Genomic DNA, 115,343 nt, shown 5'->3' on the forward strand with positions numbered 1-115,343 from the left:
TCTTAGAAAAAAACTGTAATATTGTCATTAACTTATCTTTTTGACCAAAATCTCTAGAGGGGTCAGTATGGCCTGAACGGGGGGTCAGCATCACCTGAATATCCATCTAAGCCTAGATGAGGGTTTAGCGCCATTAATTGGTGAACAGTCGTACTAATTTTAATATATCTGTTGCTCGTAATGACTTCTGGAATAAAAAGTTTGCTGAACCTTACTTCCTCTTCAAAGACCACATAATCTTTTCCTTCTAAGTTATAGTCCTCCAGGTTGTCATACCTTATATTATTGTATTTCTTATCCCCCTTTAGGTCACATATCTTCTTTTTTCTTTTTTTGGGTACCGTGAGGGGGGTATTTACTATTTTATTATCTACTTCCTTCTTACAGATATAAGTGATACTATTGGAATTGATATATATATCTGGGTCATAGGATATAACTACCTGCCGAGAAATATCCTTAGTAATATGGTCTACTTCTAGTCCTAATTCCTTTGCTAAAGATTCATACACAATAGAAAAGTTGCCTCTACTTAAACCTTCAGCTTTTACCAGAACACCTCTTCCAGTGCCGCTTAGTGACAGCCAAGTTGCAAAGATGTAAGGGTTGTTGAGGTCTATATCTGTGCAGCCATCAATATCCAAATAGACCAGGCCAGACAGCTTTTTAATACTGCCTAGATTTCTTTTGTGGGTGAAAGTCGCATTCGGTGTGAAGGTGTTCAGGTCATTCGTTTTTACCTTTACATAAAAAGAGTTGTTTTTGCCCTCCTGTTGTGCTTTTAAAGCTGCTGTACGTGCTTTTATTTTTAAGTCGCGGTCTTTACCACCCGTTTTTATATTGTGAAGAATTTCAGTTACTGACACCTCTTCTATCACAAAAGGGGATTTACAACATTTGAAAATGCTTACTGTGGGATTATATAATTGATTACTTTCCATTCCGCAGTCCCTTTTTAGTGTTTGAGACGTAAACTACTGCCTTTTGCTCTACCTCGCTTTTTGACTTTCTACGGCCAATTTTAAGATATTCCATCAAGTCAGTACTGGAAAAATAAAGGTGCTTACTCCTCTTCGTAAAAGGAAGTTCACCTTTACTTACTTTGCTGTAAACGGTTGGAACTGCAAGGTTCAGGAACTTAGCTACTTCTTGGACAGTTAATATATGTTCAGTAGTTTCGGAAGGAGAGCTTTTTGCCTCGACCTCCATTTGTGACTCCTTCATCCACCTTTTAAAGATGGACTCAAGTTCTGTTAAAGGAAAGTTGAAAAATACTTGTTCCATTGTTTTTTAATTTTTAGTTAAACAATGGCTGCAAATACAGGCGGGGTAACTGGTTACTTAACGGTTACTTGGAGTTTACTACATAGTTATTTCAAATATAGCGGGGGTAGAAAAACTTATTTATCCATTTTTTCTTTTTCCTCCTTGAGAAATGTTAGGTCATTTTGGACTCGACCAATCGTCTTTGGGTAATTCTTTTCCAGGTATGGGATTAGCAATTCCAGCTTTTTTAAGGGATAATCGTGCGTCCTGTTTATTTGTTTCTTTGCCATAGAATATTTATTCTTGAAACTATTCATGGTTGTGTGGAAAGGATGCTCGCTAATGAACTGCTGCATTTGATTTTCTTTGGTGTTATCCTTTGGTAAGAGTCCTGAGTCCTCAGCATAATAAAATATAGTAGCCCATTGCAAAATGCTAAACCCATTCTTGTAGGCTTTTGAAGCTCGGATTTCCTCCCTTTCCTTTTGTCCATTATCATTAAGGTATTCTTTGGACTTTTTGTTGTTCAGGAGAGCTGGAGAGGCAGTTCTTGTGCTATCATAAGAAATTTCGTTGATAAGGCTTATAACCTGCTTATAATACTGTCTATAGTGTTCAATAGAGGAATTTTCGGGAATAGCGAAATCGATATACCCACTGCCATGATCATCCTCACAGTAATAGTATTCGTATTTCGAATTATTAGGTGGCGAACCTAGCCATCGGTAATCTCGGGAAAGGAATCGTTCTAAATCATATAGAGTAAATCCAAAAACGTAACTTACGAAATCTTCCTTTTCTGCATAAGGAAAATATTTCCTATAGGTAGAGATTAAATCTTCTATGATAAGCTTCAGTAGAGGCAATTCAACTATGTGTAAATAGCTTACATACAGTGTTTCTTTTGACCTAAAATCCTCCATTCCCCAATCTAAATCCTTGTGGTGGAGCCAGAGTTCCAAAGATTCCACACATGATAAATTCTTGTTCATATTGGAATGAGATCCAATTACTATACGAGAATGCAGAAGGTTGATTTCAAATCTTTCTTCCATAGTATTTCTTTTTTGGGTATTATAAATCCACCTTGATTTTTTGGCCGCTGTTCCCTTGACCTGATCTACAACGTTAGCATATATTTCCGTGGTTTTTAAATCCTTATTACCTAACATTTTTGCCTGCAAAATTACAGTTAATCTGAACGTAAATTCCTAATTCGTTACTTCTATTCAATCCTCGTTTTTTATTGATCTTAATAGACAGGTTAAAAACTTTAACCTTAATACTGTATTAAACCTGTACTAAAATCTTTTTGGATTCAAAAAGAATAACCGCCTTGTAACTGGAAAAATCCTCAGGTAAGTTGTTGAACGGATGAATTTCGCAGTAGATATTGAGCTCTCTAACTCGTCTTGCAATTAATTGCGTGTACTGCGAACCAAAGTCTAAAATGAGTACGTTGTTTTGCATGTGCAAAAATAGAAATTTGAGGCAATAATAAAATAACAAACCTATTATTTTATACCTTTCACGCTTACTTTATCATTAGAATTATGAAATATCTTGGAGCAATTATTTTTTCAATAGCTATTGTACTGGCTGCATGGTTTTTAGGAAACGCTTATGTAAGCCGTGCCAATCCCGATGGTGTGATTTCAGTTACCGGCTCTGGCAGTGAGAATTTCACATCAGACCTTATTGTGTGGGAAGGACAGTTCAGCCGTGTAAATTCAAACCTGGAACAGGCGTATAAGGAACTGAATCAGGATAAAGAGACGGTACGGCAATATCTTTTGGACAAAGGCATCAAACAAGAAAATATTGTTTATAATTCTGTTCAAACCAATGAACAACGTGAAAACCAGTACCAGAACGGAAATTATGTGGGCAGTATTTTTAAAGGCTACGAACTTGTCCAGTCTGTGAAAATAGAATCCAATGATGTGGAGCTGATTGAAGGTGTCTCCAGGGAAATTACAGAATTACTGAACAAAGGCGTACAGTTCAACTCCACTCCTCCCCGATATTACTACACCAAAATTGCCGATTTGAAGATCGAAATGATCTCTAAAGCTACCGAAGATGCCCGACTTAGAGCTGAGAAAATTGCACAGAACAGCGGCGGAGAACTGGGAGATCTAAAAAGTGCGAATATGGGTGTCTTCCAGATTACCGGCCAAAATAGTGGTGAAGATTACAGCTGGAGCGGCGTTTACAATACTGCCGACAAGAAAAAAACAGCGTCCATTACCATGCGCCTGGATTACGAAATAGACTAATAACAGCTCTTGAAGCTGTGGAGCTTTAACCATTTTTTACCAGTCGGCATTCTTTCAAATTTGTATCTTGAAAGTTCTATTCCTGAATAGAATTTAAAACTGTGTAAAATGAGCGTACTTACCTGCGAGTGGAAAAAACTGGCATTTGCCAATTATATCTTTCCTGCCGAAATTCTGCAAAAATATCTTCCTAAATATACCAAACTGGATTACTTTAACGGAAACTGTTATGTCAGCCTCGTAGGATTTCAGTTTCAGAACGTGAAGATTGCAGGAGTAAAAGTTCCGTTTTACACTAATTTTGAGGAAATAAATCTGCGATTTTACGTGAAACGGTTCGACGGAGCAAATTGGAGAAAAGGAACGGTTTTTATTTCTGAAATCGCAGACAAAGTCGCTTTAAGCAGCCTTGCAAATTCTGTTTTTCATGAAAATTATCAAACCCTGCCTACCAAACAGGAAGTAGAGGAAAACAAAGAGTTCCTGAAAGCGAAATACAGCTGGCAATTCCATGAGGAATGGCAGCACCTGGAGGTGATAAGCAATACGTTGCCCAATCCCTATGCTGAAAATAGTGAAGCTGAATTTATTCTTGATCGCCCTTACGGGTATGGAAAGCAGAGCGAGGAAGAAACGAATGAATACAAAATATCCCATCGTGACTGGCCTATCTACGAGGTGCAGGAATACAGCATTAAAGTAGATTTCACCAAAGTATTCGGACCTGAATTTAATATACTAAATTCTGCTACACCTCATTCGGTGATCCTTGCAGAAGGTTCTTCGGTTTCTGCTGATGACCGGGTGATGATCGGGTGACCGGAAAAATAAATTCCAATGAGAAAAACCCAAATTCCAATATTGATTATTCACAAATGCTTCCATTTCTAGAATTATTTGTTTTCTTGACTTCTGACTATTTTTCACGCAAAGACCGCAAAGAAAAAATTAAATTAGATGGTATTTAAATTCTATATGTAATCGTTGCTCAAAAACTCTTTTTTAAAATAAATTACCAAGGAATTTATAGGATCCTGAATAAATAATTCACCATAAAAGAGATCTCGATCTCCCCGCCCACCTATCGGTCGGCGAGGCTCCTTCGAGATGACAATTGAAAAACATTCTCAATGTGCGATCCTATTTTACAGCTCGTACTTCGGAACCTCTAACCTTATTTTGTCTTGTCTCCTGGCTCTTTTTTCTTCTTTCTATGCCACAATTATCTTCAAACGCTCAGATTAAAACCTATTCCATCGAATCCAGAATAATATCAATATCCTCTTCGGTAGTTTCAGGATTTATAAAACAGAAACGGGAAATTGTTTCGTAATCATCTCCTTTCCTCCATTTTGTCGGAGTTACCAGCGCCAGGCCTTCTTTATGATTTTTATAGGTCCAGTCACGATATTCAGAAGGACTCCAGCCTTTTCTTCGGAATAATACTACAGACAAACTTGGTGGCCTTACCAGCTCCAGGTTCTCCCTGCTTTCAATCTTTTCACCGGCTATTTTCGCCAGTGTAATTCCGCGTTCAATAGACTCACGGTATTTATCGGTTCCATGCATGGCAAGAGAGAACCATAAAGGCATTCCTCTCACCCTACGGGTCAGCTGAATCTGATAATCGGCCGGATTAAAACCTTGTGCTCCTTCATCTTTAAAGATCTCCAGGTAAGAACCTTTCTGAGAATGAGCTTCTTTGGCAAGTTCAATATTTTTATAGATCACTGCCCCACAATCGTAGGGCGAAAAAAGCCATTTGTGAGGATCTATAGTGATACTGTCTGCTCTTTCGATTCCGTTGAAAAGATGGCGTACAGAAGGTGCTGCCAGGGCTCCGCCTCCATAGGCACAATCCACGTGTAGCCACAGATCTTCTTTTTGACAAACATCTGCAATAGTATCCAGCTCATCAATAATACCTGCATTGGTGGTTCCGCCGGTGGCAACAACGGCAAATAATCTTTTTCGGTCTTCTCCCTTCAGTTTCGTAATAGCAGATTGCAACGCATGACCCTGTAGATTTTCATCGGGACAGTCAATAATTTCCACATCTGCATCCATCACTTTTGCCATGGCCTTTACAGAGGAATGCGCTCCGTTAGAAGTTAGCAGCAGGGATTTCAGGTTTTTATTTTCAGGGTTTTTGGATCTCCATGTTTCACGGGCTGTCACCAGGGCAGATAAATTGGCGGCCGTTCCTCCACTGGTAAACACCCCAAAAGAACCTTTTGGTAATCCGGTGAGGGAAACAAGCCATTTCATCGCCTGATTTTCACAAAAGATCCCGCCGGCGCCTTCCATCCAGTAAGCTCCATGAATACTGGAAGCTGCTGTAACAAGGTCAAACATTATTGCTGCCCTGCTTGGTGCAGCCGGCACAAAAGCCAAATGCCGTGGATGATCAATTGGCACAGTGGCTTTCACAAGAATATCCTTGAACATCTTAAAGGCTACTTCTCCGCCTATTCCTTTGGGAGTAATGGTTTCTCCCACTAACTCAAACAGTTCTTCTTCTTTTTTTGGGGAACCTAATTCGGGGGTGACATTGGATATCCGGTCAATCGTGTATTTCATGACGTCTAAAGTCATTTCTACCAGATCCATGTCTATTTTATGCATTTTTGTCAAAACGAAATAATTTTAAAATTGTGATCTAAGGGTTGTAATTCCCGGAATAATTCAGCAATAAAATCATCACCATATTCCAGGTAAAATTCGGAAAAATTGTGATGTCTCTCCTGTAAACTCTGATTTGGGAAAAGTTCATTCTGAAGATCTGTAATCCTCGTCACCTCATCCTCCAGCTTCCTTTTTTGAGCCTTTAAGAGTCGCTTTTCAAGATTATCCAGTCCTTTTAACTGTTTCACTTCCTGGGCTTTTACAGCTCCTAAAAATGATTTATCGGTTTTTTCTGCCAGCTCATACATCTTCTGAAACTGTTCCACCAAATGCTCTTTCTGAGGTCCGAAATCAATATCAATATTGGAGATCTGCCGTACTTTTTTGTTGATGAGTTCGTGCTGCTTCAGGAAGAGTTCTTTATTGGAAATATCCAGTTTCCGGCGCTTTTCATCCTGCTTTTGAGTCTGGATCAAAGCAGAATTCCGAAGTAACAGAATCGGGAAAGGTATGTCTACGGCCCCGAAATAATCCTTGAGCTCAAACCAGTACGCCAGCTCTCCGCCACCTCCAATATAACACAGGTTTGGCAGGATCACTTCTTCATACAAGGGACGTAAAATGACATTTGGACTAAACTTTTCAGGCTCGCTCTCCAGCAAATCCAGCATTTCTTCCTTACTCCAGGAAATTTCAGTGTCGTGCACAAAATACCTTCCGTCACGTTCCTTAACCCGTTCCCGAAGGCCTTCAGAAAGGTAAAAAAGATTGATCTCTCTTGGGTTCACCTGTACTCCATAGCCCATCCCTGCCAAGGCTTCCGCTTTAGGAAGTGTCGTTGCATGAGATTTTTGAGAAAGCAATTCCTCTTTCATATACGGTATAAAAAACCGCTTCAGGTCCCTCTCGTGCGCATCTACAATAACGAGTCCGTGGTCTTTAAAAAGCTCGTTGGCAAGATAACGGGTGGCATCGGTAAGGTTGGAATGCTTCAGGTAAGCCGTTTCAAAAAATTTCTTTAGTTTTTCAGCTTTTTGGCTGCTTCCTATTTCCGCAGAAAAAAGTTTCAGGACTTCCTCCATCCCTTCTGTCGGCAATTCGCCTACTGCACCTCCGTCTTTTTCACTTTTAGGTGGATTCCACTGAAATTTCTTTCCGTGGAGGTTGAAAAAGTTGATTTCCTCGAAATCGTGATCCTCTGTCGCCATCCAGTAAATTGGCACAAAATTATATTCCGGATATTTTTTCTTTAATTCGGAAGTCAGATTTATGGTGGAAATGATCTTATAGAGAAAGTACAACGGACCTGTAAAAAGGTTTAACTGATGCCCGGTCGTGATCGTAAAAGCATTATTTTCAGCAAGGGAGGCTATATTTTTCGCGGTTGCTTCTGAAACATCTAAATTCTCATATTGATTCTGAAGAACATTTACCAAAGTGGCACGTTTGTCCTTCCCACCTGTAGCAGAATCGTTAAAAGATTCCCCTTTTTCTTCCAGCTGCAACTTGAAATTCTCCAGCTTCGGAAACCTGTGATAGAAAGGTTTCAGTTCCTCTTTCTCATCTAAATAATCGCTGATTAGCGGTAAAAAATAATTGGTTTCAGAAAACGGAATACAGTCTGTTGGCATAGAATTTTATTGAAAATGTAAAGATACCGAAGTTAAAGATTTTATACAGCTAATTTTAATTAAATCCCGCCGGTATGCTATCTTTACTCATTTAATTCTGCTCAAAAGAAAATTTTTGATGAAAAGACCATTCCTTCTTCTTACTGTTTTATTCCTCCATTTTCAGTTCGCTACTTCTCAAAATATTCAGTCTCCCGAAGAATATCTTGGATATGGAATTGGATCCCAATTCACAAGGCATTCCCAAGTGGTAGATTATTTTAAACATCTCGCAGAAAATTCAAATTTGGCGGAATACCACCCCTACGGAAAAACCTATGAAGGACGAACGCTTTCTTACGTCATCATTTCTTCGGAAGAAAACCTGCAAAACCTTGAGCAGATTCAGAATCAACATCTACAAAATATCGGTCTTGCTGAAGAAAATTCCGCAGCCAAACCAGAAAAAGCAATCGTATGGCTGAGTTATAATGTCCACGGAAATGAAGCTTCCAGTACCGAGGCGGCGATTAAAACGATCTACGAGCTGGTTACTTCCCGACAGGAACTGCTTGAGAATACTATTATAATCATGGATCCATCAGTAAATCCCGATGGTCGTGATCGCTATGTAAACTGGTACAATCAGGTAAAAGCAACTCCATATATCACGTCTCCTGTGGCTGTGGAGCATCATGAACCATGGCCGGGAGGACGACCAAATCATTATCTTTTCGATTTGAACCGGGACTGGGCATGGGCTACTCAAGTGGAAACGCAACAACGCCTGAAAGTTTACAATGACTGGATGCCACACATTCATGTAGATTTTCACGAACAGGGAATTAATGATCCTTACTACTTCGCTCCCGCAGCCGAGCCTTTTCACGAGATCATCACTCCATTTCAACGTGAGTTTCAAACAGAAATTGGCCGAAACAATGCCAGATATTTTGATGAAGAAGGCTGGTTGTACTTTACCAAGGAAAAGTTTGATTTGCTGTATCCAAGCTACGGCGACACCTACCCTACCTATATGGGGGCGATTGGGATGACCTTCGAGCAGGCCGGACATGGCCGCGCCGGACTCGGTATCGAAACCACTGAAGGTTACAACCTGACTTTAGTGGACCGGGTGGAACACCATTTCACTACCGGTATTTCTACGATTGAAGTCGCAGCTGCCAATGTAGATCGACTGAATTCCGAGTTTCAGAAATTTTATCAAAATCAGGATTTGGAGACTAAAAGTTATGCTTTAAGCGGAAATCCCGATAAAATTGAAGCCTTAAAAGATCTGCTTGACCGTCACGAAATATCGTACAGCAATGCTTCCTCTGGAAGAATACGAGGCTATGATTACACAGAGGACAGGCAGGTAAGAATGGATGCTTCAGAAAACACCCTGGTGATAAACACGAATCAGCCAAAAGGAAAAATGGTGCAGGTATTATTTGAACCTTCGGCCAACCTTGTGGATTCCCTAACGTACGACATTACCGCCTGGAGTCTTCCGCACGCCTTTGGACTTAATGCGATTGCCAGCACCACGGAGATTTCCGGTACCCCTTCTCCTAAAACACCTGCAGTAAATAATACCGTTAATCCTTCGGGGGCCGGTTACATTACGAAATGGAACAGTATGCAGGATGCCAAATTCTTAAGTGCTTTGCTGAAAGAAGAAGTTAAAGTCAGGTTTACAGAAGTTGCTTTAGAAAATGCCAATCAGCAGTTCGCTCCCGGAAGTCTGATCATCACCAAAAGCGACAACCGGAATCTGGAGGATTTTGATGCAAAATTAATAGCAATAGCAAATAACCACAACCGACAGCTAAGCACTTCCAGCACCGGATTCGCCACCAATGGCCCCGACTTTGGTTCTTCAAGTGTGAAGATCATCAACAAACCCAGGATTGCAATTTTACGTGGTGAAGAAATTTCCTCTTTAAATTACGGAGAAATATGGTATTTCTTTGAGCAGGAGCTGGAATATCCTGTAACTTCCGTAGGAACCGATTATTTCGGCAGCGTAGATCTTAATCATTTTGACTTGCTGGTGTTAGCTTCCGGAAGATACTCGGATGTATTTGAAGATGAAGAACTGGAAAAACTGAAGAGCTGGGTGAAAAGCGGCGGTAAAGTCATTGCTCTTGACAATGCTGTTGGCTTCTTTGCAGGAAAAGAGGACTTTGATCTTGAGGAAAATACCTTTGAAACCGAAAAAGACAGCATTCAAAAGAAAAATCTTATTCCGTACAATGAAAGAGAGCGGGAGAGCATCAAAGATCTCATCACCGGTAGTATTATTGAAACGCAGATCGATAATACCCACCCGATGGCTTTTGGATATGAGAAGACCTACAGAAGTCTTAAACTCAGCAATGACAGCTACAGCTTTTTAGATGACGGATATAATGTTGGATATATAGAAAGAGAACCAAAGATCATTTCCGGATTTGCAGGTAGCGAAGCTAAAAAGAAAATAGCCAATTCTCTTGTTTTCGGAGAAGAACGTATGGGAAGTGGAAGCTTTATTTATTTGGTCGACAATCCGTTATTCCGCGCCTTCTGGCAAAACGGAAAAATGTTCTTTGTAAATGCTATTTTCTTTGTGAATAATGAAAATTACAGAATGTGATTTTGAGGCAGTGGGTTGGCCACGAATTCACGAATAGTTAAGTGGGCTAATCCTTTAATCTTCTCTCCCCCGGATAAAGCCCGGGGCTATTCATTTATAGGCAAATCCATATTATTGGTGTCACCGGCTTTAACCTAACCGACATCACGAGTGAACCTTTTAAAAAACAAAAAAAGTTCTACTTTCTTATCGGTATTCCCCAGGGAACATTAGTTCATTCGTCGCAAACCTTTAAAATACCTCCTATAAATTAACTATAAAAATCCCTTCCGGAATAGTATATTTACTCCCTTATTTAGAAATTAATGATCATAGACATTCTTCTTTTATTTGCTGGTTTTGTTGCGCTTATCTTTGGCGCAAATAGTCTTGTGGATGCTGCTTCCAGTGTAGCTGTCAAACTTGGTATCCCAAACATCGTTATCGGATTAACCATTGTGGCTTTTGGAACTTCTGCCCCCGAACTTGTTGTGAACCTTTTTGCTGCAATTAGCGGCAGTACAGAAATGGTGCTGGGAAATGTGCTGGGAAGTAATATTTTCAACATCCTGGGGATCCTGGGGATCTCTGCCATCATTTATCCGTTGACGGTAAAAACCAGTACTACCTGGCTGGAAATTCCGCTGAGTTTACTGGCTGCTATTTGTGTGCTTATCATCGGTGCCGACATGTTTCTGGATGGTGCGACCACCAATGCCATTACAAGGTCGGAAGGAATTGTTCTGCTGCTGTTTTTTACTATTTTCCTCGTTTACAACCTCACCGTCGCCAAAGCCGGCGGGGAAGAAGAGGAAATGGAAACAAAAAGTTATACCACCGGAAAAGCGATTCTCTTCATCCTCCTCGGATTGGCCGGATTGATCCTCGGCGGAAGACTTATTGTTGACAGCGCCGTAAGTATCGCAGAAGTCATCGGACTTTCAGAAAGGGTTATTGGGTTAACAGTGGTTTCCATAGGAACTTCCCTACCGGAACTGGCGACTTCCATAATCGCAGTGAGAAAAAAGAACGTGGATATTGCCATTGGGAACGTGGTAGGATCCAACATCTTCAACATTTTCCTAATTCTGGGAATTTCCACTACAGTAGCACCGCTTCAGTTAAACGACGGCGCATTTTTTGATATCTTCGTGAATATTGCAGCCGGTTTACTGCTTTTCATATTTATTTTCACCGGAAAAGGTCGGAAATTGGAGCGCTGGGAAGGGATCTTTTTACTTGGACTGTATATTGCATACGTCACTTATCTCGTCACCGCCTAACCATGATCTTATATTAATTCAGTTTTATAATGAACAAAAAACATCATTTTTTAGCCTTTTTTCTGCTAGTCTTCTGCGGAAATATTTTTGCACAGGATTCTAAAGCTCCGGCTACAAATTTTAATGTAGAATTTGAATCCTACACTCTTGACAACGGATTAAAAGTCATTTTCCACATAGACCGCTCAGATCCTGTGGTGGCAGTTGCTTTGACCAGCCATGTTGGTTCTGCCAGGGAAAAAGAAGGTCGTACAGGTTTTGCCCATTTGTTTGAACACCTGCTTTTCCTGGAATCTGAAAACCTTGGCAAAGGCGGACTTGACAAACTGAGTGCCCGCATAGGTGGTTCGGGAGCCAATGGTTCTACCAGCCGCGACCGTACCAATTATTTCCAGACAGTTCCCAATGATGCGCTGGAGAAAATGATCTGGGCAGAAGCCGATAAGCTTGGATATTTCATCAATACCGTGACCGAACCTGTTTTGGCCAAAGAAAAGCAGGTGGTGAAAAATGAGAAGAGGCAGGGAGTTGACAACAGGCCCTACGGGCACACCATGGCTGTGATCGATCACCATCTATACCCAGAAGGACATCCATACCAATGGCAGGTAATTGGTTCTCTGGAAGATCTGCAAAATGCCACTTTGCAGGATGTAAAAGATTTTTACAATCAGTGGTATGTGCCCAATAATGTTACTTTGACCATTGCCGGTGATTTTGACACCGCACAGGCGAGAGAGTGGGTAGAGAAGTATTTCGGGGAGATCGAAAAAGGTGAGGAAATAGCTCCTTTGGAGAAGCAGCCTGTAGTTCTTCAGAAAACGAAAAAACTTTATTATGAAGATAATTTTGCACGGCTTCCGGAATTAACTATGGCATGGCCGGCTGTTTATTCCTACCACCCAGATTCTTATGCGCTTGAAGTTTTAGCAGAATATTTATCTCAAGGCCAGAATGCCCCTTTTTACCAGTCATTGGTAGATGAGAAACAACTGACTTCCACTGTTAGAATGTTTAATTACACTTCAGAACTGGCAGGACAATTTATGCTTCAGGTGAGAGCTTACGACGATAAAGATCTGGATGCTGTTCACACTGCAATTGAGGAAACCTTCCGGAAATTTGAAAAAGAAGGAATTTCAGAAAAAGATTTGAAAAGGATCAAAGCGGGACAGGAAACCAGTTTTTATAACAGTCTTTCCAGCGTACTCGGAAAAGGGTTTCAGCTGGCACAATATGAGATCTTTGCCAATGATCCCGGATTCATCAATACGGAAGTCGGTAAAATCCTTGCAGTTACTTCGGAAGATGTGATGCGGGTTTATGAGGAATACATAAAGAACAAACATTATGTTGCCACTAGTTTTGTTCCGAAGGGGCAGCCGGAATTGAGTCTGGAGAATTCTTCGGAAGCAAAAGTTGAGGAGGAAGAAATTGTGATGGGAGCCGAAGAAGAGTTCGATCTGGAAGAAGTGGTGGACTATGAAAGAACCCCTTCCAGCTTTGACCGGACTGTTGAACCAGCGTATGGTCCTTCCCCGGTCACCAATGTTCCGGAGATCTGGAAAGACAGTCTTTCCCCCGCCGGACTCGAAATTTTCGGAATTACCAATTCTGAAGTTCCGGTGGTGCAGTTTCAGCTGGAAATGAAGGGCGGACTTCTTTTAGAAAATCCGGAGAAAATTGGGGTTTCCAATCTGCTGGCAGAAATGATGACCAAAGGAACGGCAAACCGCACTCCCGGGGAGCTGGAAGAGGCTATTCAGCTTTTAGGTGCTACAATTTCTGTGAATGCAGGCGATGAAAGCATCGTTCTAAGAGGCAGCACACTTGCTAGAAATTATAATGAAACCATGGAACTTGTAAAGGAAATTATTCTAAATCCACGTTGGGACGAGGAAGAATTCAACCTTAGCAAACAAGAAGTTTTAAGCAGTCTTCAGCAACAGGAAGGTTCGCCAAATAATATCGCCTCAAGAGAATTCCGGAAGGTCGTTTATGGGGAAAACCATATCCTTTCCAACGACATTCTGGGCAATAAAACGTCTATTGAAAACATCAGCCTTCAGGACCTAAAGGATTACTACTACAGTTACGTGGTTCCAAATGTTTCGACCTATTTTATCGTGGGAGATATTGATCGGGATGAGACCGCTATGGCTGTTCTTGACCTTGTGCAGGATTGGGAAACAAAAGAAGTACAATTCCCTGAACTCCCAACCCCGCAGATCCCGGAAAAACCGAAGGTCTATTTTTATGATGTACCGGGAGCAAAGCAGTCGGTTTTACAACTGGGATATCCTGCCCTGGCAGAAACCCATCATGATTTTTATCCGGCTACCATCATGAATTACCGGTTAGGAGGTGGCGGATTCGCTTCTCAACTAACCCAGGAATTGCGTGAAGGAAAAGGATACACCTACGGAATAAGGTCTTCTTTTAATGGCAGCAAACTTCCCGGCCCCTTTAGTATTTCAACGGGAGTACGTACCAATGTCACTTTTGAAGCAGTGAGCCTTATTAAAGAGATCCTGGCAAAATATCCTGAGAATTTTAATGAAGAGGATCTGGAGGTTACTAAAGGATTTATGATAAAAAGCAACGCCAGGGAGTTCGAAACTTTAGGTTCAAAACTCAATATGCTGCGGAACGTTAGCAATTACGATTGGGCAAACGATTATGTAAAGCAACAGGAAGAAACCGTACAGAATATCACTGTTGAGCAAATAAAGGAACTGGCAGAAAAATATCTCAACCCAAACAACATGTATTATGTGATTGTGGGAGATGCTGAAACCCAGCTGGAGAGATTGAAAGAAATAGGCCTTGGAGATCCGGTTCTGCTCAATGAATAAATGAAAAACTCAGATATAAAAAATGCCGCATAAAGCGGCTTTTTTTATATAGCTCAATCTTTCTTTGCACGTTTCTTTTTCCTGTGTTTTAGAACTTCGGCTTCCCTAAAGAAAATTATTTCTTCAGCAATATTGGTTACCAGATCACCAATCCTTTCCAGTTTTTTGATTACTGTAAAAAGCAGTAAATACTGGTCGATGGTTTTAGGGTCCTTTTGAACTTCTTCAGAAATTATTTTAAAAGATTCAATATTGATCTTGTTAAGCACCTTGTCTTTTTTAAAGACTTTTCGGGCTTTTTTGGTATCCTCTTCGTTATAGGCTTCTGTAATATCATCCAGCATCGACAAAGCACATTCATACATCTCCTCAAACCGGAGTTTTTCCAGTTGTCCCGGAGCTATGGGAGTATCCACCTCCACGATATATTTGGAAATTCCGTAGGCATGATCTCCCACTCTTTCCAGATCAAAATTTATCTTTCTCAACGCCAGCACAAACCTTAAATCACTTGCCACAGGATTGTGCAAAGCAATAAAGCGTTCACAGTCCCTGTCAATTTTAAGATCCAGGGCATTCACCCGGTTTTCGGTATGCAGCACCTCTTCAGCAAGTTCACTGTCATGGTTGAGAAATGCTTCCCGTGCATTCTCCAGCTGTTTTTTACACAGGCTGAACATCTCATGCCCCGCCTGATTCAAAGCTTCTTTATTCTGTTCTAAACTTATCATAGCTCAAAAATTTATCCGAACCTACCGGTAATGTAGTTTTCGGTTTGTTGTTTTTCAGGATTGGTAAATATCTTTTTGGTCTGATCGTACTCTATCAACTCCCCCATATAAAAAAATGCAGTATAATCACTCACTCTGCTCGCCTGCTGCATGTTGTGAGTTACAATGACGATGGTATATTCCTTTTTCAGCTCGTAAATAAGCTCTTCGATCTTCGCCGTAGAAAGTGGATCCAGCGCTGAGGTTGGTTCATCCATTAGGATGACCGATGGCTCTACGGCCAGCGTCCTGGCGATACATAACCGCTGTTGCTGCCCTCCCGAAAGTGCCAGTGCAGATTTATTCAATCCGTCTTTTACCTCATCCCAAAGTGCTACCTGTTTCAACGATTCCTCTACTTTCTCCTGAAGGAATCTCTTATCTTTGATCCCCTGAATTTTGAGTCCGTAAGCTACGTTTTCAAAGATTGACTTCGGAAATGGATTCGGCTTCTGAAAAACCATTCCCACCTGTTTCCGAAGCTGCTCCACATTGATCTTTTTCTTGTAAATATTTCCTCCATCAATGGTGATCTTACCTTCCATCCTGAAGCCATCTACATAATCATTCATCCGGTTGAACAACCTTAGAAACGTTGACTTTCCACAGCCAGAAGGGCCAATAAAAGCAGTAACTTTATTGGCTTTGATGCTCATGTCTATCCCTTTGATCGCCATGAAATCATCATAAAACACCTTCACGCCTTCTGCCTGAAGTTTATATTTCCGTTTGATATCGCTATCAATTATACTTTCTTTTGTTTTCAATTTGCTCATTTCAAAGAAGCTCAATTATTTTAATTTTTTCTGCCATTTATTTCTGAAATAGACTGCAATTCCGTTCATCAAAAATGTGATGGACAATAGTACAATAATTGCCGCCGCTGCATTTACTTCGAATCCGTGTTGCGGCCTGGAGATCCAGTTAAATATCTGTATAGGCAGTACCGAAAATTCATCCATTGGGGACGAAGGCGCAAAAGGGACATAGGTCAATGCACCAATCACAATCAACGGAGCCGTCTCTCCCACCGCCCTTGATAAAGCCAGAATGATCCCCGTTAAAATCCCACCGAAAGAGGCCGGCAGTAATTGCCGGGACACTGTTTGCCATTTTGAAGCACCCAAAGCAAAGGAAGCATCCCTTACCGATTTTGGCACTGCTTTAATGGCTTCCCTTGTGGAAACAATGACGATTGGCAGAATGAGTAAGGCAAGTGTAAAACTACCTGCCAGTACACTGGCCCCCATCTGCATGATACGTACAAAAATCTCAAGCCCCAGTAATCCATAAATAATGGACGGAACTCCTGCAAGGTTCGAAATGTTTACTTCCAGCAGTGAAGACAAACGATTCTTCTTCGCATATTCTTCAAGGTAGATTGCCGCAGCAATACCCACCGGAAGCGCAATGATCGTTGTTAAAACCAGCACCCATACACTTCCCATAAGTGCCGTAAAAATCCCTGCTCTTTCGGCTTTTCTCGAAGGAAGACTGGTAATAAAGTCCCAGTCAATCCTTTGTAGTCCGTCGACGATGACAGAACCTATAAATATGACCAGCAATACTAGCCCCAGCAAGGTACAGGCAATGCCCCAGACCTTAAAAGCCTGATCTTTCCATCTGTTCTTTCTGATATTATTCATATTTCTCCTGGAATCTTTTTCTTATCCTGTAACTTATAGTGTTCAGCAAAAATGTAAATACGAACAGGGTGATTCCTGCTGCGAAAATCGTTCTGTATTCCAGACTTCCATGCTGCACATCTCCCAGACTTACCTGAACGATATATGCTGTAATAGTTTCCACTGGAACCGTAGGATCTAACGTCAGTCTCGGCTGTTGTCCTGCGGCAATTGCCACGATCATTGTTTCTCCGATTGCTCTTGAAATAGCCAGGATAATGGATACTATAATTCCTGAAGAAGCTGCAGGTACCATGACTTTAAAAGCATTCTGCAATTTCGTCGAACCCATTCCATAAGCTGCTTCCCGTAAAGAATGTGGGACTGCATGCAAAGCATCTTCACTTAAAGAAGATATAAAAGGAATGATCATAATCCCCATTACCAAACCTGCTGAAAGTGCGTTAAATCCGGATAAACCGGGAATAAAAGATTGCAGAAACGGAGTTACCACTGTCAAAGCAAAAAAACCATAAACTACTGTTGGGACAGCCGCAAGAAGTTCTAGAGCCGGTTTAACGGTTCTCCTGAAACTCTTCGGTGCATATTCACTTATGTAAATACTAATGGATAATCCCACCGGCACTGCAAAGGCTATTGCAATAAAAGAAGTGAGTAGGGTTCCCGACAGTAAAGGTAAAATTCCAAAATGCTTATCGGCAAACAGGGGTGTCCACTGGGTATCTGTAAAGAAATCTATGATAGAGACTTCACTAAAGAAGGCGATAGCTTCAATAGACAACACCAGGATAATACCAACCGTTACCGCAATGGTAATGAGGGCACTTGACAAAAGCGCCTTTTCAATAACCATTTCCTTTATTCTTCGCATAGGTTTATTATTTGAATCAATTCAGCAGATCAATTTATTCTACAGGCTGCTGATTCTTCTCTACAAAGTCTGAGAATTTCTGCTTTTCTCTCTGGTATTCTTCATCTGTTAAAGGCACATAACCTACGTCTCCCAATATTTCCGGAGCTTCATCAAGATAAAAATTCACGAAATCTGCCACTACAGGATTCTGCAATGAAGAACTGTTTACATAAACAAATAAAGGTCTTGACAATGGACTGTAGGTACCATTACTTACTGTCTCCATACTGGGTTCTACACAACCTTCTCCACCATCAACACCAACTATTTTAAGCTTATTTGCATTTTCTTCATAATATGCTAATCCGAAGAAACCTAGTCCATATTTATCACCTGCAACTCCCTGCACGAGAATATTATCATCTTCACTGGCAGTATAATCCCCTCTGCTGGAACCGCTTTCTCCCACGATCGCTTCGGTGAAATAGTCAAAAGTACCTGAGGCAACTCCGGGTCCGAAAAGGTGGATTTCCTCATCAGGCCATTCAGGATTTACCTGGTTCCATCTCGTAATGGTTCCCTGGGCTGCAGGTTCCCATATTTTTCTCAATTCTTCCACCGTAATACAATCCAGCCAGTCATTTTCAGGATTGATCACAACTGCGAGTCCATCGTATGCTACTTCCAGCTCCACAAAATCAATATTGTTGCTTTCCGCTATAGCTTTTTCGTCTTCCTTTATGGGTCGGGAAGCATTTGCCAGATCAGTCTCTCCCCTTCCGAATTTCTGAAATCCGCCCCCGGTTCCAGATACCCCAATGGTAATATCCACATCGGGCTCTACCGTACGGAATTCTTCGGCCATTGCTTCAGTAACAGGATAAACTGTACTTGAACCATCAATGGTAATGTTCTGCTTATCTTTTTTATTATTTCCGCAGGAAAGCATCAACCCTGAAATTGCGGTGATAAAAATTAATTTTTTCATGAATTTTAGTTTTAAAAATGAATGTCAAATTGTAATCTGTACATTAATCCGTTATCCTGATTATCTTCGTAATCATTAAGGCTTAAGTCTGTCTGAATTTTTAGTTTATGTCCTACAAAGTATTTCGAAAGTCCTACTGTATATTGTGTTTCAACCCCTAAGCCGGTGATTCCCTCATCCAGAGCAATGGTTGTATAGCGGCTCACCACCTCGTAATTGTTCTTAAATAAATATCCTGCCTGTAGGTTCAATCCGTTCCCTACATTCACAATATCTCCTGTTGGAGTACCATCACTATTCAATGCTATAGCCTCCCCTGCTGTTCTGTTGGCAAACTCTCCCATAAAAGAGAAGCCTTTGTATTTGAACATGGCGTCCAGGAAGAACGTATTGATATCGGTTTCAAAAAATCCGGTGTCATTGACCATATATGTACCGGAATTTGACCTTGTTCTTACAGCGCCTGAATTGTGGTCATAGCTGGCACCTATCGCCAGTTTTGGTGTTTGGTGCCGCTTAAGGTCTGACCCTACGTAGGCATCAAAATCACCAAACGGAAGTATTTCTGCCCTACCGGTGAACTGATAACCTCCTAAATTTCCGGAGGTGACATTTCTGCCTTCTCCCTGCGAAAAAGCAAAAGCTTCCCTGATGAGAAATTCATTTCCAACCACAAAAAAGTGATGTAACTGAATTCCCATATCACGATCTATATTAAAACGGCTGTTCACCAGTGAGCGGTCTACTGTTTGCATATTAGCCGAAGAAACTACTCTCTCCCTGTTCCCCGGAAGTTTGGTTTGACCTGCCCACAGCTCAAAATTCTCATGGAAATTCCATTTTACGACAGCATCCAAAATCATTCTTGGTGCATTGCTGGTGTAAATAGAAGTACCTGATAAATCTCTGTTTGATAATCCAAGCTCGAGTTTATATTTTAATTTTGGGGTATAAGCAAATCCATCAAATTTTAATCGCGCCCTGCGAATTAGGAAGTTTGATTCCCCTGATGCAAATTCTTCATATTCCGGAAATTCCCATTGAGAAGTATACAGTGACTGGAAACGTGCCGCAAAACGCATACTATAGGAGCTGTCTTTAGCCACAATATTAATCAGGCCTTTTCCAAAAGTGTTTTCTGTTACATCCTGGGCAGAAACATTCATTGCAGACACAAGCAGAAATGCCGGCACCAGAAACCATTTAAAATTCATATCTGTTAGTTTTTGTCACTGCAAATAACCAACTTCAATGTTAATTCAATGTTACTGGCAAATTATGTTTGTATAAATGAAAAAAAGGCTGCCCGGCCATGGCAACCTTTCCATACATCAAAATCGACAAAAACTAAGATGATATGAATTTTCCTTAATGACATTAAGTAGTTCAAAGATGATGGATTTTTATGATTTCCAGGTAAAATTAAGTTTACCGAATGTTTACTTAATGGTAAGCAGTCATAGATGGAAATATGATTAATTTTAAGAAACCCTCAACAGTATAGCCGCCAAAAAAGCTATAATTTGGGGGTGCTCCAGGACTGTAAATATTTTTTTTAATCAAATCTCTTTAAAAGATCAAAGCTTTTATACAAAAATATCTTTCCTTCATCCTTAGCGGAATTGTTATTCTGGGGCTAGTTATAGCATATTTTACCTATACCCCGTTTCAGGAGTTTGCAGATCAAACCTGGCAAATTCTCATGAGTGAAGATCATGACAGAATTCAGGAGTATTTTAAAGATTTTGGCTTCTGGGGACCTGTTGCTATCGTCGTTTTCATTGTGCTTCAAATGTTCCTGCTTATTTTTCCTTCCTGGCTTCCCATTATTATTGCTGTCCTGGCTTATGGATTCTGGTCAGGAGTATTAATTAACCTGGTTGGAATAGGAATCGCTTCTACTCTGGGCTTTTTTATAGGAGATAAACTGGAAGACACCCTCTTCAGGAATTTTATGAGTAAGAAGAAATCAGAAAAAATGAAATTCTGGATCTCCAATTATGGCTTCGGAACTGTGGTATTGTTCAGGATCTCACCTTTCTTTTCCAATGACAGCATTAGTTTTATTGCCGGAATTTTTAATATGAGCTTTAAAAAATTCATGGCGGCCACGTATGCGGGGATGATCCCTTTATCTTTGGCTGTTGGTTATTTTTCCCAGGATTTAGAACGCATGGAAGATGGTTTGTACTGGGTTGGAGGTGTTGGTTTTGTACTGTACGCCATCTATGTGTATATTGATCATAAAAAGCGAAAAAAGAAGAATTGATGAAAAATTTTCAGATAGAAAAGGTTCGGGCGTCCTTTCCCGCACTTCGGATAAAAGATAAGGAGCAGGTTTTTCCGATCTATTTTGATGGTCCCGGCGGAACTCAAATGGCGCAGCCGGCATTAGATCGTATGGTGGAATATATTAGTACAGGCATGGCAAACCTTCACGCCACTTTTCCTACCAGCATCAGGACTGATGAATTACTTGCCGAAGCAAAAGCTGCTGTGGCAGACCTTCTGAATTGCAAAGCTGAAGAAGTGGCTTTCGGACAGAACATGACCAGCCTTGCGTTTCAGGTTTCCAACAGCCTGAAATCTTTAATTCAGGAAGGCGATGAGATTGTGGTGACACAACTGGACCACCGGGCCAATGTAGATCCCTGGATCAGCCTGGCAAAAGAAACCGGGGCTACTGTAAAATTCATTCCTGTCGATAAAGATACCCTTACCCTCGACCTTTCGGGACTTGATAAGATCATTACTTCAAAAACGGCTTTGGTCGCCGCTGGCATGTCTTCCAATTTAACCGGAACAATTTCAGAAGTTGAAAAGATCATTAAAAGGGCAAAAGAAGTAAATGCTTTTACTGTGCTTGATGCCGTACATGCGGTGCCACATTTTAAGGTGGATTTTAAACAATTGGATTGTGATATATTGTTTTGCTCTGCCTACAAATTCTTTGGACCACATTTGGGAATTGCCGTCATAAAAGGAGCGCTATTTCAAAAACTTCCAGTACAAAAACTGGAACCTGCTCCCAATGATATCCCCTACCGCCTTGAAACAGGAACCCAAAACCACGAAGGGATCGCAGGCTTGTGCGGTGCCATTTCTTTTATCGAAAGCCTTGGAGAAGGAGAAAACCGAAAGGAGCGCCTTGCTTCGGGAATGGAAAATATTGAAGCTCATGAACAGTCTCTCATTGCAGAAATGGAAACTTTTTTAACTGAAATTCCTGAAGTAACCTTATATCGAGCCCCGGAAAACGTTGCAAAAACTCCCACTTTTGCGTTTAAAATAGAGTATATTCATTCCAGGGATGCTACCCGCTTCTTTGCCGAAAAATACAATCTTTGCATTGGCGACGGACATTTCTATGCATCAACCATGACAGAAGTATTTGATGTAATGGACAGCGGAGGCTGGATTCGTGTAGGATTCGCACCTTACAATACGCTCGAAGAGATCGATATCTTCAAAAAAGCATTACAGGAATGTATCCGGTTGTTTATTTCAGCTTAAATAAGAGGTATGGGTATAAATACGCTGTAACATTTACAGCAAAACCTTAGAAACATTAAAAAATGAAGGCTACAGACGTTGGCATAAAAGTTCTGGAATTTTTAGCCAAAGCCCTGCTGTCTTTTTTGCTGGTGATGCTGCTGTATTTTGTTGCAGCCGTTATTGGCTCTGTTATTCCGGTGAATACAGCCCAGCCAGAAGATGGAACAATTACCATTTACCTAAGGACCAACGGCATCCATACCGATTTTATTTTTCCGGTAAAGAACGAGATCATGGACTGGCAGGAAGTTATACCTTCAGAAACAATCCTGTCAAAAACGGCAGATTTCGAATACATTTCTTTTGGCTGGGGCGATCTCAAGTTTTACAAAGAAACCAAAGAATGGTCAGATCTACGTTTTCCCGTTGCTTTTCAGGCAGTTTTCCTTGAAAACCCTTCAGCACTGCATGTGACATTTGAGCAGGGGATAAGGATGAACAGGCCTGTTGTTCCGGTAGCTATTACAAAGGAACAGTATAGAAATCTGGTGGAATATGTGCATGCTACTTTTAAGACCGATAACGCCGGAAAAGCAAATCCTGTGGAAGGTCTGCACTATAATCAACACGATGCTTTCTTCCACGCCAATGGTTCGCTGCACTTTTTCTACACCTGTAACACCTGGATCAACGACGGACTCAAATATGCAGACCTCAGAGCTTGTTTGTGGACCCCTCTTGACGAAGGAATATTTTACCAGTACCGGTGATTTATCATTTTTTTACAATTCTTTTTAACTCCTTCAATACAAAACACTTATCTTAAAGGAGCAGTGAAATTACCTGATTTATAACCTCGGAAAACTCCACTGCGGAAATAAGAAAATTAAACCAATAATTATAATTATTACACCTATGAAAACCATTGATAAGATTACTGAAGTTTTAGGATCCGACGCATCTTTGCTGGAGTACAAAAGTGAAAAAATAAGCAAAGACCGATTGATGATCCCGGGGCCACATACGGTGGATTCTTTTGCAGATAGTGACCGGAGTCCGCAGGTTTTAAAGAGTTTGGCCCAACTTTACAACCACGGAGCCCTCGGCGGAACCGGTTATGTAAACATACTGCCAGTCGATCAGGGAATTGAACATAGCGCCGCTTTCTCGTTTTATAAAAACCAGGATTATTTTGATCCCGAAAACATCATTAAACTGGCTATGGAAGCCGGTTGCAACGGAGTCGCCTCCACTTTTGGCGGACTCGCACTGCACGCCAGAAAGTATGCCCATAAAATCCCTTTTATCGTTAAGATCAATCACAATGAACTGCTCACCTACCCTAATAAATACGACCAGATTCCCTTCGGAAGCGTTCGTGAAGCCTGGGATATGGGAGCCACGGCTATAGGAGCGACCATTTACTTCGGATCTGAAGAAAGCACCCGGCAAATTCAGGAGATAGCGGCGGCATTTGAAGAAGCCCATCAGCTGGGGATGGCCACTATTTTATGGTGTTATACGAGAAACAGTCAGTTTAAAACAGATCAGGAAGATTACCACGCCGCAGCCGATCTTACCGGGCAGGCAAACCACATTGGGGTAACGATAAAAGCCGATATCATCAAACAAAAATTACCCACCACCAATTTCGGATACCGGGAAATCGGCTTCGGAAAACAGGATGATGCCATGTACGAAAGTCTGGCTACAGATCATCCAATTGATCTTTGCCGGCTGCAGGTAGCCAACTGTTATATGGGAAAAATCGGATTGATCAACTCCGGGGGAGGCTCGAAGGGAGAGTCTGATGTGAAGAAAGCGGTTAAAACAGCTGTGATCAATAAACGCGCGGGCGGCAGCGGACTCATCATGGGAAGAAAAGCCTTTCAGCGGCCATTTTCCGACGGAGTGGATATTTTAAGAAGTGTTCAGGAAGTATATCTCGAAAAGGAAATTACGGTTGCGTGATTTTAGAAGCAGGCAGTACGCAGTGAATTAGTTGGCAGTTGAAAAGGAAGGATTTCACGCAAAGTTGCAAAGCTTTAAAAACGCCAAGATCGCTAAGCATTCCCAGGAATCTGACCTGCAAGGTTTTTGGAACCTTGTAGGTCTTTTTATGTAATGCGCTACCCCTGAAAGGTTTTAATTTAGTTCGTCACCCTGTCCCGAAGCGTCGGAAGTTTCAGGGTCTTAACATGAGATGCTGAAAATGTACTAAACATGACGTCAGTCAGAAAATAATCAGGCATAAAAAAACCAATGATTCACAAACAGTATTTATTCGTGAAGCCGTGGCAGTACTTAATCAGAAGAACTTTATACAGTTCTTACCTTCAATTCTTTTCGTTTAGGTTTTTCGGTGGTGACGTTGATAGCCTCCCCGTACAAATCAAAGTCGGCAGCATCTGTAATTTTTACATCATAATATTCGGCAGTTTTCAGATATACTGAAGTAGCGTCAATCAGGACTTCATTATCAACATCGGGGGAATCGAATTCTGTTCTTCCGACGAAATAATTTCCTTCTTTTCTGTCGATCACAACTCTGAAAACCTTTCCTATTTTCTGCTGATTCAGTTCCCAGGAAATCTGCGATTGAAGTTCCATAATTTCATTTGCCCGTTCCTGCTTTACTTCCTGAGGCACATCGTCTTCAAGGTTGTACGCATGGGTGTTTTCTTCGTGAGAATAGGTAAAACAACCAAGACGTTCAAAACGCATCTCCTTCACCCATTCCTTCAACTCCTGAAAATGAGCTTCAGTTTCGCCCGGATAACCCACAATAAGTGTGGTCCTGATGGCCATTTCCGGCACCCGGTCTCTGAATTCCTTCAGAAGATTAGTAGTTTTTTCATGCGTGGTTCCGCGGCGCATGGATTTCAGAAGATCATCAGAAATGTGTTGCAACGGAATATCAAGATAATTACAAACCTTCGGCTCCCGCTTCATCACATCAAGCACGTCCAACGGAAAACCTGTCGGGAATGCATAATGCAATCTTATCCATTCGATTCCTTCCACCTTTACCAGGTTTTCAAGAAGTTCGGCCAGATTTCTTTTTTTATAAAGGTCAAGTCCGTAGTAGGTTAGGTCCTGAGCGATCAGGATCAATTCTTTTACTCCGTTGGCAGCAAGCTTTTTCGCTTCCTGTACCAGGTCTTCAATAGGTGTGGACCTGTGTTTTCCACGCATTAAAGGAATAGCACAAAATGAACACGGTCGGTCACAACCTTCTGCTATTTTCAGGTAAGCATAGTTTTTCGGAGTAGTCGTTAAACGCTCCCCGATTAGCTCGTGTTTGTAATTTGCATCAAGAGCCTCCAGTAATCCGGGAAGTTCCGTCGTTCCAAAGTATTGATCAACATCAGGAATTTCCTTTACAAGATCGGGTTTGTAGCGTTCACTAAGGCATCCGGTGACGAAAACCTTGTCCACCTCGCCCTGATTCTTCCGCTCCACATATTCCAAAATGGTGTTTACCGACTGCTCTTTTGCATTATCGATAAAGCCGCAGGTATTGATCACCACGATATTTCCTTCCTGCTCGTGAACTACCTCCTTGTCGTTTGCTTTGAGTTGCCCCATAAGCACCTCACTGTCATAGACGTTCTTGCTACACCCAAGGGTCACTACATTTATCTTATTCTTCTTTAATGTCTTCGTTCTCATATTCCTGCTTCTTTTTTCAGACCTCACAAGGTTTGGAAACCTGCTGGGTCTATTCCCGAACCTATCCGGAAATCGGGTGCAAAGATACGATCTAAAATCAGAACTACCTTAACAACTTAAGCTTGTTTAATTTAGAAAAGTTTCAGGAAATAATTTAAATTCCCGATTATTTGAAAATTCCACCATGAAAATCAGCCGGTTCCTTTATTTCACATTATGCATAATGATTAGTTCTCATAGTATTAGTCAGGAACGGGCGCGGGAGCTTGGCATTGAAATCGGCGTGATCCCTACCGGACAAATGAATGCCATAACGGATGTTTCCGGAGTGAAAGTCGGTCATACCACCCTCATAAAAGGAGATTCAGTAAGGACCGGAGTGACTGCAATTCTTCCCCACGGCGGAAATATTTTTCAGGATAAAGTTCCGGCAGCTGTTTATGTTGGAAATGGCTTCGGAAAACTGTCCGGAAGCACACAGGTAGTTGAACTGGGAAACCTGGAAACCCCGGTGATCCTTACCAATACGCTCAGCGTTCCCACAGCAATGAACGCTGTGATCAATTATACGTTGCACCAGCGGGGAAATGAAAATGTTCGTTCAGTAAACTCCGTGGTGGGAGAAACGAACGACGGATATTTAAATAACATTCGCGGGCAGCACGTACAGGTGGAAGATGTGATTTTAGCTATCGAGAAGGCCTCAAAAACCAATACCGAAGAAGGAAATGTTGGAGCCGGAACCGGCACGGTTGCTTTCGGATTCAAAGGCGGAATCGGTACTTCCTCCCGGCTTCTTCCTGAAGAGCTGGGCGGTTATACGGTGGGCGTACTGGTACAGACCAACTTCGGCGGCGTGTTACAGATTGCCGGCGTGAATGTGGGAAAGCAACTGAAGCAATTCAGTTTCAGCAACAATTTAATGAATAATGTTGACGGTTCCTGTATGATCGTGATAGCAACCGATGCGCCTCTGGACAGCAGAAATCTGGAACGGCTGGCAAAACGTGCTTTTATGGGACTTGCAAAAACCGGCGGCATCGCCTCCAACGGCAGCGGAGATTACGTCATTGCATTTTCTACTGCTGAAAAAGTTCGGATTCCCTACAGGATTGAATCCGATCAGCTACAAAAGGAATTCGTTCCCAATGATCGTATGTCTCCACTATTTATGGCCGCCATCGAAGCTACAGAGGAGGCTATCATCAATTCCCTTTTTATGGCGGAGAGTATGACGGGGTTTAAAGGGAGAACTATTAAGCAATTGCCGGTGGAGGAAGTGCTTTCTCTGCTTGAGAAGTAAATTCCAATTATTCAATCACCAAATTTATGGTGACACACTATTGCTCAATAGAGCTGGTGTCAGCAGAGGTCACGGAATACGACGTCGCCTCTTCTCCGAAAAGGACTTCGACTATTCCTCCAGCGTCGGACTCAGTCTGAGAGCCGTGAGGCTAACGGAATTGGTTGGATAATTAAGAAATTAATAACGTTGTCACGCTAAACCTGCCCGTTTTCAGGGCAGATTAGTCGAAGCGCTGGGGAGCACGATTACTCAAGTGTCGGCAAAGTTTCTAATTTCAGGGGTCGATGAAGGGGTTTAAAATTGGAACTTGAGATTTTACCTTTCTCTCGTCCTCTTCACAAACTCTTCCTGAAGCCTTGCCGTAATTTCGCCTTTTTGAGACGCAAACATTTCTTTGCCTTCTATAGTTACGGAAGAAACTGGAGCTATTTGCGTGGTGGTGCCGGTGAGGAAAATCTCATCCACTTCCTTTAAGCCTGAAACAGGAAAGGCTTCTTCCTTTACCACAATATCCAGGTCGCGGCAGAGTTCCAGAACCACCTTTCGGGTGATGCCGGAGAGGATCTGCCGACCTTCGGGATGGGTGTAGACGGTTTTGTTTTTGACGAAAAAGATCGTGGTGTGTGAACCTTCGGTGAAATGTCCGTTTCGGAATAACAGGTTTTCATCGTATCCGGCAGAGAGAGCAGCATCATTGGCCATCGTGTTTGCCAAAAGTGCAGTAGACTTGATATCACACCTGTGCCATCGGAAATCTTCTGAAGCCATAACTTTCCAATGCCTGTCCTCAAAATCCGCCAGATTCACCTGGAAAGCGTACAGTAAAAGCGTCGGCTTTATCTCTTGCGGAATAAAATGAGAACGCGGCGCCATACCACGGGAGATTTGCAGATAAACAGCGGCGTCTTCTTTAGAAAAAGTGGATCGTTCCACCGCTTCCAGCATGAAGTCGTGCAGGGCGGAAATATCAAAATCGATGTTCATTTGCTGCAGGCAATATTTCACACGCGCCACATGGTCTTCTATTCGAAATGGTTTGCCGTTGTAAAATGGTGTCACCTCATAGATCCCATCTGCAAACATAAAAGAACGATCAAATACAGAAACGGTGGCTTCCTGCGATGGCATCCATTGGTCGTTCAGGTAAACTTCCACTGGATATTTCTTTTTGGTTTTCATGGATGATTGGAAGTAGCTTTATAATGTATTTTTTGAACTGTCTTCGGTTTGCAGGATTGTTCAATTTATTTCTGAAACCCTGCTTCTGGATGTTGTCCAAATATACATTTTCAGATAGGATAGAAATCGGATTTTTCTCAAAAATTATAGGGCACCGGATTATTCCTTCAATTCTAATTGATAAAAAAAAGCCTTCCGAATCGTACGGAAGGCTTTATCAAAGAAGAATGAAAAATTCTAATATGCCCTTTTTACAATCTCCTGAACATCATCTGGGGTTAGGGACTGGTGTTCTCCAAGCCCGGTCCAGCCTCTCTCTTTGAATCGTTTGGAGATCTCTTCTGCTGTGCCGTGGTAATCCCTGGTGTAGGCAGATAATTTTGTATCGATACCCATCAGATTAAAAAACTCCTCGGTCTTCTCAATGGCCGCGGAAGCTTTGTGATCCAGCGAACCTTCGGTGATGTTCCATACTCTTTCTGCGTACTGCGCCAGTTTCTCTTTCTTGGTTTCGAAATTGAATTTGTAATGGCTTGGCGTGATGACTGCAAGGGTTCTGGCGTGGTCGATTCCGTAAAGGGCTGTTAGCTCATGCCCCATCGCATGCACCGCCCAGTCTGTAGGCACACCTTTTTGAATAAGTCCGTTGAGGGCCATGGTGCAACTCCACATAAAGTTGGAAGCCGCAACATGATCTGTAGGATCATCCAGGACTTTTGGTCCGACTTCGATGAGGGTCTGAAGAATGCTTTCAGCAAACCTGTCCTGCAAAATGGCTCCGCTGGGATAGGTCATGTACTGTTCCAGCACGTGGGTGAAAGCATCGGTTATTCCATTAACCAGTTGTCGGGAAGGAACCGACTGGATCACCTGCGGATCTAAAATGGAAAACAACGGAAATAATCCCGTGCCGCCCATTCCGAGTTTTTCTTTGGTCTCGGCGCGGGTAATTACTGCTCCGGAATTCATTTCTGATCCGGTTGCAGGCAACGTAAGTACGGTTCCGAAAGGCATTGCTTTGGTGGTTGGAATTTTCTGCGCAAGAATGTCCCACGGAGTTTCACCTTCATATTCGGCGGCAGAGGATAAAAATTTGGTTCCATCAATGACAGATCCTCCTCCTACAGCCAGCAGAAACGTAATGTTTTTGTCCCTGATAACCTTCAGGGCATCCATTAATACGGAATATTCAGGGTTGGCAGGAATTCCGCCGAACTCCACCACTTCATATCCTGAAAGTGCCTCTTTTACCTGCTCATAAATGCCGTTCCGAATAATGCTTCCGCCTCCATATAACATCAGGATTTTAGCATTTTCAGGAATTTCCTGGCTCAGCTTTTCTATTTGTCCTTTTCCAAAAATGATTTTGGTTGGATTCTTGAATTCAAAATTCTTCATGAAATACTATTAGTTGATTACAGTTACCAGGTCTTCTTTACTTTTCCTGACCTTCACAAGTCCGGCCAGCCAGTCATTTTCGGTATCGCGGTAACCAAGCGGAAGGATCACACAGCTCTTCAGGCCTTTTCCCCGAAGATTAAGGATCTCATCCAGGGCAGCTTCATCAAAACCTTCCATAGGCGTGCTGTCCACTCCTTCAAAAGCAGCGGCAGCAATGGCCTGTGAAAAAGCAATGTATGCCTGCCTCGCAGCATGGTTAAAATTCTCTTCGGCTTCGCGCTGCGGATAATGACTCAATAATTTCTGACGGTAATTTTCAAAACCTTCACTTTTAAAGCCTCTTTTTTCATTGGTCAGATCAAACACCTTGTTGATGCGTTCTTGGGTATAGGTATCCCAGGCCGCAAAAACCAAGAGATGCGAACAATCGGTCACTACCGACTGGTCCCAGGCAATGGCCCTGATCTTTTTCTTGATCTCCGGATTGGTCACTACCAAAATTTCGAAGGGTTGTAATCCGCTGGAAGTTGGTGCAAGGGAAGCCGCTTCCAGAATGGCATCGATCTTTTCCTGTGGCACTTTTTCGCCGTTCATGGCTTTGGTGGCGTAACGCCAGTTGAGTTTATCTAATAATTCCATAGTTCTGATATTTAAATATTAATGAATGTTCATTCTTTTTTATAGAGAAAAAAATTTTCGTTTTAAATAATCTTAAAAATTAAAGTTTAATGCTGTCCCAGGCTGCCACGTAGGCTTTTTCCAGAGCTTGTTCATCCACTTTACACAGCCCGCCGTTCTCAATGTTCATGAGGAAGGTGATCGGGTAAATAGTGAAGGCATATAAAACGAATGGGGAAAGGGGTTTCAGGATGCCTTCTTTTTTTCCGCGTTCCCAGAGTTCCACGAGTGGCTCCAGGTGTTTTAGGCCCTGCTGCCTGCTTTCTTCATCGATCATGGGGGTATTGTCACATTGTGAAAGGAACAGCGCATGGTCCACTTCTCTAAGCTTGAATGTGGCAATATTCATCCATATCTTCTGAAAACCTTCTTCCACGCTCATCCCCGGATCGTAATCTTTAAAAGCAAAACTGCTGAACTCCGCTTTCACCTCCATGTACACCTGATTCGCCAGATCCTGTTTATTTTTGAAATAGAGGTAAATGGTAGCAGGGGAAACATTGGCCATTTTAGCGATCTTAGACATGGGAGTAGCATGGAAACCGTTGTTGTTTACCAGGCATATCGTTGCTTTTACTAAAGCATCTCTCTTTATCTGACTTTTGGAAATCGCCTTCATGAATTTATTTAAAATGCAAAGATATAAAAAAAGAATGAACGTTCATTTTTACAAATGATTAATTAGTTCCATGCTACCATTAAGGAATATTATCATCTCCTGTTAGCGATAACTGAGGTAGCTCTCATGTTTGAAAAATCCGGACTGAATACCTCATGTCTTAAAGGAAAATCATTCGTAAGGAACTGAATTGCCTTTTGTGCATTGTCTTCCTTCTTGAAATACATGACGGAATCCCTTTTAATGTGATTCTCAGTTAATACAAATATTTGGAAGGAGTTGAATTCTTCGCTTAAATCGGGTTTAGCAGCTGAGAAAAAGGCAAATTTCTGACTCTTTTTAAATTTTAAGATTGAAACCACAGGCCGGTTGTGCAGGTATATCTTCCTCTTAAAAATGGTGGTTCCAAGAAAGAATTTTCCTTTATACAATTTATTACCTTTTTTGATCAGTCCTTTTTTAGAGAATGCCAGGGAAATAAACATCAGGAAAAGAAATAAAATGCCTGAAAAGAAGATATACCCCCTCCAATTTAACTGAGAGTCAATAAAGAAAAGAGCAATTAAGAATAAAAGTGGCGGAAGGGAAAACCCGATAAGGATTATCTTCTGGTGAAGAGAAAAACCTGCTTCAGAAATAAGTTTTTGTGCTTTCATCTTTTCTTGGGCTCAAATTTCAACTTAAAGATATTGCTACTCGATTTCAATTATTTCGTACACCTCAGCCATTCCGGGAAGTTCTTCTTCTGAAATCTTGATTTCCATTGGAAAAGTCTTTGGAAGAAATTTTCCCAGGTTTATAACCGAATGTATCGGCAAATCAATTTGATCAGTTACATACATTTCATAGATTAAATTTCGCAAATCACTTTCTTCATCAATTTTAACCAATCTTAATTTGAAATAGTCATAACCTTTGATCTCTTTTCTATCATTTCTATCTTCTGAAATTTCATACACATTGTTTCCAGCAAAAAGATCATATTTGTCATAATTAATAGATTTCGATCTATCGTAATAGTTGAGGATTCCAGTATTTTTCAATATCATCAAATAATCGCCAATCATTTCCCCTTTTAGTTTTTTGTACCTCCAAACAGAATCGTTTTGAACCTCAACATAGATTTCCGTATCTGGTGATTGAGTTAGAAAATCGGTCATTTGAAGCTCCTTGAGCTGCTTGTTCATCAAAGAATCTTTTCCATTTGGATTGACCATTGCATCAATTAAAGAATCATGCTTTCTTTCTAAGTTTGAGATTCCATTTTGGGAAGCCACCATTGACTTCTTAAAGACAAAATTTGTTGGTTCAGAGGTGTTTTGAGCTGTAATAAATGATGATGAAAAAACCATCAGGAATAGAAATATCGGAAAGGAATTCAGGTGCTTCATGATTAAGGTTAGTTAGGAGTTCATAATTGATGTTACCACGGTTGTTCTTATGGTATAAATTCGTAAAAGTCAAAACCTGTAGAGCCTCCTGAATTGTATATCCCGCCACCTCCAATATAAGCTTTGCCGTTTATTGAAAAGGAAAAATGTCCACCTCTATCAATATGACCTATATCATCTACTTGTGTCCAGGAATCCAAATTAGGGTCATACCTCCAGGAATCTTTCATGTTCCCCCAACCTGTTGGTGTTCCTCCTGTGACATAGCCATATCCATTTAAAACAAAGGAGGCTGTGTATCTTCTTGAATCATTAAAATCTGCAATCCTTATCCATTCATCAGTCTTTGGGTGATAAGACCAGTAATCCACCATTCCGGTATTTGTTGCTCCATTCCCAACATATGCAATCCCATTAATTGTAAAAGTTGATGTCTCTGTTCTTAATGCATTGGCTTGATAAGTAAAATCAGCTATTTGCGACCAGCTGTCAGTTGTTGGTGAATATTTATAAAAATCTCCATAATTTATACTTGTGTAGGGATCAAAGTCTGCTCCCATTCCAATATATATATCTCCGTTTATTGAAAAATGTGTTGGATAATCCCGCCTTGCACCAGGAAAGGAAGCCATCTGATTCCATTGGTAAGTTCCCGGGTCAAATTCCCAAAAGCCATTCTCGGATTCAGCATCATAGAGATAGAATTTACTGCCGTTTGAAACCGAAACACCACTCCATTTAAATGAGAAGGGAATTGCAGATTTTTTCCAGCTAAAATCCTTCGGATTAAATTCCCATAAATAGGAGCTGGGTCTTTCACTAAAATCGCCAGCAGACGGCGCAATTACAAAAGCTTTATTACCGGCAACCACAGCATTATTCATAGACCTGTGAAATCTAAACGGCAAATTATCAGATACCATAACCCATTTATCCAGAATATTCAGTTCAATTTCATATTCTGTAACTAAATCTAAGAGTTGTATTTTCACCACGGCTTTTCTTCTTGGAAAAGGACCCAGCGGTACTTTGGTATTGATACTTTTAGTATCTCCAGAGGTAACTTCTGCGTTAACTTCCTCTATGGTAATTTTATTCTTTTCTAAAACAGGATGAAAAAAAGCACCCTTAATGGTAATCTCCTGATTGGCAAATACATCTTGTGGAACAAAAGAGATTTCAGGTTGAGTTAGCTGAAAGTTGTATTTAAAAACTACTTCCTGAAGTTGTGCAATGACTTTAATCGGCTCCGAACTGCTCTCCAAGTCGTCTGGCACTAATACTTTTAGAATGTTTCTGTCAGCATAAGTGATTGTTGCTTCTATGTTTCCAAAATAGACTTTATTTCTGGTTTTTTCGATATCAAAGTTTTTGCCCGTAATCGTTAGTTCATCCCGAAATGTGGCATTTAAGGGAGAAACAGAACTTATTTCAGGCTCCAGCAACCGGAATGGAGTATCAGAAACTACCGTTTGCAGTTGAGCATTTATAGAAATTGACTCAGAAGTATTTTGAATGTTTTCAGGAACCAATACCTTTACCACCTCTCTGTTTGATTCTATAACATTAGCGCCGGTATTACCAAAAAACACCTTGTTTCTAGAGTTTACCAGATCGAAGTGATTTCCTGTAATAGAGAGCGTGTCACCAATCAACCCGGCAATGGGATCAATAATTTCAATTGAAGGTTTAAAAAGTGTAAAGGAAGAGTAGAAACCTATCCTGTTGTCAATTCTTACTATTATATCATTAACAACACCACTGATATTCCCGGGAACCTTACATTCAATCAGCGTATCGTTTAATGAAATTACTTGTCCCTTGATATTTGAAAAATAAACATCGGTGGAATATTTACTGTCTGTAAAGTAATTTCCGTAGATCTTAAGAGTATCTGCAATATGGCCAAAATCATTTGAAATAGAATCTACTTCCGGGGCGACACTGCCATCTGAGATAAAGCTATTATAATTACCGTAGAACGATTCACCGGCTGATGTTACAAAAACTCTGTAATAATATTTTACGTTCTCGTCTATGCCGTTCGTAAGAAAAAATTCCAGCTCACCATTTGATGTAGGTTCTGTGTAAAGCCTGGTTTTACTATTAAAAAGGTTATCTACTGAATATTCAAACCCTGCTTCTGAAATAACTTTTCCATTGGATGTATAGGTTCCTGATAAATGAACACCTCCTTTTGTTCCAATAAGTGCATTTGAAGTTTCAAATATAGGTTCCACCTCTTGAGGATCAACCTCGTCCTCATCTGTACTACAGGAAATAAACATGGATATAAAGATGATAGCAAGTATTCGGAATTTACTAATTTTCATATTCTTATGGTGATGTGCGATAAGTCATTGAGGTGAAGTTGGGGATGAATAATTATTAATTAATGAAATTTAGAATTACTCAAAAATGGCATTTTAAGAGGTATTTCGCGATTTGTGTCATTAATTATAAGATAAAGTTTTTATTTAATTTTTAATTTATGTCTCATTTTTATTATTTGTTCATCTACAGATGAATCTCCAATCTCTACTGCTTCCAAATATTTCTCTAAGTAACTTTCAATTACCACATCAATAGTAAATAAAAATCCATTATTTCCAGTTTTAGGTATCGAAAATTTAATATGTTCAGTGTTTTCAATTTTCAACTCCTTTACATTCTGATTTATAACTAATAATTCTCCTTAAAGTACTATTACAGGTCTATAATAAGCTCCGAAAATTAGTTTATCAAGTTCAATTAACGTTTTTTATGAATCTTGGTTGTATTTTATATACTTGAATAGTGAATCAATAGCCTCGTGTTTTAAATCTGGATAAGTAGCAATCCAACCATTATTAATTGTTTTAGTAAGTTTTTGGACTCTTTGGAAACTACAATATTGAGTAGAATTTACGTGAAGCTTGTTTTGGAGCATTTCGAATTGAGCATTGCTTAATATTTCTCTAAAATGCTCATTGAAATCATTATAATTTAAACCAGCTATAATACTTGGAAATTTTTCTTTTTTTTCAAAAAAAAGCAATTGGTTCTTTATTATTCATACACTCAATTATTAAAGAGGAGTGTATAAAATCCATCTCGCTATCAAAATCACCTGACATAGAATATCCAAGAATATCTATTTCACGTTCCTTATCTGTATGAGAGTCAACGTATCTATCGTTAGGTATTGTATACCACTTTCTTTTCTGTAGAATTTTATTGGCTCTGTCTTCAAGTAGATATCCAGAATCCTTTATAGCTTCTTCATTTTCTTTTTTGATATAGTGCTCAATTTTTTGAGATTTTACCTAATTCGTTATACCACAACAAAATTTTTGGATATCCTTTATTTCAAAAGGATAACTACATCTTTTGCCGTGTCAGTAAACCTACTAAAATTTTGTTAAATAAAATTACGTGTAAACGTAAAGAAGCGCACAGCTTATCAACAAAGTACTGTGAATAAAGTTTTTACAGATAAGGTTCTAAAGAAAATATACCTCTCGTTAAACTTTTTAGAAAGGTAGCCAGGGAAGGAACTTTTCTATACTTCAGAAGAAAATTAATTCCCCACCTGCTGTTGAATCCAGTGAGTCCATTGGGTTTCGTAGATGCGCATCAGGATAATGACAGCGGCACCCACGGCTACAAAAAACCAGGAATAATTTTCCTTTTTCACCATTATTCCGGAGACAACAGCGAGGATCAGAAAGGGTAAGGCCAGCACTAAATTTGGGATGGGCCAGCCCCCACTTAATATTACAAACAGCTTTAATCCTACAAAAAAGATACTGTAGAACAAAATGATCTTTGTAATGATGATCAGGTTTCTTTGGGACATATTAGTTGTAGGTTTCCGGGGCTATTCTTTGGCGGGATGCTTTCTCAAAAGCAGCACCGAGCTGAAGCAGCTTATCTTCTTCAAAAGGTCTGGCGATGAAAGTGGCATTTTTAGGCTCTCCCGTCTTCTGGTAACCCATAGGCACCGTAAGCGCAGGATATTTTGCCACGGCAGCATAACCGGCGTGATAGTTATTGATGGAAAGCACCACATCGAGCTTATGCTCGTCCATAGGCTCGTCAAAAAATCTTCTTCCGTTTTCCTGAAGCCGGATTTTTAACGCTTCCAGTTCTTCTACGGTCGTAGTGTCGCGTACAATTCCTTCAAAAAGTGCCTGACCATACGGAGCACGGGTTAAACTGTCTCCCAAGTTAAAACCTACAATGTCTTTTACATCCCGCACTTCAAGATCCTCATCTCCTGCGGTAGCGATATAATTTGGCAGATCCTGTTTCATATCCACATCAAGCAAGGTGGCAAAGCCTTCCATAGACACCTGCGGCGGATCGAATTCGATCACGGTCGCACCTGCAGTCCGCATTTGCTCCACAGCTGCATTGTACAATGAATCCTGAAGTAATTCTTTGATCACCCCTACTCTTTTCCCTTCTAAACTCGCCTCCTGCAGCCCGTGGAAATAATCTTTATCACTGGCCACAGAGGCTTTATCCTGCCTGTCCTCGCCAATCATTGCCTGCAGGAAAATAGCATTATCGATCACCGACTTTGTCATTGGCCCGGGAGTATCCAGCGTGCTGGAAATTGGTACAATTCCGGTGCGACTGAGTAAGCCAACAGTCGGTTTTAATCCGACTACAGAATTCTGACTGGAAGGAGAGATGATAGAGCCCGAAGTTTCGGTTCCCACGGCGGCCACCGCATAATTTGCAGCCACGGCTACGCCACTTCCAGAACTGGAACCTCCGGTTTCAAATTCTTTTCTTCCGTAGGGATTCAGGGTTTGTCCGCCGACAGCACTGTAGCCAAGCGGACAGCCGCTACAGAAATAATACGCCCATTCGCTTAGATTTACTTTTCCGAGGATCAACGCATTGTTCTGCTGCAGCCTGTCAACGATAAAAGCGCTTGCCTGCGGCTGATTTTCAGCAAAAGCAATGGCTCCGGCTGTAGTGTTCATTCCGGAAACATCAATATTATCTTTTAGCAGCACCGGCATTCCGTAGATGGAATACACGTCTGTGCCTTCAGTTCCTTTTTCATCTAACGCTCTCGCCTGGTCTACCACTTCAGGGCTTAAAGCAATCACGGCATTCAGCGAAAGATCGTTGTCACTTTCAAACTTCCGGATGCGGTAAATGTAAAACAGGGTAAGATCTGTATAGGTAAGATTTCCGTTTTTGATGCTTTGCTGAAGCGTGGGAATATCCTGTTCCAGGATAAGAGGCTTCAGCTGATGGTATTTTTCTTCAGAAAATTCGGCTAAATCTGCCTCAAACGAATTCCAAATGGTGTTCTTATCGAGAAACTTTGAGTTGATCAATTTAAACTGAAGTCGTTCATTTTCATTTAATGCCTGTTCTTCCAGCTCGGCAGTTTCATCGTAAGGTTCCCAGACTACGGCCGGCTCCAATGGTTTTTCTTCCGAAGTTTTACAGGATACTATCAACAAACAGAGTACGGGAAGGAGGAAAAATCTCTTCATGAACGGAAACTGAATTTAATTTGCTTTAAAAAAGGAATCTACAAATTCGTATTTATTGAATACCTGAAGGTCTTCAATCCCTTCACCAACGCCAATATATTTCACCGGCACCTGGAACTGATCACTGATCCCAATCACTACACCACCTTTGGCAGTTCCGTCGAGTTTGGTCACTGCAAGGGAAGTCACTTCGGTAGCCGCAGTAAACTGCTTTGCCTGCTCAAAAGCATTTTGTCCTGTAGAGCCGTCCAGCACTAATAAAACTTCGTGAGGCGCATCGTCCACCACCTTTTGCATTACCCGTTTGATTTTGGTAAGCTCGTTCATTAAGTTCACCTTATTGTGAAGGCGCCCGGCAGTATCGATGATCACCACATCTGCATCCTGTTTTACAGCACTCTGAATACTGTCAAAAGCCACTGAAGCAGGATCACTTCCCATTTGCTGTTTTACGATGGGAACATCTACCCTATCAGCCCAAACCTGCAGCTGATCTATGGCTGCCGCCCTAAAGGTATCGGCTGCGCCAAGAACCACTTTTTTACCATTTTTCTTAAACTGGTACGCCAGTTTTCCAATGGTAGTGGTTTTCCCAACCCCGTTTACGCCCACAACCATGATCACATACGGCTTTTTCTCGGCAGGTACATAAAAGTCGGTTGCTTCGCCTGAATTGGTTTGGGCTAGCAGCGCTGCAATCTCTTCCCGCAGGATCTTATTCAGTTCGTCGGTGCCCAGGTAGCGGTCCTTTGCAACCCTGGCTTCGATTCGGTTTATAATTTTTACGGTGGTCGTAACGCCTACATCACTTGCCACCAGTACATTTTCCAGATCATCAAGAACTTCATCATCCACTTTAGACTTACCGGCTACAGCTTTACCCAGTTCTGAAAAGAAATTCTTTTTAGATTTTTCTAATCCTTTGTCTAAAGTCTCCTTTTTCTCTTTGGAAAAAATTTTCTTGAATAAACTCATTTTCTATTTGCTATTGAAATTGATCAAATCTTGAGAAGCTATTGTGTAGCTCTTACGCGTGTAAATATACACAAAAAGAAAAAGCCGTCCCGATTTGTCATCGAGACGGCTCATAAAATATTTTATTGAAATAACTTATTTTTTATTCAAAAAGTCATTTACTGCTTCTGGAGCCATAATTTGTTCCACAAAAGTATAGGCGCCGCTCTTAGGAGATTTTACCATTTTAATAGCTTTGGTTAATCTCTTTGATCCTGTCTGTAATGATGCTACTGATTTCTTTGCCATGACTTATTATTTTATTTCTTTATGAACCGTCATTTTCTTTAGGATAGGGTTGAATTTCTTCAACTCCATTCTATCTGGCGTGTTCTTTTTGTTTTTTGTAGTGATGTATCTTGATGTACCAGGTTTTCCAGTCGCTTTATGCTCTGTACATTCTAAAATTACCTGAACTCTATTACCTTTCTTTGCCATTTTACCGCGTCTTTATTGTGAGGATTATTACTTATTCAAAAATCCTTTTTCTCTTGCTTCCTTGATAACAGCAGAGATTCCTTTTTTATTGATGTTCTTAATTGCAGAAGTAGAAACCTTTAAAGTTACCCATCTATCTTCTTCAGGAATATAAAAACGTTTCTTCACCAAGTTGGCGTCAAATTTACGCTTTGTTTTGTTCATTGCGTGGGAAACATTGTTTCCTACCATCGCTTTTTTACCTGTAAGTTCACAAACTCTTGACATTGCTCTATACTTTAACTCGTTATTTCAAAACAGGCTGCAAATTAACGATTTTTTTACCTAATTGCCAACACTCTGTTGAAAATATTTTTTCCCTGTAGTATTTTTTTCCTGAAAGCCTGCTCCCCCTGTGAACAAAAGCTTTTCAGGAATCCTGCTGCCTGCAAGTCCCTGTCGGGAGTACTTCGCAGCATAATATTTTTTCCTTTCTTCTGAAAAAAAAACAGCAACTTTCTAAAAAGCAGTGGCTAAAAGGACACTTTTTGGTTGCCGGTTCTGAGTTTTCGGATATCGGTTCTCGGTTCTCGGTTTTCAGTTCTCGGTTGTGGTTTCAGCTTAGCTGTCTTGTTTCTTGTTTCTTGCAGCGAAGCGGTCTTGGCTGCGAAAATTTCTTAGCTCTTTTCTTCGGAGGTAATCTCCCGCAGGATCATTTCGAATGCCTTATAAACCGAATCTTTCACTACCTGATCCCGCTGATTTCCGAAGCGGAATTTTTTAGAGATCACTTTTTCGGGAGTAGCAAGGCCTATGTAAACCGTACCAACCTCGGCATCGCTATCCCCTTTAGTGGGGCCTGCGTTTCCGGTGGTTGCCAATGCATAGTCGGTTTTTAACAGTTTCCTGGCATTTTTCGCCATGGCTTCGGCTACCTCAGCACTAACCACGCTATACTTTTCGATCAACTCTTCGGGAACCTTTAGAACCTCCTTTTTAATTTGTGTAGAGTAACATACCAGGCCGCCCTTGAAACAGGAGGAAGCCCCGGGATGCGTGGTAAATTCTGCTGCAAGGGCACCACCCGTACAACTTTCTGCCGCCGAAAGGAATTGTTTCCGGGAAGTAAGGATCTTACTTATCTGCACAGCGATCTTCTCGTCCTCCTCCTGCTCATCTGCAATGACATCGCCCAGGATATCATACAGCTTCTCAAATTCCCGCTCTACAGCCGATTTAAGTTCGTCTTCGTTCTCTCCTTTTGCCGACAGTCGCAACCGCACCGTTCCAAGATCGGGTAAATAGGCGAATTTCAGGAAGGAAGGCAGGTTATTTTCCCAGTCCTCCAGCTTATCTGCAATCGCACTTTCCCCCATTCCTTTGGTGAGGATAGTTTTATGGTAAATAAAAGGACGTTTAAATTTTTCCCGAAGCTGCGGGATCACCAGTTTTTCCATAAGCGCCTTCATCTCATAAGGCACTCCCGGCATGGCTACATAGACTTTTCCTGCCTTTTCCATCCAAAGCCCCGGCGCCGTCCCGAATTCATTGTACAGCACTGTTGCTGTAGACGGCACCATCGCCTGCTCCTTATTAAGTTCGGAAAGTGGGGAATCCACATATTTTTCGAAGATCTTTTCTACCTGCTTCAGGACCTTGTCATCCCGCACCAGCTCATCTTCAAAATATTCACAAAAAGTATATTTTGTTACATCGTCCTTAGTTGGACCAAGTCCGCCGGTAAGAAGGATGATATCTGCCCTTTCAGAAGCTTCCTTTAAAGCATTTAAAATATGCTGCCGGTCATCCTGAACCGAAGTGATCTGATACACCGAAATCCCGATCTCGTTCAGCTCTTTTGCCATAAAAGCAGAATTACTGTCCACGATCTGGCCTATCAGGATCTCATCCCCAATGGTGATAATTTCGGCTGTCATTACAGGTCAAAATCATTTTTTAGCTCCTGCTCGGCGGTCAGGACTTTCGTAGTAATGGTTTGCGCAGCTTCGCCTACCTCCTCTTTGGATTTACCGGATTTTGCCCAGGCCTCAATGATCTTAATTTCCGGCATTAGTTCAAGTCCGAACATTTGCAGGTTCGGTTTCATTTTATGCGCGTATTGATAAGCCACCGCAGGGTTGTTTTCGGCCACAGCCTCATTCATAGATTTAAGATCTGGTGGGATCTCTTCTATAAAAGTCTGCACCACGATCTTTACGAAATCCTGGTCTCCTCCTGCCATTTCTATGACACTTTCTAAATTGTAACTGCTCATCTATTTTACCTGTATTGAAAAGATTTGTTGGTCTTCTATAAAACCTGTGAGTTCATCATTTACGTTAACCTTACCCACTCCTGCAGGAGTTCCGGTAAAGATCACGTCTCCTATTTTTAGGGTGAAATAGGTAGAGATATATGCTATTAATTCATCAATCTTCCAGAGCATATGAGAAGTATTTCCCTGCTGTACCTGCTCCTGATTCTTGTTCAGGGAAAAATTGATGTTCTGTAAATCCTGAAAATTTTCTTTTTTTAACCATTTTTCACCAATCACTGCGGCACCATCGAAAGATTTGGCTTTTTCCCAGGGCAATCCCTTTTCCTTTAATTTCTTCTGAAGGTCGCGTGCTGTGAAATCTATGCCCAATCCTATTTCTTCATAGTATTTATGGGAAAATTTCTGCTGAATATGTTTGCCAACCCTGTTGATGCGGACCAGCAACTCCACTTCATAATGTACATCTTCGGAAAATGACGGAATAAAGAAAGGTTGTTTTTTAAGTAAAACTGAAGTATCGGGCTTTAAAAAAACCACCGGATCTTCGGGTTTTTCGTTTTCAAGCTCCGCAATATGCTCGGTATAATTTCTGCCAATACAGATTATTTTCATAATTCCGAATCAGGGTTTTATTTCAACTTGGTGTTAAGTTTTCGAAGTTTGATTGCCGTAAGCACCTTTTTGGTGTACAATGGAAAATCTGAATTCTGGATCCACCCGAAGTAGCCGGGTTCCTGTTCCAGGATCTCTTCCACACATTTACCTTTATGCTTTCCGAAGGAGAAGATCTCGCGTCCGCTTTTATCGAAAGAGATAAAACCGGCGAAATCTGCACAATTTTTCCTCGCACTGAATTCAGATAAAAATTTGGTGTCATTTTCAAGATCTTCGTACCGGTCCAGCTGGGATTTCAGCACTTCGTAGGTAGCCATCGTATCGGCTTCGGCCCCGTGAGCACCTTCGAGTTCTTTTCCGCAGTAGAATTTATAGGCTGCAGAAAGGGTTCGCTGTTCCATTTTATGAAAGATCGTCTGTACGTCTACTGCCAGCATGTTTTTCATATCAAAATCAACATCTGCCCTCAACATTTCCTCGGCCAGTAGCGGAATATCAAATCTGTTGGAATTATAACCTGCCAGGTCACAGCCTTTAATCATATCATAAATAGCAGCAGAAAGCTGTTTAAAAGTGGGCTCATTAGCCACTTTTTCATTGCTGATGCCGTGAATTGCCACCACCTCTTTCGGGATGGGCATTTCAGGATTTACGAGCCAGGTTTTGCTTTCCCTGTTTCCGTTTGGAAATACTTTTAAAATTGAGATTTCCACGATCCTGTCCTTCGCGACATTGGTTCCGGTGGTTTCCAGATCGAAAAAACAGATGGGTTTCTTGAGGTTTAACTCCATGGATACTTGAACATTTATTTGTAAAGATAGAATAATTTATCAGCTTAAAAAGCCATGCCTTCCCTGCCGTTGTTTCTTTTCACCTGAAAATCATAAAAGCCATAAATCTATTTCGAAAAACAGATTTATGGCTCTCAAAGACCACGGAACATTTAATTTTTAAATATTCCTGTCTTTGTCAAAATTTTCAAGGTATTGTGCCACTCTTTGCACAAATTGTCCTCCCAAAGCACCGTTTACGACACGGTGGTCGTAACTGTGGGAAAGGATCATTTTATACCTGATTCCTATAAAATCCCCGTCGGGCGTTTCAATGACCGAAGGCATTTTTCTTATCGCCCCCAGCGCAAGGATTGCAACCTGCGGCTGATTGATAATAGGGGTTCCCATGATACTTCCAAACGTACCCACATTGGTGACCGTGTAAGTTCCTCCCTGGATATCATCGGGTTTTAATTTGTTGTTTCGAGCGCGGCTAGCAAGATCGTTTACGGCTTTTGCCATGCCCACCAGGTTTAACTGATCTGCATTTTTGATCACCGGAACGATGAGATTACCATCAGGTAAAGCTGCTGCCATCCCGAGGTTAATATTTTTCCTTTTAATGATCTTTTCACCATCAAATGATATGTTGATAAGCGGAAAATCCTTAATGGCCTTGGCCACTGCTTCCATAAATATTGGCGTGAAAGTTAATTTTTCACCCTCACGTTTTGCAAAAGTATCTTTATTTTTTTGCCTCCAGTTCCAGATGTTGGTCACATCCACTTCAATAAATGACTGAACATGCGGGGAAGTCTGAACACTCTCCACCATGTGGTGAGCGATCATTTTACCCATTCTGCTCATCTCAATGATCTCATCTTCTCCACCAACACTAATGGTTTTAGGAGCTTTTGGTGCGGCCTGTGGTTGCGCTGCCTGGCGGGCAGGTTTTTCCGGAGCAGGTTTTTGAGCTGCAGCCTGTTGTTGAGAAGATCTGATTTCCAGGTACTCTAAAATATCATTTTTAGTCACCCTTCCATCTTTACCACTTCCTTCTATCTTCTCCAGTTCATCGAACGAAACACCTTCTTCTTTCGCTATATTTTTGACCAACGGAGAATAAAAACGATTACTATCAGAAAAATCCTGAGTAGTGATTTGCTTCGCTTCAGAAACCTGTCTTTCTACTTCCTCTACCGCTTCCTGAACTTCTTCGGAAGGGATCTCTTCCTCTGTATCTGTCCCTGCAGGAGCCTCATCTCCTTCGATTTCAATAATAGCAATGGTCTGGCCTACTTGCACTACATCATCCACTTCAAAAAGCTTTTCCACTAAAACGCCATCAACTTCACTTGGAACTTCGCTATCTACTTTATCTGTAGCGATCTCCAGTACCGGCTCATCGGCCTCAATAGTTTCTCCTACTTCTTTTAACCAACTGGTAATGGTTGCTTCCGCAACACTTTCCCCCATCTTGGGTAATTTTAGTTCGTATTTTGCCATATTCTTATTTAGAAGGTGTTTTATTATATCCTGACTGCGAATTTACTAAAAATTCGGCTCTTTGAATAAAAATTATTTATTCAACTACTTTTTTCGGTGTCTAAGCTTCTTCAGCCATAGCATTTGAATCCTCGTAAAATTACAATTTCACAGCTTTAATCGAAAAGTATTAAGATGGTTTTTTGAATCTGCCGCTTCAGAAGAGATTTATCTTTCCGAAGCAATTTTAGCTTTTCATGGAATTTTCAAAAGGAATCCTGTTGGTAATACTTCTCCCAAGGGTCACCTCATCTGCATACTCCAGCTCATCACCAACCGAAATTCCGCGGGCAATCGTACTGGTTTTGATTTCCATCCCCTCCAGCTGTTTAAAAATATAGAAATTAGTAGTGTCCCCTTCCAACGTACTGCTAAGGGCAAAAATAATTTCCTCGATTTTTCCTGCCATGGCTTTTTCAACCAGAGATCTTATGGTAAGCTGGGAAGGACCAATCCCATCCATCGGACTGATTTTTCCTCCCAATACATGGTACAGTCCCCTGTACTGACTCGTATTTTCAATCGCCATCACATCCCGAATATCTTCTACCACACACACAATTTCACTCTGCCGGTTTGGATTTGCACATATTTCACATAATTCTGTATCACTAATATTGTGGCAATTTTTACAGAATTTCACTTCGGTTTTTAGATCGACCAAAGATTTTGACAAAGCCACCGTTTGAGATTCCGGTTGCTTGAGTAAGTGTAAAACCAGCCGTAAGGCAGTCCGCTTTCCAATGCCGGGAAGCTGAGACATTTCATTCACGGCCTGTTCCAATAATTTTGACGAAAAATCCATAGCGCAAAAGTACAATTTTTGAAGAGCAATGTTTAAACAATTTAATAGTTTAGCGGACAGATAATCCGGAGGACTAAATTCTCCGACTTCAACTGAACCTAAATGGAACCCATCTTTATACTTCTCCTGGTCGCTGCTTATTTTGGCGTACTCTTACTGATCTCCTACTTCACCGGAAAAAATGCCAGCAATGAGACTTTTTTCAAAGCCAACAAGGAATCACCCTGGTACATTGTGGCTTTTGGAATGGTGGGCGCATCCCTTTCGGGAGTAACTTTTATTTCGGTACCGGGTTGGGTACGGGATTCTCAGTTTAGTTATATGCAGGTAGTGCTGGGATATCTTGCTGGTTACCTGGTCATAACATTTATCCTGCTTCCCATTTATTACCGGCTCAACGTCACCTCGATCTATCAATATCTACAACAGCGGTTTGGCGATGTGAGTTACAGGACCGGAGCCTTTTTCTTCTTTATTTCCCGCGTTCTGGGAGCTTCCTTCAGGTTATTTCTAGTAGCAACGGTGCTGCAATACTTCGTTTTTGATGCCTGGAATATTCCGTTTGTAGTTACTGTCACCATCTCCATCCTGTTGATATGGCTCTATACGGCGCGCGCCGGAATCAAAACCATTGTGTGGACAGATACGCTTCAAACCTTATTCATGCTGGGGTCTGTAGGAGTAGCCATTTATTTTGTTTCTGATGAACTGAACTGGGGATTCATGGATTTTTTCACCGCGCCCGAATTACAGCCGTATACCAAAACCTTTTTCACCGATAGTGTGCTGAATAAAAACTTCTTCTGGAAAGCCTTTTTTGGAGGGATGTTCATTACCATTTGTATGACAGGGCTGGACCAGGATATGATGCAGAAAAACCTGACCTGTAAAAACCTTTGGGATGCCCAGAAGAACATGCTTTCATACAGTTTCGTTTTTGTTCCGGTGAACTTACTCTTCCTGTTCCTGGGAGCACTTTTGTTCATTTATGCTGAACAAACCGGAATTGCTGTTCCAATAATGGATGGAAGTGAAAAAACAGACCTTCTTTTTCCTGAAATCGCTCTTAACGGAAGTATGGGAGTAGGTCTGCCTGTAATCTTCATCCTTGGACTTATTGCTGCAGCCTATTCCAGCGCCGACAGTGCACTGACTTCCCTCACTACCAGCTTTTGCGTGGATTTCCTGAACATTGAGAAGCGCCAGCTTTCCCTGCAAAAAGGTTTAAGACAGCGAGTACATGTGGGAATAAGCATACTGCTTATTGTCGTAATCATAGCTTTCAAATACTTACTTGACAGCAACGTCATCGACCTGCTGCTCACCGCCGCCACCTACACCTACGGACCTCTTTTAGGTCTCTTTACCTTCGGAATATTTACCAAAATGCAAATTAAAGACCGCTGGGTCTGGATCGTTGCCATTCTGTCGGTGATCATCACCTATATCATTGGAAACTTACCTCCGTCCTATCTGGGAGGTTATGTGTTTAATTATGAACTATTGATCCTGAATGGTGCCCTTACGTTTTTAGGTTTAGTATTGATTCGTAGAAAGTAGCACGAGCGTACAGGCTACTTCTACTTCAATATTTTCCCGCTGAAGCAACCGGTAAAACTCCGGGTTTTCTGTTCCGGGATTAAAGATAACTCGTTTAGGGCGCAGGGAAACAATGTAATCGTAATACTCTTCCTGCCGCGGAGGCCCCAGATATAGGGTAACAGTGTCTACATCTTCAAAAGGAACCTTCTCCTTTTGAATAGACACTCCTGCAACAGAGCCTTCTCTTAATCCTATCGCCACAACGGGTTGTTTGTGAGAAGCGAGTCGGTTGATCGCTATATTTGAATATCTGGAAGGGTTTTCAGAAGCTCCAAGAACTAGTGTTTTCTTCTTCATTTTTTATTTCTTCAGGGTGTAACAAAATTAAATTTATTCTGTCATTAAGGTAAGAAATATTTCCCGCATTACAGTTTCTATGTTCATTGATGGTTAGTGTCTATGGCGCTGTAATGCAAGGCCCACCCTTTTAGAGTGGGCCTTTTTAAAATTTTATCACTTTTAACTGTAACAATAGAGTTTTTTAGGCGTCTTTATAGTAGAGTACCTTTTTATTTTCAGGAAATCATCACTCCTGGAATTATGCATAACAAGGTATTATGCTATAATTCATCATTAAATCAATCAAAAAATGAAACAGTTTATCTTATTCTTTTTTCTGGCTGCGGGTCCGCTCCTAGCATCAAATTCTTCCATCAACCCCGACCTGGGATCGGTAACAGGCACTGTCATGGACAGCGAATTTAAGGAGCCGATTCCCTATGCCACCATTTCCATTAAAACTCCGGAAGGGGAACTGGTCTCAGGAACAGTGAGTACCATTGATGGTACTTTCCGGCTCGAGAAGATCAAGAACGGAAGTTACATTTTTGAAGTACAATTCATGGGCTACAGAAGCTTTTCTAAAGAAGTGGAGATTTCCGGAAGTAACAACAAAATTGATATCGGAACCATTTTTCTTGAGGCCGAAGTAGCCCAGCTGGATGACGTGGAAATAGTCGCAGAACGTTCTACCATTGAACAGCGCATCGACCGCAAAGTCATCAATGTTGGGAAAGATCTAACTACCATGGGAGCCACCGCAAGTGACATTATGAACAATGTTCCTTCTGTAAGTGTGGACCAGGACGGCAATATAGCCCTGAGGGGCAATCCGAATGTAAAAATCCTACTCGACGGGAAACCGACCAATGTAGATGCCGCCACTCTTTTAAGGCAGATCCCCTCTACCTCTATTAAACAAATTGAGCTTATCACCAATCCGTCTGCCAAGCATGATCCCGAAGGAATGAGCGGAATTATCAATATCATCCTTCACAAGAATTCCAATCTTGGGTTCAACGGAGATTTTAGTGGGGGACTCACCTTTGCAAGGGAAGTGAGCGGAAATTCAAACCTCAACCTCAACTATCGTGAAGGCAAGGTGAACGTATACGCCAACCTGGGTGCGAACCGACGCAGAAGCGAATTCAGGGGTGAGATCTTTAACCACGAACTGGAATCTGGCGAACATCTAAACTTTGTGGGTGGCAATGACAGTTATCTTCTTAAAACCGGACTCGATTACTACTTAAATGACCGCAACACCCTTTCCTTTTTTACCCGCCAAAATTTATTCTATGAATATGATAATGGCAGCCTGGGCGTAAGATACCCAGATGAGCCATCAGCGAATTTCATTCAGTTTTCTGATACCGATGAAGAAAATCTCTCCTCGACTTATAATGTAGTGTATCGCCACACCTTTCCAAAAGAAGGTCATACGCTGGAGTTCGAGATCGATCACAACCGCTACAGCAACGATGAGATCACAGATTTCACCTACACCGGGTCTACAGATGCCTCTCCTTACACAGATGATGTGGACAAAACCCGTCACCAGACGATTGCAAATATAGATTACGTACTTCCCCTTTCTGAAAGTTCAAAGATCGAAGTGGGCGGGGAAAGCAGGATTCTTCGCAGTGAAAACAGCTATTTATCTACCAATCCGGGGCTGGATGATGTGTTATTTGATTACGACAGAGACATTTATTCCTTTTACACCACATTTGGACAGAATTTTGAAAAATGGGCGTACCAGCTGGGTGCCCGACTGGAACAATTCAATGTAGAAGGAGTGCAGGAAGGAGCCAGCGGTTATGAAGATGATTATCTCACTCTATATCCTTCTGCTTTCCTCTCTTACACCCCCGGAGAAAATAACAGTTTTCAGCTAAGTTACAGTCGCAGGGTAGACCGGCCTTCTTTCAATCAGGTAAATCCTGTACGCCAGATCTCTACTCCAAGACTTTCCATTGTAGGAAACCCCGAACTGGAGCCGCAATTCACCAACTCGGTGGAGCTGAACTATACCCGGAAAATGGGAAAAAATTCCCTTACCGCCGGCGTTTTTCATCGAATGATCAATGAAAACATCACCCAGGTAATGGAACAGGACCCATTGAACCCAGAAAGGATCATTTTAAGTTTTGATAATACCGGAAAAAGCGAATCTTCAGGAGTTGAAGTTTCAGCAAACCTGAAACCAACCAGCTTCTGGGATTTTAGTGCCAATTTCAATTTATACAGCCAGGTGTTGGAAGGTTATCTTGGCACCACCTATATTGAGGAAGACAACACCAACTACAGAATCCAGACCAATCATTCGTTTAAACTAACCAAAAGCCTGAGGTTTCAGTTATTCGGAATGTATGTGGGGCCACAAAAAACCCTGCAGTTTAATATTGAAGAATTCTATTTTATGAATGCCGGGGCACGATATTCCTTCCTGAAGGACAAAGCTTCCTTAAGCATCAACTTCAATGATATTTTCAAAACCAATGAACAGCATATTACTACAGATCGTCCTGTTCAACAAACTGCCTATTTCAACCCTGATTCTCAACAAATAAATGTGGCCTTTTCCTACCGCTTTGGTGGAGGAAAGAACAGAGCCCTTGAAAGAAAACAACGTGATGACAATACTGCCAATGGTGGCGGCATGTTCTAATAGTTTGTTTGTTTTAGCCAAAAAACCCGCAACGAGAGCCGTTGCGGGTTTTTATTTTTATCTGCAAAACCTCCACTCCAATATGGATAAGGATTTCTAAATCTTCTTTCTCTTCTCTCTCTCAGCGAAACGGTCTTTTCTCTAAAGAATATTCAATGATCTTCTACCACTTTATCACCGCACTTGCCCAGGTAAATCCACTACCAAAAGCTGCCAGTACCACAGTATCCCCTTCTTTAACCTTTCCTTCTTCCCAGGCTTCAGTCAGTGCGATGGGAATAGAGGCTGCAGTAGTATTTCCATACTTCTGAATATTGTTGTACACCTGGTCATCTTCCAGTTTAAATTTCTGCTGAATAAACTGTGAGATCCTCAAATTCGCCTGATGCGGAATCAACATATCAATATCCTTCACTTCGAGTCCGTTAGCCTGCAATCCTTCCATGATCACTTCAGAAAACCGAACCACAGCATTTTTGAATACAAATTGTCCGTTCATATAAGGGTAATAAGGAATATCATCTCCCTGCGGATTTTCAGCTATGATCTCCGGAACCCAATGCATGGTGCTTGGCCCTTTCAGAGAAAGTTCCAGCGCATGTTTTCCTTCAGAATGAAGGTGGGTGGAAAGTATCCCCTGCCCGTTATGGTCGCTTTGGGTTAAAACTGCAGCTCCCGCACCATCACCAAAAATAACTGATACACCTCTTCCCCTGGTGGTAAAGTCCAGTCCGCCACTATGATTCTCACTACCAATTACCAGCACGTTCTTATACATTCCGGTTTTGATAAACTGGTCGGCTACCGAAAGTGCGTAGATGAATCCACTACACTGGTTTCGCACATCCAGTGCCGGGCAGGTATGGATGTCCAGCATTTCCTGAACCTGTACCCCACACCCAGGAAAATAGTAATCGGGACTCAGGGTTGCAAAAACGATAAGATCGATATCATCTTTAGAAATTCCGGATCGTTCTAAAGCCACTTTTGCAGCTTTCATGCCCATCACGGCTGTAGAATTGCCATCTCCTTTTTTAATGTGCCTGCGTTCTGTAATACCTGTACGTTCCTGAATCCAGGCATCATTGGTATCCATCACTTTAGAAAGATCGTCGTTAGTGACCACATTTTCGGGAACATAACTGCCAAGGCCGGCTATTTTTGTTTGATACATTTTACTATATTTAGGTCTTTATTACCTTCTCTTTTCAATTTAATGATTTAATAAAAAATTGAGGCGCAATATAAGAAATATTAACATTCTTTAAATTCTAATATAAGCAAATTCATTAATCAATAAAATTCACTCCATGAAAAAACTATGTTCCAGTTTTTGTCTCCTGCTCTTTATAAGTTTTGGTCATGCCCAGGAGAACCTGACTTACCAGAAACCTCCGCAGGAAATTTTAGAGCTGGTAGATGTTCCTTTAGCTCCTTACACCCTTCTTAACGACGATGGGGAAATGATGGTTTTCCTGTACAGGGACCAGTATAAATCTATTGCAGAATTAAGTGAAGAAGAAATGCGACTTGGCGGACTCCGAATCAATCCTATAACAAACATTAGTAGCAGGGCTACTTATTACAACAAGCTCGAAATGAAGATGCTTGAGGATAACGAGCCGACACAAATCCAGGGTCTTCCGGAAAATCCACGGTTAACGAATTTCAGTTGGTCACCTGATGAATCAAAGATGGCTTTTACCCATACTACAGATAAAGGTGTAGAGTTATGGGTGGTAGATTTTGAAGCCGCAAAGGCAAGAAAACTGACTGGTGCCAACCTGAACGCAAACATGGGCAATACCATCAATTGGTTCAAAGACAATTCGGCCGTTCTTGTGAAAATGCTTCCCGAAGACCGAAAAGAGTTAATCGACGAAGTAACAGCAGTTCCTACGGGACCTACAGTTTCTGTAAGTGATGGAAAAGAAGCCCAAAACCGGACATACCAGGATTTGCTGAAAAACCCGAATGACGAATTCAATTTTGAGCAACTAGCAAGATCAGAACTTGTAAAAGTTAACCTGGACGGCACTACCCAAAAATGGAAAGATGCCAAAATGTACAGTGGCGTTTCCTTTTCTCCTGATGGGGAGTATGTTATGGTCACCCATATCAAAAAACCGTTTTCTTACCTGGTCCCTTATTACAGATTCCCTTCAGAAAGCACCATTTACGAAAAAGACGGTGATGCGGTTGCCATGGTCAATGATGTACCGCTAACTGAAGATCTTCCGCAAGGTTTCATGTCCGAACGGGAAGGACCAAGAGATATGGAATGGAGGGATGATACCCCTTCCACCCTCGTATATGTGGAAGCGCTGGATGGTGGAGACCCCGAAAATGAAGTGGAATTCCGGGATGAAGTTTTCCTTTTGGAAGCACCTTTTACAGGCAACGGAAAATCAATCCTGAAAACAAAAGACAGGTTCTCCGGCATTACCTGGGGAAATGAAAATAAAGCGATTGCAGAAGATTACTGGTGGAACAACAGAAACACCAGGACATATGTTTTCAATCCTTCAAATGCTGCCGACGAACCAACTGTGATTTTCGACAGGAATTACCAGGACCGGTACAGTGATCCCGGTAGGTTTGTGACCACTAAAAATGAGTTTGGACAAAATGTCCTTAAACTTGATGATAACCATGCATTTTTATTGGGTGCAGGATTTACCGAAGAAGGACAGTTTCCCTTTGCAGACCGTGTAGACCTGGAAACCGGAAACACAGAGCGGCTTTACCAATCCAATTATAATGATAGGAAAGAAACTCTTGTGGAAGCACTGGATATAGAAAATGGCGAAATCCTGGTCCGAATAGAATCTTCGGCAGAATATCCGAATTACTACATCAGGGATATCGACAATGAGGAAGATATCACCCAGATTACCTCTTTTGAAAATCCATTTAAAACCCTGGAAAATGTTACCAAAGAAGTAATAACATACGAGCGTGAGGATGGACTTGAATTAAACGCAACATTATATTTACCCGAAGGATACGACAAAAACAATCCTGAAAAACTACCTATGATCGTTTGGGCTTATCCAAGGGAGTTTAAAGACAAAAGTTCGGCTTCCCAGAATACTTCCAATGCCAATGATTTCACTTATCCTTATTACGGTTCCCCAATTTACTGGGTAAACAGAGGATATGTGGTTTTAGATGATGCCTCCTTCCCAATCGTCGGTGAAGGCGACGAAGAACCAAACGACAGCTTTAGGACACAGCTGGTAGCCAATGGAAAAGCCGCCATAGATGCGGTAGATAAAATGGGATATATAGACAGGGACCGAGTAGCGGTTGGCGGCCACAGTTACGGAGCTTTTATGACTGCCAATTTATTATCACATTCCAACCTTTTTGCTGCAGGTATTGCCAGAAGCGGCGCTTATAACCGAACCCTGACACCTTTCGGGTTTCAGAGCGAAGAACGTAACTATTGGGAAGCACCCGAGGTTTACTATAATATGTCACCTTTTATGCATGCCGATAAAATGAAGACTCCGTTGTTGCTCATACATGGGGAAGCAGATAATAACTCGGGGACGTATCCTATGCAAAGCGAGCGATATTTTAATGCTTTAAAAGGCCTTGGCGCTACTGCACGGCTGGTAATGCTACCAAAAGAAAGCCATGGCTACAGTGCAAAAGAATCTGTTTTACACGTTCTTTGGGAGCAGGATCAATGGCTGGAACAGCATGTAAAAAACAAAAAAACTGCAGAAAATACAGTTCAAAATACTCCGCAGTTAAAAAATTGATCTATTAATTTTTTAAAACCAATAAAGCCCGCAAAAGCGGGCTTTACTAATTTTTAGAATGAACTTTATCTTCTAGTATTCAGCGTCCAGATAAGACGATCCAAAACGGTCATATTCATCACGATCAATTGTTCCATCCTGGTTTCCGTCCATACTGTTATAAACCCCTTCGTTCATTTCATCTTCATCAATTCTATTATCTCTGTTGGTATCGAAAGAGTTATAATAATCTGTATCCCTCATACCAGTATAGTATTCATCTCGTGAGATCCTTTGATCCCCATCCACATCAAACTGTGTATTATCATTGGTTTCTAAATACTCACCGTAAACATTATCATATCCTTCATTCCATTCATTCGCGTCGAGATATTCATCACTGTTAGTATCTACACGGTCATAAGTAGTATCATAGAATTCGCGATCATCTATGGTACCGTCACGGTTGGTATCCCACTGTTCATACGTTTCTGAATAGGATTCATTAAACTCAGTCTGGTCAATACCTCCATCCATATTCGTATCGAAATCATCATATACCTGCGAAAATGCAACAGAAGATCCTAACAGTAGCATTGTAAACAGGCTTGCTTTTAAAGTTTTCATAGTTTTCTTTTTTATATTAGACATTAAGTTCAGATTATTCTTTTCTAAACATCGGCCTAATATAAAACTTCAAAATACTGATTTAAAGCATTTTAAGATTATTAACTTGAAGGCTGTTTTTATTATGACATCAATAACAATACTTACAAAAAGTATCAAAACTCTATTAATGTTCTGCTCCTGTCCTCAATTTTCCTGTTAAACAAACCTCTTATAATTGTTGATTTTCACTGTGGATCCCAAACTATTTAGTAGCGTATAAAGTCCCATAAAAGTCCGGCTGATGTATATAAAATGTTCACTCCCGCGGTTTACATTCATCTTTCTTAGTTCGGGTTCCCTGCTGTACTTTTCACTCAAGGCCGAAATTGCCTCCAGGAATTTATTATCCCCAAAATCAAAAGTATCGGAGTTCAAAGGCTTCGCAAACATGCTCAACATTTGATAATACAGCTCTGAAAAGAAGTCCACTTCTTTTTCTGAATCTCCTTCTTTAAGAATATCGAGTTCCAAAAGTTTATTTCGGAAAAAAGCTGGGTCTTCAAAATTTTCTTTTTTGGTAAGTTCAAAATAAGGCTCATAGAATTCTTCGGGCAGTCTTTTAATACACCCAAAATCTATGGCAATTAGTTCTTTCTTGTCACTAATAAGAAAATTTCCGGGATGTGGATCTGCATGCACTGCTTTCAGTTCATGCATCTGGTACATATAAAAATCCCATAAGGTCTGTCCTATTGTGTCTGCGGCTTGCTGATCTTTATTCACTTTTGCAAACTCACTCAGGTGCTTTCCCTGCATCCAATTCATCGTGATGATCTTTTCACTGGAGAGCTCCTCGTAATATACCGGAAATTTTAGGTTGGGAATATGAGCACATGCTGCGGAAATCTCTTTGCTTTGTGCTACTTCAAGCTTATAATCTGTTTCTTCCAGCAGCTTCCCTTCTACTTCCTTAAAATATTTTTCTGAATCTTTGCCCTGAAGGTTAAACATCTTAAGGGCGATGGGTTTTACCATGGCAAGGTCTGAACTTATACTGTCGGCTACTCCGGGATATTGAATTTTAACAGCCAGTTCTTTTCCATCTTTCGTCGCCCGGTGCACCTGACCAATACTGGCAGCATTGACCGATTCCAACGAAAACGTATCATACAAATCTTCCGGAAATTGTCCGTGATATTTCTTAAAGGTTTTTCGCACCAGCGGCCCTGAAAGTGGCGGCACACTAAACTGCGCCAAACTGAATTTTTCCACGTAAGCACCGGGAAGCAGGCTCTTTTCCATGGAGAGCATCTGGGCAACTTTAAGGGCACTTCCCTTCAGGCTTTTAAGTCCGTTATAAATATCTTCTGCATTATCCTGATCCAGTTCTTCGCGGGAAAGGTCGGAATTCAGGGCTTTTTTTCCGTAGTATTTGAGGTAGTTTCCACCGATTTTTATTCCGGTTTGTACCATTTTACCGGTACGGCCAATTTTGCCGGTAGGGATCTTATCTATTGTCTTCATGTAGAATTTATATTAATATCCCGCAGTGAACGTTGTAGGGGGCGCCCAACTGCGGGAATTAAACGGTGGCTTATGCCATTTTCTCTTTCCAAAGGAATTTCCCCAGATCGAGAACCCGTTCTAATGTAGTTGTGTCAAGAAGGTCAAAAACAGTATTTACAGATTTTTCTATAGCAACATCGGTACTTTCAAATTTTGGGGAATTATCATCCATCCAGAATTTAATGAGAAACAATAGTTGTATCCAGGCACCTTCAGAAAAAACGGAATCAGGTCTCTGTAGCATTTTCGTTTGTTGCTCTTCCTTGTTCTCCCTAATAATTTCTGAAGTAAAATTCTTTACCCTCTTCCGAAGTTCTTTTAACTGCTCAAGATTTTTAAGTTTCTGGTCATGCTGTTTCAGAATAAACAGTACATAGCTTCTGTTGGCAGTGAGGACTTCAAAAAATGTGAAGTAAAAGGTGAGCATCTTTTCACGGGAAGAAAAAGAATTAAATTCCGCACTTTTTTGAATAACCTCCAGGGTGTGATCAAAAAAGCGGTTCCAGACCCCTTTTTGAAGTGCTTCAAAATTTCCAAAGAAATTGTAAAATTCTTCTTCCTTTATATTGTTTTTCTTGCAAAATTTATACACTGTCTTTGGAGTGGTCTCATTTTCCAGCACATATTCCATGTACAGGTCAATAAGTTTCTCCCTGTCCAGAATTTCTACTTTTTCAACTTTAGGTTTTACGGTGGCCATATATTTTTATTTAGCAACTACTGCATAAAAATCACTAGTTGTTGGTTAAAATTTTCATTAGATACTTATTAGACGTAATTAGCTTCTTTTCATTACATCTTTATGTCAGTTTGTCAGCGGGTAACAATTGGTATTTTTTTTGACCTGTGCAGGGTACATAATCAAACATATAATTTAAACTTAAACATATATGGCAACCGGAAACATCAATGTATCTGTAGAGAACATTTTTCCTTTAATAAAGAAGTTCCTTTACAGCGATCACGAGATTTTTTTACGTGAACTTATTTCTAACGCAACAGATGCTACATTAAAACTTAAACACCTTACCAGTATCGGAGAGGCTTCTGTAGAATACGGGAATCCTGTTATTGAAGTAAAAATCGATAAGGAAGGTAAAAAATTACACATCATCGACCAGGGAATCGGGATGACCAAAGAAGAGGTTGAAAAATACATCAACCAGGTAGCTTTTTCGGGAGCAGAAGAATTCCTTGAAAAATATAAGGATTCAGCTAAAGACAGCGGAATCATTGGACACTTTGGATTAGGTTTCTATTCTGCCTTTATGGTTGCAAACAAGGTAGAGATCCTTACCAAATCATACAAAGATGAGCCTGCAGCTCACTGGATTTGTGAAGGAACAACAGAATTTACCCTGGAAGAAGCCGATAAGCAGGAACGTGGTACAGAAGTGATCCTTCATATCAACGAAGATGATAAGGAATTCTTAGAAGAAGGACGCATTAGGGAATTGCTGACCAAGTACAACAAATTCATGCCTGTTCCAATTAAATTCGGAACACGTGAAGAAGAACTTCCGCTACCTGAAGACGCTCCAGAGGATGCAGAACCGGAAAAGAAAACAGTTGACAATATCATCAACAATCCCGAGCCGGCATGGACCAAACAGCCAACCGAGCTTGAGGAAAAAGATTACAACAACTTCTACCGCGAATTGTACCCAATGCAGTTCGAGGAGCCTTTATTCCACATTCACCTCAACGTGGATTATCCTTTCAATCTTACCGGAATTCTTTATTTCCCAAAGATGACTCAGGATATGAACATCCAGAAGGATAAAATCCAGCTTTACCAGAATCAGGTTTTCGTTACAGATAACGTAGAAGGTATAGTTCCGGAATTCTTAACGATGCTTAGAGGGGTAATTGATTCTCCGGATATTCCATTGAATGTTTCCAGATCTTATCTACAGGCAGATGGGGCCGTTAAGAAAATTTCCAGCTACATCACCCGAAAAGTGGCCGATAAGCTAAGTACACTTTTCAACAATAACCGTGAAGATTTCGAAAAGAAATGGAATGACATCAAAATAGTCATTGAATACGGAATGCTTTCTGAAGATAAATTCTTCGACAAGGCTCAGAAATTCGCGCTTTACCCAACAGTAAATAATGAGTATTTCACGTACGAAGAACTGGAAACAAAAATTAAGGAAAACCAAACCGACAAGGAAGGAAATCTGGTAATGCTTTATGCTTCTAATAAAGATGAACAACACAGCTATATTGAAGCGGCTAAGGAAAAAGGATACGAGGTACTGTTATTAGACTCTCCAATTGTGTCCCACCTGCTTCAAAAACTGGAAGGTTCTAAAGAGAAACTTTCTTTTGTACGTGTGGATTCAGATCACGTGAACAACCTTATTAAGAAGGAGGATGAGGAGATTTCTAAACTGAGTGACGAAGAAAAAGAGAAGCTAAAAGCCGATTTTGAAAAAGTAATTCCTACGGAAAAGTATACCGTTCAGCTGGAAGCGATGGATAGCAACGCAGCTCCATTGATCATTACCCAGCCTGAATTTATGCGAAGAATGAAGGAAATGCAGCAAACCGGTGGCGGTGGAATGTTTGGAATGGGTAATATGCCCGAAATGTACAATCTTGTGGTAAACACCAACCATGAGTTGATTAACGAAATCCTGAACAGCAAAACTGCCAAAAAACAGGAACGTTTGATCAAACATTCGCTTGACCTTGCAAGGCTTTCTCAAAACCTTTTAAAAGGGGAAGAGTTAACTGCCTTTATCAAACGTAGTTTTGAAATGGTGAAGTAGGTTAGACCGCTTTGCTGATAGAATTTAGATACGAGACCGCTTCGCTGTTAGAAAACAGGGAGCGGTTTTTTTATGTGTTTGAATCGCTGAGAACGAAAAAAATACTCTCTATTCAAATATAAATTAACTGGTATGAGACATGGAGTTAAAATCATCTTTTAATCTAACCCTGCTCCAAGAACCCCTCGACTCCGCTCGGGGTGACACCAAATGAACAAGAATGTAGGAAATATTGCCAATTCTTCTGCTCCCAACCAGCGGACTCGGATGACAGCTAGAGAATCAATTGACGGGAGTCATTAAATTTCTGAAGATTGTATTGAAAAATGTTGGAATATCGTAAGGTTTCACGATGATATCATTCATTCCGGAATCAAGGATCTCCTCCCGCATTTCCTGAATTTCCACTGCCGTCAAAGCAATGATAGGAACAGTAGTATTAAACTCCCGAATCTTCTGAGTAGTCTCCATTCCGCTTAGCCCCGGCATATTTACATCCATTAGTACCAGCCCAAAAGCTTCGTTTTGCAACATTTCTATCGCCTGATATCCGTCCCCGGCAACTTTACATTCAAAATCCCGTTTCTCGAGAATCCTCCTGGTCACCACCTGATTGATCCTGTTATCATCTACAATAAGTGCTTTCTTAGTAGCATTTTCCTCCGAAAATCCGTTTACTCCTGGTTGAGCTTCCGATTCCTCAACCTCTCCTTTTTCAAAGAGAATCTCGAATCTAAACACAGATCCTTCCCCTTCTTTACTATCCAGCCTTATTTCTGCTCCGAATAATTTCAGCAGATTCCTAACAATTGGGAGACCCAATCCGGTTCCCTGGTAGTTGTAGTTATTCGCTTTTAATTGTGAAAACTCTTCAAAGATCTCCTGTTGTTTGTTCTCTGGGATTCCCATTCCCGTATCCCCTACTTCAAAATAGATCAAACATTTTCCATCCTGACAGTTCACACAACTGGCTTTGATCCAAACTTTACCTCTTTCAGTAAACTTTACAGCATTTCCAACAAGGTTCATAATGATCTGGGAAAGACGGACGGAATCTCCTATCAATCTTTTTGGCAGATTGTCATCCAGCTGCAGTTCTATACAGTTTTTGTTCTGGTGGCGGGTAAATTCAAATGATTTAATGATCCCTTTCATAAGATCATGTATGTTAAACGGAGTACTCTCCAGCTTCACCAGCCTTGATTCCATTTTATTCATTTGCAGCACATCGTTGATGAGTGCCAGTAAATAATCTGCAGAAAACTTAAGGGATTTAAGATCCTCCTCCTGTTTTTTATTCTTATTATCTTCCAGCAACAAGGAGGTTAACCCTACCACTCCGTACAGAGGAGTTCTCAATTCATGACTGACAGTAGAGAAAAATCGGCTTTTTAATAAAGATAATCGTTCAGCTTCCTCTTTAGCAGTAAAGAGTTCACTGTTTTTATCCTTTAACTCAGAAATGAGTTTCTTCCTGGTACTATTATTTTTGAAGAGTAGCAGGATAAACAAGAACATCACAATTAATGAGATGATCATGATGATAGAGATTTGCTGAGATTTTTCTATCACCTCATCTTTATATTTCTGTTCCCGGCGGGCTATTTCAAGATTTTCACGATATTGTTTGGTCTCAAAACGTGCCTGTGCAGCTTCCATCTGCTTGAGCTTCTCTTTTTCGTACAACTCGGCATCGTACTCAATGTATTTATCGAGGGCATTGTAGGCTTCTTCAAATTCCTTGTTCTTGAATAAAACTTCTGCATAGCCATCATAGGCCATTGAAGCTTCGTAAAACAAAGAATCCTCTTCTGCTAGTTTTATGCCTTTTTCGAAATATTCTTTCGACTTCTCATAATGGTTCTTTCCCGAATAATAGGTTCCGAAGAGAGATGCAATCTGACTTTGGGTATAAGAATCGTCAAGTTCACCTATCAGCTTTTCCACTTCCAAAAGGTAAGGATAAGCCTTATCATACTCTTTCATATAAAGATAGGTCCACCCTTTATTCATTAGCGGGGTAGCCTTACTGTCGGGATCTTCAAGGTTGGAGGCGGCAGCAATAGCTTTATCGTAATAATCAAAGCCTTCTTCCATCGTCTCTTTGTTGGAAGTATACATGTTCCCCAGATTGTTATAGGCCCACCACAGGAGAGTATCATTCTTTACGATCTTTGCATATTCAAGTGCCTTTTCGTAATTATTCTTTGCCCTTATAGTATCATACAATTCATCATAAGTGATTCCCAGATTATTATATCCATGATAAAGGTGATAATAATCCTCTTCATCCTGGGCAAGTTCAATTAAATTGTGAGAGTAATCTATGGCCTGCGTATACTCATAGGCATACATTGCTTCTGTAGATAAATCCAGAAGCTTTTTTAGGCTGTCCCTGGATTTACTTTCTTCAGATTGAGGAAAAGCAAAGCCGCTAATAAGAAAAGCCACTAAAATGGAAACGTTTTTTGCGCTCAATCTTTAACCGTGTTAAGTTCAAGCCTATGGGGTACAGGCAATGTTAAATTAACTATTTTTTAATATTTTGCCAACAAAAATACATTTATTTTCAGTAAACCATTGAAAGACTCAATAATATATATTCATAATAATATCCTAAAACCCAATATTTAGGCTGTTTTTCAAATAAAATAAATAATATTTATGGTTACTGAATTATTCCCTCTCAGAGATCCACAAACCCCTCTTGTGTTAAAGAATTCTGAAATTTATTTCTATCAGGATTTTTTTGATGCAGCATCTGCAGAAAATTATAATAATTCACTCCATAATAAACTTCCCTGGCAACAGGACTCCATAAAGCTTTTTGGAAAAGTTCATCCACAACCAAGACTTACAGCCTTATTTGGTAACAACCAGAAGCCATATACTTACTCTAATATCACTATGCACCCGCATCCTTTTTCTCCGGAATTACTGGAGATAAAGAAGAGAATAGAAGAAGAAACAAAAGAAGAATTTACTACCTGCCTTGCCAATCTCTATCGTTCGGGGCAAGATAGCATGGGCTGGCATGCAGATGATGAAAAGGAACTGGGCCGGAATCCGGCAATAGCCTCAGTAAGCTTTGGAGCTCCCAGAATGTTTCATTTAAAGCACAAAACAGATCCAACACAGCGATACAAAATAAGGCTCCCTTCCGGAAGCCTTTTATTAATGAAGGGGCCGACACAGCATTTCTGGCTGCATCAAATCCCTAAAACCTCCCGTCCTCTGGAACCGAGAATAAATCTCACTTTCCGAAGCTTGTAGCAGGTTATCCTAAAACTTCATTCAGCACTTTAGCCAAACGGATTCCGCCTTTTTGCAGCTGTTCCCGAACAACAGGAAACCATTCATACATATAGCTGTATCCCAATTTTTCTCCAATCTCCACCGAGTCATACACTCTGCTGCTCAACTCCTTAGATTCATACATCCAGTCAAGAAGAGATCCAGATGCTATTTCGCGTTCCTCCTTTTTTGATAATCTATCTGCCGCAGATGCCAGTTCGGTGTAGCTCATCTGGAAATCATTGATCATTTCACTATCCCATACGCGGTGGATATTTGATCCATCATTAAACCAACGAACCTGAATATCATTTCCACCTTTATCTTCTCCCCTTCCGGCGTGGAACGGTTGATGAAGGTCCCCAACAAAATGCACCAGCATCTTCAGGTAGAATTCCTTGTCTTCCCTAGTAGCATTTTTATCCTCCAGCACTTCCATACATTTCCTTATGGCCACTACAAGGTCCCCCGCAGGATTTGCCTCCTCTACAGAATATTCTGTCTGGCCTTCTTCCAGATTCACATAATGCCAGGGCCCGAATTCGCGATATCTGGGATCACTTTTTATGTCATCGCCAAAAGTGGACACCAAAGCAAGGCTCTGGCCTCCAAGAATCTCATCGATTTTCTTTTTAGCCTTTTTTGAAAGATATTGTTCGGCTATCTCACCGGTGGCACGATGGCCTGTTCTTCCCCAGTCTTCTTCCGAAGCAAAAGAAATTGAAGAAATAAGTACAGCAACAAGTAATAACAGGTTTTTCATATTTATTATTTAAGTCCGCAAAGATATAAAAGCAGATAATATTTCAGCTTCATCTTTTACAGTCAATTCCCGTACCATCTTTCTTTACGCAACATTCCTGCAAAGCGGAAAGAAATTCGTAACTTTAAATGAAGAAGTATTTAGAATGGACTTATTTTTAAGCCCATTCTTTTTTATAATCAAACTTAACCGCAAAAAAAATGAATGTATTTCTTGAAAAACAATTCATCAAAAGATGGTGGCTGTTCATGCTTATTCTCGCAATTATAGTTATTGGAGTGGGAACAGCGTATTATGCCACCGTAAATTCCGAAGAAAATATTGCCCTCGTCGTCTCTGTTATTAGTCTAGCAATAACCATCCCCATAGTTATAGCATTATTATCTTTACGCCTCGAAACCCGGATTGATGAAAAAGGGATTTTCACCTATTTCCATCCCTTGGGATTTACTAAAAAATTCTATTCCTGGAGCGAGATAAAAGACATTTATGTACGTACCTATGATCCCTTGAGCGAATATGGCGGCTGGGGAATACGAGGTTTGGGAAGAGACAAAAGAGCTTATATTATTGAAGGGAATACAGGAATCCAGATCATTACAAAAGATGATAAAAAATTCCTGGTGGGCACACTTAAAGGAGAAGAAGCTAAAAACGTAATACGGCAGTACCATACCTCTGTTACCAATGAAGTATAAATATTTATCCATCATGCTGTTCTTGACCGGCAGCATGCTCTTTGCACAGGAAGCACCTGTTAAGAGTGAAGAAATAAGAATTAACCCATTTATTGAAGGAACACTGGTTACTCCTGCTGCTTCTGAAACTGTTCACTCTTTAGTCATCATGCTTCAGGGTTCGGGACCAACAGACAGGGATGGAAACCAGTCTTTCATGAAAAATAATTCCTTCAAAAAGATCGCTAGCGAACTTGCTGAAGCAGGGATTGCCAGCTTCCGGTATGACAAACGGATTTTTCAGATGCAGCGACTTGGAATTACTCAGGCAGAAATGCGGTTTGATGATTTCATTACAGATGCAGTAGCTATCATAGATCATTTTAAGGAACTGAAGGCTTATGAAAAGATCGTAGTGCTTGGACATAGCCAGGGCTCGCTGGTTGGAATGGTGGCTGCCAAAGACAGGGCAGATGCTTTTATTTCTATTGCCGGATCTTCACGCCCAATCGATCAAATAATTACTGAACAGGTTGGGCAGCAAATGCCAGATCTTAAAGAGCAAACCCGGGCGGCTTTTTCTGAAATGCGCGAATTGGGGAGCACCAGTAATTACAATCCTGTATTAGGTGCTGTTTTTAATCCGGAGATCCAGCCTTTTATGCTATCCTGGATGCAGTACGATCCTGCAGAAGAACTGAAGGAACTCGATATCCCAATTCTTTTAATCAACGGAACAAAGGACCTCCAGGTAACAGAGAAGGAGGCAGAAACTCTTTTTGCTGCTAAACCTGAAGCAGAGCTGATGTTCCTTGAAAACATGAATCACGTATTAACCCCAATTGAGGGCGACGGCCTCGAGAACTCCAAATCTTATAATGAACCAAACCGGCCATTACACCCCGAACTAATTCCTACTCTCGAGCAATTTATTAAATCCATAGAATGAGTTACAAAATTATCTTTTCAGACATTGACGGAACTTTACTGAACAAGGATCGTGTACTGTCTCCCCTTACAAAAAGTGTTTTCAGGCAGCTTCAGAAGGAAGTTCCGGTCATCTTAATTTCCTCGAGAATGCCCGAAGCCATGCGGCACCTTCAGCATGATCTGGAAATAGCACATCGACCTCTTATTTGCTATAACGGCGGACTCATCCTGGTAGAAAACAAAACAGTAAGTTCAACTGAAATTCCTGTAACAACCATTGAAAAATTACATCTTCATAACAAGGAACTTCAATGTCATATTAGTTTATACCATAATGATGAATGGTACATTCCACAGATGGATAAATGGGCAGAGCGAGAGGAAAGCAACACAAAAGTGACTCCGCAGGTATTATCGAACAGCGAAGTAATTGAGAAATGGAAAAAGGAGAAAAAGGGAGCACACAAGATAATGTGCATGGGCGACAAGGAACATATAGATCAAATAGTGGCATTTTTATCTGAAAATTTTGAAGATCAGCTGCATTTGTACCGTTCAAAATCCACGTACCTGGAGATCGCAAATAAAGAAGTTTCAAAGCTTACTGGCATAAAGATCCTTCTGGATGATTATTTCAACCTCAACCTGGAAGATGCGATTGCCTTTGGAGATAATTTTAATGATTACGAGATGCTCAAAGCAGTAGGCATGGGCGTGGCTGTCGAGAATGCCAAACCTGAAATTCTTGAGATCGCCAGAGAGATCACTTTCCACGGAAAAGAGGACGGAGTAGCCAGAAGTCTGCAGAAACTTTTTAAGCTTTCTTAAAGCAGGATTTCTCCATGAAGGGTTTAGCAAAAAATTGTATTTTGGCTCCCTGAACCTGAAAAAATATGGAAAACACCCCCGTTTTTACGAATGATGCCATTGTTCTTGGTATTCTTATGCTATCACTGGGATTTGTATTTATCACCTCTTCTAGAAAAGAAGGATTCTGGTATAAATTCTACAAAATAGTTCCGGCACTTTTAATGTGTTACCTAATTCCTGCGATTTTTAATTCTCTGGGAATTATTTCAGATGGTACTTCACAGTTGTATTTCGTTGCCAGCAGGTATCTTTTACCGGCATCGCTGGTATTAATGACTATTAGCATTGATTTAAAAGCCATTTATAACCTGGGGCCAAAAGCCCTTATCATGTTTTTCACGGGGACAGTAGGAATCATTATTGGAGGCCCCTTAGCGATCTTACTCATCTCTACCTTTTCTCCCGAAACTGTAGGTGGCGTTGGTCCCGATGCCGTTTGGCGCGGACTCTCAACCCTTGCAGGAAGCTGGATAGGTGGTGGAGCCAACCAGGCAGCCATGCTAGAGATCTTTGAATATAATCCTGAACTCTATGGCGGAATGGTACTGGTGGATATAGTAGTAGCCAATCTCTGGATGGCCATAATCCTGATGGGGATCGGAAAAAGCGACAAAATTGACAACTGGTTACGAGCAGACAATTCGGCGATCACCACTTTAAAGAAAAAGGTATCTGCCTACGCCGAAAGTGTTACAAGGAACCCCTCCCTTGAAGATTTCATGGTCATGCTGGCCATTGCTTTTGGTGCAGTAGGTTTTGCTCATTGGGGAGCCGAAAAAATGGCAACCTTTTTATCGGCAACCTTCGAAATGGTAAGCGATCCTAAATCTGCCATGTCTTCATTTTCTTCGGAATTCTTCTGGATGATCACTATAGCAACTGCCATTGGAATCATTCTTTCCTTCACGAAAGCAAAAGAATATGAAGGCGCGGGAGCCAGTAAGATTGGAAGTATCTTTATCTACTTCTTAGTAGCGACCATAGGGATGAAAATGGACCTAACTATGGTGATGGATAACCCGGGACTCATAGGCATCGGACTTGTTTGGATGACCATACATGCCCTGCTCCTCATTGGAGTAGCCAAAATGATCAAGGCTCCCTATTTCTTTCTTGCCGTGGGAAGCCAGGCAAACGTAGGAGGAGCAGCTTCGGCACCAGTGGTGGCGGCAGCTTTCCATCCCTCTCTGGCAACAGTAGGTGTGCTTCTCGCCGTGTTTGGTTACGTAGTTGGTACCTATGGTGCCATCCTGTGTACAATTTTAATGCAAATCGCAGCTGCAGGCTAGTTATAAATATAATTTTTTGGCATATTTGCGCCCTGTCACTTATTACTCAAAAATGAAAAAATACAGCTTACTTTTTATCGTTTTATTCTGCCTTGCAGCCTGCTCTACAAAAGATACAAATTTAACCATCAACGGCCATGTAGAAGGGCTAAAAAAAGGCACTTTATATCTTCAGAAGGTTGAAGACACTGTTCTGGTCAATATTGATTCTCTAGAGATTTCGGGAGATCCAGATTTCACTTTTCAAACCTATGTTGAAAGTCCGCAGGTATTGTATCTATACCTTCACAAAGTGGATGATTCAAATTTTGATGACCGAATCACTTTTTTTGCTGAACCGGGAGAAATGGTGATTAATACTTCCTTAAAGAACTTTGAAACCGATGCAGTGGTGGAAGGATCAAAGAACCAGCAAAAGCTGATGGAGTACCGAAAAATGATGAAAAGATTTAATGACCGTAATCTTGAACTGATTCAGGCAAACCTTGAGGCACAGCAGCAGGCAGATGAAGCCACTGTTCAAAGCACCAACGATCAATTTAACAGCCTTACCAAAAGAAGATATTTATTTACGGTGAATTTTGCACTTAATAATAAAGACATGGAAGTTGCACCCTACCTGGCAATTTCAGAAGTTTATGATGCCAATATTAAGTACCTCGATACTATTTATAAGTCATTGACTCCGGGTGTTAAAGAATCCATGTATGGAAAAACACTTTCAGATTTCCTGGAGGAGCGTAGGAAACTGGAAAAGATAAGTGAAGAAGCAGAAATTCCTACTGAAGAAGAGGAAGAAAACAGCTAATCTTTATCATCAAAACATAAAAAAATCCCGTTTTTCGGGATTTTTTTGTTTATAAATCTGTTGGCTGAAAAAGGATTTCCAGCCATTAATTTTAATCTTTAATATTTTCTTAGGAGGTAAAGGCACAGGATTTTTCTAATTTAAGGAAAAACTCAGCTATGACTAAGAAAGTAAAGATTGATAAAGAATATGATTTTATATGTGTAGGCGGTGGAATTATGAGTGCTACGCTCTCCCTGATGCTAAAATTCCTCGACCCCGATTTAAAAATACTCATTCTCGAACGCCTGGATGAAGTCGCACAGGAAAGTTCCGCCGCGCCAAATAATGCAGGCACCGGTCACTCTGCTTTTTGTGAACTTAATTACACCCCAGAAAAAGAGGACGGTAGCATAGACATTTCTAAAGCAAAAAGAATTTTTCAGGAATTTGAGATCTCCAAACAATTCTGGGCACACCTGGTAAAAGAGGATCTAATAAAGGATCCACAGAGTTTTATTCATACCAATCCGCACCACGCGTGGGTTCCGGGGGAAAGAAATTCCATATTTCTGAAAAAGAGATATGAAGCCATGAAATCCTGCTTTATGTTTGAGAACATGGAATTTTCTGAAGACCATGAAGTGTTAAAAAAGTGGTTTCCGCTTATTATGAGAGACCGTGATCCTGGAGAAAGAATGGCAGCCACCCGAATGGAATTAGGCACCAGTGTCAACTTTGGCAGCCTTACCCAACAATATCTCGATATTCTTAAAAATCAGTTTGATGTCCCTGTACTCACAGAACATGAAGTTACCGATGTGGATCCCGGTAGAAAATCTGAATGGCTTATGGAGGTAAAGGATTTGAAGCAGGGAATCAAAAAATATTACGATGCCGAGCATGTTTTCATTGGAGCAGGTGGCGGAGCTTTGCCCCTGCTACAAAAAGTCGAAATTGACGAAAAAGACGGTTACGGCGGATTTCCGATTAGCGGACAGTGGCTCTTCTGCAAAAATGAAGATATTATCAAAGAACACCACGGAAAAGTTTACAGCAAAGCCGGCGTAGGAACTCCCCCAATGTCTGTACCGCACCTCGACACCCGCTATATAAACGGAAAAAAAGAACTTATGTTCGGACCTTTTGCAGGCTTCAGCACAAAATTCCTGAAAGAAGGTTCCAAAGCTGATCTGCCAAAGTCAATCAATTTATCAAATATACCCTCCATGTGGGGAGTTTTCTGGCATAACCTCACGCTAACCAAATATTTGATAGAGCAGGTAAGCATGAGCCATTCAAACCGGGTTGGGGAATTGCAAGCCTTTATTAAAGATGCCAAACCCGAAGACTGGCAACTGCAGGTTGCAGGTCAACGTGTACAGATCATTAAAAGAGATAAAGATCAGGGCGGAGTGCTGGAATTCGGAACAGATGTGATTCATAACGCCGACGGATCTATAACTGCATTGCTGGGTGCTTCCCCCGGAGCTTCGGTTGCTGTAAAGATCATGCTCGATGTTCTGGAAATAGTGTTTCCAAAAAATCTGCAGTCCGACGCATGGAAGCAAAAGCTTTCTGAAATGATTCCGATGTGGAACAAGGATATTACAGAACACGAAGAAGAATTTAGAGCTGTGCAGGAAGAAAGCTCGAGGCTTTTAAAATTAGATGCAGTGCATTAAAACTACCCCTCCTTGAAAAGTAGGGGATCATTAAATTTGGAACAGCGATTTTTCCTTCCTTCGGAAGGGCAGTGCCCCGTCCGTCATTCAGAACGCAGCGCAGCGAATTGAGGAATTTCTGGATACTGAAATATTGAATTAAGAAGTGAATCAACTTCTAAGAGTTCCCTCCTAGCGTCGCAATGACAAAACATCATAAAAAAAGCTCCCGAAAAAGGAGCTTTTTTGAAGAGCCGATGGAGGGACTCGAACCCACGACCTGCTGATTACAAATCAGCTGCTCTAGCCAGCTGAGCTACATCGGCCAATAACTTATATTACAAAGCATTTACTTTTTCAACTAAAGCTGTTGCTTTAGCTTCTAATTCTTTTTGAATAGATTTGAAATGTTGTTGCTTATTCTCAACATCTTTCTGATTCATTTTATTGATCAGTTCGTCAAAATCTGTGATCGCTTCGTCCACAATTGCTTCAGATTTTGCAGGATCCTCATCCGGGTTGGCTACCTGATGAAGGTAAGCTGCCTCAATAATATCACCCATTACGTAGTTGATATCCCTTTTTAATGTTCTCTTATTTGCCATTTAAATGCAATATTTTATCAGCTGCGAATTTACATATTTTCTCAGTTCAACAATACATTTCAGAAAAAAATTTTTCTATCCTTTGAAAGTAACAAAATTCCGCGGAGTTTCATACAAGGTTACCTCAAGATCAAGGTGTTCCGCCAGTTTTTTCCGGAGTTTTTTCCAGATCACCATTGAAATATTTTCAGCAGTAGGGTTAAGATCTTTAAATTCTGCTACCTCAACATTCAGGTTTTTATGATCAAAAGGAACTTCAACTTCAGCATAAATAAGATCTTTTAATCTCTTCAAATCCATTACAAAACCTGTTTCCTCATCGATTTTACCGGTTACAGAAACAATAAGCTCATAATTATGTCCGTGGTAATTGGGATTACTGCACTTTCCAAATACCTCTTCATTTTTAAGATCATCCCAGTCTTTATGGAAAAGACGGTGGGCCGCATTGAAATGAGCTTTTCTGTTGACGGTTGCTTTCATTAACTAATATGTTTGTAGTACTTATCGAAAATTATCTTGAACCACTCGGTATATTTATCGGGATTTGCCGCCATATCAATCTTTAGATCATCAATGGAGATCCACATCCAGTCACTCACCTCCTCAGGATTAAGATTAGGTTCTCCTTCAAAGTTTCCTACCAAAATGTGATCGTATTCATGCTCTGTAAGTCCGTTATCAAAAGGAGCTTTATAAATAAAAGAAGTGGTTTCTTTTAAATCTGTAGAAAAGCCCATTTCTTCCTGCAACCTTCTTTTTCCGGCGTCAATATTACTTTCCCCTTCCCGCTGATGACTGCAACAGGTATTAGTCCAAAGTCCGGGGGAATGATATTTTTCCAGGGCCCGTTGCTGTATCATTAATTCATTCCTGTCATTAAAAACAAAAACAGAAAATGCACGGTGCAGCAAGGCTTTTTCATGAGCTTCCATCTTAGGCATTAAGCCAATTTGCTCATCTTTTTCGTTCACTAATATTACTTTTTCCTCTTCCATTTGAATTTTTGAAGCTCAAAAGTACAAAAACAGCACCGAATTCATTCCTTCAAACATAACGAAAAGAATTTAATGAAAATTTGGAAAGGCAGGAATTCAATTACAAATAATTATCTTTGCAGCCTTAAATAAATATATGAAATTTTCAGAAGAGATCAAGAGAAGGAGGACGTTCGGAATTATATCTCACCCGGATGCCGGTAAAACCACTCTTACCGAAAAATTGCTTCTTTTTGGAGGGGCCATTCAGGAAGCAGGTGCAGTAAAATCAAACAAGATTAAAAAAGGCGCTACCAGTGACTTTATGGAAATTGAGCGGCAAAGAGGGATCTCTGTTGCTACCTCTGTCCTTGCTTTTGAATATAAAGATATAAAAATCAACATCCTCGATACCCCGGGGCACAAGGACTTTGCTGAAGACACTTTCAGGACGCTTACAGCGGTGGATAGTGTGATCGTGGTAATTGATGTTGCCAAAGGGGTGGAGGAACAAACGGAAAAGCTTGTAGAGGTTTGCCGGATGCGGAATATCCCCATGATCGTTTTTATCAATAAGCTTGACCGTGAGGGAAAAGATGCTTTTGAACTGCTGGACGAGATAGAACAAAAACTGAATCTTACCGTTACTCCTTTGAGTTTCCCTATTGGAATGGGATATGATTTTAAAGGAATTTACAACATTTGGGAACAGAATGTAAATCTTTTTACTGGTGACCCTAGAAGAGATATCGAGGAAACTGTTGAAATATCCGATCTGGCTTCTGAAGAACTGGATCAATTGATCGGGCAAAAGGCAGCCGGTAACCTGCGGGATGAATTGGAACTGGCGCAGGGTGTGTATCCCGAATTTGACAAGGAGGCATATCTTGCAGGTAATTTACAGCCGGTATTCTTTGGCTCTGCCCTTAACAATTTTGGGGTGCGGGAGCTTTTGGACTGTTTTATTGCTATAGCCCCTACTCCACGTCCAAAAGACAGCGACACCCGAAAAGTAGAACCCGACGAGAAAGACTTCACCGGATTTGTATTTAAGATCCATGCCAACATGGACCCCAAGCACAGGGACAGGCTGGCTTTTATCAAAATTGTCTCCGGAAAATTTGAACGTAATACTCCTTACCTTCACGTAAGGCACAACAAAAAACTGAAATTCTCCAGTCCAAACGCCTTTTTTGCTGAAAAAAAGGAGATCGTGGATGTTTCCTATCCCGGGGATATTGTAGGGCTTCATGACACCGGAAATTTTAAAATAGGTGACACCTTAACTGAAGGAGAAGAACTACGTTACAAAGGGATCCCAAGCTTTTCTCCCGAACATTTCAGGTACATTAACAATGCAGACCCTATGAAATCAAAGCAGCTGGAAAAAGGGATTGATCAGTTGATGGATGAGGGAGTTGCCCAGCTTTTCACCCTGGAATTAAATGGCAGAAAAGTTATTGGAACTGTAGGAGCCCTACAGTTTGAAGTAATTCAATACCGACTGGAACATGAATATGGCGCAAAATGTACCTACGAAAACCTGAATGTACACAAAGCCTGTTGGGTGGAGCCCAACGACCCGAAAAGCGAAGAATTCAAAGATTTTAAGAGAGTGAAATCAAAATTCCTGGCCAAAGATAAACGGGGACAACTGGTTTTTTTAGCAGATTCTGCTTTTTCACTGCAAATGACACAGCAAAAATATCCCGATATAAAATTCCATTTTACTTCTGAGTTTTAGGTAAGATTGGAAATTTAGACGTGAGATATGAGGTCACTATATCCCCGGAAAAGAAGTTTTTCGGGGTTTTCTTTTTGAAGTATATTAGATGAAGGAAATTGGGAACGGCCTTTTTAAAGACCTACAACCTCAATTGTTATTTCGAAGGAGCCTTTTCGGCGACTGAGGAATCTCTTCTGGATAAAATCATTAGCATTGAAGATTTGAAGGAATGTCCTAAAGATTCTGAAGTAAAAAGTAATTTTTCAGCTCATCACAGATTTTTCATTCCGCTGTGCTTCAATCAGAATGACATTTTGATATCAATGAAATTTCACTTCCCCATCCTCTCCTCGATAAATTCGGGGGCTTTTCGTTGGTAAAATTCGATTAATTCAAGCATTTTCTCCTTCCGAAGCAGACTTTTAAAATATATGGTTTCGGTACAGAAATAAATAAAATTCTTTACTTCAGAGGGAGGTAGCTGCAGCTCTTCTACAAAGAAGGAGTCGGGAAGGGCATTCATCCCGGCAATTACGAGGTTATTCAGGTCCTGATTCTCTTTGGCTTTTTCAAGCATCTCGATCTTTCCGTTGAAGGTATTAATAATACCATCCAGACTTACATTCACCTGACCCGGGGGATTTCGTACGGAATGTTTTTGCACTCCCTTAGCTGTGTGCAGTTTTCTCTCAATGGAAGTTGGGATGGGTTTATCTGACATTGAAAAACCCATATCTACAGGCGTAAAGGTTGGAATTTCGGAAAGATCTTTTGTAAGATTTCCCGATAAGCCCACATTTGTAAGCCGCACTTCACTAAGTTCATTCACATTTTCCTCCAGCCTGATTTCCAAAAATCCTATTTCAATGAGCTCCTGCGTAACTTTTATTTTTATCTGCTCATACTGTACAGAAGAAAACCATAGCGAATCATTCACTGTCACTTCAATTTCAAAACTTCCTGAAGCAGTGTTTACAGTTCCGGTTTTTTGAGTGAGATTAATAATATTTATGGCAGTCTCCATCAAAGATTCGGCTTCTATTTTTCCTCTTAGAACCGTTTTTTCCTGCGCAGACAAAGAAATGCTACAACACGCACAGATGAAAAATAAAAGAGTTCTAATCATGTATTCTTTGTCGAGATTTTTCTTTAAAAGTAATTCGGATTGAAAATTACTTTTATCAATTTGAGATTAAAAAGCTGCTCGACGTTTACCATCCCATTCTGTTTTCAATAAATTCGGGCGCTTTTTCTTTATAAAATTCAATTAGTTCGAGCCTTTTTGGATCGGCTAAAAGAGATTCATATTCTGGACTTTCGGTACAGAAGTACACAAAATTAATAATCTCGTGTTCCGGAAGCTTAAGATCTTCGGTATAAAACTCTATGGGCATAGTGCCCATTCCTTTATCTGCCATCATTGCTAAAAGCTCGTTATTCCGGGCCTTCTTCAGCATTTTGAGATCTCCGTTTAAGGTGTTAAGTAAGTAAATAAGCGGAGAACTTTTTGCTGTACTCAAATGCCGTTCCACAGGAGCCATATGTTTCGAGGTGGAAAATGCAATTCCAACTGTCGATTGATCAAAGATTTGAATGTTGGAAAGATCTGTAGAAAGATTTCCAGTGAGATCAATATTGCTGATTTGCACTTCAGCCAATTCGTTCACGTTTTCTTTTAGCCAGATATTCAAAAAGCCTCTTTCAAAAATTTCTTCTGAAACCTTTATCTTTACAGGCTCATACTGAACCGAAGAAAACAACAGACTGTCATTCACGGCTACGTCTATTTCAAAATTTCCCGATGGTGCATTCACAGTTCCTGTCTCCCCGCTAAGGTTGATAATATTGATGTATACATCTGTAAGCGAAGAATCTGCATGAATCTTTCCCTGAAGAAGTTTAGTTTCCTGAGAGAAAGCAAATGCATGGGATAACAGGCAGAAAAGAAAAATAGCTTTTTTGATCATTCGCTAATCCTTTCGGGAGTCGAAGCTTTTTCTTCCGAAGAGAAGTTCGAAGAATAATTTAAAATCGAAAGTGAGACTCCAGAAGGGATACTTAAGGTAGCAGGCCTATTTTTTTCATAAAAAGCGTGGCCTATCCAGGCAAATGTATAACCTACAACGGGAATAAATATCCACTCCCTGCCCCAGCTATTGAAGATAGCCAGAAACAGTAAAACAAAAACAAGAAAAGTACCAGTGAAATGAAGGATACGGCTGGTTTTGTTTTGATGCTCGGTTAAATAAAAGCGGTAAAATTCACTGTAGGTTGTAATACGTTTTGCCATTATATAAAATTCATTTTAAAAGAAAATATTATCAATTCATAGCACTTTTTTAATCATTTAACTAATATAAATTTCAAATATTACTTTTTTTTCAAATAATAAATGATTTTCAACCAATATTATCGATTCATCATAAATGTAAATTTGTCGAAATTATTGGGAAGGACATTGGTCACCTCCAGCTTATTGGAAGTAACAGTCGGTTTCACCATAATGACTTTTGTATCCTCATTAACCTCCAAAGAATGTCGGCTTCTCATTTTTACGGCATCCAGGTGCAACAGTTCGATATTGTACTGCTGATTATCCAGATCTATTACAACATATTCCCCCGGCCTAAGCTGGCCCAATGCTTTATCATCAATCCAGATGTTGATTCGGGCAGTATTATCCATGGTATGCAAAAAGTTAGCACCATTATACAGCAGCACCTTTCCATTGCCAAGGCTGCTTGCTGTAATCTGTTCCTGATTTTGAGGCACAACATTATATTCGGAAGGAATGGGTTTCAAGGCACAGGAACTAAAAACTACAAATGATAAAAGCAACAAAAGATGCTTTGCGGCTGGTAGAAAATTGTTTTTCAAAATATGTCAAATTAGCTGGTTACAAATTGGCTTAAAAAATATATCTGCAGTAGGCAGGAATTCCAATTCAGATACCTGAAACTCCTTCTCTGATCTTATTTCTGAATCTATGGTCAATTCAATAATGGAATGTTTCCTGAAGGCACTCTTACTCATCGGAATTTACTTCCCAGCTTCATTTTCATGAGATATAAATCAAATCCCGGTGCCCAGTAATCTTTTTCTATCTTCAGCAGTTCAAAGCCCTGTTTTTGGTAAAACCCGTGAACCACCTTTGTTGTTCTCACTACTATTGCTTCTACTTCAGGATGTTTTTTAATTTCGTTGATTCTGTATTGGGTCAGTTTTGTTCCAATTCCTTTTCCATGCCAGTCCGGATGAATCATTCCCCAGGAAATCCTCGCAGTCTTACCCTTATCAAATCCGTAATTGAATCCGCCAGAACCAATTATAGAATTAGCCTCTTCAATAATAAAATAATTTTCGGAATCCTGCTGCAGATAATGCGAAAATTCTTTTTCTTCTGAAGGATCAAAGAATTGCGGCGTATTCAACCTGAATAGTTCAAGAAGTTTAGGCTGATCCTTAGTATCAATTGGTCTAATTTTCACTACTGAAATTCTATTTTCCTTTAAAAATAGAAAAACCCAAAGCTTTCACTTCAGGTTTTCCATTCTAATTATAAAATATTTTTTAAGCCTGTCCCGTCGGTCCAAAGTTTAATGGGAGTGGCGCCTGCTCATAATCCTTGATCTCTCCGTGTGCCTTCTCGAATCGCTGAACATTATCTCCAAGGGCCTTTAGAAGCCTTTTAGCGTGCTGCGGAGTAAGAATAATCCTTGACTTCACCTTGCTCTTTGGAGTGCCCGGCATGATACTTACAAAATCTACAACAAATTCTGAAACGGAGTGGTTAATGATCGCCAAGTTAGAATAAGTGCCTTCAGCAACCTTTTCATCTAGTTCTATATTGATTTGTCCTTTCTTAGGTTTTTTCTCTTCACTCATGATATAATGTTGTTTAATGTGATATAAAGGTACAAAAAAGAGGCTGTCCAAAAAGCGGGTTTTGCTTCAAGCTGAATTTAGCTCCTCATTCATGAGACTCTGGAAAAGATCAGAGTGACGGTTTTACCACATTTTTAGACAGCCTCCAAAATAGTATCTAAAAAATCAGGGCCGCAATTGCGGCCCTGAAATTCATTCTTAGTTATAATTTACTTCCTGCTTTTTCTCAAGCATTTCGTCAAATTCTTCTTTAGAACCTACAATGATATTTTCGTACTCTCTCATACCGGTACCGGCAGGGATTCGGTGTCCTACAATAACATTTTCTTTAAGTCCTTCAAGCGTATCAACTTTACCACTTACCGCTGCTTCGTTCAGAACTTTTGTAGTTTCCTGGAAGGAAGCTGCCGAGATAAATGATTTTGTTTGAAGTGATGCTCTTGTAATACCCTGAAGTACCGGAGTCGCTGTTGCGGCGGTAACATCCCTTGCAGTTACAAGATTCTTATCTTCCCTTCTCAACAGAGAATTCTCATCTCTTAGCTGACGTGGAGAAACAATTTGTCCAGGCTTTAGGTTTTCTGAGTCACCGGCATCATCCACCACTTTCATTCCGAAAATTGCATCATTCTCTTCAATGAAATCTGATTTATGTACCAGTTGGTTTTCAAGGAAAATAGTATCTCCCGGATCAACCACTCTTACTTTACGCATCATCTGTCTTACAACTACTTCAAAGTGTTTATCGTTGATCTTCACCCCTTGTAGTCGGTAAACTTCCTGTACTTCATTTACAAGATACTGTTGTACAGCACTTGGACCTTTGATACTCAAGATATCCTCAGGAGTCACAGAACCATCAGAAAGTGGCATACCTGCACGAACATAATCATTCTCCTGAACAAGGATCTGGTTCGAAAGTTTCACAAGATACTTCTTCACCTCTCCTAGTTTGGACTCAACAATGATCTCACGGTTACCACGTTTGATTTTTCCGAAGGAAACAACACCGTCAATCTCACTTACTACAGCAGGGTTTGATGGGTTACGTGCTTCAAACAATTCAGTTACTCGTGGAAGACCTCCTGTAATATCACCAGATTTAGATGATTTACGTGGAATCTTCACAAGAATTTTACCTACACCAATCTTCTCGTCGTTGTCTACCATAAGGTGGGCACCAACAGGAAGGTTGTAAGAACGTATCACTTCATCCTTCTTACCTAAAATCTGTAAAGTAGGAATCAGTTTTTTGTTTCTTGATTCAGAAATTACTTTTTCCTGGAATCCTGTCTGCTCATCGATCTCTACCTGATAAGTAACACCCTGCTCAATATTTTCGTATCGGATCTTACCTGCAAATTCAGAAATGATCACCCCGTTATAAGGATCCCACTGACAAACTACATCATCCCTTTTAATAGTATCTCCATTCTTAATAAAGATTTGAGAACCGTAAGGAATATTACTTGTACTCAAAACAATTCCTGATTTCGGATCCTTCAGTTTCAGTTCAGAAGTTCGGGAAATTACAATTTCAGACTGGCTTCCATCAGGAGCTTCTCCTTCAACAGTCTTAAGATCCTCGATCTCTGCAACACCGTCAAATTTAGCAATCAATTTATTTTCTTCAGAAATGTTTCCTGCAATACCTCCCACGTGGAATGTACGTAAGGTTAGCTGTGTTCCAGGCTCCCCAATTGACTGGGCTGCCACAACACCAACCGCTTCCCCGCGCTGAACAGTTTTACCGGTGGCAAGGTTACGACCATAACATTTCACACAAATACCTTTCTTGGCTTCACAAGCAAGTGCCGAACGCACTTCTACGCTTTCAATTGGAGCCTCGGTAATTTTCTTAACACAATCTTCATCGATTTCCTCTCCCGAAGAAACAAGTAATTCATTGGTGATAGGGTTATACACATCGTGCAACGCTGTTCTACCAAGAATACGCTCTCCTAAAGATTCAACGATTTCTTCATTTTTCTTCAATGGAGCAACATCTACTCCTCTTAAAGTTCCACAATCTTCTTCATTAACAATCACATCCTGGGAAACATCCACCAAACGACGGGTTAAGTAACCAGCATCGGCAGTTTTAAGAGCGGTATCGGCAAGACCTTTACGCGCACCGTGAGTCGAGATAAAGTATTCAAGAATCGATAGACCTTCCTTAAAGTTGGAAAGAATCGGGTTCTCAATAATTTCTCCACCTCCTGAATTCGATTTCTTAGGCTTCGCCATCAATCCACGCATCCCGGTAAGCTGACGGATCTGTTCTTTAGATCCCCTCGCACCCGAGTCAAGCATCATATACACCGAGTTGAACCCTTGATTGTCCTCACGAATACGCTTCATCGCCAATTCGGTTAAACCAGCATTGGTAGATGTCCATATATCAATTACCTGATTGTAACGCTCGTTGTTGGTAATAAGACCCATGTTATAGTTTCCTATAATACCTTCAACCTGCTCATTCGCATCAGCGATCATGGCCTGCTTTTCTTCAGGAATAATAATATCACCTAAACTAAAAGAAAGTCCACCTCTAAATGCAAATCCGTAACCAAGTCCTTTGATTTGATCTAGGAATTCGGCAGTTTCAGGCACACTTGTTACCTTCAGGATATTTCCGATGATATCACGAAGCGACTTTTTAGTCAGTACTTCGTTTATAAATCCGGCTTTTTCAGGAACTGCTTCGTTGAATAGTACTCTACCAACGGTAGTCTCAATAATCTGGTAAACAAGTTCCCCAGCTTCATTGAAATCTTTCGCTCTGATCTTAATGATAGCATTAAGATCTACTTTCTTCTGGTTGTAAGCGATATTCACTTCTTCGGCAGAATAAAAAGTCAATCCTTCCCCTCTTACAGGAACTTCAGGCGTCGATTTTCTTGGTTTGGTCATGTAATACAGACCCAAAACCATATCCTGAGATGGTACTGTAACCGGAGATCCGTTTGCAGGGTTCAATATGTTATGAGAAGCCAACATTAAAAGCTGGGCTTCCAAAATAGCCTCGGGTCCAAGTGGTAAATGCACCGCCATCTGGTCACCATCAAAATCGGCGTTAAATGCAGTACAAACCAATGGGTGTAACTGTATCGCTTTACCTTCAATAAGTTTAGGCTGGAAGGCCTGGATACCCAATCTGTGAAGCGTAGGAGCACGGTTAAGCAATACAGGGTGTCCTTTCAATACATTTTCAAGGATATCCCATACTACAGGCTCTTTTTTATCTATGATCTTTTTAGCAGATTTTACTGTTTTCACAATACCTCTTTCGATAAGTTTCCTTATCACGAAAGGTTTGTAAAGCTCGGCTGCCATATTCTTCGGAAGACCACACTCAAACAATTTCAATTCTGGTCCAACAACAATTACCGAACGTGCTGAATAATCCACACGCTTACCAAGTAAGTTTTGACGGAAACGTCCCTGCTTACCTTTTAAGGAATCGGAAAGGGATTTTAACGGCCTGTTTGAATCTGTTTTTACTGCTGAAGATTTTCTCGTGTTATCGAACAACGAATCTACAGATTCCTGCAGCATACGTTTTTCGTTACGAAGAATTACTTCAGGAGCTTTGATCTCCATTAATCTTTTCAGACGGTTGTTACGAATAATTACCCTACGGTAAAGGTCGTTCAAATCTGAAGTTGCGAAACGTCCTCCGTCAAGCGGCACCAATGGACGTAATTCCGGCGGAATGATTGGGATTACTTTCATAATCATCCATTCCGGACGGTTCTCGCGGTTTTTATTTGCATCACGAAGTGCTTCAACAACCTGAAGTCTCTTAAGAGCTTCAGTTTTACGTTGTTTAGAAGTTTCGTTGTTTGCTTTATGTCTTAATTCATAAGAAAGTGAATCAAGGTCTATACGTTGCAGAATTTCGATAAGACATTCTGCCCCCATCTTAGCGATGAATTTATTTGGATCGTTATCATCAAGATAAAGGTTTTCCTGCGGAAGGGTATCCAGAATGTTCAGGTACTCTTCTTCAGTAAGGAAGTCCATTTTCTTTAAAGGCTCGCCCTCTTCATTCTTTGCAATACCCGGCTGAATTACCACGTATCTCTCGTAGTAAATGATCATGTCCAGTTTCTTGGACGGAAGACCAAGAAGGTATCCAATTTTGTTTGGTAACGAACGGAAATACCAGATGTGCGCAACAGGAACTACCAGGTTGATATGCCCCACGCGGTCTCTACGTACTTTCTTTTCGGTTACCTCTACACCACACCTATCGCAAACGATCCCCTTATAACGGATTCTCTTGTATTTACCACAAGCACATTCGTAATCCTTTACAGGACCAAAAATACGCTCACAGAAAAGTCCGTCACGTTCCGGTTTATGTGTACGATAATTGATAGTTTCCGGCTTTAGAACTTCCCCACGAGACTCAGCCAATATAGACTCAGGTGAAGCTAAACCAATAGAGATCTTGTTAAACCTCTGTACTGTATTCTTATCATTGTTTCTAGCCATAATAATGGTGCTATCTAATTATTGTAAAATCTGCAGTGCGCCGAGTGAACAACGCACTGCAAAATTTTTATTCTTCTAATCTAATATCTAATCCCAGACCTTTCAGTTCGTGCATCAACACGTTGAAAGATTCAGGTAGTCCCGGCTCCGGCATAGGCTCCCCTTTTACGATAGACTCGTAAGTTTTAGCCCTACCAATAACATCATCAGACTTTACTGTCAAGATCTCACGCAAGGTAGCAGAAGCACCATATGCTTCCAGTGCCCAAACCTCCATCTCTCCAAAACGCTGACCACCAAATTGTGCTTTACCACCAAGTGGCTGCTGAGTAATCAATGAGTATGGACCGATAGAACGTGCGTGCATTTTGTCATCAATCATATGCCCTAGTTTAAGCATATAAATAACACCAACGGTTGCAGCCTGGTCAAACCTGTCTCCCGTTCCACCATCATAAAGATAAGTGTGCCCGAAACGAGGAATTCCTGCGCTGTCTGTCAATTCATTGATCTGGTCTATAGTTGCACCGTCGAAAATTGGAGTAGCATATTTCTTCCCTAATTTTTGTCCGGCCCATCCAAGAACAGTTTCATAAATCTGACCAATGTTCATACGTGAAGGTACCCCAAGTGGGTTCAACACGATATCAACAGGAGTACCATCTTCAAGGAACGGCATATCTTCCTGTCGCACAATACGTGCCACAATACCTTTGTTCCCGTGACGTCCTGCCATTTTATCCCCTACTTTCAGTTTACGCTTTTTAGCGATGTAGATCTTAGCCAACTTGATAATTCCAGATGGCAATTCATCTCCTACCGAAATAGTAAATTTCTCTCTTCTTAGGTTACCCTGAAGATCATTCTCCTTAATCTTATAGTTGTGCAGAAGGTCAGCAACCAAAGCATTCAGATGATCATCTGTAGTCCATGTACCCTGCGTTAAATGCGCATAGTCATCTACCGCGTTTAACATCTTCTGAGTATATTTCTTACCTTTTGGAAGAACTTCTTCTCCTAAATCATTCTGAACACCCTGAGCGGTTTTACCACCAATGATGGCGAACAACTTATCAACCAGTTCAGATTTCAGTAAAGCGAATTTCGCTTCATATTTCTTCTCAAGAGCTGCAACATCTTCTTTATCCTGAGCTCTCTTACGCTTATCCTTTATAGCACGGGCAAATAACTTTTTGTTAATTACCACACCACTTAATGAAGGAGAAGCTTTTAGAGAAGCATCTTTCACATCTCCGGCTTTATCACCAAAAATCGCTCTAAGAAGTTTTTCTTCAGGAGTTGGATCACTTTCCCCTTTCGGAGTAATTTTTCCGATCAAGATATCACCAGGCTTCACCTCTGCCCCAACGCGGATCATTCCATTCTCGTCAAGATCTTTGGTAGCTTCTTCTGAAACGTTTGGAATATCATTGGTCAATTCTTCATTACCCAATTTGGTATCCCTAACTTCCAGTGAATATTCATCAATGTGGATAGAGGTGAAAATATCATCTCTAACTACTTTTTCAGAAATTACGATCGCATCCTCAAAGTTATATCCTTTCCATGGCATGAAGGCAACCTTCATGTTTCTACCTAAAGCAAGTTCACCTGCTTCGGTCGCATAACCCTGACAAAGCACCTGTCCTTTAGTTACCCTGTCACCTACTCTAACGATTGGCTTAAGGTTGATAGAAGTCCCCTGGTTTGTTTTTCTGAACTTTACAAGGTTGTAATCTTTAGAATCAGAATCAAAACTTACCATTCGCTCTTCCTCTGTTCTGTCGTACTTAATGGTGATCTGGTTTGCATCAACATATTCTACAGTTCCTTCTCCTTCAGCATTGATCAATACACGAGAATCTGTAGCAACCTGTCTTTCCAGTCCGGTACCAACAATTGGAGAATCAACTCTCAATAGTGGAACGGCCTGGCGCATCATGTTTGATCCCATCAAAGCCCTGTTCGCATCATCATGCTCCAGGAACGGAATCAATGAAGCTGAAATAGAAGCAATCTGGTTTGGTGCAACATCCATGTGGTGAACCTGTGAAGGCTCAACAACAGGGAAATCCCCCTCTTCTCTTGCAATTACTTTATCTGCCTTGATCGTACCATCATCATCCATAGCGATGTTCGCCTGGGCGATCATCTTATCCTCTTCTTCTTCGGCACTTAAATATCTAGGCTCATCATTGATGTTCACTTTTCCATTGATCACTTCACGGTAAGGAGTTTCAATGAATCCCATTCCGTTTACTTTTGCATATACCGCAAGTGAAGAAATAAGACCAATGTTTGGACCTTCCGGAGTTTCAATAGGACACAACCTTCCGTAGTGTGTGTAGTGAACATCACGAACCTCAAATCCTGCACGCTCACGGGAAAGACCACCTGGCCCAAGAGCAGATAACCTACGCTTGTGCGTAATTTCTGCAAGAGGGTTTGTCTGGTCCATGAACTGAGACAACTGGTTGGTACCAAAGAAAGAGTTAATCACAGAAGAAAGTGTCTTCGCGTTGATCAAATCTATTGGGGTAAACACCTCATTGTCACGAACGTTCATACGCTCACGAATAGTACGTGCCATACGAGCCAGTCCAACACCAAATTGCTGAGACAATTGCTCACCTACTGTTCTAACACGACGGTTAGACAAGTGATCAATATCATCGATCTCTGCTTTTGAGTTGATCAACTCGATCAAATACTTTACAATGGTGATGATATCTTCCTTGGTAAGCACCTGCTTATCCATTGCGATATCAAGACCTAATTTTTTGTTCATTCTGTAACGACCCACTTCACCTAAGTTGTACCGTTGATCTGAGAAGAACAATTTGTCAATAATACCACGCGCCGTTTCTTCATCGGGCGGTTCAGCATTACGTAATTGACGGTATATATGTTCAACCGCTTCCTTTTCGGAGTTGGTTGGATCTTTTTGTAATGTATTGTGGATAATCGCATAGTCACCTGTTTGATTATCCTCTTTATGTAATAGAATGGTCTTTGAACCAGTTTCTACTATTTCTTCAATATGTTCTTTTTCAAGAACCGTGTCACGGTCAAGAACGATCTCGTTACGTTCAATCGAAACTACCTCTCCAGTATCCTCATCTACGAAATCTTCATACCAGGTGTTCAATACACGGGCGGCCAGTCTACGGCCAAGAATCTTCTTAAGACCAGTTTTGGAAACTTTTACCTCTTCTGCAAGGTCAAAGATCTCCAGAATATCTTTGTCACGCTCAAATCCAATAGCACGGAAAAGAGTGGTAACAGGTAATTTTTTCTTTCTGTCGATATACGCGTACATTACGCTGTTGATATCGGTAGCAAATTCAATCCATGATCCTTTGAAAGGAATTACACGGGCTGAATAAAGTTTAGTTCCGTTGGCATGGAAAGACTGTCCAAAAAACACCCCCGGGGAACGGTGTAACTGAGAAACAACTACGCGTTCTGCACCATTAATACAAAAAGTCCCACTTGGGGTCATGTAAGGAATGGTTCCTAAATAAACGTCCTGCACGATGGTTTCAAAATCTTCATGCTCCGGGTCTGTACAATAAAGCTTTAACCGGGCCTTAAGCGGTACACTATAAGTCAAACCTCTTTCAATACATTCCTGTATGGAATATCTTGGCGGGTCCACAAAATAGTCTAAGAATTCTAGTACGAATTGATTACGGGTGTCCGTAATTGGAAAGTTCTCCATGAAGGTATTGTATAGCCCTTCATTTCCTCTTTCTTCTGATTTCGTTTCTAACTGGAAGAAATCCTGAAACGACTTAATTTGGATATCCAAAAAGTCCGGGTAATCAGGTCTGTTTCTAACAGAAGAGAAATTCAATCTTTCAGTTTGCGTTGCTAACATCAATGGACGGAATTATGTTATTAAAAAAATGGGTGCGAAATAAACCGTAAATGTTTATATACGCAAAAGGGTTTAGACCTCAGAGAACCTAATCTCCGGGTCTAAACCTATATAAGTTTGTTGGTTTCGCTTACTTAAGCTCAACCTCAGCTCCTGCTTCTTCTAACTGTGCTTTTAGTGCTTCAGCTTCGTCTTTTGCAACTCCTTCTTTAACAGCTTTTGGAGCGTTGTCTACCAATTCTTTAGCATCTTTCAAGCCAAGACCGGTAAGTTCTTTTACTAATTTCACTACGGCTAGTTTAGATCCACCCGGAGCTTTAAGAATTACGTCGAATTCAGTTTGCTCTTCAGCAGCATCCTCACCACCAGCGGCAGCACCACCAGCAACAGCTACAGCTGCAGCAGCAGGCTCGATACCGTATTCTTCTTTCAAAATATCAGCTAATTCATTAACTTCTTTTACTGTCAAGTTAACTAATTGTTCTGCGAAATCTTTTAAATCTGCCATTTTCTATCGTTTTTAAAATGTTCTTTAATTTATAATTGTTAAAAAGTGCGTACTTGGTTTATCCTTCTTTTTCAGAAAGAGTTTTAAGAATTCCAGCAATCTTACCGCCACCAGATTTAAGCGCAGAAACAACGTTCTTCGCAGGTGATTGTAACAATCCAATGATATCCCCAATAACTTCTTCTTTAGATTTGATGTTAACCAGGGTATCCAGGTAATCATCTCCAACATAGATCGCTTCTTCAACAAAAGCTCCCTTTAGAAGTGGTTTATCAGATTTTTTTCTGAATTCTTTTATTACTTTAGCCGGTGCATTTCCAGTGTCAGAAAACATGATGGAAGTATTTCCTTTCAATGTAGAAGGAAGCTCTCCAAAATTCTTATCAGAACTTTCCATGGCCTTGGCCAGTAAAGTATTTTTAACTACCGCAAGCTTTACGTTTGCTTTAAAACATGCACGACGTAAATTTGAAGTATTTCCGGCGTTTAAACCTGAAATATCTGCTAAATAAATAGTGTTATTTTCAGCTAACTGGGCAGTTAAATCTTCAATTACTCTTGATTTTTCTTCTCTTGTCATAATCTAATATTATTATTGCTCAGTGAACCTTTTAGTATCTATCTCTACGCTAGGACTCATGGTACTTGACATATAGATACTCTTAATATATATACCTTTAGCAGCCTGAGGTTTTAACTTAACCAGGGTAGTTAATAATTCTCTGGCGTTTCCTGCAATTTTCTCGGAATCAAAAGATGCCTTTCCTATCCCTGCATGAACAATACCAGTTTTGTCAACTTTGAAATCTATTTTACCAGCTTTAACATCTGAAACCGCTTTTGCAACATCCATAGTTACAGTTCCGGTTTTAGGGTTTGGCATTAAACCTCTTGGTCCTAAAATACGTCCCAATGGTCCAAGTTTTCCCATAACGCTAGGCATGGTAATGATCACATCAACATCTGTCCAACCTCCTTTGATCTTATCAAGGTACTCATCTAAACCAACGAAATCTGCACCGGCTTCTTTAGCTTCTGCCTCCTTATCTGGAGTTACAAGAGCCAAAACTTTTACGTCCTTACCTGTACCGTGTGGTAAAGTAACTACGCCCCGTACCATTTGATTAGCCTTGCGTGGATCTACGTTCAAACGAACTGCTAGATCTACAGAGGCATCAAAATTTACATTGGTAATTTCTTTTATTAAAGCTGAAGCTTCTGCAACCGAATAAGTCTTACCTTTTTCAACTTTAGATTCTGCTTCCTTTTGCTTTTTAGTCAATTTTGCCATTTTTAATTTCTTTTTGGATTAAAAAGGTGCTTGCCCTTTTACAGTAATTCCCATAGATCTTGCTGTTCCAGCCACCATTTTCATTGCAGACTCAACAGTAAATGCATTTAGATCCTGCATTTTATCTTCAGCAATAGCTCTTACCTGATCCCAAGAAACACTAGCAATTTTTTTACGGTTAGGTTCACCTGACCCTTTTTTCGCTTTTGCAGCTTCCAAAATCTGAACAGCTGCAGGTGGAGTCTTGATCACAAAATCAAAAGACTTGTCTTTGTAAACAGTAATAGCAACCGGTAAAACTTTACCTTGCTTATCCTGGGTTCTGGCATTAAATTGCTTACAGAACTCCATAATGTTTACTCCGGCAGCACCTAAAGCTGGTCCAACTGGTGGTGAAGGGTTAGCAGCACCTCCGCGAACTTGTAACTTAACAACCTTACTTACTTCTTTTGCCATTTTTCTAATTTTTGAATGATAGTTTTGTTAGTGGAAGCTTACTTAAAACTATCGAAAATATGTGTGTAACAGTTATTATACTTTTTCAACCTGCATATAGCTGAGTTCAAGAGGTGTCTTTCTTCCAAAGATTTTCACCATAACCTCCAGCTTACGCTTCTCTTCATTTATCTTTTCAACGGTTCCATTGAATCCATTGAAAGGCCCGTCTATCACTTTGATTGTTTCACCAATGGTAAAAGGAATAGCAACATTATCGGACTTAACCGATAATTCATCCACTTTTCCTAACATACGGTTTACCTCAGATCTTCTAAGAGGCACAGGATCTCCTCCTTTTGTCTCTCCTAAAAACCCGATTACTCCGTTAATAGATTTAATAATATGGGTAACTTCCCCACCAATATTGGCAAGAATCATCACATATCCGGGGAAATAAACGCGTTCTTTGTTTACCTTCTTTCCGTTACGGATCTGAATGACTTTTTCAGTAGGAACCAGGACCTGATCTATAAAATCTTCAAGTCCTTCATGAGCGATCTCCCGCTCTATATATTCTTTAACCTTATTTTCCTGTCCGCTAACGGCACGAACCACATACCATTTTTTATCTTTCACCTCTGCCATTGCAATATTTTTTTAAGATTTAATCCACTCGAAATATTGCTCAATAACACCACTAAAAACAGTATCAACCCCCCAAATAGCGAGGGAAAAAATAATTGAGAAAACAGCAACTATGATTGTTAGTCTCTGCGCTTCAGGCCAGGTTGGCCATGTAACGTGATTCTTCAATTCGCTATATGACTCCGATACGTAATTTGCAAATCCTGCCATCTTGTTATATTTTGAAAAACAGCTCCTTAAAGGCAATTTTCCGATTAAAGCGTCTTTCGTTATTGCACGGGTTGAGAGACTCGAACTCCCGACACCTGGTTTTGGAGACCAGTGCTCTACCAACTGAGCTAAACCCGTAAATATAAGTCAAGGTGCTCTGTGAGGAACACCTTAACTTAAATATTTTTAATCCTTATTAGTCAAGAATTTCAGTTACCTGACCAGCTCCAACTGTTCTACCACCCTCACGGATAGCGAAACGAAGACCTACGTTCATCGCGATAGGTTGGATAAGATCTACAGTAATTGTAAGGTTATCACCTGGCATTACCATCTCAACTCCTTCAGGAAGGTTAATTGTTCCAGTCACGTCAGTTGTACGAACGTAGAACTGTGGACGGTAGTTGTTATGGAATGGAGTGTGACGTCCACCTTCCTCTTTCTTAAGGATATAAACCTCAGCTTTAAATTTAGCGTGTGGAGTTACAGATCCTGGCTTAGTAATTACCATACCTCTTGAGATTTGAGTCTTCTCAATACCTCTTAGAAGGATACCAACGTTATCACCAGCTTCACCTCTATCAAGGATCTTACGGAACATCTCAACTCCTGTAATAGTAGAAGTAAGTTTTCCAGCTCCCATACCAATGATCTCTACAGGATCTCCAGTGTTAGCAACACCAGTCTCGATACGACCAGTAGCAACAGTACCACGTCCAGTAATAGAGAATACATCTTCAATAGGCATCAAGAAAGGCTTATCAACATCACGCTGTGGCAATTCGATCCATGTATCAACAGCTTCCATCAAAGCCAATACAGTATCTACCCATTTTTGCTCACCGTTAAGTGCACCAAGAGCAGAACCTGAAATTACAGGACCGTTATCACCATCATATTCGTAAAAAGAAAGTAAATCTCTTACTTCCATTTCAACTAATTCTAGTAATTCTTCATCATCAACCATATCCACTTTATTCAAGAATACAACGATTCTTGGGATACCAACCTGACGACCTAAAAGGATGTGTTCACGAGTTTGTGGCATCGGACCATCAGTAGCTGCAACCACAAGGATAGCACCGTCCATTTGAGCAGCACCAGTTACCATGTTCTTAACATAATCGGCGTGACCTGGACAGTCAACGTGTGCATAGTGACGCTTCTCTGTAGAATACTCTACGTGTGAAGAGTTAATGGTTATACCTCTTTCTTTTTCTTCCGGAGCATTATCAATTTGATCAAAAGATCTAGCTTCTGAATAACCGGCATCAGCCATTACCTTAGTAATTGCTGCTGTTAAAGTTGTTTTTCCGTGATCTACGTGTCCAATAGTACCTATGTTAAGGTGCGGTTTGGAACGATCATAAGTTTCCTTTGCCATAATTAATACTTATTTAATCTTAGTTATATATTAGTGTTCAATTTTATACAAAACTAGAGCCAACGACGAGAATTGAACTCGTGACCTCTTCCTTACCAAGGAAACGCTCTACCCCTGAGCTACGTCGGCAAAAAAGTTTTCTCCTAAAAAGCCAGGCTTTCCGGAGAGGTGCGCAGAGAAGCAATTCCACTGCATTTTCAAAAATGAATATCACATCCAGGACATGATATTTAAATTAGAATATTCGTTAAAAAATAACGATATTTGAATCGAGCAAAATATTTACTCTAAAAAGCCGTTTCAAAATAGCTCTTCAGGCTAGGCTACTCGCCTTGCTTTCAACTCAGAAAAAAAACAATTTTCATTAATTTCCTTTAGAAAGCTTTGAGCGGGAGACCGGGTTCGAACCGGCGACATTCAGCTTGGAAGGCTGACGCTCTACCAACTGAGCTACTCCCGCAATTTCAAATCCCAAGCCTCAAGCACCAAATTTCAATCTGGTTGTTGAACTTTGTTATTTGGAATTTAATTTGTGGGGAGAGCAGGATTCGAACCTGCGAAGTTAAAAACAGCAGATTTACAGTCTGCCCTCGTTGGCCGCTTGAGTATCTCCCCGTTGGTATTCCAGTATTTCATAGAACCGCAGTCGCTTTAAACGACTCTGCTTTATGATGATTTTAACGGCTGCAAATTAACTGAATTTTACAGCACCATCCAAAGCATTTTTAGATTATTTTGAATTAATTTTTCTTTTATTTAATAATCAGGTTTTTACACCCGGGAAAAATTAATTCTTTCAATATTTCAGAGCCGATGGAGGGACTCGAACCCACGACCTGCTGATTACAAATCAGCTGCTCTAGCCAGCTGAGCTACATCGGCCTATAACCTACTTTTTTTCACAAAAAAAGTCCGCTTTTTCAAACGGACTGCAAATGTATAAATTAATTTTAGTTTCCAAAACTTTTTCTTCAGAAAAATCAGGCAACATTAGCATTAAATTTTTTCTTCCTTTTTCTGAGTTGGCGCTGCAATGAACTAACACATTCATCCACACCTACTTCGAATCTCGTTGACTTCTTTTTGCAAATGACTCCTTCACCAGGAATACTTAATAAAATTTCTGAAATTTTGTTCTCCTTGTTATTTGTATTCTCAACTTTCAGGTATACATTGGCATGAATGACGTTATCAAAATGACTTTCCAGTTTATCTAGTTTTTCCTGAATGAAATTAACCAGTTTTTGATCTGCATTGAAGTTGACGGATTGAAAATTGATTTTCATAATGCTTGAAGTTTAATTAAACAATTATTCCAGAGTCATTACTTTTTGTTCCGGGGATGTGCGTTTTTATAAACCTTACTCAATTCCGCCATACTACTATGTGTATAAACTTGTGTAGCAGCAAGACTGGAATGTCCTAAAAGTTCTTTCACCGCATTTAAATCGGCTCCCTGGTTCAACAAGTGAGTAGCAAAAGAATGTCGCAGTATGTGCGGACTCTTCTTTACCTTACTCGAGACTCCCCTAAAATAATTATTAATTAATCTATAAACAAGGCTTTCGTTCATTTTAACGCCCCTCGAAGTCAAAAATAAATACCCCTGTGAAAGTGCATTTTCAATTGATTTTCTTGCTTCCCGGTAAGTTTTAAAAGTTTCTACTACAGAGGCCAGCAAAGGAACGTACCGCTCCTTATTTCTCTTTCCCTTTACCTTGAGAACGCCACCTTCCAGATCTATGTTCTGTAGCTTAATTTCGATCAATTCACTACGCCTGATTCCTGTGGAATAGAACATTTCTATGATCAACCTGTCCCGCAATCCTTCAAAGGAATTAGAGTCAAAGTTCTGAAGCACGTTTTCCACTTCTTTTTCAGAAAAAGGCACCTGGATCTTTTTGGATGTTTTTAAAGCCGAATGCTTTGCTAGCGGAGAAACCTCCAGCTGCTTTGTTTTTTGTAAAAATCTAAAGTAAGCTTTTAGCGAAGAAACCTTTCGGTTAATTGTCCTGTTGGAAAGACCTTTCTCCACCAGCAATACAATCCAGTTCCGGATTTGAGGATAATTTACATCCCCGATCCCTTCCTGTTCATATTCCGAAGAAATGAAGTTAGAAAATTCGGTGAGATCTGCCCTATAAGCTGTGACCGTGTGAGCCGAGCATTTTTTCTCTAACTGAAGATATTCAAAAAAGTGGTTTAAGGGCATAAAAAAACTGTTAGCAAACAAAGTTATTAAACTTTAGCTTACCAACAGTTAATATAGTGTATACCTAAGATGTAGTGCTTAGGAATTGATACTAGATCTCTTCCTGATCTCTTAAGTGCTGAATGTACTGCGCTTTTTGGACTTGAGCTCTACGTTCTACTGACGGTTTTGTGAATGCCTGACGTGCTCTTAACTGACGCATAGTTCCTGTGCGATCAAATTTACGTTTAAAACGCTTCAGCGCTCTATCAATATTCTCTCCGTCTTTAACTGGTATAATTAACATAGTGTCACCTCCTTTCTTTAGAAATTATTAAGGCTGCAAAGATAACTCAATATTGCAAACTCACAATTATATTTAAATTAATTTGAAAAAAATTTATGCCTGGGAAAAAAGATTGATTTCCTGAAAAGAATTGAGAGCTGGAATTTAAAATCCAAAACGATTTCTTCTATAAATTTCCTGGCTTCATTCCCAATTAACCATTCACCATTAACTGAAAATTATTTCGCCGCCGGTTTATATTCTTTTTTATCAATAACCATTTTAGCGATCACTTCACGTAAGATTTCTGAAGTTCCGCCGCCAATAGGCCCAAGCCTGCTGTCTCTGGACATTCTTGCCAAAGGATAATCTTCCATATAACCATACCCTCCAAGGAACTGCAGGCATTGATAAATTACATTATCTGCAATTTTTGTAGAAAGCAGCTTAGACATACTTGCTTCTTTCACCACATACTCACCTTTTCCAAGACGATCGGCTACCGAATAATTGAATTCTTTGCACATCTCCACTTCGCTGGCCATATCTGCTATAGAATGTCGCAGCGCCTGAAATTTATCGATTGTCTTTCCGAAAGCAACTCTTTCAGACATGTAGTTCAGCGTATAATCCAGTGCAAATTCGGCTCGTGCATGGCCATTGATCCCCATGATAAGCCTTTCGAAAGCAAAATGCTGCATGATATATGGAAACCCCTTTCCTTCCTCACCCATTAAATTCTTGGCAGGAATCTCCACATTATCAAAAGCAATTTCTGCAGTATCTGATGCTCTCCATCCCAATTTATCAAGTTTGGTTGCAGAAATCCCGGGGGTTTCTCTGTCCATGATAAAAATGCTCATTCCTTTATTATGAGCCTTCGGATTTGTCTTTGCGGCTACCACCAGATAGTCTGAATAGACTCCGTTGGTAATAAAGGTTTTGGATCCGTTAATCACATATTTATCTCCTTTTTTAACCGCCGTGGTTTTCATACCTGCCACATCACTTCCCCCAAAAGGTTCCGAAATACATAAACAGCCTATTTTATCTCCTTCAACACTTGGAGTAAGGTAATTTTTCTTGATTTCCTCATCTCCTTCTGCATTGACATGCGTCATGGCGAGGTAGGAATGAGCCCACATTGCCGCAGCAAAACCGCCGGAATTTATTTTCTGAAGCTCCTCCAGAAAGATCACTGTATAAAAGATGTCCAGTCCTAAACCTCCATATTGTTCAGGATACTTTAATCCAAAATATCCCATTTCGCCGAACTTCTTCCAGATGAATCTTTCTATCGTACCGGTTTTCTCCCACTTTTCAATATGCGGAACTACTTCCTTCTGCAAAAATTCCTGAAAACTTTTTCTAAAAAGCTCGTGTTCTTCTGTAAAATACCTGCTATTCATAAATTATATCTGTTTTTTCCCTTTCTAAACCGGATGTTCGCATATAGGATTCACAACAAATGATCCATAAACTCCGATTTATTGCTCAATGCTCAAATATAATTTAATTCTTTGTATTTTGTCCCGCGGAAAACCCTTTATATCTGTCAGATCCTCAAAAGAACTTATTTTCCCATTCTTGTCTCTGTAGCTCATCACCTTCCACGCTAATTCAAGATTTAAATTAGGCATTTCAGAAAGCGAAATAAGAAAGATTCAATTGAGATCCTGCTTTTTCACTACAGGTTCCCGCACAGTGAACTGCCGGGAAATCCTTTCCACTACTTCGGGAGACAAACCATACAGATCTTTTAGCTGAATCTCTTGATTAAATCCACCAAGACTTTCCCTGTAATTGACAATTCTTTGCGAAAGCACGATTCCCACTCCGTTCATCTTCCGAAGATCTTCGGGTGTAACCTGATTAATATCCAATTTTTCAAAGGGAAGAGAGTTCTTTCCATTGGTAGATGCCCGTTCCTGTGAGCGCGTCGCCCACTCCAGCAATGTAAATAACGGAGTCATTTGCTTCAGTATAGAATCGGATACCCCTGTTACCTTTTGAAAATCTTCAGCCGTATTCACTCATTTATCCAGAGCTCTTTAGGAATGCAACCGGCCGATTTCCCCAACAGACATTCCCAGGGAATAGCCTTTGTAATCTGTAATATAATGAGGATTGAAAGGAAATACTTCAGTAGAATCCCTGAAGGAATTTTGCTTTTTAACCGAATCTATTTGTTTTTGAAATTCAGTTATCTTTTTCTCCTGTTCTGGAGAAACAGTGGCTCCCGAAGAAAATTCGTTAAAGAAAAAATTCACCTGAAGAACAATGATTATGAGCACCTAAAGAAAAATCCCATTTCGCTGACTTCTATTGAAAACGAAATGGGATTTTAAGCCTCTCATTATTTATTAAAGATTAAGAAGCTTTTCTAACCTCTTTTTTCTTACCCGGCTTTTGAAAAAGCTCACCTGCTTTAAGCCTTCGAAGATACTCCTTTAGGTCTGTCTTCACTTCACCAGACATTAAATAAAGCCCGATGATGTTAGGGAAAGACATCGCCAGGATCATCATATCTGAGAAGTCAAGTACTGCTCCAAGACTCACTGATGCTCCTATTACTACGAAAACAAGGAATAAAAATTTGTATACATATTCAATTTTCTTACTCTTCCCGAACAGGTAAGTCCAGGCTCTCATGCCGTAATAAGACCAGGAGATCATGGTAGAAAAAGCAAATAAGAAAACTGCTGTTGCAAGCACATAAGGGAACCAGGAAATCACACTACCAAAGGCACTGGAAGTCAATTCTACTCCTCCAACTCCTTCTACTTCATGCATTCCAGTAAAGATCAACACAAGCGCCGTCAAGGTACACACTACCACGGTATCAATAAATGGTTCCAATAATGCCACAAAACCTTCAGAAGGAGGATTATTAGTTTTCGCAGCACTGTGAGCGATCGCAGCAGAACCAACCCCGGCTTCATTCGAGAAAGCAGCTCTCTGGAAACCTACAATCAGCACCCCTATAACCCCTCCTTTTAAAGCACTGGGACTAAAGGCACCATCCCAAATGGCAGCAAAAGCAGGACCTATATTTCCAATATTGACACCAATCACGACCAAAGCACCTACGATATAAACCGCTGCCATTACCGGAACTATTTTTCCGGTTACTTTGGCAATACTACTAATACCTCCAATAATAACGATTCCTACCAAAACTGCTACTACCAGTCCAAAATAGAATCCATTTCCAACAAGCGCAGGAAATTCTCCAGCAAGAATAACAAAAGACTGGTTGGCCTGGAACATATTTCCACCACCAAAAGAAGCCCCTATAGCAAGAATAGCGAATAGTCCCGCTAATATTTTACCTAAAAATCCTTTATTTCTTTTCTCAAGACCATACCTTAAATAGTTCATAGGACCACCAAATACACGACCTTCACTATTAATGAATCTGTATTTTACACCTAATGTACATTCCACGAATTTTGATGACATCCCTAATAAACCAGCGATGATCATCCACATAGTGGCTCCTGCCCCACCAAGAGATATAGCCACTGCCACACCTGCAATATTTCCCAATCCTACAGTTCCTGAAACTGCAGTCGCCAGGGCCTGAAAGTGGGTTACCTGTCCCGGTGCATCGGGATCATCATATTTACCACGGGCAAGATCCAGGGAATGTTTGAATCCTCTAATATTGATGAACCCAAGTTTTATGGTAAAAAACAATGCTCCAAATAAAAGCCAGACCACAATAAAAGGAATATTCTTCTGCTGAGGATCTCCATTGGGATGGGTCAAAGGCACCGGCTCATCATATTCAATAGCCGCAAGATACTGTGCTCCCTGCTCAATAACATGCTCTTTATTTTCAGAATTATAAATTACGCCACCTTCCTTTACAAGGTACTTTACTTCCCCCCCTGCGTTAGCATAGGCATTGATTTGTTCACCATCTTTAGAGACCACTGCAATCAAATCTCCTTCTTCAACCTGGGTGCCTTCAGCAACCATCCATTCCTGAAGTGTATATTTTGCATCTTCTGTAGCAGACCATCCCGGCGCGGGAACTCTGCGCAAGTCGGCATAAACAATAGGATCATAAACGCCTATGGCAGAAAAAGGGTCCCAGAACAATACTGCGCCCATACTTTCTACTATGGGTGCGAAGGTTCCATTAAAATGTTCTGTAATGGCTTCAGCCTTTACTTTGTATTCCTGCTCGATTTCATTCCCTGCAGCATCGGTTACAGTTACCGAATAGGGTACTCCTTCAATAAGGTTCTCGGTTCTCGGAGAGTCTAATGGGGTTTCCTGATTGGACCATTTGTATTGATATGGAGGAGTTCCTCCTGTAACATTTAATTCAACATATCCATCATTAATAATCTTGGAAGGGTTTACTACGTCTGCATTTACCTGCAACTCCTGTGCATAAAGTGAAACAATAGAAATAGTAAATAAAAATGAAAGTAAGTACTTTCTCATAAGTTTAGATTAATTGTTTTTGTAAGGATCCTAAATAGGCGAAGCAAGATGCTAAAAAAATTAACGTTTTCAAATTTTATGGAGTTAAATTGTAAACAAAACGTTAAGCTGCATGGGAGTTACATAAGATTTACGACTCCCATCGAGAAATTCCTCATTACAGGTCAAAGACAGAAGTTCTCTTGGCATAAACCATATCTTTAAACTTGAGGAGAAAAGCGAGGGTAAGATAAATGGCAAAACCAAACCCGAAAGTGGCAAAAGAAAGATATATAAAGAACAAGCGTACATATTTTGCACGCATCCCAAGCTTATCGGCAAAGCGCGAAGAAACGTAGAAACCGTGTCTTTCAAAATAATGCCGAATGTTGTTTACGAATCGTAGCATACCTCAAAGATATTAAATTTGCTTCTCCCGATGCAATAATTTTACTCCCAAACTACATTGAACGCACCTATTCAGGCCACAGTAATTTTTCTTTAACTGAATTAAGGCCTGTGAATGTAAGGCATTGATGGCAGATTTGGGTCGCAGCGATTCAAATTTTCTAATGGTTTGATATTCCTCATTTTTCATCTCCGAAATCATTTGGAAGATCTCTTCATTATGATCTTCCCCCTGCATTTTTGCTTAACAAACTTAAGAAGGATGAGCGTGTTGATGATGATCAAATCAATATAACTTATGGTGAGCGGCTTTTTCTTAGGTTTATGTAGTTTCTGAAAAGTGTAATGATTTTCCCAGAATTCGGAAACCTCAACCTCAAAAAACCGGTAGAAATCTTTATTATTTTTGGCGTTTAATATTTCAGAAAATAATCCGGTTTTCCTGGTGTAAAGAGAAGTGAGTTGTGCCAGCCGGATATTGGGAAAATTATCGGGTCGTAAACGGACAAATTTTACAGCAGTAAATCCTTTCCCTGTTCAGTTTATACTTGTGCTTTACACAATCATATTCTGCCTGTAATTTCTGATAAGAACTCTCCTGTATTTCCTGATCCACCATTCCTGCCTGCCCCTTAAACAGCGCTTCCAGTCCTACTTTATTTTAATTTTCCTTACTACGGAAAATAGAATAGAATGAGCCAGGCTGTAAAAAGCCTCACCATTCACAGATGATCATCTTAAAAGGTACCTCTTCCCAGTTATGGAAGAAGCTTTCAGCATCTTAAAGACTACTGCAGATTTACTTTCAAGCCTTTCGAAATATAACCTTTTCAGCCAGTGATCCAGGTGGTAACTATCAGAAGAACCAAAATCATTTTCACATTTGATCCATTTTCCGGAAGGTTGTTTCATGAGCTCTCTGTATTGCATGAAAGTATGTTCTTCTACCAAATCCCCCAGCTCCAACACCGGAATTACAGAATTATCCTTTCGGAAAACATCGGCATCGTTGTTCCACACCACATGAAAAATTCCATTATCATAATTTGAATCTGTTTTATGGCCATGCACATACCAGTCTGAAGAATTAATATGGATCTCCACATTCCCCGCCCATAACTGCTAACAATTTTGAGCCTGGAATTAAAAAAATCGGGGCCGGAATGATTATTTAAAGTTCCAGAATCGACTATAGTCACAGGTAACCCTCAGGCAGTAAATGCTTCACTAAACCTGAACTTTTTAAATTGCCACACGTATTGGAGAAATTCTTCGTGCATCAAATAAAAATAGCACAAATACTTATACGATTCTATTTTTAAAATGTTAAAAATAAAAACCATTCTTATTCTCCCATACCCTGGAATTAACCTTTGGGATGTTAAATGTGGAAAGCGAGGGCTTATTGTTCTAATTTTCCGGCCACTTCCTCAATAAATTTCTCCACCCATAAGCCGTACATTTTGCCACTTGGATGAAGACCATCATCAGCAGTTAGATCCGGCTCTTCTTTTGCTCTTTTTGAAACAGGAGTAATATTGTAAAAATCTATATTATACTCTCCTGCGACTTTTTCAAAAATGGCATTAAACTCATCTATTTCCTTCGCGATCTCTTCCGCATTGGATGCTCCAAAAGGAGTCACTCCATAATCGGGAATACTTACCGCAAAAACCCCTTCTTCTCCCTCAACAGAAAAATGAATCGCCTGCCTAAAAATTTCGTTCAGATCCTGCTCGTAGGCATCGGGTGATTTCCCCTGATACTGGTTATTAACACCAATTAGTACCGAAACCAAATCGTATTGCTCCTCTCCCGTCAATTGTTCTTCCATTGCAGACAGAAGATTTTCGGTGGTCCATCCTGTCCTGGCAATAATTTGAGGATCCTGCATTTTATAACCTTTGCCCCTTAATTCCTCTGTTAATTTTACCGGCCAGCGGGAAGATTCTTCCACACTCTCTCCTATGGTATACGAATCTCCCAACGCCAGAAAACTTACTTCCTTTTGAACAGGTTCCAGTTCACCGGGCACACTCTTTAATTCAGAATTGCTGTTACATCCCATGAATACAAAAAACAATATACAAACAGCACCAAATTTTATCATTTTAATACAGATTTTAAAAACTAAAATAAGTCATTTCTTCCGAAGAAAATTATCAAGAGCTATTAACCTCATAGTTATAATTAAATCTTATATATAGAATCATTCCTCCGGGATCATTCAGTTTGCGTCATTTCCTGCTTCTCCTGCTGAGATATGGATTCTTAATGCATGGTTAAAAAAGAGTTCCCGACCCTTTAATTGATGGAAATTCAATATCTTTTTCTCCAGGCAAAAGTCCTGCAGCATAAGGAAAGGAGAAAATGAATGACGATGGAAAACAATAATAATCCCACTTCTGAAAATCGCGGCACTGGTAAATCTACTAAAGAAGAAATTCCGGTAAATGAGCATGACCAACTAGAACCGAAGCCGGAAAATGATCTTAAGGAAAAAAACGAATCAGGGTTTATGAAGATCTTGAAAAAGGTAGGGTTTTCTGTATGGCTCGGGGTAATGATCATAGGCGCCGGACTTGCTTTCATAGCCGCTTTATTCCTGTTATGAACCGAATCTTTATTTCCTTTGCTTTTTTTATAGTCGCTTTCCTGATCATACAATTCCACCAGTTTCTAAACATAAGCCTCCCAGACTGGATCCTTTTCTACGGAAAAGATTTCATCTGTTTACCCATTGTTCTCACTGTTTGTCTACTGGCAATGCAGTTCCTTAAAAAAGACCACTCCATTAGATTAGATCTTTTTACCGTTCTTTCAATGGCTGCTTTTTATGCTTTTTATTTTGAACTTTACTTACCCAAAGTTAAGGTACGTTACACTGCAGATTTTACAGATGTTGTAATGTATTTTCTTGGCGCCCTACTTTTCTATTTTCTGCAAGAAAAGCCTGAACAGAAGACAATTTCCTGAATTTTTTCCCATCCCATAACTCAAATTTTTAATCACAGTCGAGATTTTCATCCGGAAAAAAATTATAAAAAGAGGCTGTCTAAAAGGCACTTTTTACGTCAACCTGAACTTGTTTCAGAATGACGGTTATGATCGCTTTTAGACAGCCCCTCTTTGTGTTATTCTTATTTACACAAAGAAAGATTATTCAATATATCCCATTTTTCGCATCCACTCATCATTGAACATCTTACCTACATACCGACTTCCGTGGTCATGGAATAAAACAACCACCACATCATCCTTTTTAAACTGTTCTTTTAACTGAAGTAGACCTTTTATGGCTGCCCCGGCGCTGTTTCCCAAAAACATTCCTTCCTCTTTTGCCAGACGTTGTGTATAAACAGCAGCATCCTTATCAGTTACCTTCATAAAGCCGTCAATGACATCAAAATTTACATTTTTTGGAAGTATATCCTCTCCGATGCCTTCGGTTACATAAGGGTAGATTTCTTTTTCATCAAAAATCCCGGTTTCATGGTATTTTTTAAAAACAGATCCATAGGTGTCGATTCCCCACACCTTGATATCAGGATTCTGCTCTTTCAGATATTTCCCAACCCCAGAGATGGTTCCACCTGTTCCCACTCCTACCACAAAATGGGTTATTCTTCCATCAGTCTGTTTCCAGATTTCCGGTCCTGTAGATTCATAATGTGCTTTGGTATTAGAAAGGTTGTCATACTGATTCACATACCAGGAATTGGGTGTTTCTTCAGATAACCTTTTGGAAGTAGAATAGTAACTATTTGGATCATCGGGTGCCACATCTGTTGGGCACACGATCACTTCACTTCCCACAGCTTTCAGGATATCCATTTTCTCTTTGGACTGCTTGTCGGACATTACACAAACCATTTTATATCCTTTTACAATAGCAGCCAGGGCAAGTCCCATTCCCGTATTTCCGGATGTTCCTTCAATAATGGTTCCCCCCGGTTTTAAAAGTCCGGCAGCTTCAGCATCTTCGATCATTTTTACAGCCATCCGGTCCTTTGCCGAATTTCCGGGGTTGAAAGTTTCATATTTTGCAAGTACCAGCGCATCTACTTCTTCAGTCAATTTATTTATCTTCACTAAAGGAGTATTTCCGATCGTACCCAGTATGTTTTCAGCGTATTCCATATCAAAATTTTAAGGCTGCAAAGGTAAGAAAAAAAACCACTTTTGCCTTGCTCCTCTTCAGAAGCGTCGGCTAAGAAAGCAACCTAATCAAATTTCATGGCTTTTACAGGAGAGATCCTGGTTACAATATATGAAGGGAGCAACAGCATGAACATACACAGGACAAGAGTACCTACGTTAACAGCTAAAATATATTCCCAGCCAATATACACGGGAGCTTCTGTCACATAATAGGTTTCAGGATTCAAAGGAATCAGCTTAAAATATTTTTGAGCAAACAAAAGCCCCAGGCCTATTAAATTCCCCCAAAAAAGTCCTAACACAATGAGGTATCCGGCGTTGTAGAGAAATACTTTTCGAATACTCCAGTCGTTGGTTCCCAATGCTTTTAAAATTCCGATCATTTGCGTGCGCTCCAGGATAAGTACCAGTAAAGCAGTGATCATGTTAATTCCTGCCACAAGGATCATGATTCCTATAATTAGAGCGATATTAAAATCGAACAGAGAAAGCCATTCAAAAATGTTTGAATATTTCTGTTTTATCGTGCGTGTGTCCAGGAACGAGCTGGTGCTTTCATAAATTTCCTGCCCTTTTTGGTCTATCTCACTAAAATCATCAATAAACACCTCAAAACCACCCACTTCATCCTTTTCCCAGCCATTCAAACGCTGAATATGTCTTATATCTGCTACCAGATAGAGCTCATCGAATTCCTGAAATCCGGAATTATAAATGCCCTTTACCTCGAAAGCCACCAACCGGGTCCTTTCATAGTTTTCTTCCCGCAGGAAATACGTCACTACTTTATCCCCAACTTCAAAGCCAAGCCGGTTAGCCATATATTCAGAAATTAAAACTTCAGCATTCAGGGAACCCGAAAAATCGGGCAATTTACCCGCTACCAGAAAATCCTCAAAATAGCTCCAGTCATAATCTGTACCCACTCCTTTTACCACAATTCCTTCAAAATCTGTTGAAGTACGAATCACTCCGGCTTTATAAGCTGTAGCCTGCACATGTCGTACGCCGTCCACAGTAGTAAACTCGGGATAAAAGTCCTGGTGAATAGATACAGGACGAATGGAAACCTCAGAATTATTATTATCGTAACTGGTAATAGCGATATGGCCGGTAAAAGCAGACATTTTTTCCCGTATCTTTTCCTGCAAACCTATACCGGTAGCAAAGGATACCAGCATCATAATCACCCCAATAGCTATTGCAATAATGGCTATTTTTATTATTGGAGCCGAAATGCTACTTTTGTGCTGTTTAGCACCAATTAAACGTTTAGCAATAAAAAATTCCAGATTCAAGAGTAGCCTATGATTTTTAAATTATTCAAAAGTACATTAATATTCGTATTAATTGCCACAGTTTCCTGCGGAAACAATATGGGAAATGAAAACACAAGGGCTATGGCCCAGGAGGCTGCTCCAAAAGCTGAACAATCTCAAAACATTACACTAGGCGTGCAACGTACCGAAAAGTACCTGCCACTTCTGGAAGGAAAAAATGTTGCGGTGGTTGGCAATCAAACAAGCGTTATAAACAGAAACTCCGATGCTCAGGACAACCAGATCCATCTTGTAGATTCTTTATTATCTTCCGAAGTGAATGTAGTAAAGGTATTTGCACCCGAACACGGATTTCGTGGAACTGCCGATGCCGGCGAGGTGATAAAGGATGGAAAAGACCTTAAAACTGGACTCCCAATTGTTTCCCTGTACGGAAGCAACAAAAAACCATCTGCAGAACAGCTGAAGGATATCGATGTGCTGATATTTGATATTCAGGATGTGGGCACGAGATTCTACACGTACATCTCTACCCTACATTATGTTATGGAAGCCAGTGCCGAAAATGATATTCCTATCATTGTTATGGACAGGCCAAATCCAAACGGACACTACATTGACGGACCTATTCTTGAAAGTGAACATACTAGCTTTGTTGGGATGCATAGAATTCCAATTGTGCATGGCCTCACCATTGCAGAATATGCAAAAATGGTAAATGGAGAACAATTTCTTTCAGATGGAATTCAGGCAGATCTTACGCTGATTGAGATGGAAAATTACAATCATGAGATGCCTTATGATCTACCAATAAAGCCCTCTCCAAATTTACCCAATGCCACATCCATCAATTTGTATCCAAGTTTATGCTTCTTTGAAGGCACCAATGTAAATGCCGGCCGTGGAACTTCCAACCAGTTCCAGGTTTTTGGATCTCCTTATCTTGACAAGAAAGTATTTGATTTCTCTTATGTTCCAGAATCTAATGAGGGCGCAAAACAACCCAAACACCTCGGAAAAGAATGTTACGGAAGAAATCTTACAGATTCTGAAAAGTTAGATAAAATAAACCTGGAATGGCTTATCGAAGCTTACCAGAACACCTCAGAAAAAGATGCATTTTTCAATGCTTTTTTTACAAAACTAGCCGGGACCACGAAGCTTCAGGAACAAATAGAAGTGGGGATGTCTGCCGAAGAGATCAGGGAAACTTGGAAAGAAGGACTTGAAGATTATGCAGCAGTACGGGAGAAGTATTTGATGTATGAATAAAAATGTCTTAGTAGAAACGCCTAGTAGGGCGTTTCTACTTCACAGGAACCCTCCTTCTCATTTCTTCCACAATATTAAAAGCTGCGGGACAAATTGCTACATTTTTTAAAGTCAGGTTGGAAATTTTATGGAAATCCTTGCGGTTGGTGTGGGGGAATTCCGCACAGGCTTTTGGACGCACCTCGTATATACTGCAATAATTATCGGCTCCTAAAAAGGTGCAGGGCACTTCCTGAAGCACGTAATCATTGTCTTCATCAATCCTTAAGTATTGCTCGATAAACTGCTGGGGCTTAAGCCGGAAGTGTTTGGAAATCCTTTCAATATCTTTATTGGTAAATAAAGGGCCGGTTGTTTTACAGCAATTGGCACATTTAAGGCAATCGGTTCTTTCGAACTCCTCCTCATGCATTTCCTGCATTTCCCGGTCCAGATGCCTGGGCGGCTTCTTTTTAAGCTTTGAAAAAAACTTTTTATGTTCCTTATGCCTATCTTTGGCCCGCTGCGGGAGCCCATCTATTTCTTCCTGCATGCCGCAAAGATAAAAATAACAAGCGCGTGAACAACGATAAAACCAATCCGGATATCTTCGGAAATGCCATGAAAGCTTATTTTATGAATGGGAATGAGGAAGAGATCATAGTACACTCCCCCGATTTTGATGACGATGTTATTCCGGTTCCTTATTTATTCCGGAAATATAAGGAAATGCCTCCACTGGAAAAAAAGGCCATGGATGGATGCTACGGAAAGGTTCTGGACGTAGGTTGCGGCGCCGGAAGTCATTCCTTATACCTTCAGGAGAAACGAAAACTGGAAGTTACAGCCATAGACACTTCTGCAGGTGCGATAGAAATCTGCAGCTTAAGAGGAATTAAAGATGCACGAAAAATTGCATTTGAAGATCTTTCCGGAGAAAAATATGATACTGTCCTCCTGTTAATGAACGGTACCGGAATCGTGGGTCGTTTAAACAGACTTGATGATTTTTTCAGAAGACTTAAAGATCTACTGCTCCCAAAAGGACAGGTTCTTATAGATTCTTCTGACCTCAGTTATCTTTTTGATCCAGACGAAGACGGCGGCATCTGGGTAGATGCAGCCAACGGATATTACGGAGAACTGCAATATAAACTGAGCTATGGGAATGAATCTTCTGAAACTTTTGAGTGGTTGTACCTGGATTTTAATTCCTTATATTTAGCCGCTTCTAAGAACAACTTTAACTGTGAGCTGGTGAAAGAAGGAGAACATTATGATTATTTGGCCAAACTCACTCTCATTCCATAAGCAATGACAAAGCATTTTTTAAAGCTCCTTTTTGCATTCATTTTAGTTATAACGGTCTCGGGCTGTACAAAAGACAGTGATGAAAACCTTCATAACTCCAGCAACAATCTTAATCTTGGAGTTTCCTCCAATGATCTTTTAAGTGACGAAAAATACACCTCTTTAAAGCTAGAAGTTGCTTACGTTAAAGACTATGAACCTTCTCCATCTACTTTAAACAACATTAAATCTTTTTTAGAAGAGCACATTAATAAGCCCAACGGAATATCTTTGGTGACCAAAGAAATACAATCCACCGGTAGTGGGCCTTTTTCTATAGAACAGGTAAAGAAAATTGAAGACGAAACCCGAACTTCTTTTAATTCAGGAAATAAAATTTCAGTTTACCTCCTTTTCCTGAACGGGAAAAGTGATTCTCAAAAAGACAACAAATTAATCCTGGGAACGGCCTACAAAAACACTTCCATGGTAATTTACGGGGAAACCATCCACAGACTTTCAGAAACTTCGGGAATTTCCAAAAGTGAAATCGAGAGCACTACCATCATGCATGAATTCGGACATCTTTTCGGACTCGTAGATAACGGTTCCCCGGCACAATCTGATCATGAGGATACCGAAAGCAAATCTCATTGCAATGTCCCCAGCTGCCTAATGGTGGCCACCGTAGAATTTGGACACGGAACTTTGAAAATGATTGAAAAAGGCCAGGCAATAGGTTTTGATGAGAGCTGCAGGCATGACCTTAGAGCGAATGGCGGAAAATAAGAAAAGCCGTTTAAAAATTTATTTGAACCTGAAACTCCCAATGCTTCGGGACAGAATGACATTAATATTCACTTTTCAAACAGCTTCGCTTTACTCTAGTATACCTTCTTTCCTCCTAAATATGTTTCAAGGACTTTGATCCCGGGAATCTGTTCTTCGGGGACTTCCATAATATTTTGGTCAAGAATAATAAAATCGGCAAACTTACCGGCTTCTATACTCCCTTTTTCACCCTCTTCGAAATTGCTGTAAGCTGCCCAGATAGTCATTCCGCGTAAGGTTTCTTCCCGCGATAGCGCCTGTTCTTTCATGTATCCATCTTCAGGATAATTGTCGGTATCTTTTCTGGCAACCGCTGCGTAAAAAGTCATAAACGGACTCACCTCTTCCACCGGAAAATCGGTTCCTAAAGCAATGATCCCAGCCTGGTCCAGTAGTTTTTTATAGGCGTAGGCTCCTTTTTCCCGCTCCTCTCCCAACCGGTCGACCGCCCAGTACATATCACTGGTGGCATGGGTAGGCTGCACAGAAGGAATAATATTTTTACTGAAATAAGAGAAATCCTCCTCATCAATGATCTGGGAATGTTCCACTTTCCAGCGCCGGTCGCCCTCGTTTCCAATTAGAGAATCATAGGTTTTCAGCACCACTACATTGGCAGAGTCTCCAATTGCATGTGTATTCATTTGGTATTCTGAAGCAGCTATACGTGCTGCTGTTTTTTTAAAATCTTCTACTGAAGACAAAAGTGCGCCGTAATGATTATGACGATCTGAGTATGGTTCCTTCAAAGCGGCTCCCCTGGAACCCAGGGCACCGTCCCCGTAGAATTTTACCGATCGTACATTGAGCTTTTCTGTCTTGTATGGTTTTCGATCCAGATAGTAATCCAGGTTCTCATTGGTGTTACTAATCATGGCATAGATCCTAATTTCAAGATTACCGTTTTGATGAAGGCTGTCAATAAGGTCAATCGTTTCCCGATCAATACCGGCATCGTTAATTGTAGTTAGTCCATTTTTAAATGCTATTTTCTGAGCATCCAACAGGGCCGTTACCTGTTCTTCGATGGTTGGCTCCGGAACAACATTGTTGATCAGGTCCATTGGGTTATCAATCAGAATTCCGGTCAGTTTTCCGTTTTTAACCTCTATGTCACCACCTTCTACAGGGTTTTCAGCAGTGATATTTGCAGCATCCAACGCTGCCTGATTGGCCAGCAGTGCATGACCGTCAATCCTGGTAATGGCCACAGGAGTATCGGGAAAAAGCACATCCAGGGTATCCTTCACAGGAAATTCTTTAACTTCCCAGTCATTTTGATCCCAGCCACGGCCGGTAATGAAATCGGCATTTTTCTCTTCCTGGAATTTTATGATCCTTTCCACCACCTCATCAAAACTGGTAGTTCCGGTAAGATCTACTGTTTGCAGTTGTATTCCATACATGTAAAAATGCGCGTGAGCATCTATAAACCCGGGAACAACAGCTTTTCCTTCGGCATCTACTGTTCGCAGGACATTATATTTTTCCTGAAGTTCTTCACTACTTCCAACAGCTATAAATCTACCTTCATCAACCGCAAAGGCTTCAGCAGTAGAAAAACCATCGTCTACCGTATAGACTTTGGCATTTACCACAAGAAGGTCAATTTCATCTTTCCCATTGTCACAGGAAGAGAACAAGATTCCGAAGAAAAATATAAATAATAGTTTTTTCATTATTGTTTTTATTAAGAAGTAAAAATAAAAAATGCGCCCTAAATACAAGGCGCATTTCAAATATATCATGAATTTGGCATTAGAACCAGCTTGTTACAGTATTTACAATTGTAGATCTAATCTCACGGTTTGCGCCTGCAGCAAGGGCTATAGAAACAAACAGACCAATCATAGCGTAGGCGAAATCACGGAAGATCATTTTCCCGGCTCTCTTACGGTGTTTTTTACCTTTCTTGGTTCTGGCAAGACTTACGGCTATTTCACGTCCCCCTATGACCCCAAGGAAAACCCAGGTGGTACTCATAGGAACGGTACTGATGAATAATTTGTAGATAAGCAGAATCACGTAGGTTGCATCGATCAAAGTTGCTGCCCGGACATCGGATATTCTGGCTTTTTCACTTACTACTTCCTGAATCTTGTCACCCCTTAAGTAAAACAACAGCCCCAACCCTATAAAAATAGTAAGAGCAAAAATGATGAACTGAAAAAGGTCCAACTGCCTTGGCAGGAATACCGCAATGTTGGCACCATCCTGCATCACCCAAACTCCCCAAAGGGTACCACTCACTACCCATTGAACTATGTTCCAACTCTGGTTAAATTTCCGGCTTTTGAAGTATTTTTTAATCAGGTTATAAGAAAAATACCATACCAGGAAAGAAAGTATAAAGGCCATGATATAACCTGTCCAACTCTTCCAAACCACAGAAGTAATCCCGGAGGTATCGGCACTAAAAACACTTAAAATAAGGAAGGTAGTGGATACCGGCATCTTCATACGGGTAAGGATCAACAACACCAGCGGCGCTATGATCTGGAAAAAGCTGAAATTCTCGGGGTGCGGATATTTCGTAGTTCCATCGGGATTGAGTAAACGCTGATAGGTCACATCCCCATCATAGTAAAACCAACTCCAGGTGACTACGGAGAGGAAAATGAAGCCGATAAACAACCACATGACCCACCATTTCTTAGTTTTATTACTTTCAATAAAAGTTCCCAAAGACTGGATACTGTCATTAGCTACCGTAGCGTAGGCAGCAAAAAAGAAACCGAGCCACATTCCTGCCTGCCCATATCCCGTTAACACTCCTGCCAACACCAGTCCTATGATAACGATCGCGAGGAAAGTTTTCTCCTGAACCATAAAATCCAGGACATTCAAATAAGGCCTGTTTCTTTTTGTACGTTTAAACTTCTTGGTTTTTGCCATTTAAATTATATGTAAAAATGAATAAGCGTTCATCAGATAACGAGATTTTCTGGCCTCATTTCCGGGGTGCAATATTAAAAACTAATCGTATGAATTCTAAAATCTAATGTTGTGTAATTGTTAAGTTACCTTTAAATCAATATTTCCCGAAGTTAGCCAAAAATGAAGAAATCGTAAAACTTACTACTCCTAGTATAATTTTTCCTAAAAGCCATAAAAAAAAGCTGTTTAAAAACTGAATTTATGATCTTAAAGTGCTTCAACACAAGCGCCAAAAATAACATAAAAAGTTCTTAAACAGCCTGTACTTTTTACAGTACTTAATTTATTTTAAAAATCAAATTTATAGGTTATTCCACCCATTACCTGTAAGCCAAGTACCGGGAAATCCATCCATCGTTCGTAATTATTGCCTAATAAATTATTTCCCCTTACAAATGCAGAAAGCTGCTCATTAAAGCGGTAACCAAGGTTGACATTAAGATCCGCATAGCTGTCGAGACTCACTACCCTGGAGTTGATTGTAAGTTCTGTTGAATTAGTAGAAAAATAATCTTTTCGCTCCCCTACAATGAATAAATTCGTTCCTGCATACAATTTTTCGGTAATCTGGAAATCTCCAAGTAAAGAAACTTTAAAATCGGGCAGGTTCCAGGCTTCTCCTTCTTCATCGGTATCATATATGAAATATTCTCCGTTAAGACCTAAAGTTACATTCCTGTTTACCTCAACGTTCAATTCCCCGTAACCGGAAATCGTGTTGACCCTGTCATATACTACCTCGAATGAATTTCCGTAGCTGTACTCTTCCAAATTATTTTCACTTACATCTACAGGATTGCTTCTGAAAAGCGGTTTGTAATCCTCCGTTTTATATTTGGCGCGAACATTATATCCTACAGAATTGGTAAGTTTTCCTTTACCTCCAAAATACAGATCGTACTGCTGATCTGTCGGCTGAATCTCCAGAGTTGGAGAGATAAAAGGATTCTCCTGCGCAAACTGATAGTAGGTGTTTTGCCTAAGTTCTCCCTCTAATCCTGCATACGCCACCAGATATTCCCCGGCAAGCCTATAGCTGGCAGTTACCTGCGGATATAAATAGACTCCGCTGTCACTGTTCTCCAAATCCTGACTGTAATACACTGCGGCTCCAAGATTAAGAGTAAGGTCATCCCGAAGCACTACCAGGCTGGAGCTAAGTCCCAAATTTAAAAATCCGTAGTTGATTCCTTCTTCCGTTAGGAAGTTTCGGTCAAAGCTACCTCCCACATAATCCAGGATGAGGTTAGTATGGAACAGCTCGCCTCCAATAGGGATCTCCAGCTCTGGTTTTACTGTTAAATGATGTTCTGCTGTGCTGTAGGAGTCTCCTGTGAACCGGTATTTGGCTTCTGCGCTGTCGAAGAAAGAATCATCGAAATTAAGCTCTCCTCCTACATACACGCTAAAATAATTTTGCTGAGGATCTGAAGGCGCTTCAGTACGATAACCCTCAGGAACTCCATACCAGTTAAAAAGCCTGTGCTCTGCTCCAAAATCAGTATTCCAAGACATATTTCTCTTCCTTGAAGTATAATTAAGGTCCAATTCGGTATCATAGTATTTATCGTCGAAGTTCACTTCTTCAATTCCTCCCTGCGATGAATTGTGAGCAAAGAAAATTCCGAAATTATCGGTTCTGTTTACCTCTAGATTGCTGTAGAATTCTGCCAGTAAACTGGTGTAACTTCCGGCAGCAAAGGTGGCATAATTATCATAGATCTCTACAGGCCGCTCCCGTTCCACATTCGTAGCACGTCCTTTAGCGGGCGCAAAAGTTGAAGCTACCGGAACAGAAAAGATGCTGTACTGCACCTGTTTTTTCTCAAGGTTTATAGAATCTGCTATAGAAGGGGTTTCCCTTACTTTAAAAGCATCGTTTACACTTGGGGTATATGGTTTAACAACCTCGACTGTCTCGCTGCCCAGATCCTGCGAAAAAACAGCTCCTGTGATTAAAAACAGCATGATGAATACACTATTCCTTATTGAAATATTTTGCATATGGCCAGACTTAAGTTTTTTTTATAGATAATTAGTTATTGGGTTGTACAGAAGCATTGGTTTTTGCTTCTTCCGCTTTGATTCGTGCCAGTTCTTTTCTCGCCTGCTCTACTTCACCCGGGAAATTGGAGAAATTCTTTATCACATTTTCCAGGATGTAAGTAGCCTGATAAGAATCTCCTAACTGATAAAAGTTCTTGGCCATTACCTGCAGCCCTTTGACCCCGTATAATTTGTAACTGGAATATTCTTTCGTTAGCTTTTGAATTACCTCATTGGAAGCCTGATAATTTCCTGCTTTGTTTTTGAAATAGGCATCGTAATAAAGTGCTTCTGCCGCCAGTTCTCCTGTTGCAGTTTTCTGAATTTCTGCATAAGCTTCTTTGGCTTTTGCTTCATTGCCCGATTGCATGGCTACTCTTGCAATGATTACCTGTGCATCATTTTTCACTTTACTATCTATCCCCGGATTTTGTAACACCTGCTGCGCATATTGCTCTGCCTTGCTGAAATTCTCAAGTTCAAGATGAGACTTCATCAGGTTGGAAAGTGCAAAAATCTTGTTTTGAGAATTTTCAGCTTCATTGGCCAATCTTTCAAGTACCGGAAGCGCATCATCATATCTTCTGTTTTCAAGATAGATCTGCGATAAACTAGCCAACGCCTGCTCGGTAAACTCGGTACGTTCCTTGTTGATCACAAATTGATAATGTGGAATAGCATCCTGCTTCCTGTCATTCCTGAAGTATAACTGAGCGAGGTAGAAATTACTTTTCACCGCATGAATTCCATTCGGAAAAGAAGAAAGGTACTTTTCAAATCCGCGCATTGCCTGCTCGTTATTGTTCTGTAAATACTGGTTTTCGGCAGCTTCATAAGTGGTGTTATCAAGATCTGCATCGGTTACTTCCACAAAATCAATATCCTTCACCCAGGTAGCATATTCATCTGTCCTTTCAAGATCAATGTAAATAAGTCGGGCGGTTTGAACTCCCTGAACAGCTTCAGGAGAATTGGGATATTCACTTACCACTCTTTTCAATTTCTCAAGAGCATTGTTCCCCTGGTCATTGTTGTAATAGATCAATCCCTGTTTCAGTAAAGCTTTTGGTACATAAGAACTTCCTGGAACATCACGAATAAGCCTGTCATAGGCATTAACCCCTTCAGAAGTATTGTTCATCGCCACATAAGTATTCCCTAATTCATACAACGCATCATCACGATACGAAGAGCGCGGGAAACTTCGGGCAAATTGATTAAGCGCATCAATTTTGGTGTCATTTCTATCTACAAATCCATAGCTTATTGCTTTTTGGAAAGCTGCATAATCACTGTCTGCCCCTCCCATTTCCACTGCTTTATTATAAGCTTCCATGGCAGGCCAGTAGCTGCTGTTCACGAAATGGCTATCCCCCAATCTCACATATGCGTCATTGCGACGAGTTTTATCATTGGCCGTTTTTTCTGCATACCTTTTAAAATATTCGATGGCGCGGTTATAATCGCGTTGTTTAAAATAGGCATACCCAATATTGTAATCGAGATTTTCTCTTTCAGAAACACCCTGTGCCCCGCTCATTCCGGAAAATTCACGGTAGCCGATCAATGCTTCCTGATGTTTATTGAGATTGAAATCACTTTCTGCTTTCCAGAAAGTTGCAAGTGCGGTGAATTTAGGATCACGACGTTCACTCAACGACCTTTCAAACATTTCATTTGCCCCCCGGAAATCTCCTTCCTCAAACAATTCAAGTCCGCGGTAAAAAGCCACTTTTTGATATACTACATTATTCTGGAAATCGCGGTTCCCCTGAAGCAAACGCATTGCCTCTTCAAAGTTTCGGGAAGTAATAAAGGAATCGATCAAAAGATCCTGAATCTCATCTTTTGCAGGCGAATCAGGATATTCTTCCAAATACCCCATCAATACCTGCGGCACGCTTTCATAGCTGTTCCCAATTTCGTAGCTCAGTTTCGCATAATTTAAAGAAGCATCTGCCTTAATTTCCTCATTAAAATCCATTTCACCGGCATTTTTGAAGGCATTGAGAGCCTGCTGTTTTTTATCGGTCTTTAAATAGGATTGAGCTAAATGGTAATATGCATTCTGGGCTACTGCATCATTTCCTTCAATTATTTTATTAAATTCTGAAATGGCATTTTCGAAATCTCCCTGCTGAAAATAGGCATAACCCAATTGATAATAATCGGTATTGTCCCATTTCCCACGTTGCCCGTTATATTCTTTCAGGTAAGGAATGGCTTTTTCGTATTCCCCTAAGTTGAAATAACTTTCTCCAATAATCTTATTCAATTCTGATCGCTCCAAACGGTTTGCCCGTGGCAGTTGTTCCAAAGCAGAATCTATAGCATTCTGGAAATTTCCATTTCTGAAGTTCATGTCACTTTCGAAGTAAGACAGGTCTTCCTGATATCTTGTGTCGCCTTTCACTTCCTCAAAAAGCTCATTAGCTTCTTCATAATTATCACCTTCATATGCCATGAATCCCAGATAATAGGTAGCCTGTGATCCGTATTCCTTAGAATCCTGAACCCGGCTTAAATAATTTCTGGCTTCATCGTACTGGTTGGCCTTGAAATAAGCATATCCGTTATTGAAGTAAAACTGCCGGATTTCTTTCCGGCTTAAATTGCTTTGATCTACCCTTTCATACCACCTCCGGGCAAGGGAATAATTTCCGTTATCAAAATAGTAATTCGCCACATCAGAAAAGGCCGAATTTCTTTTGGTACTGGTGGGGTAACGTTCCACAAAGTCTTCCATTAACTGGTCTGCACCCTGTTGCTTAAGCCGTATGGCTGCATTTGCAATATAATAAGCTGCGTCTGCTTCGATCTTTTCATCCTTTGCCTCGTCTTTTACTTTTTCAAACAATCTTTGAGAAGCCAAATACTGGCGATTGTTATAAAGTTCAAGCGCACGGTTATAATCTACCAGTTCATTGGTATGAATAGCAGATTGTTGTGGAAAAACCGAAACGGATAAAAAGAGAAAAACAACAAAAAAGAAAGTTTTGCTATGTATCATTCGTAGTTTTAAAATTTGTTGATGATTCAAAGATAAAAGAAACTCTCTCTTAAAACGTCTCTCCCGCTGAATATATTATACGGAACAGTAAAATGAGGAAACGCGCAGGATTAACGGCAGAAATTTATTCTGTAAGAATGGCAACACAACATATTATATTTACGTTCACTTTCTTACTTTTACCTCACAAAAAAATATCTTCATGTCTCAAACGGTTTTAAGATTAAAAGACGCTGCAATTTACCAGAGAGAGAGCCTCATTCTTTCTGAAGTCAATATTGAAATCAAAAAAGGGGAATTTGTTTATCTCATCGGAAAAACCGGAACCGGTAAAAGTAGCTTCATGAAAACCCTCTACGGAGACCTTCCATTGACTGAAGGTGAAGGGAGCATTGTGGATTACGATCTACGCTCACTGAAAGAAAAAGAAATTCCGTTTTTACGCCGGAAGCTGGGGGTGGTATTTCAGGATTTCAAACTGCTCAACGACCGGAATGTAAGGGACAACCTGCTTTTCGTCCTTAAAGCTACCGGGTGGAAAGACAAACAGGCCATGGACAACAGGATAGAAGAAGTCCTTGGAAAAGTGGGAATGAAGACCAAAGGATTTAAGAATCCATATCAACTATCGGGTGGGGAACAGCAGCGCATCGCCATTGCCCGCGCCCTGCTCAATGACCCTGAATTGATCCTGGCAGATGAGCCTACCGGAAACCTGGATCCACAGACGTCTGTGGAAGTCATGGAAGTCCTGCAGGCCATCAGCAACAACGGAAACACTATTCTTATGGCCACGCACGATTATGCACTGCTTCTGAAGTATCCTTCAAAAACCCTTAAATGCGACGGACAAAAAGTATTTGAGGTGGTACAGAAAAATGTATGATCTCAATTTCTAAAGAAGAAAAAAGTAAAAAACTGACTTTGAATAAACAGATGCTGAAATAAATTCAGCATGAAAAACGGTTTGAAGATTCCCAAACCTTCACTTAAAAAATACTGAAACAGTAGATCTTTTCTAACATAAAACCCATTCGAATAAAAATATTTTCGTGTTCTTATAAATAATCAGAGGTCTAATTTCTAATTTTTCACCTCCTCCCTGGCAGGTTCATCTTTTCGGTTAATGAACAGGTAATAGGCATTTATTAAAACTATTGCAGCGTTAGTAACTGCCACCGGCCAGGCATCCAGTAAAAATCCGTAGGCGACGAAAAGAATACATCCAAGGCTGTTAATGTACCTTAGGGTGGTGATGTTTCTCATCATAAAGGAGAGCAGCAGAAAAAAAGAAGCTGCATATCCAATCCATTCAACATAAGATATTCCGAATAGTTCCATAAAGATCAATTATAAATTATTTCAAAAAAAAAGCTGTCAAAAATTGCATCTTTGTCCCGTATGAACACTTTGCAAATCTTTGACAGCCTAATTTATATAATTACTTCTAAAAATTTGTACTTTTTAAACAGTACTTCGTTTTTACATGATCTTATTCCTTTTACGGTCGTTTTCTGTAAGGTAGATTTTTCTTAGACGTAGGAAGTTTGGTGTTACCTCAACATATTCATCTTTCTGAATATATTCCAAAGCCTCTTCAAGAGAGAATTTTATTGCAGGAACGATCTTCGCTTTATCATCTGCTCCAGAAGAACGTACGTTAGAAAGCTTTTTGGTTTTGGTAATGTTCACTACCATATCATCCTGACGTGAATTCTCTCCAATCACCTGACCTTCGTAGATATCCTCTCCCGGATCTACAAAAAACTTACCTCTATCCTGTAGTTTATCGATAGAATAAGGAATAGCTTTCCCTTTTTCCATAGAAACCAAAGAACCGTTCTGGCGCTCGGGGATTCCACCTTTTAAAGGCTGGTATTCTTTGAAACGGTGAGCCATAATAGCCTCACCTGCAGTCGCTGTAAGCAACTGGTTACGTAAACCAATAATTCCGCGGGAAGGGATCATGAACTGAATAGTCATTCTGTCTCCTTTTCCTTCCATGCTAAGCATCTCCCCTTTTCTCATGGTCACCATCTCAACCGCTTTTCCTGAAACATCTTCCGGAAGGTCAATGGTCAATTCTTCAATCGGCTCACATTTTACTCCGTCAATTTCTCTAATGATAACCTGTGGCTGTCCAATCTGCATTTCATAG

General features: G+C 40.5%; 107 protein-coding genes, 6 tRNA genes and 1 pseudogene (1 of these 114 running past the window's edge). 28 read left to right on the top strand and 86 right to left on the bottom strand.

The window, feature by feature from the left end; all coding sequences use genetic code 11:
- Positions 1-62: 62 nt before the first annotated feature.
- The 4 genes and pseudogenes from IE056_RS10640 to IE056_RS18850 all read right to left on the bottom strand — a co-directional run.
- Complete coding sequence (locus IE056_RS10640; RefSeq protein WP_189604702.1) at positions 63-941, bottom strand: BT4734/BF3469 family protein; 879 nt, start codon at positions 939-941, stop codon at positions 63-65.
- On the bottom strand, positions 931-1,284 hold the full coding sequence (locus tag IE056_RS10645; protein ID WP_189604703.1) for a helix-turn-helix domain-containing protein: 354 nt from the start codon (positions 1,282-1,284) through the stop codon (positions 931-933). The genes IE056_RS10640 and IE056_RS10645 overlap by 11 nt, the downstream gene beginning before the upstream one ends.
- 116 nt (positions 1,285-1,400) lie before the next feature.
- A complete protein-coding gene (locus tag IE056_RS10650; RefSeq protein ID WP_189604704.1) occupies positions 1,401-2,321 on the bottom strand; it encodes a hypothetical protein in 921 nt (306 codons plus the stop codon).
- Positions 2,322-2,589: 268 nt separating this feature from the next.
- A pseudogene (locus IE056_RS18850) lies at positions 2,590-2,736 on the bottom strand (glutamine amidotransferase-related protein); the annotation flags it as partial.
- A gap of 83 nt (positions 2,737-2,819) precedes the next feature.
- Here IE056_RS18850 and IE056_RS10655 point away from each other — a divergent pair.
- Both IE056_RS10655 and IE056_RS10660 read left to right on the top strand, forming a co-directional pair.
- Positions 2,820-3,545, top strand: a complete 726-nt coding sequence (locus IE056_RS10655; protein ID WP_189604705.1) for an SIMPL domain-containing protein — start codon at positions 2,820-2,822, stop codon at positions 3,543-3,545.
- A 108-nt stretch (positions 3,546-3,653) separates the two neighbouring features.
- Positions 3,654-4,364 carry a YqjF family protein gene (locus IE056_RS10660; protein ID WP_189604706.1) on the top strand — a complete coding sequence of 237 codons (711 nt, stop codon included), beginning with the start codon at positions 3,654-3,656 and terminating at the stop codon, positions 4,362-4,364.
- Between the two features lie 429 nt (positions 4,365-4,793).
- On the opposite strand, the gene IE056_RS10665 is transcribed toward IE056_RS10660, so the two are convergent.
- Both IE056_RS10665 and bshC read right to left on the bottom strand, forming a co-directional pair.
- Positions 4,794-6,170, bottom strand: a complete 1,377-nt coding sequence (locus tag IE056_RS10665; protein WP_189604707.1) for a pyridoxal phosphate-dependent decarboxylase family protein — start codon at positions 6,168-6,170, stop codon at positions 4,794-4,796.
- 5 nt (positions 6,171-6,175) lie between these two features.
- A complete protein-coding gene (gene bshC / locus IE056_RS10670; protein WP_189604708.1) occupies positions 6,176-7,801 on the bottom strand; it encodes a bacillithiol biosynthesis cysteine-adding enzyme BshC in 1,626 nt (541 codons plus the stop codon).
- Positions 7,802-7,919: 118 nt separating this feature from the next.
- Here bshC and IE056_RS10675 point away from each other — a divergent pair, with 118 nt between their 5' ends.
- The 3 genes from IE056_RS10675 to IE056_RS10685 all read left to right on the top strand — a co-directional run bounded on the left by IE056_RS10675 (position 7,920) and on the right by IE056_RS10685 (position 14,535).
- Positions 7,920-10,418, top strand: a complete 2,499-nt coding sequence (locus IE056_RS10675; RefSeq protein WP_189604709.1) for a M14 metallopeptidase family protein — start codon at positions 7,920-7,922, stop codon at positions 10,416-10,418.
- Between the two features lie 305 nt (positions 10,419-10,723).
- A complete protein-coding gene (locus IE056_RS10680; RefSeq protein ID WP_189604710.1) occupies positions 10,724-11,680 on the top strand; it encodes a calcium/sodium antiporter in 957 nt (318 codons plus the stop codon).
- Positions 11,681-11,709: 29 nt separating this feature from the next.
- Positions 11,710-14,535 (top strand): M16 family metallopeptidase, encoded by a 2,826-nt coding sequence (locus IE056_RS10685; RefSeq protein WP_189604711.1) that lies wholly within the window; start codon positions 11,710-11,712, stop codon positions 14,533-14,535.
- Positions 14,536-14,588: 53 nt separating this feature from the next.
- Here IE056_RS10685 and phoU read toward each other — a convergent pair whose 3' ends face one another.
- The 6 genes from phoU to IE056_RS10715 are packed head-to-tail and all read right to left on the bottom strand — an operon-like array spanning position 14,589 to position 20,006.
- Entirely contained in the window at positions 14,589-15,266 is a 678-nt protein-coding gene (gene phoU / locus IE056_RS10690) for a phosphate signaling complex protein PhoU (protein WP_189604712.1), read from the bottom strand.
- 11 nt (positions 15,267-15,277) lie between these two features.
- Complete coding sequence (gene pstB, locus IE056_RS10695; RefSeq protein ID WP_189604713.1) at positions 15,278-16,081, bottom strand: phosphate ABC transporter ATP-binding protein PstB; 804 nt, start codon at positions 16,079-16,081, stop codon at positions 15,278-15,280.
- A gap of 15 nt (positions 16,082-16,096) precedes the next feature.
- Positions 16,097-16,951, bottom strand: coding sequence for a phosphate ABC transporter permease PstA (gene pstA, locus IE056_RS10700; RefSeq protein WP_189604714.1), 855 nt, complete (start codon positions 16,949-16,951; stop codon positions 16,097-16,099).
- Positions 16,944-17,822 carry a phosphate ABC transporter permease subunit PstC gene (gene pstC, locus IE056_RS10705; protein WP_189604715.1) on the bottom strand — a complete coding sequence of 293 codons (879 nt, stop codon included), beginning with the start codon at positions 17,820-17,822 and terminating at the stop codon, positions 16,944-16,946. Before pstC ends, pstA begins: the two co-directional genes overlap by 8 nt.
- A 34-nt stretch (positions 17,823-17,856) precedes the next feature.
- Positions 17,857-18,792 (bottom strand): PstS family phosphate ABC transporter substrate-binding protein, encoded by a 936-nt coding sequence (locus tag IE056_RS10710; protein WP_189604716.1) that lies wholly within the window; start codon positions 18,790-18,792, stop codon positions 17,857-17,859.
- Positions 18,793-18,803: 11 nt separating this feature from the next.
- Complete coding sequence (locus tag IE056_RS10715; protein ID WP_189604717.1) at positions 18,804-20,006, bottom strand: porin; 1,203 nt, start codon at positions 20,004-20,006, stop codon at positions 18,804-18,806.
- Positions 20,007-20,494: 488 nt separating this feature from the next.
- Here IE056_RS10715 and IE056_RS10720 point away from each other — a divergent pair, with 488 nt between their 5' ends.
- The 4 genes from IE056_RS10720 to IE056_RS10735 all read left to right on the top strand — a co-directional run bounded on the left by IE056_RS10720 (position 20,495) and on the right by IE056_RS10735 (position 24,258).
- Complete coding sequence (locus IE056_RS10720; protein ID WP_189604718.1) at positions 20,495-21,061, top strand: TVP38/TMEM64 family protein; 567 nt, start codon at positions 20,495-20,497, stop codon at positions 21,059-21,061.
- Complete coding sequence (locus IE056_RS10725; protein ID WP_189604719.1) at positions 21,061-22,305, top strand: cysteine desulfurase-like protein; 1,245 nt, start codon at positions 21,061-21,063, stop codon at positions 22,303-22,305. The genes IE056_RS10720 and IE056_RS10725 overlap by 1 nt, the downstream gene beginning before the upstream one ends.
- Before the next feature lie 62 nt (positions 22,306-22,367).
- Positions 22,368-23,057, top strand: a complete 690-nt coding sequence (locus IE056_RS10730) for a TIGR02117 family protein (RefSeq protein WP_189604720.1) — start codon at positions 22,368-22,370, stop codon at positions 23,055-23,057.
- A gap of 145 nt (positions 23,058-23,202) precedes the next feature.
- Positions 23,203-24,258 carry a class I fructose-bisphosphate aldolase gene (locus IE056_RS10735; protein WP_189604721.1) on the top strand — a complete coding sequence of 352 codons (1,056 nt, stop codon included), beginning with the start codon at positions 23,203-23,205 and terminating at the stop codon, positions 24,256-24,258.
- 348 nt (positions 24,259-24,606) lie between these two features.
- On the opposite strand, the gene rimO is transcribed toward IE056_RS10735, so the two are convergent.
- Positions 24,607-25,959, bottom strand: a complete 1,353-nt coding sequence (rimO, locus tag IE056_RS10740; protein ID WP_189604722.1) for a 30S ribosomal protein S12 methylthiotransferase RimO — start codon at positions 25,957-25,959, stop codon at positions 24,607-24,609.
- A 223-nt stretch (positions 25,960-26,182) separates the two neighbouring features.
- On the opposite strand from rimO, the gene IE056_RS10745 reads away from it, so the two are divergent.
- Complete coding sequence (locus tag IE056_RS10745; protein ID WP_229793731.1) at positions 26,183-27,262, top strand: DmpA family aminopeptidase; 1,080 nt, start codon at positions 26,183-26,185, stop codon at positions 27,260-27,262.
- A 318-nt stretch (positions 27,263-27,580) separates the two neighbouring features.
- Here IE056_RS10745 and IE056_RS10750 read toward each other — a convergent pair whose 3' ends face one another.
- The 20 genes from IE056_RS10750 to recR form a co-directional block, all read right to left on the bottom strand.
- Entirely contained in the window at positions 27,581-28,444 is an 864-nt protein-coding gene (locus IE056_RS10750) for an aminotransferase class IV (protein ID WP_189604724.1), read from the bottom strand.
- Positions 28,445-28,681: 237 nt separating this feature from the next.
- On the bottom strand, positions 28,682-29,842 hold the full coding sequence (locus tag IE056_RS10755) for an iron-containing alcohol dehydrogenase (RefSeq protein ID WP_189604725.1): 1,161 nt from the start codon (positions 29,840-29,842) through the stop codon (positions 28,682-28,684).
- 9 nt (positions 29,843-29,851) lie between these two features.
- Positions 29,852-30,484 (bottom strand): nitroreductase family protein, encoded by a 633-nt coding sequence (locus IE056_RS10760; protein WP_189604726.1) that lies wholly within the window; start codon positions 30,482-30,484, stop codon positions 29,852-29,854.
- Between the two features lie 79 nt (positions 30,485-30,563).
- Entirely contained in the window at positions 30,564-31,142 is a 579-nt protein-coding gene (locus tag IE056_RS10765) for a TetR/AcrR family transcriptional regulator (RefSeq protein ID WP_189604727.1), read from the bottom strand.
- Between the two features lie 92 nt (positions 31,143-31,234).
- Positions 31,235-31,798 carry a hypothetical protein gene (locus tag IE056_RS10770; RefSeq protein WP_189604728.1) on the bottom strand — a complete coding sequence of 188 codons (564 nt, stop codon included), beginning with the start codon at positions 31,796-31,798 and terminating at the stop codon, positions 31,235-31,237.
- 36 nt (positions 31,799-31,834) lie between these two features.
- Positions 31,835-32,533, bottom strand: coding sequence for a hypothetical protein (locus IE056_RS10775; protein ID WP_189604729.1), 699 nt, complete (start codon positions 32,531-32,533; stop codon positions 31,835-31,837).
- Positions 32,534-32,580: 47 nt separating this feature from the next.
- A complete protein-coding gene (locus IE056_RS10780) occupies positions 32,581-34,866 on the bottom strand; it encodes an IPT/TIG domain-containing protein (RefSeq protein WP_189604730.1) in 2,286 nt (761 codons plus the stop codon).
- Positions 34,867-35,006: 140 nt separating this feature from the next.
- Positions 35,007-35,192 (bottom strand): hypothetical protein, encoded by a 186-nt coding sequence (locus IE056_RS10785; protein ID WP_189604731.1) that lies wholly within the window; start codon positions 35,190-35,192, stop codon positions 35,007-35,009.
- A gap of 900 nt (positions 35,193-36,092) precedes the next feature.
- The gene (locus tag IE056_RS10790) at positions 36,093-36,371 is read right to left on the bottom strand and encodes a hypothetical protein (protein ID WP_189604732.1); all 279 of its coding nucleotides are present in this window, start codon (positions 36,369-36,371) and stop codon (positions 36,093-36,095) included.
- Between the two features lies 1 nt (position 36,372).
- Positions 36,373-38,034 (bottom strand): amidase family protein, encoded by a 1,662-nt coding sequence (locus IE056_RS10795; RefSeq protein WP_189604733.1) that lies wholly within the window; start codon positions 38,032-38,034, stop codon positions 36,373-36,375.
- Positions 38,035-38,049: 15 nt separating this feature from the next.
- Positions 38,050-39,009 (bottom strand): signal recognition particle-docking protein FtsY, encoded by a 960-nt coding sequence (ftsY, locus tag IE056_RS10800; RefSeq protein WP_189604734.1) that lies wholly within the window; start codon positions 39,007-39,009, stop codon positions 38,050-38,052.
- 135 nt (positions 39,010-39,144) lie between these two features.
- Positions 39,145-39,297 (bottom strand): DUF4295 domain-containing protein, encoded by a 153-nt coding sequence (locus IE056_RS10805; RefSeq protein ID WP_189604735.1) that lies wholly within the window; start codon positions 39,295-39,297, stop codon positions 39,145-39,147.
- 6 nt (positions 39,298-39,303) lie between these two features.
- Positions 39,304-39,486 (bottom strand): 50S ribosomal protein L33, encoded by a 183-nt coding sequence (gene rpmG / locus IE056_RS10810; protein ID WP_029034962.1) that lies wholly within the window; start codon positions 39,484-39,486, stop codon positions 39,304-39,306.
- A gap of 27 nt (positions 39,487-39,513) precedes the next feature.
- Complete coding sequence (gene rpmB, locus IE056_RS10815; protein ID WP_189604736.1) at positions 39,514-39,753, bottom strand: 50S ribosomal protein L28; 240 nt, start codon at positions 39,751-39,753, stop codon at positions 39,514-39,516.
- A gap of 389 nt (positions 39,754-40,142) precedes the next feature.
- On the bottom strand, positions 40,143-41,402 hold the full coding sequence (locus IE056_RS10820) for a competence/damage-inducible protein A (RefSeq protein WP_189604737.1): 1,260 nt from the start codon (positions 41,400-41,402) through the stop codon (positions 40,143-40,145).
- Positions 41,402-41,740 carry an Hpt domain-containing protein gene (locus tag IE056_RS10825; RefSeq protein WP_189604738.1) on the bottom strand — a complete coding sequence of 113 codons (339 nt, stop codon included), beginning with the start codon at positions 41,738-41,740 and terminating at the stop codon, positions 41,402-41,404. Before IE056_RS10825 ends, IE056_RS10820 begins: the two co-directional genes overlap by 1 nt.
- Positions 41,741-42,355 (bottom strand): fumarylacetoacetate hydrolase family protein, encoded by a 615-nt coding sequence (locus tag IE056_RS10830; protein ID WP_189604739.1) that lies wholly within the window; start codon positions 42,353-42,355, stop codon positions 41,741-41,743.
- 17 nt (positions 42,356-42,372) lie between these two features.
- Positions 42,373-43,149 (bottom strand): 3'-5' exonuclease, encoded by a 777-nt coding sequence (locus IE056_RS10835; RefSeq protein WP_189604740.1) that lies wholly within the window; start codon positions 43,147-43,149, stop codon positions 42,373-42,375.
- A 159-nt stretch (positions 43,150-43,308) separates the two neighbouring features.
- Positions 43,309-44,637, bottom strand: a complete 1,329-nt coding sequence (locus IE056_RS10840) for a dihydrolipoamide acetyltransferase family protein (protein ID WP_189604741.1) — start codon at positions 44,635-44,637, stop codon at positions 43,309-43,311.
- A gap of 226 nt (positions 44,638-44,863) precedes the next feature.
- Positions 44,864-45,481, bottom strand: coding sequence for a recombination mediator RecR (recR, locus tag IE056_RS10845; RefSeq protein ID WP_189604742.1), 618 nt, complete (start codon positions 45,479-45,481; stop codon positions 44,864-44,866).
- A 102-nt stretch (positions 45,482-45,583) separates the two neighbouring features.
- Here recR and IE056_RS10850 point away from each other — a divergent pair, with 102 nt between their 5' ends.
- Positions 45,584-47,041: a sodium:solute symporter gene (locus IE056_RS10850; RefSeq protein ID WP_189604743.1), complete on the top strand. Its 1,458-nt coding sequence runs from the start codon at positions 45,584-45,586 to the stop codon at positions 47,039-47,041.
- Here IE056_RS10850 and IE056_RS10855 read toward each other — a convergent pair.
- Complete coding sequence (locus IE056_RS10855; RefSeq protein ID WP_189604744.1) at positions 47,018-47,380, bottom strand: CoA-binding protein; 363 nt, start codon at positions 47,378-47,380, stop codon at positions 47,018-47,020. The genes IE056_RS10850 and IE056_RS10855 overlap by 24 nt on opposite strands.
- Positions 47,381-47,672: 292 nt before the next feature.
- Between IE056_RS10855 and IE056_RS10860 the strand changes: the two genes are divergently transcribed.
- On the top strand, positions 47,673-50,033 hold the full coding sequence (locus tag IE056_RS10860; RefSeq protein WP_189604745.1) for a TonB-dependent receptor: 2,361 nt from the start codon (positions 47,673-47,675) through the stop codon (positions 50,031-50,033).
- Between the two features lie 163 nt (positions 50,034-50,196).
- On the opposite strand, the gene IE056_RS10865 is transcribed toward IE056_RS10860, so the two are convergent.
- A complete protein-coding gene (locus tag IE056_RS10865) occupies positions 50,197-51,207 on the bottom strand; it encodes a 3-oxoacyl-ACP synthase III family protein (protein ID WP_189604746.1) in 1,011 nt (336 codons plus the stop codon).
- Between the two features lie 136 nt (positions 51,208-51,343).
- Between IE056_RS10865 and IE056_RS10870 the strand changes: the two genes are divergently transcribed.
- Positions 51,344-53,803, top strand: a complete 2,460-nt coding sequence (locus tag IE056_RS10870; protein WP_189604747.1) for a S9 family peptidase — start codon at positions 51,344-51,346, stop codon at positions 53,801-53,803.
- 72 nt (positions 53,804-53,875) lie between these two features.
- Here the strand turns inward: IE056_RS10870 and IE056_RS10875 are convergent, their stop codons facing one another.
- The 3 genes from IE056_RS10875 to IE056_RS10885 all read right to left on the bottom strand — a co-directional run bounded on the left by IE056_RS10875 (position 53,876) and on the right by IE056_RS10885 (position 56,657).
- Positions 53,876-54,409, bottom strand: coding sequence for an EF-hand domain-containing protein (locus tag IE056_RS10875; protein WP_189604748.1), 534 nt, complete (start codon positions 54,407-54,409; stop codon positions 53,876-53,878).
- A 198-nt stretch (positions 54,410-54,607) separates the two neighbouring features.
- The gene (locus IE056_RS10880; protein WP_189604749.1) at positions 54,608-55,915 is read right to left on the bottom strand and encodes an ABC1 kinase family protein; all 1,308 of its coding nucleotides are present in this window, start codon (positions 55,913-55,915) and stop codon (positions 54,608-54,610) included.
- Between the two features lie 70 nt (positions 55,916-55,985).
- A complete protein-coding gene (locus tag IE056_RS10885) occupies positions 55,986-56,657 on the bottom strand; it encodes a TetR/AcrR family transcriptional regulator (protein ID WP_189604750.1) in 672 nt (223 codons plus the stop codon).
- Positions 56,658-56,847: 190 nt separating this feature from the next.
- On the opposite strand from IE056_RS10885, the gene htpG reads away from it, so the two are divergent.
- Positions 56,848-58,734 (top strand): molecular chaperone HtpG, encoded by a 1,887-nt coding sequence (gene htpG, locus IE056_RS10890; protein WP_189604751.1) that lies wholly within the window; start codon positions 56,848-56,850, stop codon positions 58,732-58,734.
- A 282-nt stretch (positions 58,735-59,016) separates the two neighbouring features.
- On the opposite strand, the gene IE056_RS10895 is transcribed toward htpG, so the two are convergent.
- The gene (locus IE056_RS10895) at positions 59,017-61,212 is read right to left on the bottom strand and encodes a tetratricopeptide repeat-containing hybrid sensor histidine kinase/response regulator (RefSeq protein ID WP_189604752.1); all 2,196 of its coding nucleotides are present in this window, start codon (positions 61,210-61,212) and stop codon (positions 59,017-59,019) included.
- Between the two features lie 186 nt (positions 61,213-61,398).
- On the opposite strand from IE056_RS10895, the gene IE056_RS10900 reads away from it, so the two are divergent.
- Positions 61,399-62,007 carry an alpha-ketoglutarate-dependent dioxygenase AlkB family protein gene (locus tag IE056_RS10900; protein WP_189604753.1) on the top strand — a complete coding sequence of 203 codons (609 nt, stop codon included), beginning with the start codon at positions 61,399-61,401 and terminating at the stop codon, positions 62,005-62,007.
- Positions 62,008-62,011: 4 nt separating this feature from the next.
- On the opposite strand, the gene IE056_RS10905 is transcribed toward IE056_RS10900, so the two are convergent.
- Positions 62,012-62,791, bottom strand: coding sequence for a S1/P1 nuclease (locus tag IE056_RS10905; RefSeq protein WP_189604754.1), 780 nt, complete (start codon positions 62,789-62,791; stop codon positions 62,012-62,014).
- A 200-nt stretch (positions 62,792-62,991) separates the two neighbouring features.
- Here IE056_RS10905 and IE056_RS10910 point away from each other — a divergent pair, with 200 nt between their 5' ends.
- The 6 genes from IE056_RS10910 (at position 62,992) to mqo (ending at position 69,029) form a co-directional block, all read left to right on the top strand.
- Positions 62,992-63,489, top strand: a complete 498-nt coding sequence (locus tag IE056_RS10910; protein WP_189604755.1) for a hypothetical protein — start codon at positions 62,992-62,994, stop codon at positions 63,487-63,489.
- 13 nt (positions 63,490-63,502) lie between these two features.
- Complete coding sequence (locus tag IE056_RS10915) at positions 63,503-64,417, top strand: alpha/beta hydrolase family protein (protein ID WP_229793732.1); 915 nt, start codon at positions 63,503-63,505, stop codon at positions 64,415-64,417.
- Positions 64,414-65,226 (top strand): HAD family hydrolase, encoded by an 813-nt coding sequence (locus IE056_RS10920; RefSeq protein WP_189604757.1) that lies wholly within the window; start codon positions 64,414-64,416, stop codon positions 65,224-65,226. The genes IE056_RS10915 and IE056_RS10920 overlap by 4 nt, the downstream gene beginning before the upstream one ends.
- Before the next feature lie 65 nt (positions 65,227-65,291).
- Positions 65,292-66,557, top strand: a complete 1,266-nt coding sequence (locus tag IE056_RS10925) for a DUF819 family protein (RefSeq protein WP_189604758.1) — start codon at positions 65,292-65,294, stop codon at positions 66,555-66,557.
- Positions 66,558-66,609: 52 nt separating this feature from the next.
- A complete protein-coding gene (locus IE056_RS10930) occupies positions 66,610-67,365 on the top strand; it encodes a DUF4369 domain-containing protein (protein WP_189604759.1) in 756 nt (251 codons plus the stop codon).
- Positions 67,366-67,523: 158 nt separating this feature from the next.
- Positions 67,524-69,029, top strand: coding sequence for a malate dehydrogenase (quinone) (mqo, locus tag IE056_RS10935; RefSeq protein WP_189604760.1), 1,506 nt, complete (start codon positions 67,524-67,526; stop codon positions 69,027-69,029).
- 231 nt (positions 69,030-69,260) lie between these two features.
- Here the strand turns inward: mqo and IE056_RS10940 are convergent.
- The 4 genes from IE056_RS10940 to idi all read right to left on the bottom strand — a co-directional run bounded on the left by IE056_RS10940 (position 69,261) and on the right by idi (position 70,611).
- Positions 69,261-69,334 (bottom strand) — tRNA-Thr (locus IE056_RS10940).
- 12 nt (positions 69,335-69,346) lie between these two features.
- Entirely contained in the window at positions 69,347-69,613 is a 267-nt protein-coding gene (locus IE056_RS10945; RefSeq protein WP_189604761.1) for a hypothetical protein, read from the bottom strand.
- Between the two features lie 75 nt (positions 69,614-69,688).
- Entirely contained in the window at positions 69,689-70,096 is a 408-nt protein-coding gene (locus IE056_RS10950; protein ID WP_189604762.1) for a 6-pyruvoyl trahydropterin synthase family protein, read from the bottom strand.
- Positions 70,096-70,611 carry an isopentenyl-diphosphate Delta-isomerase gene (gene idi / locus IE056_RS10955; protein WP_189604763.1) on the bottom strand — a complete coding sequence of 172 codons (516 nt, stop codon included), beginning with the start codon at positions 70,609-70,611 and terminating at the stop codon, positions 70,096-70,098. The genes IE056_RS10950 and idi overlap by 1 nt, the downstream gene beginning before the upstream one ends.
- A 136-nt stretch (positions 70,612-70,747) precedes the next feature.
- Here idi and IE056_RS10960 point away from each other — a divergent pair, with 136 nt between their 5' ends.
- A complete protein-coding gene (locus tag IE056_RS10960; RefSeq protein WP_189604764.1) occupies positions 70,748-72,334 on the top strand; it encodes a peptide chain release factor 3 in 1,587 nt (528 codons plus the stop codon).
- Between the two features lie 313 nt (positions 72,335-72,647).
- Here the strand turns inward: IE056_RS10960 and IE056_RS10965 are convergent, their stop codons facing one another.
- From IE056_RS10965 to IE056_RS11125, 33 genes are all read right to left on the bottom strand, one after another.
- Entirely contained in the window at positions 72,648-73,442 is a 795-nt protein-coding gene (locus IE056_RS10965) for a BamP family beta-assembly machinery protein (RefSeq protein WP_189604765.1), read from the bottom strand.
- An 85-nt stretch (positions 73,443-73,527) separates the two neighbouring features.
- Entirely contained in the window at positions 73,528-74,283 is a 756-nt protein-coding gene (locus IE056_RS10970) for a BamP family beta-assembly machinery protein (protein WP_189604766.1), read from the bottom strand.
- Positions 74,280-74,606 (bottom strand): Mpo1-like protein, encoded by a 327-nt coding sequence (locus IE056_RS10975; RefSeq protein ID WP_229793733.1) that lies wholly within the window; start codon positions 74,604-74,606, stop codon positions 74,280-74,282. The genes IE056_RS10970 and IE056_RS10975 overlap by 4 nt, the downstream gene beginning before the upstream one ends.
- A 119-nt stretch (positions 74,607-74,725) precedes the next feature.
- Positions 74,726-75,193, bottom strand: coding sequence for a hypothetical protein (locus IE056_RS10980; protein ID WP_229793734.1), 468 nt, complete (start codon positions 75,191-75,193; stop codon positions 74,726-74,728).
- 152 nt (positions 75,194-75,345) lie between these two features.
- Positions 75,346-75,804 carry a GNAT family N-acetyltransferase gene (locus IE056_RS10985; RefSeq protein WP_229793735.1) on the bottom strand — a complete coding sequence of 153 codons (459 nt, stop codon included), beginning with the start codon at positions 75,802-75,804 and terminating at the stop codon, positions 75,346-75,348.
- Positions 75,805-75,886: 82 nt separating this feature from the next.
- A complete protein-coding gene (locus tag IE056_RS10990) occupies positions 75,887-76,201 on the bottom strand; it encodes a DUF3467 domain-containing protein (protein WP_189604767.1) in 315 nt (104 codons plus the stop codon).
- A 198-nt stretch (positions 76,202-76,399) separates the two neighbouring features.
- The gene (gene rpoC / locus IE056_RS10995) at positions 76,400-80,701 is read right to left on the bottom strand and encodes a DNA-directed RNA polymerase subunit beta' (protein WP_189604768.1); all 4,302 of its coding nucleotides are present in this window, start codon (positions 80,699-80,701) and stop codon (positions 76,400-76,402) included.
- A 67-nt stretch (positions 80,702-80,768) separates the two neighbouring features.
- Positions 80,769-84,581 carry a DNA-directed RNA polymerase subunit beta gene (rpoB, locus tag IE056_RS11000; protein WP_189604769.1) on the bottom strand — a complete coding sequence of 1,271 codons (3,813 nt, stop codon included), beginning with the start codon at positions 84,579-84,581 and terminating at the stop codon, positions 80,769-80,771.
- 130 nt (positions 84,582-84,711) lie between these two features.
- Positions 84,712-85,089, bottom strand: coding sequence for a 50S ribosomal protein L7/L12 (rplL, locus tag IE056_RS11005; RefSeq protein WP_189604770.1), 378 nt, complete (start codon positions 85,087-85,089; stop codon positions 84,712-84,714).
- 58 nt (positions 85,090-85,147) lie between these two features.
- Positions 85,148-85,669 carry a 50S ribosomal protein L10 gene (gene rplJ, locus IE056_RS11010; protein WP_189604771.1) on the bottom strand — a complete coding sequence of 174 codons (522 nt, stop codon included), beginning with the start codon at positions 85,667-85,669 and terminating at the stop codon, positions 85,148-85,150.
- 12 nt (positions 85,670-85,681) lie between these two features.
- The gene (gene rplA / locus IE056_RS11015; RefSeq protein ID WP_189604772.1) at positions 85,682-86,380 is read right to left on the bottom strand and encodes a 50S ribosomal protein L1; all 699 of its coding nucleotides are present in this window, start codon (positions 86,378-86,380) and stop codon (positions 85,682-85,684) included.
- Positions 86,381-86,398: 18 nt separating this feature from the next.
- Entirely contained in the window at positions 86,399-86,836 is a 438-nt protein-coding gene (rplK, locus tag IE056_RS11020; protein WP_189604773.1) for a 50S ribosomal protein L11, read from the bottom strand.
- A gap of 75 nt (positions 86,837-86,911) precedes the next feature.
- Positions 86,912-87,463, bottom strand: a complete 552-nt coding sequence (nusG, locus tag IE056_RS11025; protein WP_189604774.1) for a transcription termination/antitermination protein NusG — start codon at positions 87,461-87,463, stop codon at positions 86,912-86,914.
- A gap of 12 nt (positions 87,464-87,475) precedes the next feature.
- Entirely contained in the window at positions 87,476-87,673 is a 198-nt protein-coding gene (gene secE / locus IE056_RS18785) for a preprotein translocase subunit SecE (protein ID WP_189604775.1), read from the bottom strand.
- A 65-nt stretch (positions 87,674-87,738) separates the two neighbouring features.
- A tRNA-Trp gene (locus IE056_RS11035) sits at positions 87,739-87,811 on the bottom strand.
- A gap of 58 nt (positions 87,812-87,869) precedes the next feature.
- The gene (gene tuf / locus IE056_RS11040; RefSeq protein ID WP_189604776.1) at positions 87,870-89,057 is read right to left on the bottom strand and encodes an elongation factor Tu; all 1,188 of its coding nucleotides are present in this window, start codon (positions 89,055-89,057) and stop codon (positions 87,870-87,872) included.
- A gap of 57 nt (positions 89,058-89,114) precedes the next feature.
- A tRNA-Thr gene (locus IE056_RS11045) sits at positions 89,115-89,186 on the bottom strand.
- 258 nt (positions 89,187-89,444) lie between these two features.
- A tRNA-Gly gene (locus tag IE056_RS11050) sits at positions 89,445-89,517 on the bottom strand.
- A 73-nt stretch (positions 89,518-89,590) separates the two neighbouring features.
- A tRNA-Tyr gene (locus IE056_RS11055) sits at positions 89,591-89,672 on the bottom strand.
- Positions 89,673-89,865: 193 nt separating this feature from the next.
- Positions 89,866-89,939 (bottom strand) — tRNA-Thr (locus IE056_RS11060).
- Positions 89,940-90,037: 98 nt separating this feature from the next.
- On the bottom strand, positions 90,038-90,343 hold the full coding sequence (gene hpf / locus IE056_RS11065; protein ID WP_189604777.1) for a ribosome hibernation-promoting factor, HPF/YfiA family: 306 nt from the start codon (positions 90,341-90,343) through the stop codon (positions 90,038-90,040).
- Positions 90,344-90,381: 38 nt separating this feature from the next.
- Positions 90,382-91,269: a tyrosine-type recombinase/integrase gene (locus tag IE056_RS11070; RefSeq protein ID WP_189604778.1), complete on the bottom strand. Its 888-nt coding sequence runs from the start codon at positions 91,267-91,269 to the stop codon at positions 90,382-90,384.
- A gap of 91 nt (positions 91,270-91,360) precedes the next feature.
- Positions 91,361-91,555, bottom strand: coding sequence for a 30S ribosomal protein S21 (rpsU, locus tag IE056_RS11075; RefSeq protein WP_189604779.1), 195 nt, complete (start codon positions 91,553-91,555; stop codon positions 91,361-91,363).
- 218 nt (positions 91,556-91,773) lie between these two features.
- Positions 91,774-92,943, bottom strand: coding sequence for an acyl-CoA dehydrogenase family protein (locus IE056_RS11080; protein ID WP_189604780.1), 1,170 nt, complete (start codon positions 92,941-92,943; stop codon positions 91,774-91,776).
- A 78-nt stretch (positions 92,944-93,021) separates the two neighbouring features.
- Positions 93,022-93,174: a helix-hairpin-helix domain-containing protein gene (locus IE056_RS18790; RefSeq protein WP_189604781.1), complete on the bottom strand. Its 153-nt coding sequence runs from the start codon at positions 93,172-93,174 to the stop codon at positions 93,022-93,024.
- A 24-nt stretch (positions 93,175-93,198) separates the two neighbouring features.
- A complete protein-coding gene (locus IE056_RS11090) occupies positions 93,199-93,567 on the bottom strand; it encodes a ComEA family DNA-binding protein (RefSeq protein WP_189604782.1) in 369 nt (122 codons plus the stop codon).
- Between the two features lie 18 nt (positions 93,568-93,585).
- Complete coding sequence (locus tag IE056_RS11095; protein ID WP_189604783.1) at positions 93,586-93,828, bottom strand: hypothetical protein; 243 nt, start codon at positions 93,826-93,828, stop codon at positions 93,586-93,588.
- 76 nt (positions 93,829-93,904) lie between these two features.
- Entirely contained in the window at positions 93,905-95,992 is a 2,088-nt protein-coding gene (locus IE056_RS11100; protein WP_189604784.1) for an amino acid carrier protein, read from the bottom strand.
- 157 nt (positions 95,993-96,149) lie between these two features.
- Positions 96,150-96,380 carry a PspC domain-containing protein gene (locus IE056_RS11105; RefSeq protein ID WP_189604785.1) on the bottom strand — a complete coding sequence of 77 codons (231 nt, stop codon included), beginning with the start codon at positions 96,378-96,380 and terminating at the stop codon, positions 96,150-96,152.
- Between the two features lie 197 nt (positions 96,381-96,577).
- Positions 96,578-96,856, bottom strand: a complete 279-nt coding sequence (locus IE056_RS18795) for a DUF2851 family protein (RefSeq protein ID WP_189604842.1) — start codon at positions 96,854-96,856, stop codon at positions 96,578-96,580.
- A gap of 10 nt (positions 96,857-96,866) precedes the next feature.
- Positions 96,867-96,998 (bottom strand): hypothetical protein, encoded by a 132-nt coding sequence (locus IE056_RS18800; RefSeq protein ID WP_189604786.1) that lies wholly within the window; start codon positions 96,996-96,998, stop codon positions 96,867-96,869.
- Between the two features lie 113 nt (positions 96,999-97,111).
- Entirely contained in the window at positions 97,112-97,483 is a 372-nt protein-coding gene (locus IE056_RS18625) for a DUF2851 family protein (RefSeq protein ID WP_189604787.1), read from the bottom strand.
- A 298-nt stretch (positions 97,484-97,781) separates the two neighbouring features.
- Positions 97,782-98,489, bottom strand: coding sequence for an SGNH/GDSL hydrolase family protein (locus tag IE056_RS11125; protein WP_229793736.1), 708 nt, complete (start codon positions 98,487-98,489; stop codon positions 97,782-97,784).
- A 270-nt stretch (positions 98,490-98,759) separates the two neighbouring features.
- On the opposite strand from IE056_RS11125, the gene IE056_RS11130 reads away from it, so the two are divergent.
- Together IE056_RS11130 and IE056_RS11135 are read left to right on the top strand one after the other, a co-directional pair.
- Positions 98,760-98,993 carry a hypothetical protein gene (locus IE056_RS11130; RefSeq protein ID WP_189604788.1) on the top strand — a complete coding sequence of 78 codons (234 nt, stop codon included), beginning with the start codon at positions 98,760-98,762 and terminating at the stop codon, positions 98,991-98,993.
- Entirely contained in the window at positions 98,990-99,355 is a 366-nt protein-coding gene (locus IE056_RS11135) for a hypothetical protein (protein WP_189604789.1), read from the top strand. The genes IE056_RS11130 and IE056_RS11135 overlap by 4 nt, the downstream gene beginning before the upstream one ends.
- Positions 99,356-99,538: 183 nt before the next feature.
- On the opposite strand, the gene IE056_RS11140 is transcribed toward IE056_RS11135, so the two are convergent.
- Positions 99,539-100,519: a PLP-dependent cysteine synthase family protein gene (locus tag IE056_RS11140; RefSeq protein WP_189604790.1), complete on the bottom strand. Its 981-nt coding sequence runs from the start codon at positions 100,517-100,519 to the stop codon at positions 99,539-99,541.
- 83 nt (positions 100,520-100,602) lie between these two features.
- Complete coding sequence (locus IE056_RS11145; RefSeq protein WP_189604791.1) at positions 100,603-101,838, bottom strand: ABC transporter permease; 1,236 nt, start codon at positions 101,836-101,838, stop codon at positions 100,603-100,605.
- A 9-nt stretch (positions 101,839-101,847) separates the two neighbouring features.
- On the opposite strand from IE056_RS11145, the gene IE056_RS11150 reads away from it, so the two are divergent.
- Positions 101,848-103,092, top strand: coding sequence for an exo-beta-N-acetylmuramidase NamZ family protein (locus IE056_RS11150; RefSeq protein WP_189604792.1), 1,245 nt, complete (start codon positions 101,848-101,850; stop codon positions 103,090-103,092).
- 34 nt (positions 103,093-103,126) lie between these two features.
- On the opposite strand, the gene IE056_RS11155 is transcribed toward IE056_RS11150, so the two are convergent.
- Entirely contained in the window at positions 103,127-103,624 is a 498-nt protein-coding gene (locus IE056_RS11155; protein ID WP_189604793.1) for a YkgJ family cysteine cluster protein, read from the bottom strand.
- Positions 103,625-103,692: 68 nt separating this feature from the next.
- On the opposite strand from IE056_RS11155, the gene IE056_RS11160 reads away from it, so the two are divergent.
- Together IE056_RS11160 and IE056_RS11165 are read left to right on the top strand one after the other, a co-directional pair.
- The gene (locus IE056_RS11160) at positions 103,693-104,382 is read left to right on the top strand and encodes a class I SAM-dependent methyltransferase (protein WP_189604844.1); all 690 of its coding nucleotides are present in this window, start codon (positions 103,693-103,695) and stop codon (positions 104,380-104,382) included.
- A gap of 3 nt (positions 104,383-104,385) precedes the next feature.
- A complete protein-coding gene (locus IE056_RS11165) occupies positions 104,386-105,150 on the top strand; it encodes a hypothetical protein (protein WP_189604794.1) in 765 nt (254 codons plus the stop codon).
- Between the two features lie 95 nt (positions 105,151-105,245).
- Here the strand turns inward: IE056_RS11165 and IE056_RS11170 are convergent, their stop codons facing one another.
- The 4 genes from IE056_RS11170 to IE056_RS11185 form a co-directional block, all read right to left on the bottom strand.
- Complete coding sequence (locus IE056_RS11170) at positions 105,246-106,871, bottom strand: amidohydrolase (RefSeq protein ID WP_189604795.1); 1,626 nt, start codon at positions 106,869-106,871, stop codon at positions 105,246-105,248.
- Positions 106,872-106,950: 79 nt separating this feature from the next.
- Positions 106,951-108,087 (bottom strand): hypothetical protein, encoded by a 1,137-nt coding sequence (locus tag IE056_RS11175; RefSeq protein ID WP_189604796.1) that lies wholly within the window; start codon positions 108,085-108,087, stop codon positions 106,951-106,953.
- 330 nt (positions 108,088-108,417) lie between these two features.
- A complete protein-coding gene (locus IE056_RS11180; protein WP_189604797.1) occupies positions 108,418-110,133 on the bottom strand; it encodes a porin family protein in 1,716 nt (571 codons plus the stop codon).
- A 31-nt stretch (positions 110,134-110,164) separates the two neighbouring features.
- Complete coding sequence (locus tag IE056_RS11185) at positions 110,165-113,185, bottom strand: tetratricopeptide repeat protein (RefSeq protein ID WP_189604798.1); 3,021 nt, start codon at positions 113,183-113,185, stop codon at positions 110,165-110,167.
- 202 nt (positions 113,186-113,387) lie between these two features.
- Here IE056_RS11185 and IE056_RS11190 point away from each other — a divergent pair, with 202 nt between their 5' ends.
- Positions 113,388-114,071, top strand: coding sequence for a cell division ATP-binding protein FtsE (locus IE056_RS11190; protein ID WP_189604799.1), 684 nt, complete (start codon positions 113,388-113,390; stop codon positions 114,069-114,071).
- 197 nt (positions 114,072-114,268) lie between these two features.
- Here IE056_RS11190 and IE056_RS11195 read toward each other — a convergent pair whose 3' ends face one another.
- Both IE056_RS11195 and typA read right to left on the bottom strand, forming a co-directional pair.
- Positions 114,269-114,526: a YgjV family protein gene (locus IE056_RS11195; RefSeq protein ID WP_189604800.1), complete on the bottom strand. Its 258-nt coding sequence runs from the start codon at positions 114,524-114,526 to the stop codon at positions 114,269-114,271.
- Between the two features lie 141 nt (positions 114,527-114,667).
- On the bottom strand, positions 114,668-115,343 hold the final stretch of the coding sequence (gene typA, locus IE056_RS11200) for a translational GTPase TypA (RefSeq protein ID WP_189604801.1). Its footprint extends 1,124 nt past the window's final position; only the last 676 of its 1,800 coding nucleotides appear in the window; its start codon lies off the right edge, out of view — the gene reads right to left on this strand; the stop codon is at positions 114,668-114,670.

The organism is Salinimicrobium marinum, assembly GCF_014651535.1.
Taxonomy (GTDB): Bacteria; Bacteroidota; Bacteroidia; order Flavobacteriales; family Flavobacteriaceae; genus Salinimicrobium; species Salinimicrobium marinum.

Coding starts and splice junctions, on each gene's coding strand:
- tuf (WP_189604776.1), bottom strand. CDS start 89,057: ATGGCAAAGGAAACTTATGATCGTTCCAAACCGCACCTTAACATAGGT.
- IE056_RS11165 (WP_189604794.1), top strand. CDS start 104,386: ATGACAAAGCATTTTTTAAAGCTCCTTTTTGCATTCATTTTAGTTATA.
- IE056_RS10835 (WP_189604740.1), bottom strand. CDS start 43,149: ATGGAGTTAAACCTCAAGAAACCCATCTGTTTTTTCGATCTGGAAACC.
- IE056_RS10770 (WP_189604728.1), bottom strand. CDS start 31,798: ATGAAAGCACAAAAACTTATTTCTGAAGCAGGTTTTTCTCTTCACCAG.
- IE056_RS11150 (WP_189604792.1), top strand. CDS start 101,848: ATGATTTTTAAATTATTCAAAAGTACATTAATATTCGTATTAATTGCC.
- mqo (WP_189604760.1), top strand. CDS start 67,524: ATGACTAAGAAAGTAAAGATTGATAAAGAATATGATTTTATATGTGTA.
- IE056_RS11185 (WP_189604798.1), bottom strand. CDS start 113,185: ATGATACATAGCAAAACTTTCTTTTTTGTTGTTTTTCTCTTTTTATCC.
- rpsU (WP_189604779.1), bottom strand. CDS start 91,555: ATGTTAATTATACCAGTTAAAGACGGAGAGAATATTGATAGAGCGCTG.
- IE056_RS10715 (WP_189604717.1), bottom strand. CDS start 20,006: ATGAATTTTAAATGGTTTCTGGTGCCGGCATTTCTGCTTGTGTCTGCA.
- IE056_RS10680 (WP_189604710.1), top strand. CDS start 10,724: ATGATCATAGACATTCTTCTTTTATTTGCTGGTTTTGTTGCGCTTATC.
- rplJ (WP_189604771.1), bottom strand. CDS start 85,669: ATGACAAGAGAAGAAAAATCAAGAGTAATTGAAGATTTAACTGCCCAG.
- IE056_RS10870 (WP_189604747.1), top strand. CDS start 51,344: ATGAAAAAACTATGTTCCAGTTTTTGTCTCCTGCTCTTTATAAGTTTT.
- IE056_RS11070 (WP_189604778.1), bottom strand. CDS start 91,269: ATGCCCTTAAACCACTTTTTTGAATATCTTCAGTTAGAGAAAAAATGC.
- IE056_RS10820 (WP_189604737.1), bottom strand. CDS start 41,402: ATGACAGCCGAAATTATCACCATTGGGGATGAGATCCTGATAGGCCAG.
- IE056_RS10885 (WP_189604750.1), bottom strand. CDS start 56,657: ATGGCCACCGTAAAACCTAAAGTTGAAAAAGTAGAAATTCTGGACAGG.
- IE056_RS10945 (WP_189604761.1), bottom strand. CDS start 69,613: ATGGCAAATAAGAGAACATTAAAAAGGGATATCAACTACGTAATGGGT.
- IE056_RS10880 (WP_189604749.1), bottom strand. CDS start 55,915: ATGAAGACAATAGATAAGATCCCTACCGGCAAAATTGGCCGTACCGGT.
- IE056_RS10725 (WP_189604719.1), top strand. CDS start 21,061: ATGAAAAATTTTCAGATAGAAAAGGTTCGGGCGTCCTTTCCCGCACTT.
- rimO (WP_189604722.1), bottom strand. CDS start 25,959: ATGAGAACGAAGACATTAAAGAAGAATAAGATAAATGTAGTGACCCTT.
- IE056_RS10860 (WP_189604745.1), top strand. CDS start 47,673: ATGAAACAGTTTATCTTATTCTTTTTTCTGGCTGCGGGTCCGCTCCTA.
- pstA (WP_189604714.1), bottom strand. CDS start 16,951: ATGAATAATATCAGAAAGAACAGATGGAAAGATCAGGCTTTTAAGGTC.
- IE056_RS10730 (WP_189604720.1), top strand. CDS start 22,368: ATGAAGGCTACAGACGTTGGCATAAAAGTTCTGGAATTTTTAGCCAAA.
- rplL (WP_189604770.1), bottom strand. CDS start 85,089: ATGGCAGATTTAAAAGATTTCGCAGAACAATTAGTTAACTTGACAGTA.
- idi (WP_189604763.1), bottom strand. CDS start 70,611: ATGGAAGAGGAAAAAGTAATATTAGTGAACGAAAAAGATGAGCAAATT.
- IE056_RS10965 (WP_189604765.1), bottom strand. CDS start 73,442: ATGATTAGAACTCTTTTATTTTTCATCTGTGCGTGTTGTAGCATTTCT.
- IE056_RS10900 (WP_189604753.1), top strand. CDS start 61,399: ATGGTTACTGAATTATTCCCTCTCAGAGATCCACAAACCCCTCTTGTG.
- htpG (WP_189604751.1), top strand. CDS start 56,848: ATGGCAACCGGAAACATCAATGTATCTGTAGAGAACATTTTTCCTTTA.
- IE056_RS11180 (WP_189604797.1), bottom strand. CDS start 110,133: ATGCAAAATATTTCAATAAGGAATAGTGTATTCATCATGCTGTTTTTA.
- IE056_RS10990 (WP_189604767.1), bottom strand. CDS start 76,201: ATGAGTGAAGAGAAAAAACCTAAGAAAGGACAAATCAATATAGAACTA.
- IE056_RS10865 (WP_189604746.1), bottom strand. CDS start 51,207: ATGTATCAAACAAAAATAGCCGGCCTTGGCAGTTATGTTCCCGAAAAT.
- IE056_RS11135 (WP_189604789.1), top strand. CDS start 98,990: ATGAACCGAATCTTTATTTCCTTTGCTTTTTTTATAGTCGCTTTCCTG.
- IE056_RS11155 (WP_189604793.1), bottom strand. CDS start 103,624: ATGCAGGAAGAAATAGATGGGCTCCCGCAGCGGGCCAAAGATAGGCAT.
- ftsY (WP_189604734.1), bottom strand. CDS start 39,009: ATGAGTTTATTCAAGAAAATTTTTTCCAAAGAGAAAAAGGAGACTTTA.
- IE056_RS10655 (WP_189604705.1), top strand. CDS start 2,820: ATGAAATATCTTGGAGCAATTATTTTTTCAATAGCTATTGTACTGGCT.
- rplA (WP_189604772.1), bottom strand. CDS start 86,380: ATGGCAAAATTGACTAAAAAGCAAAAGGAAGCAGAATCTAAAGTTGAA.
- IE056_RS11125 (WP_229793736.1), bottom strand. CDS start 98,489: ATGATAAAATTTGGTGCTGTTTGTATATTGTTTTTTGTATTCATGGGA.
- IE056_RS11195 (WP_189604800.1), bottom strand. CDS start 114,526: ATGGAACTATTCGGAATATCTTATGTTGAATGGATTGGATATGCAGCT.
- IE056_RS11190 (WP_189604799.1), top strand. CDS start 113,388: ATGTCTCAAACGGTTTTAAGATTAAAAGACGCTGCAATTTACCAGAGA.
- IE056_RS10850 (WP_189604743.1), top strand. CDS start 45,584: ATGGAACCCATCTTTATACTTCTCCTGGTCGCTGCTTATTTTGGCGTA.
- IE056_RS10875 (WP_189604748.1), bottom strand. CDS start 54,409: ATGAAAACTTTAAAAGCAAGCCTGTTTACAATGCTACTGTTAGGATCT.
- IE056_RS10645 (WP_189604703.1), bottom strand. CDS start 1,284: ATGGAACAAGTATTTTTCAACTTTCCTTTAACAGAACTTGAGTCCATC.
- IE056_RS10855 (WP_189604744.1), bottom strand. CDS start 47,380: ATGAAGAAGAAAACACTAGTTCTTGGAGCTTCTGAAAACCCTTCCAGA.
- IE056_RS10755 (WP_189604725.1), bottom strand. CDS start 29,842: ATGAAGAATTTTGAATTCAAGAATCCAACCAAAATCATTTTTGGAAAA.
- IE056_RS10925 (WP_189604758.1), top strand. CDS start 65,292: ATGGAAAACACCCCCGTTTTTACGAATGATGCCATTGTTCTTGGTATT.
- IE056_RS11100 (WP_189604784.1), bottom strand. CDS start 95,992: ATGAGAAAGTACTTACTTTCATTTTTATTTACTATTTCTATTGTTTCA.
- IE056_RS10920 (WP_189604757.1), top strand. CDS start 64,414: ATGAGTTACAAAATTATCTTTTCAGACATTGACGGAACTTTACTGAAC.
- IE056_RS10750 (WP_189604724.1), bottom strand. CDS start 28,444: ATGAAAACCAAAAAGAAATATCCAGTGGAAGTTTACCTGAACGACCAA.
- IE056_RS10710 (WP_189604716.1), bottom strand. CDS start 18,792: ATGAAAAAATTAATTTTTATCACCGCAATTTCAGGGTTGATGCTTTCC.
- pstB (WP_189604713.1), bottom strand. CDS start 16,081: ATGAGCAAATTGAAAACAAAAGAAAGTATAATTGATAGCGATATCAAA.
- IE056_RS10805 (WP_189604735.1), bottom strand. CDS start 39,297: ATGGCAAAGAAATCAGTAGCATCATTACAGACAGGATCAAAGAGATTA.
- IE056_RS18800 (WP_189604786.1), bottom strand. CDS start 96,998: ATGGTGGATCAGGAAATACAGGAGAGTTCTTATCAGAAATTACAGGCA.
- IE056_RS10780 (WP_189604730.1), bottom strand. CDS start 34,866: ATGAAAATTAGTAAATTCCGAATACTTGCTATCATCTTTATATCCATG.
- IE056_RS10720 (WP_189604718.1), top strand. CDS start 20,495: ATGAGTGAAGATCATGACAGAATTCAGGAGTATTTTAAAGATTTTGGC.
- IE056_RS10765 (WP_189604727.1), bottom strand. CDS start 31,142: ATGAAGGCGATTTCCAAAAGTCAGATAAAGAGAGATGCTTTAGTAAAA.
- IE056_RS10975 (WP_229793733.1), bottom strand. CDS start 74,606: ATGGCAAAACGTATTACAACCTACAGTGAATTTTACCGCTTTTATTTA.
- IE056_RS11160 (WP_189604844.1), top strand. CDS start 103,693: ATGAAAGCTTATTTTATGAATGGGAATGAGGAAGAGATCATAGTACAC.
- IE056_RS10790 (WP_189604732.1), bottom strand. CDS start 36,371: ATGTCCCAAAGAAACCTGATCATCATTACAAAGATCATTTTGTTCTAC.
- pstC (WP_189604715.1), bottom strand. CDS start 17,822: ATGCGAAGAATAAAGGAAATGGTTATTGAAAAGGCGCTTTTGTCAAGT.
- IE056_RS10685 (WP_189604711.1), top strand. CDS start 11,710: ATGAACAAAAAACATCATTTTTTAGCCTTTTTTCTGCTAGTCTTCTGC.
- recR (WP_189604742.1), bottom strand. CDS start 45,481: ATGGATTTTTCGTCAAAATTATTGGAACAGGCCGTGAATGAAATGTCT.
- IE056_RS10650 (WP_189604704.1), bottom strand. CDS start 2,321: ATGGAAGAAAGATTTGAAATCAACCTTCTGCATTCTCGTATAGTAATT.
- secE (WP_189604775.1), bottom strand. CDS start 87,673: ATGGCAGGATTTGCAAATTACGTATCGGAGTCATATAGCGAATTGAAG.
- IE056_RS11080 (WP_189604780.1), bottom strand. CDS start 92,943: ATGAATAGCAGGTATTTTACAGAAGAACACGAGCTTTTTAGAAAAAGT.
- IE056_RS10775 (WP_189604729.1), bottom strand. CDS start 32,533: ATGAAGCACCTGAATTCCTTTCCGATATTTCTATTCCTGATGGTTTTT.
- rplK (WP_189604773.1), bottom strand. CDS start 86,836: ATGGCAAAAGAAGTAAGTAAGGTTGTTAAGTTACAAGTTCGCGGAGGT.
- IE056_RS10825 (WP_189604738.1), bottom strand. CDS start 41,740: ATGAGCAGTTACAATTTAGAAAGTGTCATAGAAATGGCAGGAGGAGAC.
- IE056_RS10915 (WP_229793732.1), top strand. CDS start 63,503: ATGCTGTTCTTGACCGGCAGCATGCTCTTTGCACAGGAAGCACCTGTT.
- IE056_RS10930 (WP_189604759.1), top strand. CDS start 66,610: ATGAAAAAATACAGCTTACTTTTTATCGTTTTATTCTGCCTTGCAGCC.
- rpoB (WP_189604769.1), bottom strand. CDS start 84,581: ATGTTAGCAACGCAAACTGAAAGATTGAATTTCTCTTCTGTTAGAAAC.
- IE056_RS11130 (WP_189604788.1), top strand. CDS start 98,760: ATGGAAAACAATAATAATCCCACTTCTGAAAATCGCGGCACTGGTAAA.
- IE056_RS10660 (WP_189604706.1), top strand. CDS start 3,654: ATGAGCGTACTTACCTGCGAGTGGAAAAAACTGGCATTTGCCAATTAT.
- IE056_RS18790 (WP_189604781.1), bottom strand. CDS start 93,174: ATGCCTAATTTAAATCTTGAATTAGCGTGGAAGGTGATGAGCTACAGA.
- IE056_RS10675 (WP_189604709.1), top strand. CDS start 7,920: ATGAAAAGACCATTCCTTCTTCTTACTGTTTTATTCCTCCATTTTCAG.
- phoU (WP_189604712.1), bottom strand. CDS start 15,266: ATGATAAGTTTAGAACAGAATAAAGAAGCTTTGAATCAGGCGGGGCAT.
- IE056_RS10960 (WP_189604764.1), top strand. CDS start 70,748: ATGAAATTTTCAGAAGAGATCAAGAGAAGGAGGACGTTCGGAATTATA.
- IE056_RS10910 (WP_189604755.1), top strand. CDS start 62,992: ATGAATGTATTTCTTGAAAAACAATTCATCAAAAGATGGTGGCTGTTC.
- IE056_RS11140 (WP_189604790.1), bottom strand. CDS start 100,519: ATGGAATACGCTGAAAACATACTGGGTACGATCGGAAATACTCCTTTA.
- rpmG (WP_029034962.1), bottom strand. CDS start 39,486: ATGGCAAAGAAAGGTAATAGAGTTCAGGTAATTTTAGAATGTACAGAG.
- IE056_RS10745 (WP_229793731.1), top strand. CDS start 26,183: ATGATTAGTTCTCATAGTATTAGTCAGGAACGGGCGCGGGAGCTTGGC.
- IE056_RS10640 (WP_189604702.1), bottom strand. CDS start 941: ATGGAAAGTAATCAATTATATAATCCCACAGTAAGCATTTTCAAATGT.
- IE056_RS10950 (WP_189604762.1), bottom strand. CDS start 70,096: ATGAAAGCAACCGTCAACAGAAAAGCTCATTTCAATGCGGCCCACCGT.
- IE056_RS10830 (WP_189604739.1), bottom strand. CDS start 42,355: ATGAAAATAATCTGTATTGGCAGAAATTATACCGAGCATATTGCGGAG.
- hpf (WP_189604777.1), bottom strand. CDS start 90,343: ATGAAAATCAATTTTCAATCCGTCAACTTCAATGCAGATCAAAAACTG.
- bshC (WP_189604708.1), bottom strand. CDS start 7,801: ATGCCAACAGACTGTATTCCGTTTTCTGAAACCAATTATTTTTTACCG.
- rpoC (WP_189604768.1), bottom strand. CDS start 80,701: ATGGCTAGAAACAATGATAAGAATACAGTACAGAGGTTTAACAAGATC.
- IE056_RS10840 (WP_189604741.1), bottom strand. CDS start 44,637: ATGGCAAAATACGAACTAAAATTACCCAAGATGGGGGAAAGTGTTGCG.
- rpmB (WP_189604736.1), bottom strand. CDS start 39,753: ATGTCAAGAGTTTGTGAACTTACAGGTAAAAAAGCGATGGTAGGAAAC.
- IE056_RS11170 (WP_189604795.1), bottom strand. CDS start 106,871: ATGAAAAAACTATTATTTATATTTTTCTTCGGAATCTTGTTCTCTTCC.
- IE056_RS10760 (WP_189604726.1), bottom strand. CDS start 30,484: ATGGAATTATTAGATAAACTCAACTGGCGTTACGCCACCAAAGCCATG.
- IE056_RS10970 (WP_189604766.1), bottom strand. CDS start 74,283: ATGATCAAAAAAGCTATTTTTCTTTTCTGCCTGTTATCCCATGCATTT.
- IE056_RS11105 (WP_189604785.1), bottom strand. CDS start 96,380: ATGCTACGATTCGTAAACAACATTCGGCATTATTTTGAAAGACACGGT.
- IE056_RS10795 (WP_189604733.1), bottom strand. CDS start 38,034: ATGAAGAGATTTTTCCTCCTTCCCGTACTCTGTTTGTTGATAGTATCC.
- nusG (WP_189604774.1), bottom strand. CDS start 87,463: ATGGCAGAGGTGAAAGATAAAAAATGGTATGTGGTTCGTGCCGTTAGC.
- IE056_RS10735 (WP_189604721.1), top strand. CDS start 23,203: ATGAAAACCATTGATAAGATTACTGAAGTTTTAGGATCCGACGCATCT.
- IE056_RS10665 (WP_189604707.1), bottom strand. CDS start 6,170: ATGCATAAAATAGACATGGATCTGGTAGAAATGACTTTAGACGTCATG.
- IE056_RS10905 (WP_189604754.1), bottom strand. CDS start 62,791: ATGAAAAACCTGTTATTACTTGTTGCTGTACTTATTTCTTCAATTTCT.
- IE056_RS11175 (WP_189604796.1), bottom strand. CDS start 108,087: ATGGCAAAAACCAAGAAGTTTAAACGTACAAAAAGAAACAGGCCTTAT.